Origin of the sequence: Burkholderia sp. SJZ089 (assembly GCF_007828315.1) — a bacterium.
Taxonomy (GTDB): Bacteria; Pseudomonadota; Gammaproteobacteria; order Burkholderiales; family Burkholderiaceae; genus Burkholderia; species Burkholderia gladioli.
Genome location: NZ_VIUM01000028.1, coordinates 1 through 88,839, shown reverse-complemented (window position 1 = coordinate 88,839; position 88,839 = coordinate 1). Strand labels below are relative to the sequence as shown.

Below are 88,839 nucleotides of genomic sequence, written 5' to 3'. Positions count from 1 at the left end.
TACGAGCAGATGCGCGACGAGTATTCGCGCCGCAAGCTGCTGCTCGGCGTGGACCGCCTCGATTACTCGAAGGGCCTGCCGCAGCGCGTGCAGGCCTTCCGCGAGATGCTCGACACCTTCCCCGACACACGCAAGCAGGCCACCCTGATCCAGATCGCCGCGCCAAGCCGGGAAGACGTCGACGCATACGGCCAACTGCGCCAGGAGATGGATGCGCTGTGCGGCTCGCTCAACGGCGACTACGGCGAACTCGACTGGATGCCGGTGCGCTACATCCACCGCAGCCTCGAGCGCAGCTCGCTGCCGGGCCTGTATCGCGCGAGCCGGGTGGCGCTGGTCACGCCGTTGCGCGACGGCATGAACCTGGTGGCCAAGGAGTTCATCGCCGCGCAGGACGGCAGGGATCCCGGCGTGCTGGTGCTGTCGCGCTTCGCCGGCGCCGCCGAGCAGTTGACCGACGCGCTGCTGGTCAATCCCTACGACATCCAGGGCACCGCGCGCGCGATCCAGGCGGCCCTGACCATGCCGCTGGAGGAGCGCGTGCGGCGCCACACGGCCCTGCTCGCCGAGATCCGCAAGCACGACGTGCATTGGTGGACCGCGAGCTTCCTTGATGCGCTGGACGAGACCGGCGCGGCGCGCGAGCGCCGTCAGCCGCGGCTGGTCCAGTCGGCCATCGCCTGAGCCGCGCGCCCCGTGCCGCGCGTGAAACCTGACCGGGATGGCCACCACGCCGCGGTACGGCGTCGAAGCGCGCCTCGTGGCCGCGTGCATCCCGCCGGCCGGCCGCCGCCCGGCTCCACATCACGGCACCGGCTACGCTGGCCGCGCAGATCCCGGTGCGTCTTTCCTGCCTGATCCCGCCGCGCGCATTGCATTTTTTCCAGGCCTCGAGGTTCCTGCCTGGCTCGGCCGCGCCGCCGGCATGCCTCGACATCGCGAGCACGATACGCGCCTGCCGCCGGGACAGGCGAGCGCATGCGCGCGCTCGCTTGCTCGCCAGATCCGCCACCTTCGCGCCCTCACGCGTCGCGTGAGGAAATCGACAAGGGCTTGAAAAAACGCGCCGCGTCCCCGGCATCGCGTTTGCTACGCAATTCCTCATCCCGACCGACGATGCCGGGATCGATCCGGAGGACCCTGCATATGAAGCATTCCAGCACCCAGGCGCCGCGTCGTTTTGCCAAGGACCCACGCCCTCCCGCGCCGCGGCGGGAACCGCTCGCACGCCGCGCGCCGCGCGGCTCGCCAAGCGCGGGCGCGGCATCGGCGCGGCCCTCGCGCTCTCGAGACGGCGGCAAGGACGGCGCCGCGCAGCCCGACCCGCCGCTGCGCCGCGTCGACGACAGCCGGCCCGGCTACACGCGCCGGCGCGGCGCCGACGGCTTCGTCTACTTCAATACGCGCGGCCTGCCGATCCGCGACCTGCGCGAGATCGCCCGCATCAATGCACTCGCGATCCCGCCCGCCTACGTCGACGTGTGGATCTGCGTGGACCCGCTCGGCCACCTGCAGGCCACCGGCCGCGACGATCGCGGCCGCAAGCAGTACCGCTACCATCCGCGCTGGCGGGAGCTGCGCGACGCCGACAAGTACGCGCGCCTGGGCGCCTTCGCGCAAGCCTTGCCGCGCATCCGCGCGCGGGTGAGCCGCGACCTGTCGAAGCCGGGCCTGCCGCGCGAGAAGATCGTCGCCGCCGTGGTGCGCTTGCTGGACAGCACCCTGGTACGCATCGGCAATGCCGAATACGCGCGCGACAACGCCTCGTTCGGGCTGACCACACTGCGCAAGCGCCATCTCTCGATCGAGCCCGGCGCGATGCGGCTGCGTTTCGCGGGAAAAAGCGGCGTCAACCACGACGTGACGATCCACGATGCGCGCGTGCTGCCGATCCTGCACGCCTGCGCGAAGCTGCCGGGGCGGCAGCTGTTCCAGTACCTCGACGCCGAGGGCGCGCGGCACGCGATCGGCCCCGTCGAGATCAACGACTACCTGCGCGAGACGGGCGGCGCAGACTTCAGCGCCAAGGACTACCGGACCTGGGCCGGCAGCGTCAACGCGCTGGCCCTGCTGCGGCGCGCCGTCTGGCTCGATGCGCGGCAGGCGCGCAAGCAGATCGTCGCCACGGTGCGCGAGGTGGCGGCGCTGCTGCACAACACGCCGGCCGTGTGCCGGAGCAGCTACATCCACCCCGTGGTGCTGGAAGCCTTCGAGACCGGCGCGCTCGCCATGCTCGGGCCCTGCACCAAGCGGCGCGGGCTGCGCACCGACGAGATCCTGTTCGCGAGCCTGCTGACGGGCACGACGGCTCGCGCGTAGCGCACCACGCCCGGCGCGCGAACGCCGGCACGAATGCCGCCCGCCTGCCGATGCGCGCATCGCGGGCAACGGCTGACGAAACCTCATGGAGCAAGGAGCACGATGATGAACCAGGCCAATACACCGGCACCGCGAGACCGGAACCGAAACCGGGACCAGGAAGAGGACGAGGACCGGGACGCGAACGACGCGCCGCCCGCCACCCGGCCGGCCAGCCCCTCGCCGTCCCCCGACAAGCGCCTGCCGGACCTGCCCGATCCGGTGGAGGTGGGCGAGGACGGCTGATGGCAGCCGGCTTCGTGGGGGCTTCGATATCCCGAAGCGGGATTGCGTGCATACTCGAACGCGGCCTGGATGACGGCAGCCCGAGCGCACCCAGCCGCGACGCAATCACGAAAGCACAACATGGAGATGCCCCCGTGAATCCCATCCAAGGCTTCAGCGTGGATCCCGCCTCGATCCGCCATGTCGGCCACGACCTGCAGCGCCCCGAATGCATCCTCGCGCAACGCGACGGCTCGCTGCTGGTGGCCGACGCGCGCGGCGGCGTGCAGCGCATCGCCCCTACAGGGGAACAGACGCTGATCCTACCTAAGGGCGCCGCCGCGACCGCCGCCTCGGACGGCCTCACCAGCGGCTCCTTGCCCAACGGCCTGGCGCTCGACGCCGAGGGCAACATCCTGATCGCCAACATCGGCACCGACCGCGTCGAGCGGCTCACGCACTCGGGCGAGCTGCGGGTGCTGTTCGACGGCCTGGACGGCAAGCCGCCCGGCAAGGTCAACTTCGTGCTGCGCGACAGCCGGGACCGGCTGTGGGTGACCATCTCCACGCGTGTCGATCCCTGGCCGAACGCGGTGCGCAACAACCTGGCCGATGGCTACATCGTGCTGATCGACCCGCGCGGCGCACGCATCGTGGCGGATGGCCTGGCCTTCACCAACGAGATCCGGCTCGACCCCGACGAACGCTTCCTGTACGTGGCGGAAACCACCGCGAACCGCGTCAGCCGCTTTCGCGTGCTCGACGACGGCGCGCTGGGCCCGCGCGAGACCTATGGCCCGAGCCGGCTCGGGCCGGGCCTGATCGACGGTTTCGCCTTCGACGCCTACGGCAACCTGTGGTGCGCGATGATCTTCGCCGATCGCATCGTCGCGATCGACCCCGAGGGCGATCTGCACACCCTGCTGGACGACGGCGACGCGGCCGCCACCGCGCGCTTCGACGCGGCCTTCGCGAGCGGCGAGATCGTGCCGATGTCGATCATGGCCGAGACGGGCGGCAGCATCGCGCCCTGGCTGACCAGCGTGACCTTCGGCGGCCCGGACCTGAAGACGGTCTACCTCGGCAGCCTGAAGGGCACCACGCTCGCCAGCTTCCGCTCGCCGGTGGCGGGCCGGCCGATGATCCACTGGTAGGCGGCAACGGCGAAACGCCGACGCCGCCGAGACGGTCGGCGGCGGCGGCGAGCCGGGCCGGGCGCGAGGCCCGGCCGGCGGTTCAGCGGTTCAGCGGTTCAGCGACGATCCGCCCATACCGTCTGCGCGTTGCAGAACTCGCGCAGGCCAAAGTGCGAGAGCTCGCGTCCGAAGCCGCTCTTCTTCACGCCGCCGAAGCCCACCCGCACGTCGCTGGCGCTGTAGCCGTTGATGAACACGCCGCCCACCTCCAGCTCCGCCGCGATCGACTCGGCCAGCGCGGCATCGCGCGTGAACACCGAGGCGCACAGGCCGAAGTCGCTGTCGTTGGCCAGTTGCACCGCGTGCGCGGCGCTGTCGGCGGGGATGATCGCGGCCACCGGCCCGAACAGCTCCTCGCGGAAGGCGGTCATGCCCGGCTTGACGTCGGCCAGCACGGTGGGCTGGTAGTAGTTGCCCTCGCCCTCCACCCTGTGGCCGCCCACCAGCAGCGTGGCGCCTTCGGCCAGGCTGCGCTCGACCTGGCGATGCAGTTCGTCGCGCAGGTCGTAGCGGGCCATCGGGCCGATGTAGTTGTCCGCCACCCGCGGGTCGCCCATGCGCAGCGCCTTGACGGCCGCCACGAAGCGCTCGGTGAACTGCGCCAGCACCGGCGCCTCGACGATGAAGCGCTTGGCCGCCGCGCACACCTGGCCCGAATTCTGGAAGCGCCCGGCCACCGCGGCCGCCACGGCGAGATCCAGGTCCGCGTCGGCCAGCACGATAAAGGCGTCGGAGCCGCCCAGCTCGAGCACGCACTTCTTGAGCGCGGCGCCCGCCTGCGCGCCGATCGCGGCACCGGCGCGCACGCTGCCCGTCACCGTCACCGCGGCGATGCGCGGATCGGCGATCGCCGCCGACACCAGCTCGTTGCCCAGGTCGACCAGCTCGAACACGCCGGCCGGGAAATCGGCCCGCTCGAAGGCCTCGGCCAGCAGCCGGGCCGAGCCCAGCACGTTGGGCGCGTGCTTGAGCACATAGGTATTGCCGGCGGCCAGGGCCGGCACCGCGCCGCGCACCACCTGCCAGATCGGGAAATTCCAGGGCATCACCGCCAGCACCGGCCCGAGCGGGCGATATTCGATGCGTGCCTTCTGGCCCTCCACCTGGGTGGGTTCCGGAGCCAGCAGGGCCGCCGCGTGCTCGGCGTACCAGTCGCAGACGCCGGCCGACTTCTCCACCTCGGCCAGGGCCTGCTTGATCGGCTTGCCCATCTCCAGCGTGATGGTCTCGGCGATGCGCTGCGCGTCGGCCCTGAGCACCTGGCCGAGCCGGCGCAGCGCCGCGCAGCGCTCGGCCATCGGGCGCCGCTTCCAGTCGCGGAAGGCGGCCGAGGTGCGCTGCAGGGCCTGTTCGAGCTCGGCCGGCCCCTGGGCCGGGAATTCGGCGAGCCGGCGGCCGTCGAGCGGGCTGATGGAACGGAATACCTGAGGATCTGCGCTGCTCATGCTGAACTCCATTGGCTTGGGATGGCGCTCATAGTAAGCTCCGCACACGCTCAGAAAAACTGAATAGTTTTGAGCAACTTATTCACGTTTCGAGAATGTCGACATGGATCTCATCCAACTGGAAATGTTTCAGGCGGTGGCGCGCCACGGCAGCATCGCGGCGGCCGCGCAGGCCGTGCACCGGGTGCCGTCCAACCTGACCACGCGCATCAAGCAACTGGAGGAGGAGCTCGGCGTCGACCTGTTCACGCGCGAGCGCAACCGGCTGCAGCTCTCCCAGCCGGGGCGCGTGTTCCTCGACTACGCGAGCCGGATCCTGGGCCTGGTGAGCGAGGCGCGCGCCGTCACGGCCGGCCAGCAGCCGGCCGGCCGCTTCGCGCTGGGCGCCCTGGAAAGCACGGCCGCGGTGCGCATCCCCGGCATCCTGGCCGCCTACAACCAGCGCTTCCCGCAGGTGGCGCTGGAACTCGCCACCGGGCCCTCGGGGCAGATCATCGACGCGCTGCTCGGCGGCGACCTGATCGCGGCCTTCGTCGACGGCCCGCTCGACCACCCCGAGCTGACCGGCTTCCCGGTGTTCGACGAGCAGATGGTGGTGGTGGCGCCGAGCAATCACGCGCCGATCCGCCGGGGCCGCGACGCCGACGGCGATGCGCTCTACGTGTTCCGCAAGAACTGCTCGTATCGCCGCCACCTGGAGCGCTGGCTCGCCCACGACGGCGCGGTGCATGGCGAGATCCGCGAGCTGGAGTCGTATCACGGCATGCTGGCCTGCGTGAGCGCGGGCGGCGGCCTGGCGATCATGCCGCTGAGCATGCTGGAGAGCATGCCGGGCTCGCAGACGGTGCGCGCCTGGCCGATGGGCAAGGAGTTCGGCCTGCTGCGCACCTGGCTGGTATGGCGCAAGGAGACCATCTCCAAGGCGCTGGAGGCCTTCACGCAGTTGGTGAAGGCGAGTGCTTCGGCCTGAGGCGGCCGGCGCGGCTATTCCTCGCGGATCTCGGCGGCGCCCTTGCCGGTCCAGCGCTTGAGCGCGCGCCGGAAATTGGCGACGTCGGTGAAGCCCACCAGCATCGCCACGTCCTCGGTGCTCATGCGGGTGGTGCGCAGGTATTCGATCGCCAGCGAGCAACGCACGTCGTCGACGATCGCCACGAACGAGGTGCCTTCCGATTCGAGCCGGCGCCGCAAGGTCCGGCTGGTCATGCCCAGGGTGGCGGCCACGGCCTCCATGCCCGGGAATTCGCCGGGGCTGCGCATCAGCAGCTGGTACACCTCGCCCGAGGCGCCTGACGAGGTCTTGGCCTGCCCGATCAGCCGGTCGCAGGTGTTCTGCAGCAAGGCTGCCGAGTGCCGATGCGCCAGGTGCGGGCGCAGCTCGAGGATCGCGCTGTCGTAGATCAGTTCGCACTGCTCGGCATCGAAATCGCAGGGGCAACCGAGGTACTCGGCATAGAGCGCGGCATGCGCCGGCGCGGGATAGGAGAAGCGCGCGCGCAGCGGCGGGCAGGCGCGGCCGGCCACGTCCTGCAGATGGGTGACGTGCTGCGTGTACTGCTGCTCGAGCAGGAACTGTTGAAGCTCGTGGGGGAGGTTCGGGCCGAACGCGTCGGGAAAGGTCCATACCGCGCGATCGGGGAATTCCCGCCATTCGATCGTCAGGGTCGGCGTGGCCAGGCGATGGTATTTCACGCCGAGCCGGAAGTAGTCGCGCAGCGACAGGCAGGACATCAGCGCATAACCATACATGCCGTAGGCGGCCAGGTGCAGGCGCGAGCCGGTCCGGAACGGCGTGGCCGGATCGGACGACAGCTCGATCGCGTTGCGGCACACGACAGCGTACTGGCGCACCGAGGTCAGCACCGCGGCATCGTCGAGCTGGTCCACCGACAGGCCGCTGCCGCGCAGGCTGTCGAGCGGCGCGATGCCCTGCTCGGCCAGCACCTCGACCAGGGCCGCGATCTTGTAGGGCGCATAGATGCGCTCGTTGAGCAGGGGGTACCGCGCCGCCATTCGCCTCCCGGGGATGTCCTGCGAGGACATGCAACTGTCCGAAAATGACCTTACCGCCGCGATCGTATCTCACTAATATGGTGGCAACAAGAATCGAGGGCGCGGCGCTCCCGGCGCGCGCCCGGATCAAGGAGACGAACATGCGCAGCATCCTCGCCGCCGCGTCGCACGGCCGACGCGCCACGCCCCCGCCGGGCCCGCCCCGCTGAGCGGAATTCGCCCGCGTCGCGATCGCAACCCGCGCGCGGGCATATCCGGCGCGGCTCGATCCGTACATAGCCGGCAGCTTCCCTTTCATCCACGCTCAGGCTTCCTCATGAATGGCCTGCGCCCCGCGTCGCCGGCGCTTCCGGCAAGGAAATCCTCCATGAGCCAGGCCCATCCCGTCATCATCACCTGCGCCGTGACCGGCTCCGCCCACGTGCCGTCGATGTCGCCTTACCTGCCGATCACGCCCGACCAGATCCGCTCGCAGGCGCTGGAAGCCGCCGAGGCGGGCGCCGCGATCCTGCACCTGCATGCGCGCGACCCCGAGGACGGCCGGCCCACGCCCGCGCCCGAGGTGTTCCGCCAGTTCGTGCCGGCGATCGCCGCCGCCACCGATGCCGTGATCAACATCTCCACCGGAGGCAGCACCCGGATGAGCCTGGACGAGCGGCTGGCCTACGCGCGCCTGGCCAAGCCCGAGATGTGCTCGCTCAACCTCGGCTCGATGAACTTCTCGCTGCATCCGGTGGCCGCCCGCATGCAGGAATGGCGCTTCGACTGGGAGAAGGATTACCTGGAGGGCATGGAGGACATGATCTTCCGGAACACCTTCCGCGATATCCGCAACATCCTCACCGAGTTCCGCGACTACGGCACGCGCTTCGAGTTCGAGTGCTACGACCTCGGCCATCTCCACAACCTGGCCTACTTCGTCGACGCGGGACTGGTGAAGCCGCCCTTCTTCATCCAGTCGGTGCTCGGCATCCTGGGCGGGGCCGGGCCGGATCCCGAGAACCTGGCCGTGATGCGCGCCACCGCCGACCGGCTGTTCGGCCGCGAGAACTACGCCTTCTCGGTACTGGGCGCGGGCCGCCACCAGATGTCGCTGGTCACGATGGGCGCGATCCTGGGCGGCAACGTGCGGGTCGGGCTGGAGGACAGCGTGTACCTGTCGCGCGGCGTGAAGGCCCGCTCGAACGCCGAGCAGGTGCGCAAGATCCGCCGCATCCTCGAGGAGCTGTCGTTCGAGATCGCCACGCCCGCGCAGGCGCGCGAGCTCCTCGGGCTCAAGGGACGCGAGCGAGTCACGCTGTAGGCCCTGCCGCAAGACCATCGGACACGAACCATAAACACATTCCGGAGACACCCGCCATGACTGCCGCCACGCCCGCCGCCGACCTGGGCGACACCCACCGGCTCGCGACCCGCAAGGCCATGACGCGCCTGCTGCCGCTGATGGGCCTGATCTACTTCCTGTCCTTCATCGATCGCACCAATGTCGCGCTGGCCAAGACGGCGCTGGCCGCCGACCTCGGCATCGGCGCGGCCACCTACGGGCTGGGCGCCGGCATCTTCTTCATCGGCTACGCGCTGCTGGAGGTGCCCAGCAACCTGGCCGCGCATCGCTACGGGCCGCGCCGCTGGATCTCGCGCATCGCGGTGAGCTGGGGCCTGCTGTCCACCGCCATGATGCTGGTGCGCGGCGACGCCTCGTTCTACCTGCTGCGCGTGCTGCTCGGCATCGCCGAGGCGGGGCTGTTCCCGGCGCTGATGTACATGGTGACGCTCTGGTTCGCGCCGCGCGACCGGGCGGTGGCGGTCGGCTGGATCTACACCGCGCCCTCGATCGCGCTGATCATCGGCAGCCCGCTCGGCGCGGCGCTGATGCAGCTCGACGGCACCGCCGGGCTGCGCGGCTGGCAGTGGCTGTTCCTGCTCGAAGGCCTGCCCACCGTGCTGGTCGGCATCCTGCTGTACTTCAAGCTGCCGGATCGGCCCGCCGAGGTCGGCTGGCTGACGCCGGACCAGGCGCGCGCGCTCGAACGGCACGCGGTGGCCGAAGTGCACGGCCAGGGCGCGTTCGGCTCGGCGCACTGGATCGCCGCGCTCAAGCGCCCCACCACGGTGCTGATCGCCCTGATCTACTTCATGAACCAGGTGGCCTTCGTCGGCCTGTATTTCTTCATCCCCTCGATCGTGGCGCAAATGCACGTGAGCTCGCCGCTGCTGGTGGGGCTGCTGTCCAGCAGCGTGGGGATCGGCTTCCTGATCGGCGTGCTGTGGCTGCCGCGCCTGCATCGTCGCGTGCGCAACGACTGCGGCTTCCTCGGCGCGCTGACCGCCGGCGTGCTGGCGAGCGCCCTCGCCTTCGTCGCCACCCGCAGCCAGGCGCTGCAGGTGCTCCTGCTCGGCGTCACCGGCTTCTTCGCCGGCGGCATCCTGCCGTCCTACTGGGCGGTGGCCATGAAGCGCCTGCAGGGCATCCAGGCCGCCGCCGGGCTGGCTTTCATCAATACCGTCGGGCTGCTGGGCGGCTTCGTGGGCCCCTATCTGTTCGGGCTGGCGGAGAGCGTCACGGGCCGCAGCGACGCCGGCTTCAAGGTCGTGATCGCGGCCTCGGCGCTCGGCCTGTGCCTGGTGCCGCTGCTGGCCCGCGCGATCGATGCCGAATCGCGGCCGCGGGCGGCGGGCAGCGGCCTCTCGCTCGACGACGAACAGCCGCAATACCCGGGGCGATGAAGCGCGAGCCGGCCATGCCGGCCGCCTGCATCGCGTCGATTCTCGACCTCGCGACTCCCGTCGCGCAGCCGCCGGCCGCTCGCCGGCCGAAACGCGCGACGGACCACCTCCTATCGCCCACACGGGCAAGGCAGTCATGAACACATTCGAGCTTCTCAAACCCCGCCCCGGCCTGCGCGTGGTCGTCTCCGGCGCGGCCTCGGGCATCGGCGCGGCGATCGCCGAGGCCTTCCTCCAGGTGGACGCGCGGGTCTGCATCTGCGACGTCGATCCCGCCGCGATCGAACAGGCCAGGGCGCGCCACCCTGGGCTGCACGCCACGCTGGCCGACGTCGGCGACCGCGCCCAGGTCGACCGGCTGTTCGACGAGGTGTCACGGCACTTCGGCGGCCTCGACCTGCTGGTCAACAACGCGGGCATCGCGGGGCCGACCGGCGGGATCGAGACCATCGCCCCCGAGGACTGGGAGCGCACCATCGCCACCAACCTCAACAGCCAGTACACCTTCCTGCGCCGCGCCGTGCCGCTGCTGAAGGCGAATCCGGACGGCGGCGGCATCATCGCCATGTCCTCGGTGGCGGGCCGCCTCGGCTACGCGTTCCGCACGCCCTACGCGGCCAGCAAATGGGCCATCGTCGGGTTGATGAAGTCGCTGGCGGTGGAACTGGGGCCGAGCGACATCCGCGTCAACGCGATCCTGCCCGGGGTGGTCGAGGGCGAGCGGATGGATCGCGTGATCTCCGCGCGCGCCCAATCCACCGGCACCAGCTTCGAGGCGATGAAGGAGCAATACCTGGGGAAGATCTCGCTGCACCGCATGGTGAGCATGGCGGATATCGCCGCGATGGCGCTGTTCCTCGCCTCGCCGGCCGGGCGCAACGTCTCGGGGCAAGCCATCGGCGTGGACGGCAACCTCGAATATCTCTGAAGCCGCCGCGCGGCACGCCCGTTCAGCGGCTCGCCAGCTCCCGCAGGTAGGCGCAGAACATATCGGACATGGCCCCGGCACAGGCCTCGATCTCGGCCGGCGTGCGCGGGCGTTCGGAAAACTGCTTGCCGACCAGCCGCAAGGTGGCACCGATCATCTCCCCGGCCAGTTGCAGCGTGGCCGGCGACGCGCCGGGCAGCACCTCCAGCATGAAGCGATCCAGGGTGCCGGCGCTCGAGGCCCGGACCTCGCGCGCTTCCGGCGCGTCGCGATACAGCGGCGCGGCGTCGTTGAGCGCCACCCGCATGTCGGCTTCCTCGCATTCCGAGAGGATGAAGGCGTGCACCATCTTGTGCAGGCGCTCGGGCGGCGGATCGCGGCGGTCCTCGAGGATCGCGCGCAGCATCGCGGTGGTGCGGCGCCATTCGTCGGATTGCAGGCGAAACAGGATCGCCGCCTTGTTCGGGAAATACTGGTAGACCGAGCCCACGCTGACCCCGGCCTTCTCGGCCACGCGCGCGGTGGTGAAGCGCGCCGCGCCTTCCCTGGCCAGCACCTGGGTGGCCGCCTCGAGGATGGCCGCGACGAGTTCCGTCGAGCGTGCCTGTTGCGGCTGCTTGCGCACCGCAAGACGGGGCGTGCGACGCGTGCTCATGAGGTGGCGGCGGCCAGGCCGGTTCGCGGGTCGACATGCGGCGCCTGGGCCGGCACACCCTGGTCGAGCGCCTCGATCAGCACCTCGCGGAACCAGTCGACGAACACGCGCACGCGGTTGGGCATGCGCTGGCTCGGGTAGTAGACGATGTGCACCGGCTTCGGCGGCGGCCGATGCGCGGGAAGGATCTCGCGCAGGGTGCCGGCGTCGAGGCAGGGCTGGAACGCCAGGCGATAGCCGAACGCGATACCCAGCCCGGCGACCGCGCAGGCCAGGTAGGCATTCGCATCGGCCGCGCTGGCGCGTTGCCGCAACGCGCCCCGCACCACGCTCTTCTCGCCCTCGTCCCATTCGCCCGGCGCGTGCACGCCATTTCCGACGATTGGATGCGCACGCAACTGAGTCAACTCGCGCGGCTCCGCATGCCGGCGCAGATAAGTCGGCGCGGCACAGAAGATCTCCGCCGCGTGGCCCACCGGGCGCGCCACCAGGCTGGTCTCGCGGATCGCGCCGACGCGCAGCGCGCAATCCACCCCGGCCTCCACCAGGTTGAGCTCGCCGTCGGCCGTCACGATCTCGACGTCGAGCGAGGGATAGGCCTCGAACAGCAGCGGCAAGGCGGGGATCAGCAGATGCTGCGCGAACGGCGCGGGCAGCGCCACCCTCACGCGCCCTTCCGGCACGCCGGCCGCCAGCTCGGTGCTGCGATCGAGCCGGTCGAGCTGGTCCAGCAGGGCCACGCAGCCCTCGTAATAGGCATAACCTTCCGGCGTCGGGCCGACGCTGCGCGTCGAGCGGCTCAGCAGCCGCAGCCGGGTGCGCTCCTCCAGGCGCCGCATCACCCTGGACACGGTCGGCGTGGTCAGTTGCATGGCCTCGGCGGCGCGGGTGAAGCTCAGCAGCTCGACGATCTTCACGAAGATCCGCATCTCCTCGACGCGGTCGTTGACGGTTCTCATGCTCATGTCCTCATGCAAGCGCGGCGGCCATGTCGCGACGGCCGCCCGTTTCAGTCGATGCGCTCGTGCGCGTCGGCCTGCCCCGCCACCCAGTATCCCGAGAACTTGAACCACTTGGCGGGATGGCCGCGATCATCGACGAAATGACGGCGCAGGGCACACGCCACGGTCGCCTCGGCGGCCACCCACAGGAAGGTATCGGCCTCGACCTCGATCTCCCGCGCCGCGGCCAGCAGCGCATCGGGCCGATCTGCCTCGGACAGCGGCCGGTAGGCCCAGCGCGCATCGAGCCGCGCGGCGCTCTCGAAGTGCTGCCGCTCGGCGGCGCCGGCCACGCTGACCAGGCTGGTGATGCGCGTGCCGGCGCTCGCCTCCTCGATGCGGCGGCCGATCGCCGGCAGCGCCGTCTCGTCGCCGATCAGCAGCCAGCGACGCACCTGCGGCGAGATCACCGCCGAACCCTTGGGGCCGCCGATGCTGAGCGTGTCGCCGGGCCGCGCGGCACGTGCCCAGTTCGAGGCGGGGCCGGCGTCGTGCAGGGCGAAGTCGATCACCAGCAGGCGCGCGTCGACGTCGAAGCGGCGCACGGTGTAGTCGCGCCGCGATTCGAGGCCGGCGGCGCGGGTGAAGGACAGCTTGACGCGATCATCGGGGGCGAGGCTGCGGAAATCCGCCAGTTCCTCGCCGGTGAAGGTCACGCGCGCCATGTGCGGCGTCAGGCGCTCGACCTGCGTCACGCGCAGCGTGCGGATCTTCACGTCGTGACGGATCCGCTCGATCCGCGGCGCCTGCGCGCCGCCATGCAACCAGGAAAAATTCATCGCGTTCTCCTTGGGCGGTTCATTGCGCCACGGCCACGCGCGCGCGGCGCAGGTACAGCGCGATCAGCAGCCCGGCCAGGGCCGCCAGGCCGCCGGTGAGGAATACGTGGCCGTAGCCGGCGCGATCGGCGAGCAGGCCTGCCACCGGCCCGGTCAGGCCGTAGGCGAGATCCTGGAACGCGGCGAAGGCGCCCATCGCGGTGCCGCGCAGATGCGGCGCCACCAGGTGCACCACCTCGCGGCCCATCGCCGGAAACACCATCGAGCAGCCGAGCCCGGTGAGGAAGGCGCCCGCCAGCGCCAGGGCCGGGTCGTGCGCGCCCCAGATCAGGAACTGGCCGACCGTCTCCACGGCCAGCGAGCCGATCGCCACCGGCAGGCCGCCGATGCGGTCGGGCAGATGGCCGAAGCTCAGGCGCACCAGCACGAAGCCCGCGCCGAACGCGCTCAGGCCCAGGCCGGCGTAATGCCAGCCCTGCTGCAGGAAGTCGAGCGCGAAGAAGGCGCCGATCGCGGCGAAGCCGATCCCCTGCAGGCAGACCACCAGCCCATGCAGCCAGACCTGGCCGACCACGCTCAGGAAGCTCGGGCGCTCGGCATGCGGATGCGGCGCGACGCCCGCCATGCCGGCGATCGCCGCGAGCCCGAGCAGGGGCAGCACGGCGCTGATCGCCATGGTGCCGGCGAAGCCGACGCGATCGAACAGCAGCAGGCCGAGCGGGCCGCCCACCACGAACGCGCCGTAGAAAGCCGCGCCGACCACGGCCAGCACCTGGCCGGAGCGCGCCGGCCCCATCAGGCCCACGCCCCAGGTGATGATGCCGACGCCGACCAGGCTTTCGCCGACACCCAGCAGCAGGCGCCCGGCGATCAGCGTCGCCAGCGCGGCCGGCGCGGCGCTCGACAGGCCGGCGAGCAGCGACACCGCCGCGCCCGCGGCGTACAGGAGCATGCCGCGCGCCACGGCCGTCTTCGCGCCGTGCCGGTCCGCCAGCTTGCCGGCGTAGCCGCGCGTGAAGATCGTGGTGAAGAACGCGACGCCCACGCCCAGGCCGGCCCAGACGTTGTCCAGGCCGAGCTGGTGCGTCACGAACACGGGGATGACCGGCAGCGGGATCGCCACGCAGAGATAGGAAACGAACAGGACCGCGGCGAGCAGGTAGAGCCGCGCTCGCGATGCATCGGCTTGCGAATGTGTCGACATGATGAGTTCTGCGAAGGAAATGAATGCGGATGACGCGCATGAGAGGCGCGCGCCATGAATCGAATCTCGCCGTGCCGGCGCGAAACACCCGCGAGCAGCTGGCGGGGACGGCCGGCGAAACCCTCGTTTCGCTTCCGGCCTGCCCCGAATGTGACGAATCCGTCGCACTCAAGAATACGATCGATCCCTCGCGTTTCCTACTCGCATCGCGGCGCGGCGTAACGGTGCATCGCGATCGGCCCGACAGCCTTGCCGGCAAAGGGATCGAGGCAATGGGAGCGGGTCCGGGCGGCGCCGGTCGCGGCGAGCTTATTCACATTTTCCCGCGCCGATCGGGATACCGGAGCGTGCTTCCGGTCGTCCTTTCAGGCGGTCTTTTTCACCGACTCCGCCGACTCGCGCGATGTCGCCGACGGATCCGCGCTCGCCATCAAGGCCGCGATCCGCCGCGCCGTATCGGTCGACGGCGCCGGCGCATACACCATGATCCGCATGCCCGGCGCATCGGGTACCTCGAGCGAGAGCGCGTCGAGTTCCAGCCGCCCCGCCCGTGGATGCGCGATGCGCTTGCGCCAGTCGCTGCGTTCGAGCACCTCGTGCTCGGCCCACCAGAGGCGGAAATCCGGGTCGCTGTCGATCAGTTCCTCGACCAGCTCGCGCAGGAACACGTCCTCGGCCGGCCGCAGGATGTAGTCGCCGCGAAACTGCGCGAGCACGCATTTCGCGTAGGCGTCCCAATCGAGAAACAGCGAACGCGCGCCGTCCTGCTGGAAGGTGAACCACAGCAGGTTGCGGCGCGGCGCCGGCATCGCGCCGAAGTCGCCGAACACGCGCCGCGCCGCCTCGTTCCAGCCCACGTAATTCCAGTTGCCGTCCACCACGTAGGCCGGCATCGCCCCGAGCTGGTCGAGCATGCGGCGCACCGTGCCGGTCACGTTCTGCACCACCGGATAGGGGCCGGGCGGCGTATAGTGATTGGCCAGTTCGAACAGGTGCCGGCGCTCGTGCGGCGGCAGCCTCAGCGCGTTCGCCAGGCTCTCGACGGTCTTGAACGAGACGTTGACCTCGCGGCCCTGCTCCAGCCAGGCATACCAGGTCATGCTGATGCCGGCCAGCTCGGCCACCTCCTCGCGCCGCAGGCCGGGTGTCTTGCGGCGGCTGCCGGCGGGCAGCCCCACATCCTCGGGCCGCAGCCGCGCGCGGCGCGTCCGCAGGAAATCACCCAGTTCGTCCAGGCGTTGCTGCTTTTCCATTTCGCTTCTCCGGCAGCCACCCTGTCAGTGCCAATACCAGGAATGGCAGTTGCTGGATGCACCGCTTGATTCATGCCACATTCCGCGCTCGGCCGGGACGGTGCCCCATCACCCGAGTGCAGCGCGCGATTATAGATGGCGCGCCGGAACGCGGCAGCCGGCCGGCTCGATCAACCCTTCTCATCCGAGGCTTCATTCCATGGAAAAACGGGCACTCATCATTGGCGCGAGCGGCATCGTCGGCTCCAACCTGGCCGAGCAGTTGCGCTCGAGCGGCTGGCAGGTCGCCGGCCTGTCGCGCGGGCGCACGGCCGTCTCGCCCGACATCGAGCCGATCGTGGCCGACCTCGGCGACGCGGCTTCGGTGCAGGCGGCGCTGGCGGGCCGCAGCTTCAGCCACGTGTTCTTCACGGCCTGGGCCCGCCAGGCCACCGAGAAGGAGAATATCCGCGTCAACGGCGCCATGGTGCGTCATGTGCTGGATGCCGTGGGGCCTTCGGGCAGCATCGAGCATGCGGCGCTGGTGACCGGCCTCAAGCACTACCTCGGCCCCTTCGAGGCCTATGCGACCGGCGCGGTGCCGCTCACGCCGTTTCGCGAGGAACAGGGCCGGCAGCCGGTGGAAAACTTCTACTACGAGCAGGAAGACCGGCTGTTCGAAGCCGCGCGGCGCCATGGCTTCAGCTGGAGCGTGCATCGCCCGCACACCATCATCGGCCATGCGATCGGCAATGCGATGAACATGGGCGTGACGCTGGCCGTCTACGCCACGCTTTGCAAGCAGACCGGCCAGCCCTTCCTGTTCCCGGGCTCCGAGGCACAGTGGAACGGCCTGACCGACATGACCGACGCGCGGCTGCTGGCCCGCCACCTGGAATGGGCGGCCGGTTCCTACAATGCGCGCGACGAGGCCTTCAACGTCGTCAATGGCGACGTGTTCCGCTGGAAATGGATGTGGTCGCAACTGGCCGGCTATTTCGGCATCGAGGCGGTGCCCTTCGACGGGCAGTTGCGTCCGCTGGAGGCGCGCATGGGGAGCGCCGGGCCGGCGTGGCGCGAGATCGCCGCCCGTTTCCAGTTGCGCGAGCCGGAACTCGACAAGCTGGCCTCGTGGTGGCATACCGATGCCGACCTCGGCCGCCCGATGGAAGTGCTGACCGACATGAGCAAGAGCCGCAAGGCGGGCTTCCTCGATTACCAGAGCACGCCCGATGCGTTCTTCGCGCTGTTCGAGCGGCTCAGGGAAGAGCGCGTCATTCCGCGCTGAACGGCGTAGGGCGTCGCGCCGGCCACCCGCCAGGCATCTCGGCACCACGCGGCCCGCGAAAGCGATCCGATGGATCGGGCCTGGCGCGCGCTCAGCCAAACCGCATCAAGCCGCGCCCATCCACCGCAGCACCTGCTGCCAGCGCGGCGCCGTCATGGCCTCGAACCAGTCGTCGTGATTCGCCCCGGGCAGCAGCATCAGCCGGCTGCCCGGATGCAGGCTCGCCAGCCGCTCGGCATGCGCCACCGGGATCAGCGTGTCGCGCACCGAGCCGATCACCACCAGCGGCCCGCGATAGGCCGACAGCGCCGCGATCGAATCGAAACCATCGTGCAGCATCCAGCGCACCGGGAACATCGGGTACTTCTCCCCCGCCACCGAGGCGAGCGTGTCCCAGGGCGTGATCAGCGCCACGCCGGCCAGCACCTCCTCGTTGCCCTGCACCACGCGCGCCGCCATCCCCGCGCCGAGCGATTCGCCCACCAGCCAGACCGCGCCCGGCCAGCGCGCCAGCGTGGCCGCCAGCGTCTCGCGCGAGGCCCCGAGCGCGGCGCGCATGGTGCGCGCGCCGGCGCGCCGGCCATGGCCCGGGTACTCGGCGATCACCACGCGATAGCCGGCATGCACGAAGATCTCGGCCAGCGGCAGCTTGGTTTCGGCCGATTCCTCGTTGCCGTGATAGACGATCACGCTGCCGCGCGGCGCGACGCGCTCGGGCGTGACGAGGTAGCCGGCGTATTGCCCGTCGACCTGCCAGGGCTCGACACGCTCGCCGGGATGCGAAACGCTGGTGGGATCGACTGCGGGCGGCGTGGCCGGCAGCAGCATGCGGTCCTGCAGCAGGTAGAGCGCCGCCCCCGCGGCCAGGTAGGCCGCGACGGCAATCGCCAGACAAGAAACGAGAATCCGCTTGATCGACATCGCGCGTCAGGAGAGTGGAGACGCGCCAGTATAAGGAGTCGATCGAGTTCGTGACGGCACGGGCCGAACGAACGTCGCCGCGCTTCCGGCGGCGGGACGACGCTTCGTGCCGATCAGTTCGCCGCCGGCACCGAGGTATCGACGCCGAACCACTGCATCGAGATCTTCCTGAGCGTGCCGTCCTGCTTCATGGCGCTGATGGCGTCGTCGAGCGCCTTGGCGAACTTCGGGTTGCCCTTGCGGAACGGAATGCCCATCTCCTGGCCGCCGCCGGGCACCACGGCGCCGGCGCGCAAGGGCAACTGGGTGGTCTTGAGCAGGTACGGCACCATCAGGCGGTCGTCGAGCGTGGCGTCGATGCGGCGGTTGACCAGGTCGCTCAGCTTCTCCGGCGCGCCGGGATAGGTCTGCGCGTTGATGCCGGGCACCGCGCGCGCCATCGCGTCGTAGTTGGTGCCGAGCGTCACGCCAAGCTTCTTGTCGCCCTTGAATTCCGCCAGGCTGCCGAACCGCCGGTCGTCGTTGGCGCGCTGGATCAGCTGGGCCGCCGAATAGACATAGGGCTGGCTGAAGTCGAGCGCCTGCTTGCGCGGCGGGGTGATGGTCACCTCGTTGACGATCACGTCGTACTTGCCGGCCTGCAGGCCGGCGAGGATGCCGCTCCATTCGGTGGCGATGAACTCGGGCTTCACGCCCAGGCGGGCCGCCACCGCCTTGGCGACGTCGACGTCGAAACCGACCAGCTTGCCGCTGGCGTCGCGCGAATCGAACGGGGGATAGGTGCCTTCCATGGCGATCTTGAGCACCCCCGCCTGCTTGACCGTGTCGAGGAGGTCGGCGGCCCGGGCCGCGCCGGCCGCCACGCCGAACCACGCCGCGAGGCATGCGAGCTTGAACATCGGCTTCGAAACCTTCATTGCTTGTCTCCCTGACGAAAAGCGGAATATTTTTGGACAGGACCGGCGCACGTCGGAACAGAACCGGTTGTCATGTTCCGCAGCGCATCGGTCAGCGACACGCTTAATCGAATCGACAGGAAAAAGGCTTCCCGATGAATCGAATCGGCGAATGCATGGATGCGCTCAACTCGCGTCGCCCTGCCCGCCCTGGTACGCCGGCCAGGCCGACTCGATCGCGCGCAGCGCACCCAGCACGATCGAGCGGTTCAGCGCGGCCGCCAGCACGCCGTCGCGTTCGGCATAGGCCTCGCAAAGCCGCTGGTGATCGGCGCACGAGCGCTGCATGCGCCCCGGCAGCGAGGTGCTCAGGTGGCGCAGGCGGTTGGTGCGCATGCGCATCGAATCGAGCACCTGCTTCACCACGCCATTGCCGCTGATGCGCAGCTCCTCGTCGCGAAACGCGACGTTGGCCCAGAAGTAGCCATCCACATCGCCCTTCGCCGCCACCTCGGCCAGCCGCTCGGCGGCGCGCCGCAGCGTGGCGATGTCCGCCTCGTCGGCGCGCTCGGCGATCGCCATCGACACCTGCCCGTACAACAGCGCGCGCAGCTCGTAGATCTCGCGGATCTCCTTCAACTGCATGGTCGCCACGCGCGGGCGGCGCCGCGGCGGCCAGTCCACCAGGCCCTCGCGCACCAGCGCGAACAGCGCCTCGCGCACCGGCGTGCGGCTCACGCCGAAGCGCCGCGCCAGGTCCACCGAATTGAGGTCGTGGCCGGGCGCGAGCCGCCCCTCGATGATGCCGCGCGCCACCCAGTCGACGATCTCCGCCACCGGCGTGGTTTCCTTGTCTTCGTCAGGCAGGCTGGTGCCTTCGTCCAGATCCATCGGGCAGTCCTCGAGGGCGCAAAAAAGGTCCGCGATTGTAGCAAACCCGGTTTGGCGGCTTGCGGCTTGGCTCATGCCAATTCCGTTAAGTGTATACACTAATCAGGAATTACTGCGAATTCTTTCGGTTAACTGGCATCATCTCCAAAAAAATGTCGACACTCAATCGAGACGTCGGTATCACTTCATTCAGGAGACGCCATGTACATGGAACAGGAGATCGCCGGCTCCGCGCGCCAGCGCGAGGCGAGCGTCTCGGCGCGGCTGGACCGCCTGCCGCCGACCCGCTACTTCCGCGGGCTGGTCGCGCGCATCGCGATCGGCGGCTGGTTCGAGTTCTACGAGATGTTCATGGCCGCCTACATCTCGCTCGGGCTGATCAAGGGCGGCATGTACCACGCCACCACCGAGGGCATCTTCGACGTCAACGGCTTCGCCAGCTTCCTCGGTTCCTTCTTCGCCGGCATGTTCGTCGGCACGGTCGCGCTGGGCGGCTTCACCGATCGCTTCGGGCGACGCGCCGTGTTCACCGGCGCGATGCTGCTCTACTCGGTCGCCACCTTCGCGGCCGCGTTCCAGGTCTCGCCCGAGGCGATGGATGCCTGGCGCTTCGTGGCGGGCCTGGGCATCGGCGTGCAGCTGATCACGGTCGACACCTATATCTCCGAGCTCACGCCGAACCACGCGCGCGGCAAGTACATGGCCTTCAGCATCCTGGTGATCCTGAGCTCGGTGCCGACGGTCGCCCTGCTGTCCTACGTGCTGGTGCCGCATACGATCCTCGGGCTGGACGGCTGGCGCTGGGTGATGATCATCGGCTCGGCGGGCGCGCTGCTGATCTGGCTGATCCGTCGCGACCTGCCGGAATCGCCGCGCTGGCTCGAGTCCAGGCAGCGCGTGGCCGAGGCGCGCGCGATCGTCGAGCGGATCGAGAGCCGGGTGGTGGCGGAAACCGGCCAGCCGCTCGCGGCGCCGAAGCGGGACGCCGCCGCGCCCGAGCAAGGCCAGGGATCCTGGTCGGAGATCTGGCGACGGCCCTACCTGGGCCGTACCCTGATGCTGTCGCTGTTCAACTTCTGCCAGACCTTCGGCGTGTACGGCTTCGGCGCCTGGGTGCCGGTGCTGCTGTATTCGAAGGGCATCACCATCACGCATTCGCTGCTCTACACGATGGTGATCGCGATCACCACGCCGCTGGGCGCGATCGGGGCGATGGCCTGTGCGGAGCGCATCGAGCGCAAGTGGCAACTGGCGGCCTGCGCGGCGGTGGTGGCGGTGGCCGGCGTGATGTTCGGGATGGTGCGCGAACCGGCGCTGATACTGCTGTTCGGCAGCGCGGTGACGATCGCCAACAACTGGCTGATCGGCATCTTCCACACCTACCAGGCGGAGCTGTACCCGACCCGCATCCGCGCGCGGGCGGTGGGCTTCGTGTTCAGCTGGAGCCGGCTCAGCTCGATCTTCGTCGGCTTCTGGGTGGCGGCGCTGCTCAAGCACTATGGCGTGCCGGCCGTGTTCGTGCTGATTTCCTCGGCCATGCTGGTGATCGTGGTGGCGGTCGGCGCGTTCGGCCCGCGCAGCAACGGGATTCGGCTGGAGGAGCTGTCGCGCTGAGCGGCGCCGCCAAGGCGGCCCTCGATCCCGTGGATGACGAGCGGGACCGCCGCTTCACGGACCGTGCGACGACGCCGGCGCGCTCACTGCAGGCGCGGCCCCGCCACGCACTGATAGCTGGCCGCCGCGTTTCGATCTCCCGCGCCGCGATACCGCGGGTAAGCCGGATAAACGCACACGGGCCGTTCGAACGCGACGCCCGAGGCCGGGTTGTCGTCGACGTACTTGGTCGCGATGAAACCGTCCGGCGCGACGCCGCCCTCCACCCACGCGCGCAAGCCGGCCACCACGTCGCGGCTCGCATCGCCGCGCAGCGGCGGCACCGCCCCGCCGATCGTGTTGGCGCCGGGGCCGCCGCCGCAATGATCCATGCCCGGCACCATCACCACGCGGAAGAACGGCGTGGTCGCATCGATCCCGCCCCGCCGTGCCGCGACCTGCTCGAAATACTCGATCGGCAAGGTCTGTGCATTGAGCGAATCGACCCAGCCCTGGGTCATGATCAGCTTGCCGCCGCGCGCGGCGAACGCGGACAGGTCGGGGTTCGTCGAATTGATTTTCGGCGTGAGCATCGCGTCCACGCGCGCCGCGTCCTGGCCGAAATCGAAGCGGGTCCAGTCCCAGTTCGGATCGCCGAACACGGTATTGGCCAGCAGCGGCTGCGCGTAAGCGCCGATCAGCGCGCCCTGGATCGAGGCCCAGTGCCGCTCGCTGCCGAACGCGAAGCCCGGGTAGATCTCGCTGCCGTCGACGGTATTGCGCACCGGCGAGTAGAGACGCTGCGCCTGCCGGACCTGCGCGGCGCTCAGGCAGCGCGCCGGATCCTGGCCGGCCGCGCATTGCAGGCGCGTGACGTCGAAGCTGCAGGCGAGCGGATTGGCGAGGAAGCCGTCCCCGGCGGCCTGGCTGCCGCCGCACTGGTTCAGCACGGCATCGTTGAGCAGCGCCATCGCGGCCGGCGTGAGCGTCGCCTCGGGCTGCGTGCTCGGCAGCAGCCCGCCCCACAGGAAACTCTCCATCAGATGGCTGTAGCCCATGCCGGGCGAGCCCGCATGAATGCCGTCGTAGTCGTCGGGATAGAACTCGGCCTCGGCCATCGCCTCGTTGCCGCCGGTCGAGCAGCCTTCGAAATAGGCGTGCTGCGCGCCCTGCCCGTAGAAGGCGTGGACGATCGCCTTGGCCGAGACCGTCATCAGGTGCACCGAGGTCCGTCCCCAGTCGCGCAGTTGCACGGGATCGACCGCCCAGCCGAGCACCTGCCCGATCGCGCCCGAGGCGCCGCCGAGATGGCCCGTGTCGGTATTCGCCGCCGCGTAGCCGTTCGCGATCGCGGACATCAGGCCGCCATAGACGATCGCGCCGCCGAATCCGCCCGAGCCCGTGCCGAGCAGGCGCCCGTTCCAGTTCGAGGCCGGCAGCCAGACCTCGATGCCGACGTGCTCGCCCGGCTCGCTGCCGACCGTGGCCACGACACGGCAGAACGCGGCGGCGGCCTTGCCCGCGCTGCCGGTGATCGGCTGCAGGTCGGCGCCCGCCGCGACGAACTGCGTTTGCTGCACGGTGGTATCGGTGAAGCGCGTGGCGGCCAGGTTCGCGCAGCCTTGCGCGTCGGGGGAAGTGGCGACGTCGTCGCTCGAACAGCCGCCCGCGGCCAGGATCATCGCGGCGAGCACGAATGCGAGCCGGATCGTTCGCGATGCGAAATATTGGAATGTCATCCCTCGTCTCCAGATTGGACTTGTGATCTGTCAGGCGACCATCACGGGAGACGACGCGGCGCCGGCCGCGTGGAAGAGAAATGCATCGGCGCACCGCGCTCGCTGCCCCTGTCTGACGAGAAGCAAGCCTAGAGGCGATGCGCCGATCCAACAATTGAAATGATTTTATTGCAGCGATTACGGATGGTGATGCTTGGCTCGCACGATTGCCGCCGCACAGGCGGCTTCGCCCTCAGCCCGAGGTGGTCGAATCGCGCAGCAACCCGAGCCGCACCAGGCTCTCGGCGGTCGCGACGATCGCCTCCTCGCGCGAGCGCGGCGCCCAGCCCAGCAGGCGCCGGGCCTTGTCGGCGCTGGCGTTCATGTCGACGCCGAGCTGCGGCAACAGGATCCGCATCGAGGGATTGGCGAGCGCGATCAGGCGCATCAGCCAGTTCGGCAGCACGCGGGTCGGCACCCGGCGCGCATCCGCCCCCATGCGATCGCGCAGGACGCGGGCGAGCTCGGCCATCCACATGCTTTCGCCGGCGATCGCCAGGAAGCGCTCGCCCTTGGCGGCGGGATGCGTCATGGCGAGCAGGTGCAGGTCCGCCAGATCGCGCACGTCGACATAACCCGAGTTGATCCTCGGGCATCCCGGCTGGCCGTTCATCAGGCTCGTGACGATGCGGATCGAATGCGAGTAGTCGGGGCCCAGCACCGGGCCGAGCACGGCGGTGGGGTTGACGGCCGCGAGTTCGAGCCCGCCCCCTTGCCTGGCGATGAAATCCCAGGCGGCGCGTTCCGCGAGCGTCTTCGACTTCTGGTACGGCGCGATGGGGCTGGACAGGTCGCTCCAGTCGGCCTCGGTGAAGGGACGGGGATGATCCGGCGCGTGCCCGACGCCGACCGCGCCGAACGCGGAGGTCAGCACCACGCGCGCGACGCCGGCCTCGCGCGCGGCACGCAGCACACGCAGATTGCCGTCCACGGCGGGCCGGATCCACGCCGCTTCGTCGACCTGGTCGCCCGACGGGGTCGGCGAGGCGCCGTGCAGCACGTAGCGGCAGCCGGCGGCGGCCTCGGCCCAGCCGCGGTCGTCGCCCAGGTCAGCGGCCACGAAGGCGAGGCGCTCGCCCGGCTCGGCGCCGCCGGTCCTGAGATTGGCCCGCACCTCGGCTTCCCGCCCGGGCGAGCGAACCGTGGTCCGCACTCGATAGCCGCATCTGAGCAGCGCCAGGATGCAGTGCTGGGCGATGAAGCCGGTGCCGCCCGTAACCAGTACCCATTCGTTGTTCATGTCGATTTCCTGAAGGCCGCCCGGCGGCCGATGGTCGTCGCGGCCCGGGCGGTGCCTCGGGCTGGGACAAGGAAACGCGAGATTACGGATGAGTTGCCGAGCCGGGAATGCTCGAACGTGCGCTTTACTTGCGCGATCGGACGGGAAACCGCGCCGGTGTGGTCAGGCGCGTTCGCGAATGGGCCGGGAGATGACGATGATTAAACGGATCGCGGCGGCGCCACCGGCAGGCATCGCGCCGCCGCGATCCGGGGCGACGCCGATACAGCCGGCGTCGCGCGCTCAATCGCGCGTCGCGCCCCTGGCCGGACGTCCGGCCCAGTAGCCGGCCAGCAGCGAGCCCGACAGGTTGTGCCATACCGAGAACAGCGCGCCGGGCAGCGCGGCGATCGGTGTGAAATACAGTTTGCCCAGCGTCGCGGCCAGGCCCGAGTTCTGCATGCCGACCTCGATCGCCAGCGTGCGGCACACGGCTTCGTCGAAGCCGAGCAGGCGCCCGCCCCAGTAGCCGCCGAGCAGGCCGATCGCGTTGTGCAGCACCACGCCGACCATCACGACCAGGCCCACCGAGGCGATGCTGTTGCGCGTGCCGGCCACCACCGCGGCGATGATCAGCAGGATCGAGACCATCGACACCAGCGGCAGGTAAGGCTCGATCGCGTTCACCGCGCGGCGCAGCAGGTGGTTGACGATCAGCCCGACCACGATCGGCAGCGCGACGATCTGCAGGATGCTCATCAGCATGCCGTGCACGTCCACGGCGATCGAGGCGTCGACGTACAGGCGCGTGAGCAGCGGCGTGGCGAATACGCCGACCAGGGTCGACAGCGCGCTGATCGTGACCGACAGCGCGACGTCGCCGCGCGCGAGGTAGATCATCACGTTCGACGCGGTACCGCTCGCCACGCTGCCGACCAGCACCATGCCGGCGGTCAGGTCGGGCGGCATGCGCAGCAGCCTGGCGAGCGCCCAGGCGGCCAGCGGCATCACCAGGTAGTGCAGCACGATGCCGGCGATCACCGGCGCGGGGCGCGTGAAGACGCGCCGGAAATCGGCGAGCGACAAGGTCACGCCCATCGACAGCATGATCAGCGTGAGCAGCGCGGTGACGTGCGGCGCGACGGGCGAGAAGGAAGCCGGCGAGAAATAGGCGGCGAGCGAGATCAGCACGGCCCACAGGGGGAAGAGTCGGGTAACCCGGGCAAGCATGAGGCGAATCCTTGGTCGGTCTTGTGTTGGAGGCGAATGGCGGTGCCGCCCCGGATGCAGCGGGCGCAATCGGCCCGGGCGAGCCTGGCCGGCATCTCGATCGATGCGCGAGGCGCGGAGCCGATGGCGGGTTCGCCGCCGATCGGCCGGATGCCGGCCCGGGTGGGGAGCGGCACGCGTCCGGGAGAAGCACGAAACCGGCGATTCTACTCCGCGAGCGCTCTCCATCCCTTCCGGTGCCGGCGCCCTGCCACGGCCAAGCTCGGGGCCCGGCGCCGACCGCCCTGCAAGACCGGCCCGGATCTCGCCGCCGCGGCCGCCCTCGCAAGATCAAGACCCAATCGTCCTCAACGCCCCTTGCTCGCCGCCGCCACCCACTGATCGAAAGTCGCCTTGTTCGCGGCGATCCACTGGTCCGCCAGCGTCGTGACGATCGCCGACGATCCATGCGCCTGGCTGATCGCCAGCTCCCAGTTCGACCAGGTCGACGAGGGAAAATGGATCTGCTCGACCAGCGCGCGCACCGGCGCATTCGCGGCGATGAAGCCCTTGTTGGCCACCGCGCTGTAGTTCCACGAGGCCATTGCCATCCGGCACGGATTCGCCCCGCCCGCGCAGCCCGGCACGTCCTTCACCAGCGCCGAGCCCGCGTTCGGCACGTTCGGCGGCAGCGCGTCGGCCGGCGTGGGCAGCCACACCACGTCCTTGCCCGGCACCAGCTCGCTGGTGGTCCAGGACGGGCTCCAGGCATAGAAGAAGGCCGGCTCGCCGCCCTTGATGCGCGATACCACGTCGGCCATCAGCGCCTCGTACTTGCCGGTGACCGGCTTGACGGTCTGCCGGAGCCCGAACTTGTCGAGCTGGTAGTTCACCACCTCGCCGCAACTCCAGCCGGGGTCGCAGCTGATCAGTTGCGCCTTGCCGTCGTTGCCGAACAGCGCGGCGATCTTAGGGTCCTTCATCTGCTCGAGGCTGGTGATGTTGTGCGCGAGCGCCGTCTTGCGGTCGATCAGGTAGCCGTTGATGCCGCCGCCGTCGATCTGCCCGCGGCCCACCTGCACGGCGCGATCCTGCACCGCGCGGAAATCCGGGTCGCTCTGCGGGAAGTTGACGTCGGTTTCCAGGTCGACGTCGCCCTGCGCGACGGCCTGGAAGAACAGCACGGTGCCCATGGTCTTGAGCTTGACCTCGTAGCCCATCGCCTTGAGCGCCTTGATGGTGATCTGCACCGACACGTAGTTGGCGCCGAGGCCGTCGGTCTGCGCATAGTTGATGGTCTTGCCGGCGCCCGGCAGCTCGGCGGCGGATGCCGTCGCGCCGCCGGTAGCGAACATCGCGGCGCACGCCAGGGCGGCCAGCGCCGGTTTCAGTCTGTTCATGATCGATCTCCATGCCTGTCTGGATAGGGTGTGCTGCATGCCGGCACGCCAGGCGCGCCGGTCTGTTCTTGTATTCCACTTGCCGCCAACCGCCTCAGCGGGCCGACAGGTTCGCGTCGGACGCCCAGGACGGCAAACCATCCACCTTGGTCTTGACCACCTTCGTCACCACGTAGGTGAAGTACCGCTCGATGCCGAGTTGCGCGCCGAGCAGGCCGTCGATGAACTGCTGGTAATGCTCGATGTCGCGCGACAGCACCTGCATGACATAGTCCACGCCGCCGCCGGTGGCCAGGCACTCGACGATCTCCGGCGCCGCCGCGACCCGCTCCTCGAAGCGCCGCATGTCCTGCGCGGTGTGCCGCGCGAGCATCACCTCCACCACCACGCGGCTGCCGGTGAACGCGCCGGCCCAATCCACTTCCGCGCGATAGCCGCGGATCAGCCCTTGCGCCTCCAGGCGCTTGACGCGCTCCCAGGCCGGCGAGATCGACAGGTTTACCTCCTGCGCGAGCCGCGATTTGGTGATGCGCCCCTCGGTCGAGAGGATCCGCAGGATCGCGATGTCGTAACGATCGAGCTTGATCCGCCCCGCCCCGGCGCCTGCCTGTTCAGCCTTCATGGTCTCCCCCTATCCTCGACTGGATGACCTACCTTAGGGGATGCCAAAAAGCCGTGCTTCCTCCGAATCGAGGAAGGCGGGCCGCGGTGCTCCGTCGTTCACTAGCAGCGCCGCCCGGCTCTCGTGCGTTCCGCGGGTTTAGCTGGCGCCGGCCGCGACGCGATCCGCAACCTGGTCGACCGCCTGCCTCACCCGCGCGACGATCTCGTCGGCCTCGGCGCGCGTCATCACCAGCGGCGGCGCGAAACCGAGGATGTCGCCGTGCGGCATGGCGCGTGCGATCACGCCGCGTTCGAGCGCGGCCGCCGACACCTGCGCGCCGATCTTCAAGGCCGGATCGAAGGGCAGGCGCGCGTCCTTGTCGGCCATGAATTCGAGCGCGGCCAGCATGCCCACGCTGCGCACCTCGCCCACCAGCGGATGCGCGCCGAACTGCTCGCGCAGGCGCTCGCCGAAATAGGCGCCGACCTCGGCCGCGTTACCGGCCAGGTTCTCGCGCTCCAGGATGTCGAGGTTGGCCAGCGCGGCCGCCGCGCAGACGGGATGCCCCGAATAGGTCCAGCCGTGCCCCATCGGGCCATGCTCGCGCGAGCCGCGCGCGATCACCTCCCACACGCGCTCGCCGACGATCACGCCCGACAGCGGCGCATAGGCGCTGGTCAGCCCCTTGGCGACGGTCACCAGGTCCGGCTCGATGCCGTAATGCTGGGCGCCCATCCTCGAACCGAGCCGGCCGAAGCCGCAGACCACCTCGTCGGAGATCAGCAGGATGTCGTGGCGGCGCAGCACCTGCTGGATGGCGTCCCAGTAGCCGGCCGGCGGCGCGATGATGCCGCCGGTGCCCATCACCGGCTCGGCGATGAGGGCCGCGATCGTATCCGCCCCCTCGCGCGCGATCAGCTTCTCCAGTTCCTCGACGCAATACGCGACGAATTGCGGCTCGCTCATGCCGGCCGGCGCCTTGCGATACCAATGCGGGCAGATCGTATGCCTGACGCGATCGATCGGCAGGTCGAAATGCTGGTGGAAGCTCGGCAGGCCGGTGAGGCTGCCGGTCACGATGCCCGAGCCGTGATAACCGCGCTCGCGCGAGATGATCTTCTTCTTGTTCGGCCGCCCCAGCACGTTGTTGTAGTACCAGACGATCTTGACCTGGGTTTCGTTGGCATCCGAGCCGGACATGCCGTAATAGACCTTCTTCATGCCGGCCGGCGACCAATCGATGATGCGCGACGAGAGCGCGATGATCGCGTCGGAGGAATGGCCGACATAGGTGTGGTAATAGGCCAGTTCCTTCGCCTGGGCATGCATCGCGTCGGCCACCTCGGTACGCCCGTAGCCGATGTTCACGCAATAGAGCCCGGCGAACGCGTCGATATACTCGCGCCCCTGGTGGTCCTCGATGCGAATGCCCTTGCCGCCGCGAATGATCTTGCCCGGCAGGGCGCCGCAAGCATGGTCGTAGGCATGGGTCGACGGGTGCATGAAATGTTCGCGGTCCTGGTCGAACAGCGTGTCGAGCGGCTGAGTCATGGAATCTCCTGTCGGGCTTGCGTCAGGCCATCGGCGTCACGGGCAGGCCGAGATCGCCGAGGCAGAAGTACTTGGTTTCGGTGAACGGCTCGAAGCCCTCGCTGCCGCCCTCGCGGCCGAGCCCCGAAGCCTTCATGCCGCCGAACGGCACCGGCGCGCCGGTGAAGCTAGAACCGTTCACCGAGATCATCGCGAAATCGAGCCGGCGCACCAGCTGGAAGATCAGGTCGGCGCGCGTCGCGCACACGTAGGCGGCCAGGCCGTATTCGGTATCGTTGGCCGCCGCGACCACCTCGTCCAAGGTGTCGAAGACGCTGACGGCCGAGATCGGCGCGAAGTTCTCCTCGTCGACCACGCGCATGCCGGGCCGCGCGTCGGCGATCACGGTGGGCTCGAAGAACCAGCCGCCCAGCGCATGCGCGCCGCCGCCGGCCAGGATGCGCGCGCCCTGCTCGCGCGCATCGGCCACGCGCGCGGCGGTGGCATCGAAGGCGGCCTGGTGCATCAGCGGCCCGATCCGCACGTCCGGCTCGAACGCCGGGCCCACCTTCAGGTCCCGTACGGCGGCGGCATAACGTTCGAGGAAGGCCTCGTAGAGCGGCCGCGCCACGTAGATGCGGTTGGCGGCGCAACAGTCCTGGCCGGAGGTCTGGAACTTCGCCTCGACCGCCACGGCCACGGCCCGTTCGAGGTCGGCGCAGGCGGTGACGACGAAGGGCGCGTTGCCGCCCAGCTCCAGCGCCACCTTCTTGATGCCGGCCCCGGCGACGGCCTGCATCACCAGCTTGCCGACACGCGTCGAGCCGGTGAAGCTGACCGCGCGCACGCGCGTATCGGCCACCAGCGTCTCCATCGCCATCTGCGGCTCGCCGAGCACCACATTGAACACGCCGGGCGGCAAGCCCGCTTCCTCGGCGAAGTGGGCCAGCGCGAGCGCGGAGAACGGCGTCTCGTGCGCGGGCTTGACGACCACGCTGCAGCCGATCGCCATCGCCGCGGCGGCCTTGCGGGTGATCATCGCCATCGGGAAGTTCCAGGGCGTGATGAGCGCGGCCACGCCGACCGGCTCGGCGATCGTGCCCAGTTGGGCGCCGTCGATATGGGAGGCGATGGTGCGCCCTGCCGGGCGCCTGGCCTCGTTGGCGAACCACTCGATGAAGCTCGCGCCGTAGCGCAGCTCGCCCCGGGCCTGCGCCAGGGGCTTGCCCTGTTCGAGCGACAGCAGGGCCGCGAGATCGTCGAGATGGCGCAGCAGCAGCGCGTGCCAGCGCAGCAGCAAGGCGCTGCGCCGCGCCTGGGGCACCCAGCGCCAGCTTTCGTGGGCGCGTTGCGCGGCATCCACCGCCGCCACGATCTGCGCCCGATCGAGCATCGGCACCTGGCCGATCACCGATCGGTCGGCGGGATTGCGCACCTCGAGCGTCGCGCCGCTGTCGCTCGCGAGCCAGCGGCCGTCGACATGGCACAACGAGCGGATCGGGACGGGATGTCCGGTAAGCATGGCATCGACTCCAGAAGGAACGGTATGGCCATTACTATGTCCCGGCGGGCTGCCCGAAACTTTTGGTTCCGGGGCGCCCGGCTTGCGGTTTTTTCTGCTTGTCGGGCGGCGCGCGGAAAGAACCGGAACCCACGCCGCCCTGCCCGGTTCAGCCCAGCGCGCCCTCGCTCAGCAGCACCTCGTGCGCGGCCTTGAAGGCACCGAGGCCGTGAGGAATCCCGGAATACGCCGTCGCGTGCAGCAAGGCCGCCTTGATCTCCTCGACGCTCACGCCGTTGTTCAAGGCACCCTTCACATGCAGCTTGAGCTCGTTGGTATGGCCGGCCACGGTCAGCAGCGCGATCTGCATCAGGCTGCGGGTGCGGCGGTCCAGGGTGTCGTCGCCCCAGGCCCATCCCCAGGCCCAGGCCGTGGTCGCACGCTGGAACGCCATCATGAAATCGTCGGCCTTCGCCATCGAGGCATCCACATACTCGGCACCCAGCACCTCGCGGCGGATCGGCAGGCCCTTGCGGAACAGCGCGTCGTCTTCGTTCATCTCCATTCTCCTTTCGTCGGGCGAAAAAAAAGCGCACGGCTCGCCGTGCGCCCGGTCGAGGCCATGCCTTACTTCGCCTGGCTGGCCACCGTGATCCATTGATCGAGCTGCGCCTTGTTGCCGGCCATCCAGTCGCCGGCGAGCTGCGTGATCAGCGCCTGGCTGCCGCCTTTCCTGCTGATCGCGTATTCCCAGGCGGACCAGGTGGTCGAGGGGAACTTGATCTGCTCGATCAGCGAGCGGATCGCCGGATTGGCCGCGATGAAGCCGCGGTTGCCCACGGCGCCCCAGTTCCAGGACGCCATCGCCATCCGGCAGGGGTCCGCGTCGCCGGCGCAGCCCTTCACGCCGCTCACCAGCGGCGAGCCGCTGTTGGGCATGTTGGGCGGCAGGGCCGCTTCCGGCGTCGGCAGCCACACCACGTCCTTGCCCGGCACCAGGCTGCTGACGGTCCAGGACGGGCTCCAGGCATAGAAGAAGGCCGGCTTGCCCTGCTTGATGCGCGCCACCGTGTCGACCATCAGCGCCTCGTACTTGCCGCGCACCGCGCGCACCGTGTCCTGCAGGCCGAACTTCCTGAGCTGGAAGTCGACCACGTCGCCGCAGCTCCAGCCCGGATCGCAGCTGATCAGCTGCGCCTTGCCGTCCGAGCCGAACAGCGCGGCCAGCTTCGGGTCCTTGAGCTGGGCGAGATTGGTGATCTTGTAGGCGTCGGCGGTCTTCTTGTCGATCAGGTAGCCGTTGATGCCGCCGCCCACGATCATGCCGGTGCCGACGATCTGCGCGTCCTTCTGCACCGCGCGAAACGCCAGCTCGCGCTGCGGGAAGTTCACGTCGGTGGCGAGGTCCTCGTCGCCCTGCGCCACCGCCTGGAAGAACAAGGTGGTGTTCATGGTGGTCAGCTTGACCTCGTAGCCGAGCCGCTTCATGGCCGCCATCACGATCTGGGTGGCGACGTAGTTGCCGCCGAAACTGTCGCCCTGCGAATACTGGATCGTCCTGCCCTTGCCGGGCATGTCCTGCGCGAACGCCGGCACGCCTGCCATCATCACCGCCGCGAGCGCTGCCGCGCCGCATGCTGCCGCCAACCTCTTCATCGAGCTACTCCTGCGTGTGGATACGATCGTCCATGGACGATGCTTGCTGGGAATCGATCCGGCGCCATGCCGGCGACCGGGAACACGGCGCGGCCGCCCCGTGCGGCCGCGCGCTTGCGCTGCATGACTTCAGAGCGCCTGCTTGGGATCGCTGCGCTCGGGCAGGGCCGGCGCCGCGGCCTCGCCGCGCCCGCCGCCGCGTACCAGACGCGCCAGCACCGAGCGCAGCGAACCGCCCGCGCCGGGCTGCGAACGCGCGAGCTTCTGCGTTACGCGGTCGAGCATCATGGCCAGCAGCACGATCGCCACGCCGCCGATCGCGGCCTGCCCCACGTCGAGCCGGCCCAGGCCCTGCAGCACCACCAGGCCGAGCCCCTCGGCGCCGATCATCGAGATCACCACCGACATCACCATCGCGGTCAGCACGGTCTGGTTCAGGCCGCCGAGGATAGTCGGCACGGCCAGCGGCAACTGCACCTCCCAGAGCAACTGGCGGCGGTCCGCGCCGAACGCGAGGCCGGCCTCGACCAGCTCGTGGTCGACCATGCGGATGCCGAGGTGGGTGAAGCGGATCAGCGGCGGCATCGCGGCCGTCACCACCGCCACCTCGCCCGACACGGTGCCCACCCCGAACAGCATCACCACCGGCACCAGGTAGACGAAGGTGGGCGTGGTCTGCATGATGTCGAGGATCGGCTGCACCACGCGCCAGACCCGCTCGCTGCGCGCGCAGGCGATGCCGACCGGAATCCCGATCACCGCGCAGAAGGCGATCGCGGTGACGATCAGCGCGAGCGTGGTCATCGCGTCCGACCAGACGCCGAGCACCGCGATGGCCAGCAGCCCGAGCAGGGTGAAGGCGCCGATCGCGCGGCCCGCGAAGCGCCAGACCAGCAGCGCGCAGACCAGGCAGAACAGCGGGAACGGCACCGCGTGCAGGGCGTCGATATTGGCCTCGAGCAGCTTCTGGATCGGCCACTTGACGGCCAGGAACAGCGGACGCAGGTGCAGCGCGATCCACTGCACGGCGGCCTGGATCCACTGCGCGATCGGGAATACCGCCAGATCGTCGGCTTTAAGCATGATGAGCTCCGTTGACGCTGCCCGCGCCGATGCGTGCGAGGACCTGCCCCGCTTCCAGCCGGCCGACCAGCCGGCCCGATTCGTCGAGTACGCCGAGCGCGCGCGCCGTGCCGAAATGGCCGGCCACGTCGATCAGGCGCGCATGGCCCGGCACGCAGGCGAATGCGCCGTCCAGCGGCGGCAGCGCGGCGCCGTCGCGCAAGGCCTGCAGTTGCGTGTCGCCCACCGCGCCGAGCATGCCCAGCACGCGCGCCTCGCCGTCCACCACGAAGGCCGGCCCCGGCCCCGCGCAGCCGAGCACGGTCCAGCCCTCGCCGCGCACCAGCGGCGCCAGCGGCGTCATCGAGGCTTCGGCGTTGAACAGGCGCGAACGATCGACCTCGCGCGTGAAGGCGGCCACGTAGTCGCTGCCGGGCGCGGTCACGATCGACTGCGGCGTGCCCTCGCGCACCAGCTTGCCCTCCGACATGATGGCGATGCGCGTGCCCAGCTTCAGCGCCTCCTGGAAGTCGTGCGTGATGAACAGGATGGTCTTGTTGAGGCTGCGCTGCAGGCGCAGCAGCTCGTCCTGCATCTCGGTGCGAATCAGCGGATCGAGCGCGCTGAAGGCCTCGTCCATGATCAGGACGTCGGCGTCGGTGGCCAGCGCGCGCGCCAGGCCCACCCGCTGGCGCATCCCGCCGCTCAGCTCGTGCGGCATCTTGCTGGCCCAGCGCGCCAGGCCCACCACCTCCAGCACCTGCTCGGCGCGCTTGCGGCGCGTCGTGCCGTCCACGCCGCGCAGCTTCAGGCCGAACTCGACGTTCTCGATCACGCGCCGGTTCGGCAGCAGGGCGAAATGCTGGAACACCATCGAGATGCGCTTGCGGCGCACCTCGCGCAGCTCGCGCTCGCCCAGCGCGCAGAGGTCGACGTCGTCGAGCAGGATGCGCCCGGCGCTGGGCTCGTTGAGCCGGTTCACGCAGCGCGCCAGGGTCGACTTGCCGGAGCCGGACAGGCCCATGATCATGTACATCGCGCCGGCCGGCACGCTCAGCGACACGTCGTCGAGGCCCACCACCTGGCCGGTGTCGCGCAGCACGTCGGCCTTGCTGGCGCCCTGGCGCAGCATGCCGAGCGCGCGCTCGGGGCGATCGGAGAACACCTTGTACAGATGCTCGATTTTCAGGCGTTCAGTCATCAAGCTCACTCCTTCGGTGGAACGGGCCGGGCACCCGGCTCGGCCTGCCCGGTCGGCAGTTGTTGCAGCGGCGAAAACGCGGTCGGCACCAGGATCCGGTTCTCGGCCTGCTCGATCAGCTCGGACAGGCGCGGGACGAAGGCCTGCCAGCGCGGGTCGGCGGCGAGCCGCTGGCGGCGCAGGCGGCGGTCCTCCAGGTCGGCATAGCCCCACCAGTGCACCACCTGGGACAGGCAGCCGATCTCGGTGGTGAAATACCCGAGCAGGTTGCCCAGCGCCGGCTGCTGCATCGGCAGCGCCTCCTCGGCGACCAGCTTCAGGAAGCGTCCCATCGCGCCGTTGCGGATCCGGTAGATGCGCTCCTCGACGATCATCGGGCCGCCTCCCCGCTGTCAATCAGGAACGCCCGCATCAGCGCGGCCACCTGCTCGGGCGCCTCGTTGAGCAGCGAGTGGCGCAGATTAGGCAGGATCGCCAGCCGCGAATCCGGAATCCGTTCATGCATGTAGCGTGCCATCCGCGGGTTCGAGCCGGCGTCGTGCTCGCCGGTCGCGATCAGGGTCGGCATCGCGATCTGGTCGATCAGGCCGCCGAAATCGGTCTGCGCCAGCACCCGGTAGGCCGCCGCGTAGCAGTCCGGATCGTTCCGCGCGTTGCGCCGGCGCAGTTCGTCCACCAGCGCCGGGTGCCGCGCCTGGAAATCCTCGCTCAGCCAGCGCGACAGCGAGGCGTCGTAATGCGCGCCGCGCTCGCCCGCCTGCAGGGCGGCCAGCCGCTCGGCCACGCGCGCGCGCTCCTCGGCGGTGCGCCCGGCCACGGTGGCCAGCAGCACCAGCCGGCGCAGCCGCGCCGGATGCGTGAGCGCGAGCCGCTGCGCGATCAGCCCGCCCAGCGAGAAGCCGGCCAGGTCGAAGCGGGCGAAGCCGGCGTGATCGGCCAGTGCCAGCACGTCGCCGACGAAATCGTCGATCTCGTAGCGCCCCTTCACGCGCTCGGAGCGGCCGTGGCCGCGCAGGTCGAAGCTGAGCACGCGAAAGCCGCCGCCCAGCGCGTTGATGGCGCCCTGCCAGGCCTCGAGATAGGAGCCCACGCCGTGGATGCAGACCAGCTCGCGCGGCCCCTCGCCCTGCAGGCGATAGGCCAGGCGCACGCCGTCGACGTCCAGGCTGCCCTCGATCGCGTCGGGCGGCGCCTCGGGAAGTGCGTCGCGCATGGCTCAGGCCCCCGCCGCCGCGGCCTGGCGCTCGCGCTCGCGCGCGGCGAAGTGCGGCATGATCTCGTCGATGAACAGGCGCAGCGTCTTCATCTGCAGCTCGAAGGGCAGGTTGAAGGACAGGCCCAGGCAATACTGGTCGACCCCCTCGTCCTCGTAGATCTGCAGCTTGCGGATCACCTCGTCGGGGGTGCCGAACATCAGGTTGTCGCGCACCGCGGCGGGATCGTAGTTGGCGCGGTTGGCGACGGTCTCGAAGGGCACGGCCTCCGGGAAGCCGTTGTGCACGGTGCCGATGTTCTGCATCAGGTTCTCGAAGTAGCGGCCGTAGTCGACGCTGTGGCGCACCGCGGTCTGCCAGTCCTCCTCGCGATCGTAGACGCAGGTGCGCCGCTGCATCATGAAGCGCGGGCGCGGATGCTCGGGATGGTCGGCCACCGCCTTGCGGAACTTCGCGCCGAGCACGGCCACCTCGGAAGGCGGCGCCGACAGCGGCGTGGACAGGATGTTGGCGCCGATGCCGACCGCCCAGTCGAAGCTGCCGGGGTCGCGCGTGGCCACCCAGATCGGCGGATGCGGCTGCTGCAGCGGCTTGGGCACCGAGGTGGCGAGCGGGAAGCGCCAGTAATGGCCGTCGTGCTCGTAGTCGCCTTCCCACAGGCGCTTGACGGCCGGCACCAGCTCCTTCATGTAGGCCACGCCTTCCTGCTGGGGAATGCCGCCGGCCATCCGGTCGAACTCGTACTGGTAGGCGCCGCGCGCGATGCCGAACTCGAGCCGGCCGTTGCTCAGGTGATCGCACATGGCGGCCTCGCCGGCCAGCCGGATCGGCGACCAGTAAGGCGCCACCAGGGTGGCGGTGCCCAGCCGGATGCGCTCGGTGTGCTGGGCCAGCCAGGTCAGTACCGTGAACGGGTTCGGCGAGATGGTGCATTCGATGGTGTGATGCTCGGCGGTCCACAGCGTCTCGAAGCCGCCTTCGTCGGCCACGCGCGCCAGCGCCAGCAGCCGGTCGCGCGCCTCGGTCATCGACGCCTCGGGGGAGAACCGCTCCATGCTCAGTGATACGGCGAATTTCATAGATGCCTCGTGTCGGATGGAAACGCGCGTTTCAACGCAGACGAATGACGAACGGGTCCTGCATCGCGCCCGAGTAGTCGAGCACCACGTTCTTGAGCCGCGAGAACTCGCGCATCACCTCGAAGCCGCCGCGCCGGCCGTAGCCGCTGTGCTTGAGGCCGCCGTTCGAGGACATGTAGGCGGCCGAGCGGTAGGTGTTGATCCAGACCGTGCCGGCGTCGATGTCGCGCGCGAAGCGCATCGCGCGGTCGATGTCGCGGGTCCAGATGCCGGAGGCCAGGCCGTATTCGGTGTCGTTGGCCAGCGCCATCAGCTCGGCCTCGTCGTGGAACGGCACCACGCCCACCACCGGCCCGAAGATCTCCTCCTGCATGAAGCGCATCGAATTGGTGGCCTGGGTCATCACGGTCGGCTCGAAGTACCAGCCCTCGGCCAGCGCGCCCGTGTTCGGGCGGCGCCCGCCGGCGGCGATGCACGCGCCCTCCTCCACACCCGAGGCCACGTAGCGCTGCACCTTGTCGAGCTGGGTGGCCAGCGCGAGCGGCCCGATATCGGTGTCCTCGTGCATCGGATGGCCCACGCGCACGCGCCGGGTGCGCTCCACCAGGGCCTCGACGAAGCGCTCGTAGACGGAGGCCTCGACGAAGCAGCGCGAGCCGGCCACGCAGGTCTGGCCCGCCGCGGCGAAGATGCCCGACACCACGCCGTTGACGGCGCGCTCGATCTCCACGTCGCCGAACACCACGTGGGGGGACTTGCCGCCCAGCTCCATCTGGCATGGCACCAGGTTCTGCGCGGCATTGCCGGCGATCTTGCGGCCCGTCACGGTGCTGCCGGTGAACACGTACTTGGCGACGCCGGGATGGCGCGTGAGCGCCTCGCCGGTGGTGGCGCCGTCGCCGGTCACCACGTTGAACACGCCGGGCGGGATGCCGGCCTCGATGGCCAGCTCGGCCAGCGCCAGCGAGGAGGCGGTGGCGTGCTCGGAAGGCTTGACCACCACCGTGTTGCCGATCGCCAGGCACGGCGCGAGCGTGCCGGTCAGCATCATCAGCGGCGAATTCCACGGGATGATCATGCCGACCACGCCGATCGGCTCGCGCAGGTTGAAGTTCAGCATGTCGAGCTTGTTGACGGGGATCGTATCGCCCTGCAGCTTGTCCGCCATGCCGGCGAAATACAGATAGGAATCCGGAATGGCACGCATCTGCGCGCGCATCTCCTTGAGCAGCTTGCCGTTGTCGCGGCATTCGAGCAGGGCCAGCGCGTCGGCGTTCTCGAGCACCAGCTCGCCCAGGCGGCGCACCAGCTTGCCGCGCTCGGTCTGGGTCATGCGCCGCCAGGCGGGGTTCTTCAACGCGGCCTGGGCGGAACGCACGGCCGCGTCGACGTCGGCCGCGTTCGACTGCGCGAACTCGTACCAGGGCGTGGAGGTGGTGGGGTCGTAGCTAGGGGCGTAGCTGCCGCTGGCCGGCTCGACGAAACGGCCGTCGATGAAATTGCCGATGCGGGCATGCTGCAGGGTTTCGACTGTGGTCTTCATGAAATGTCCTTGGTCATCCAGCCTGGGTTCAGGACTGCACGTGATGGCGCCACGGCTGCGCGGCGCCAACCGTCGCGACGCGGCCGCCGTCGTGCGAGCCCATGTAGATCGAATAGCTGCCGCCGCCGGCCGTCTCGCGCACGAAACGGCGCAGCATCGCGCGCATCTCGACCGAGGCGATTTCGTCATAGGGAAGCGCGTCCGGGGCGAAGAAGCGGAATTCCGGCGGCAGCGCCAGCGCGCCGCGCGGCTCGGCCAGGCGGGCCCGGTAGATCAGGTAGCCGGAATCGTCGCCGTCGGTGTCGTAGACGGAATAGAGGAAGGTGTCGTCGGGCACCAGCGCCAGCGAGCCGCCGCCCGCCACCGGCAGGCGGGCGTCCACCAGCCGGCGCGGCGCGGTGGGCAGCACCCAGCCGCCCTTGCCGTCGGCCACCAGCAGCACCTCGCCCTGCGCCTCGATCAGGTAGCCGACGATCATGTCGGTGGACGACAGCCAGCCCGGCGGCAGCGGGTCCTTGACCTGCGCGTAGCGGCCGCGGCAGAAGCCCAGCGGCGCCGCGGGGCTGGTGCCGAAGGCCTGCACGCGGCCGATCAGGATCAGGTGGTCGCCGGCCTCGACGCGGTCGTGCATCGAGCAGTCGAACCAGGTCAGGCAGTCGGTCAGCACCGGCGCGCCGGTATGCACCACGTCGTGGTTGATCGCGGCGAACTTGTCGGCCGCCTTCGAGGCGAACAGGTTGGAGACGTCCACCTGGCTGTCGCTCAGCAGGTTCACCGCGAACTTGTCGGCGGCGGCGAAGGCCGGGTAGCTCGACGCGCCCGCGCCGACGCAGACCAGCAGCAGCGGCGGATCGAGCGAGACCGAGGCGAAGGAGTTGGCCGTCATGCCGCGCGGGCGGCCCTCGGCGTCGAGGGTGGTGAGCACCGTCACGCCGGTGACGAAGGTGCCGAAGGCACGGCGCAGCGCCTTCGGGTCGATGGGGGTTCGGTTATCGGATACTGCCGCTTGCATGGCCATTCACCTCGTACATCGTTGTCCTGAGGTGAATGTAGGTGGCTGAAATCGGGCTGGCTTCCTGCGGATCGAAGGAGAACCGGGGGAACCTCACCTGCTGTTCGTCGGACCGGGAAAACCACTAGTGGAGACTTCGCGGGCGAACTCGTGACGGAGCCCGCGACGCGCGCGGGCCCCGCCGGCTGGCGCTGGCGAGGGCGTCCCGCCTAGTGCGCGCCGTGCGCCGCCGCGGCCACCGGCGGGCTGCCGCCCTCCAGCAGGTTGTGCAGTTGCAGCGCGAGCTCGATCGCGAAGCGCCGCTCGGGCGTCTCGACGTCGATGCCGAACAGGTCCGAGATGCGCGACAGCCGGTAACGCAGCGTGGTCACGTGCAGGCCCATCGCGTCGGCGCATGCCTGGCTGCGGCAGCCGTGACGGATGTAGATCGCCAGCGTGTCGAGGTAGGAGGCGCGATGGCTGGCGTCGTATTCGACGATCGGCCCGATGGTGCCGGTGATGAAGGCGCGCACGTCGGGCGAATCGGCCGCGCCCATCAGCATCGGCAGCGGCCCGAGGTCGGGCACGCTCAGCGCGCCGGTCTTGCCGAACGAGCGCGCCACGCGGATCATCCGCCAGCAGCGGTCCCATTCGTTGGCCAGCTCGGTCAGGCCCGCCACGCGGTCGCTGGCCACCAGGGTGGGCTCGCCGCCGAACAGCGGGCTCAGTGCCGCGCACAGCTGGCGCGCGAAGGCGTTGATGCTGGCCAGCGGCCGCTGGCCGTCGTCGGGCAGCAGGCAGACCAGGCCGCCGCCGACCGTCACCGGATGCGCGGCCAGCTTGTGCTGCGCCGCGATCAGGCCTGCGGTGCGATGGCATTCGGCCGAGCGGTCCAGCGCCGGGCCCTCGCGGCGCGGATAGTCGACCACCAGCAGGCGCATCGGCGCGCCCAGCGCGATGCCGAGCCGGCGCGAGCGCTCGACGATGTCCTGCTCGTCGCGCCAGCGCCGCTCGACGATCTCGAAGAACAGCTCGGTCAGGGTGCGCGTCTCGGCGCGAAAGCGGATCACGCTGCGCATCAGCTGCACGCTCATCGCGAACTTCGCGCTCTCGATCGCGAGCGCCTGCAGGTCGCCCTCGGCGCGCCCGCCGAAGCTCAGCAGCGCACCCACCGTGTCGCCGTCCACCGCCAGGGGCTCCACGTCGGCCGTGAGCGGCACCCCGCCCGGCAGCGCGAAGCGCACCCGCCGCAAGGCATGGCGCGCGATCGCTTCGCGCGCGGTCTCGCGCATCTGACGGCCGGTCTCGCCGTCGAGCAGGGCGCGCCAGGCGGCGCCGTCGAGCCCCTCGACGGGTGGGCGCGAGGCCAGCAGCTCGCCGCCGTAGAAGTCGATCACCAGCACCGGCGAGTCGAGCAGGTCGGCCAGCATGCCGGTCAGCGTGTCCATCGAGCCGCCCACCAGCACCTCCTGCAACATCGCGCCCTGCACCGAGAGCACGCGTCGCAGTTGCTCGGCGGCGGCCTGCTGGGCGCGCTGGCGATGGGCGCGCTCGATCGCGATCGCGCCGAGGTGCACCACCAGCTCCATGAAGGCCAGGTGCTCGGGCGCCACGTCCACCACCTTGCGCGCCGACACCACCAGCACCATCGGCCGCCCCTCGGCATCGCAGCTCGCCATCGGCAGCACCAGCACGGTGCGGTAGCCGCGCTCGGGCGCCTCGCGCCGGTAGCCGAGGAATTCGGTGGTCTCCAGCGCATCGCGGATGTAGACCGGCTCGTTGCGCTGCAGCGCGACCAGCGCGGGGCTGGTGGCCAGCTCCCAGCGGTCGGCCAGCGCGCGCTTGAGCAGGGTCGGGTCGCGCCGCGCGATCACCAGCGCGTAACCGTGCGCGATATCCACGCTCATGATCGAGCCGAGATCCCAGGAGCCGTGATGGCAGGCCAGCTCGATCAGGCTGTGCAGCAGCGTGTCGACGTCGGCATCCGCATTGATTCGGCTGGCGACGTCGCGCAGGGACGACATGAGCGACAACGTATCCGGCATCGAGAGCTCCTGTTGGGCGTGGCTGACTATACGACTTATCGCAGTGTCAAAAAAGTCGTGCTTCCCCCGGAACGGAGGAAGACGCTCGAATTGACGCTACTTAGCATGCCTCGCATCGATCACGTCATCCGATGGGAGTGCTGATGAATACCGATTTGCAAGTGCGCAAGATCTCGACCTTCGTCGAGGAACTGATGGTCGAGGGCGGCCGCGCGGCGCCGCGCCCGATCACCACCGTGGTGGTGGCCGCCGTGCTGAAAAACCCCTGGGCCGGGCAGGGTTTCTGCGAGGACCTGCAGCCGGAGATCCGGCGCCTCGCGCCGCCGCTGGGTGCCGAGCTGACGCGCCGGCTGGTGGCGCTGATGCCGGCCGCGCGCGTGCAAGCCTATGGCAAGGCCGCCGTGGTGGGCGTGAACGGCGAGATCGAGCACGCCTCGGCGCTGATCCACACGCTGCGCTTCGGCAACCTGTTCCGCGAGGCGGTGGACGGCACCGCCTTCCTGAGCTTCACCAATACGCGGCTCGGGCCGGGCTCGATGGTCTCGCTGCCGATGATCCACAAGTCGGCCACGGGGCAACGCTCGCACTTCCTGACGGCGACGTTTCAGATCGCCGACGCGCCGGGGCCCGACGAGGTGCTGGTGGCCATCGGCGCGGCCGACGGGGGGCGAGCTCACCCGCGCATCGGCGATCGCTTCATCGACATGGCCGAGATGGAGGCCCCCAAGCCGGCCGAGGCGCAGACCTGGGGCGACTGAGGCGCGGGCGCGCCCTCGCGGCGCGCCCGCTCCGAGCCCCGGCGCTTCCGCTGCGCTTTTCCTCCGATTCGCAGCCAACCCCGGCGCGCCGCGCGGCGCGCCCGCTCCACCGTTTCCGCCGCCACGGCACCCGCCATGAACGACATCATCATGCTGGCCACCCGGCTGCCCGCCGGGCAGGAGGCCGAGTATCGCGCCGCGCTCGCCGCGGCGATGCCCGCCGAAACCATCGTGCCGCTGCGCGAGGCCGATGCCGATGCGCGCGCCGGCGCGAGGATCGCGATCGTGGCGCGGCCCGATCCCGCCGAACTCGCCGCCCTGCCCCGGCTCGCCTGGATCCAGAGCCTGTGGGCCGGCGTCGAGCAACTGGTCGAGAGCCTTCCGGCCACGGCGCCGCCCGTGGTCCGGCTGGTGGACCCGGAAATGTCGCGCACCATGGCCGAGGCGGTGCTGGCCTGGACCTACTACCTGCAACGCGAGATGCCCGCCTACCGCGGCCAGCAGCAGGCGCGCGAATGGCGGCAGCGGCCCTATCGCAAGCCCCAGGACATACAGGTCGGTATTGTCGGCCTCGGCACGCTCGGGGCGGCCGCCGCGGCGCGCCTGCTCGAGGCGGGCTTTCGCGTGGCCGGCTGGAGCCGCTCGCCGAAGCGCCTGGCCGGCGTGGACACCCATCACGGCGCCGAGGGCCTGGCGCGCCTGCTCGGCGCGAGCGGGATCGTGGTGTGTCTCGTGCCGCTGACCGACGAGACGCGCGGCCTGTTCGACCGGCGCACGCTGGCGGCCATGCGGCCCGGCGCGGCGCTGATCAACTTCTCGCGCGGCCCGGTGGTGGTCACCCGGGATCTGCTGCAAGCGCTCGATGCCGGCCGGCTCTCGCATGCGGTACTCGACGTGTTCGAGGTCGAACCGCTGCCGGAAGCCTCGCCGCTCTGGGCCCATCCCGCCGTGACGGTGCTGCCCCACATCTCGGCGCCGACCGACCTGCACACGGCGGCGGCCGTGGTCGCGGCCAACGTCGCCGCCTATCGCGCCAGCGGCCGCATCCCGGCCGGCGTCGATCTCGCGCGCGGTTACTGAGCCGGCGCGAACCCTTTCGTTTCATCCGGCCCGAGCCGCGCCATCGGTCGTCTTCGTCCGCTGGTGTGTGCCCGCACGCCGGCGCAGTGCCAGCAAGGCTTCGATTCATGCAACACGACCAACCACCAGGGGCAATCATGAGCAAGGCAGCAGGCTTGGAAACACGCATCGCGGCAGCGGTGGCGACGACGCTGGCGCTACTCGCCGGCAGCAGCACGGCGGCGCAGGCACAGAGCAGCGTCACGCTGTACGGCATCATCGACGAAGGGCTCAACTACACCAGCAACGCGAAGGGACACGGCACCTTCCAGATGAAGAGCGGCGACACCTTCGGCAGCCGCTGGGGCATCGCCGGCTCCGAGGACCTGGGCGGCGGCACGCGCGCGCTGTTCCGCCTAGAGAACGGTTTCGACGTGAACAGCGGCGCCTTCAAGCAGGGCGGCCGCGAGTTCGGCCGGCAGGCCTGGGTCGGCCTGCAATCGGACCGGCTCGGCACGCTCTCGTTCGGTCGCCAGTACGACCCGATCATCGATCTCTGGAGCGGCCTGACCGGCGCGGGCGGCGTGAGCGGCGACGTCGCCTCGCATCCGTTCGACAACGACAACGCCGACTTCGATTTCCGCGTCAACAACTCGGTCAAGTACACCAGCCCGAACTTCAACGGCCTGAAGGCCGAGGCGATGTACGGCTTCAGCAACGACACCGGCTTCGCCAACAACCGGCTCTACAGCGCGGCCCTGCAATACAAGCTGGCGGGCCTGACCGCCGCGCTCGGCTACCTGAAGATCGACGCGGGCGGCTCGGCCAACGGCGCGGTGTCCACCGACACGGTGTTTACCGGCTCGTCCGAGCAGAACATCGTGGCGGGGCTGTCCTACGCGTTCGCGGCCACCAGGCTGGGCCTGTCCTACTCGCATGTCGACGTCTACGACCCGACCGCCAATGCCTATATCGCCTCGACGGCCACCCAGCCGCCGGGCGGGCGCTGGCAGTCCTGGAAGTTCGACAACTTCGAGGTCAATGCGAAGTACTCCTTCACGCCGTCGTTCTGGCTGTTCGGCGCCTATACCTTCACCGAGGCGAACCTGCATGCGAGCACCGGCGATTTCGAGCCGAAGTGGCACCAGCTCTCGCTGATGCTCGACTACGACCTGAGCAAGCGCACCTCGCTCTACATGCAGGCCGCGTACCAGCACGTGGTCAGCGCGCATACCGGCACGGCCTTCGATTTCGCCACCACGCCCGCCTCGGCCGGCGCCTCGTCGGGCGAGAACCAGACGCTGGTGCGGCTCGGCATGATCCATCGCTTCTAGGCGCGCACGCGCGCCGTTTTCCGCGGCCGGTGCTCCCGATGCGCCGGCCGCGTCCCGATCCCCCGGCGGATCCCTTTTCGAGGTAGCAGATGCAAAAAGACCTTCTGGTCGACGCCGATCGTCGACACCTGATTCACCCGGCCGTGGCCTATCGCGCGCACGAGGCGCGCGGCGTGACGATCCTGGACTCGGGCCATGGCGTATGGCTGCGCGACGCCGACGGCCGCGAACTGCTCGATGCCTTCGCCGGGCTCTGGTGCGTCAACACCGGCTACGGCCAGGCCAGCATCGTCGAGGCGGCGATGCGCCAGATGAGCCGGCTGCCCTACGCCACCGGCTATTTCCACTTCGGCTCGACGCCCGCCATCGAACTGGCCGAGCGGCTCACCGCGCTGGCCCCGGCCTCGCTGTCGCGCATCTACTTCACGCTGGGCGGCTCCGACGCGGTCGATTCCGCGGTGCGCTTCATCACCTACTACTACAACGCGATCGGCAAGCCGGCGAAGAAGCACTTCATCGCGCTGGAGCGCGGTTACCACGGCTCGTCATCATTCGGCGCGGGGCTCACGGCGCTGCCGGTGTTCCATCGCGGCTTCGACCTGCCGCAGGCGACCCAGCACCATATCCCCTCGCCCTATCCGTATCGCAGCGCCGCGCCCGACGATCCGCGGGCGATCATCGCCGCCTCGGTCAAGGCACTCGAGGACAAGGTGGCGGAGCTTGGCGCCGAACACGTGGCCGCCTTCTTCTGCGAACCGGTGCAGGGCTCGGGCGGCGTGATCGTGCCGCCGACGGGCTGGCTGAAGGCGATGTGCGAGGCCTGCCGGCGGCTCGGCATCCTGTTCGTGGCCGACGAGGTGATCACCGGCTTCGGGCGTACCGGCCCGCTGTTCGCCTGCGAGGCCGAGCAGGTCGAGCCGGACCTGATGACGGTGGCCAAGGGCCTGACGGCCGGTTACGCGCCGATGGGCGCCGTGCTGATGGCCGAGCACGTCTACCAGGCGATCGCCGACGGCGCGCCGGCCGATGCGCCGATCGGCCATGGCCAGACCTATTCCGCGCATCCCGTCAGCGCGGCGATCGCGCTGGAGGTGCTGCGCCTCTATCACGACGGCGGGCTGCTGGAGAACGGCCGCACGCGCGCCCTGCAGTTCGGCGCCGGGCTCGATGCCCTGCGCGAGCATCCGCTGGTGGGCGACGCGCGCCATCGCGGCCTGCTCGGCGCGCTGGAGCTGGTCAGCGACAAGGCCGCGCGCACGCCCTTCGATCCCGCCGTGAAGCTGCCCACGCGCCTGTTCGACGCGGCCAGCCGCAACGGCATCATCCTGCGCGCCTTCGGCGACGGCACGCTCGGTTTCGCGCCGGCGCTGTGCCTGAGCGAGAGCGAATGCGAGGAACTGTTGGCGCGCGTGAAGCGCGTGCTGGACGAGGTGCTCGACGAAGCGGAGGTACGGGCGGCGCTGAGAGGCCAGCGCGTGGCCTGAGCTTGCGCGCGCGCCGCGCCGCGTGATCAGGGGTCGCGCCGCCGATCAGGCCTTGCTCGTCGAAGCCGCTTCGTGAAGCTCGGCGTCGCGTGCGCGACGGCGTCCATGCCAGCGCGCGTAGGCGGCCGCCGCCAGGGGCGCCAGCAGCGAGGTGACGATGGTCGAGGCCGCGATCTGCGGCGTGGCCATCGCCACCAGCGAACCCAGGCGCGGGTCCACCGCCGCGATCGCGGTGGGCGTCGCCACGGCATTGCCGGCGGTGGTGGCCGCCGCCATGCCGGCCACACCGGTGCCGCCGGCCAGCCGCGAGGCCAGCACGTTGCACACGGCGCCCGCGGCCAGCGTGATGAGCCCGAGCAGGATGCCGGACAGGCCCGCGCCGAGGATCGCGTGCAGGTTGATCTGCGCGCCGAGGCCGAAGGCGAAGAAGGGGATCAGCAGGTCGCCGCCGGACTTGAGGAAGCGCCGCATGTCCTCGTCGAGGTTGCCGAGCACCATGCCGATCACGATCGGCAGCACGGTGGCCACCAGGTCGATCACGGGGATGGTCGCCAGCCCGGACAAACCGAGCGCCACCATCGTCACGAACGGCCCTTCGAGGATCGAGAGCACCGCCAGCGCGCCGCGATCGACCTCGTCGCCGAACTGGCGCGTCACCGCCGCGTACAGGCCCATGTTGGCATTGGTCACGGCGGCGATGATCGCCATGCCCGACAGCCCGAACAGGCCTTGAGGCCCGCACAGCCGGCTCACCGCGAAGCCGATCGCCACGCCGCTGGCCAGCTTGGCGAGGGTGATCGCCGCGCCATTGCGCAGCGCCCGGGGGGCGGTGCGCAACTGGATCTCCGCGCCCATGCAGACGAAGAACACCGCCAGGATCGGCAGGGCGCCGTGGGCGAGCTGGGTGGAGAAGCTGCCGATGGCGAGGACGTGCGGCGCGAACGTGTTGAGCACGCTGCCCCACAGAAGGGGGATCACCATCATGCCGCCGGGAAAGCGCTCGATGGCTCGTTTGATCTTCATGCCGAGTCTCCGTCCGGTGCGCGCAGCCTGGCGTCGCGTCACCGGCATTTGATTGGTATTGCGAATCGAATCGATCGCGGCGGGCCGCGTCCTCGCGCGTGGCGCCCGCCGTACCGCCTTACATCTGCGCGCCGATCATCCAGGGCACGAATTCCTCGTTGCCCACGCCAAGCGCCTCGCTCTTGCTCTTGCCGCCCGAGGCGACCTCGATGATCATGCGGAAGATCTCCTCGCCCTTCTGCTCGACCGAGGCGCCGCCCTCCATGATCTCGCCGCAGTTGATGTCCATGTCGTCCACCATGCGCCGGTACATCGCCGAGTTGGTCGCGACCTTGATCGACGGCGCCGGCTTCGCGCCGAAGCAGGAGCCGCGTCCGGTCGTGAACACCACCAGGTTGGCACCGCTGGCGATCTGGCCGGTCGCGCCCATCGGGTCGTAGCCCGGCGCATCCATGAACACCAGCCCGTTGGTGTCGATCGGCTCGGCGTAGCGGTACACGCCCATCAGCGGCGACGAACCGCTCTTGGCCACCGCGCCGAGCGACTTCTCCAGGATCGTGGTCAGCCCGCCCGCCTTGTTGCCCGGCGTCGGATTGTTGTCGATGCTGCCTTTTTCACGCTCGGCATACGACTCCCACCAGTGGATGCGCTCGACGATCTTCTCGCCCACCTCGCGGCTGACCGCGCGACGCGTCAGCAGATGTTCGGCGCCGTAGATCTCCGGCGTCTCGGTCAGGATCGCGGTGCCGCCGTGGCTCACCAGCAGGTCCACCGCGGCGCCCAGCGCGGGGTTGGCGGTAATGCCGGAGTAACCGTCGGAGCCGCCGCATTGCAGGGCCACGCTCAGGTGGGAGACCGGCAGCGGCTCGCGGCGCGCCTGGTTGGCCAGCGGCAGCATCGCCTCGACGGCGCGGATCGCGGCGTCCACCGTCTTCTGCGTGCCGCCCTCCTCCTGCATCACCAGCGGCACCAGCAGCGGCCCCGGCTCCACGCCCTCGGCGACGAACATCGCGCCCATCTGGTTGGCCTCGCAGCCCAGCCCGATGATCACCACGCCGGCGAAGTTCGGATGCCTGACGTAACCGCCGATGGTGCGCCGCAGTTGCTGGATGCCCTCGCCGTGATGGTCGATGCAGCAGCCGAAGCTGTGCGTGATCGGCACGATGCCGTCCACGTTCGGGTAGGCATCGAGCACGCCGGGCGCCGCGAAGTGCTGGCTCACCAGCTTGGTGACGGTGGCCGAGCAGTTGACGGTGCTGATCACGCCGATGTAGTTGCGGGTCGCCACGCGCCCGTCGGCGCGGCGAAAGCCCTGGAAATCGAGCGGCGCGGCGGCGGGCGAGACCGGGCGGAGGTCCTCGCCGAACGCGTAGTCGCGATTGAATTCGCCGATCGACAGGTTGTGCACGTGGACATGCTCGCCGGCGCGGATCGCCTGCGTGGCGAAGCCGATGATCTGGCCGTAGCGGCGCACCGGCGCGCCCTGCGCGACGTCGCGGCAGGCGATCTTGTGGGCGGGCGGAATCTCGGCGCTTGCGACAAGATCGTCGAATTCGGCGAGAATCGTTCCCGCGGCGATCGCGCCGCGCGCGATCAGCACGTCGTCCTTGTCGTGCAGCTTGATGGCGAGCGTGGGCTGGCTCATGTGATGCCTCCTGATTGTGGGGTCGAGCTGCCGGGCCGCGCCTGTCGTGTGGAACGCCGCATGCGCTGGACCGGATGCAGGCATCATCCGGCGAAAGCCGACGGCGGCGCAAATTGGTCAGGCCACTTTTCCGGGCGGCCGGCCAGGCGGGTCAGGAGTGGAGCTGGGTATGAAAAGCACGGGTGCGCTGAATCGGACTGTCCGGCAGATCGAGACCGGTATTTCGGAGGGACGATGGCTGGCCGGCGAACGCCTGCCGGCCGAACGGGCGCTGGCCGAGTCGCTCGGCGTGTCGCGCGCGACGGTGCGCGAGGCGATCGGCCGGCTGGTCAGCAAGGGCTTGCTGGAGAGCCGGCACGGCAGCGGCGTCTATCTGCTGGGGAACAAGCCGGTGGGCACGGCGGCGCCGTGGATGCAGCTGATCGCGGAAACCCCGCCGCTGCGCTCGGAAACGCTCGAATTCAGGATGGTGTTCGAATGCGCGGCGGCGCGCTTCGCGGCGCAGCGTGCGTCGGCGCATCAGGTGGAGCGCTTCGAGGGGATACTCGAGCGCATGCAGGCGGCCGTGCGGCAGGCCGATGTCGACGAGGAAGCGCGCACCGATTGCGAATTCCACGCCATGCTCACGGCGGCCTCGCACAACCGCATGCTGGACCAGTTCTATGCCGGCGTGATCACCATGCTGCGCGAGCATATCGCCAGCAATACCTACGACGCGACCGTCAACAACCTCAATGCGGCGGTGCAGGCGCGCGATCGGCTGCTCCAGCACGAAACCATCTATCGCGCCATTCGCGACCGCAATCCCGATGCGGCGCAGGACGCGATGTTCGCGCACATCGACTACGTGGGGCGGCAGTTCAACGTCGAGTTGGGCGGGTAAGTGGGTGAATAAGCAGGCGGGTAAGTAGTCGAATGAGCGGCCGGCGCTTTCCGCGAAACGCGGCCTGCGCCCTTGACGGGACGCGAGGCCGGTTTCGCCTGCCTTCCGGCGGAAATCAGCGGAAAGGATCAGCCGGAAAACGCAGCTATATCTGCCCGAGCAGGACCAGCACGATCACGATGACTAGCACCACGCCCAGCAGGCCGCTCGGCCCGTAGCCCCAGCTGCGACTGTGAGGCCAGGTGGGAATCACGCCGACCAGTATCAGCACGATGATGATCAGTAAAATCAGTCCCAGTGACATGTCGTACCTCCTTGGATTTGTATGAATGACGCCTTGTCCGGGCGAATCCCTGGCCGGCCCCTTCGCGGCACCGCGTTCAGGCGGGGGCCGCCTATCGGTTCGGGTTCACCGGTGGCCGATGCGTCAGCCTGGTTCCAGCAAACCTCGTACCCGGCCGCCGGCGGGCGCCGGCCGGCCGATTCGCGGCGTGCCCGGGGCACCCGGGACGCTTTGCCCGGAGCGGCACGCAGCCGGCGGCGAAGCGGTGGCGCGCCATGGAACGGATGTTCGCGCGTCATTCATCATCCTCGGGAGCGAGGACGCTCGATCCGGGTCGTGCCATCCGGCAGGTACATGAGCGACGGTAAGATTTTCACGAAGCCGCCCGGAACGACACGGGCGGACTTCGCCCGGCCGGTACCCGCCCGCGGGCCTCACTTGTCGAGGCCGCCCATCAGCACATACTTCACTTCGACGTACTCCTCGATCCCGTGGTAGCTGCCTTCGCGGCCATAACCGGAATGCTTGACGCCGCCGAAGGGAATCGACGCGGTCCCGACCGAGCCGCTGTTGAGGATCACCATGCCAGACTCGATCGACCTCGACAGGCGAAGCGCCCGCCCCAGGTCGCGCGTGAACACATAGGCGACCAGGCCGTATTCGGTGTCGTTGGCGCGCTTCACCACCTCGTCCTCGCTCGTGAATCGATAGACCGGGAACACCGGACCGAAGATTTCAGTGCGGGCGATCTCCATCGTGTCGTCGAGCCCGGTCAGGATGGTGGGCTCATAGAACAGGCCGCCCTTCGCATGCGGCTTGCCGCCAAGCACGAGCTTCGCGCCGGCCTGCCTCGATTGCTCGACCAGTTGCGCAACCTTGTTGAAACCGGCCTGGTTGATCATCGGGCCGACCACCGATTCCTCCTGCATGCCCTGGTCCACGCGGATTGTCGCGACCTTCTCCGCCAGCGCGGCGACGAATCGGTCGTGGATGCGCTCGTGGACGTAGATCCGATTGGGCGAGATGCAGACCTGGCCGGAGTTGCGCAACTTGGCGGCGACCAGCCCCGCTACCGCCCCGTCGAAATCGGCATCGTCGAACACGATGAACGGCGCATTGCCGCCCAGCTCGAGCGTCATCTTCTTGAGGTCCTTGCCGCAGGCGCTGGCCAACAGCTTGCCCACCGCCGTCGAACCGGTGAACGACAGCTTCCGGATACGCGAGTCGCTGGTGAAGAGCTCGCCGATCTGCTTCGGATCGCCCGTGACCATTTCGAACACGCCTTCCGGGATGCCGGCCTTGCGGGCGTATTCGAGCAGCTTGTACGCAGTCAGCGGTGTCAGCTCCGACGGCTTGATGATCATCGTGCAACCGGCGGCAAGCGCCGTCGCAATCTTGCGCGTGATCATCATGAAGGGGAAATTCCATGGCGTAATGGCGGCTGTCGGACCCGCCGGCTCCTTGACCACCACCACCTGGGCGTTGGCGGCGTGAGTCGGAATGGTGTCGCCATACACCCGCTTGGCCTCTTCCGCGTACCACTCGACAAAGCCCAGGCCGTAATCGATTTCTCCCATGGCATCGGAAAGGCATTTGCCGTTCTCCCTGACCATGATTTCCGCGAACGCGCGCTTGTCGTCGCGCACCAGTTCGAACCAGCGACGCAGCAACTCGCCGCGCTCCCTGGCGAGCTTTTTCGACCATGCCGGGAAGGCGTCGCAAGTGCGCGCGATCGCGGCCCTGACCTGGTCCGATGTCATTTCCGGCGCCTCGCCGACGAAGCTGCCATCCGCGGGATTGGTTACCTTGATCATGATTCAGGATTCCTTTGCAAGTCAGTTTGGGAAGCGAAAAAAACCGGTGATTCAAACGCTCGAGATGGGATCGGGATGCGCAATCAAGCTTAAGGCGACTGGCCGATTTCCACGATGACGCGGTGTCTATTTCTATTGCCTGATCCTATGTTCGCGGCCTCGACGGACATTCCGCCGTCAACGGCCGGCCGGCAATTCGTCGCCGGCGGCCCGCACCGGCGACGCCTCGGCGGCGGCTGCGCACCGTCCCGCCGCTTCCTGCCCGAGGCCCCAGAGAGCGGTCACGACCAGGCAAGGCGCCATCGCCAGCATCGAGTACACGACGCCCGCCAGTTGATTGCCCGTCAGATGGACAAAGAACAGGCTGATCAGGGGAAGAAATCCGCCGAACAGGATGTTGCCCAGTTGCTGGGACAAACCGAAACCGGTGGTCCGGCTCTGCGGCGGAAACGATTCGGCGATAAAGGCCGGCAGCGGCGCCATGATCATGGCGGTCAGGATGGCAAGCACGCTGATCAGCGCAATGACGGCGCCCCACTCGCCGGCCGATACCGCCGCGCGAATCCCGGCGAAGCACGGATATGCCGCGACGATCCAGAGCGCAATGCCGACCAGGATCACCTTCGCCCGGCCGATCGCATCGGACAGGCGTCCGAACACCGGGTACATCGGCGCCGCGATCAGGATCGCCACGCCCAGGCAGAGGCTGGCCCGCGTCTGCTCCACCTTCAGGACATTCTCGAGAAAATAGAGCATGTAGACGATCGACGTGTACAGCGACACGGAGGTCCCGCCCTGGGGGCCGAACATCGCCACGAAGATCGCCTTCCAGGATGTCTTGCTGCCCAGGGTGTCCTGCAGCGGCGACGCCGACAATCGTCCGGCATGCTTCAGCGCCATGAAGGTCGGCGTTTCGGACATGCCGAGCCGAATCCAGGTTGCAATCACGACGATCGGCGCGGAAACGAGAAACGGAACCCGCCATCCCCAGGCGCGGAAGTCCTCGGCATCCAGCGCGAACCGGAGCGTGCAGACGATCAGCAGGGCCAGCAACAGGCCGATCGTCGCCGTGCTTTGCAGCACGCTGGTCGCCATGCCCTTCCTGCCCGCCCCGGCATGCTCCATCACGTAGACGACCGCCGAGCCGTATTCCCCTCCCAGCGCCACGCCCTGGACGATGCGCAGGCTCAGGAGCGCCGCCGGCGCGGCGGCACCGATGGCCGCATAGGTGGGAAGACAGCCGATTCCCACCGTCCCGACCCCCATGATCACGAGCGTGATCACGAAGGTCTTCTTGCGCCCTATCCTGTCGGACATCGGGCTGAAAATCAGCGTGCCCAGCGGCCGCGCGACATAGGCGATGCCGAAGGTCGCGACGCCCGCCAGGCTCATGACGAGGCGATCGGTAGCGGGCAGGAACAGCTCGGTGAGCGTCGAGGTCAGCGCGACATAGATGAAAAAATCGTAGTACTCGAGCATCGTGCCGATGCTCGAGCTGGCAATGATCCGGAACATACCCGGCCGGCGATGCCCGGCCTCGTGATCGGCGAACATGCTTGTCTCCTTTGACTCGAACACGGGCTGTCGTGCCACTTGGCGCGGCCGCAGCTCTTTTTTCGCGTGCTTACCGATTGCGCCTGGCCAGCGCCTGCTGCTCGTTGAATTCCGTGACCCGCTGCTTGTGCTCCTGGCCGCAAAGCAGGATGGCCTGCATGCTGGCGGCCATCTCGAGCGCGGCAGCCAGGGGGATCTGCGCCGATTCGCGAACCAGTTTCCTGGCCATGCGCGCGGCGCCGGGCGGATGCGCCGCGATACGCGAGGCGAGCGCCAATGCTTCGTCGTCCAGGTCATCGTCGGGCACGACCCTGGTGACGATGCCGAGCCGGCAAGCCTCGTCGGCATCGATGAAGTCGCTGGTCAGTGTCAGTTCCAGCGCCTTGGCCGGCCCCACCACGCGGCTCAGGAACCACGCGCCGCCAATGCCCGAGATGAGGCCGAGGCGCAGGAAGCTTTCGGCGAACAGCGCACGCCGGCCGGCGATCCGGATATCACACATCAGGGAGAGGTCGAAGCCGGCCCCGATCGCCGCGCCATTGACGGCACAGACCGAGGGCACCTCCATTTCCTGAAAGCCACGGGTGATGCGGTGCAGGCTGCCGTGCAGGCGATCGCGAACCTCGGTGGCGCCGCCTTCCATCAGATCGCCGCCGCTTTGCATGTCCTTGACGTTGCCGCCGGTGCAAAAATGCTTTCCCGCCGAGCGCAGCAGGACGCAGCGCACGTCGTCTCGGCGCTTGACGGCTTCCAGCTCATCCGACAAGGCTTCCGTCATGGCGATCGTGAGCGCATTGCCGTTCCTGGTTTCGTTGAGCGTGATGGTCAGGATTCCGGATTCGAAGGACGTCGCGACCAGCTGGCCGTCCAGGTTGTCATGGGAGGACATGGTTGAACCTCTCGTTCAAGGTGAAATGCCGCGCGAACGCCGGCAATCAGCGGTTGTCGAATTTCGCGGGACGCCGTTCGATGAATGCCGCCATCCCTTCCTTCTGGTCCGCCAGGGAAAACCCGGCGTGAAATGACCTGCGCTCGAACAGCAGCCCTTCGGAAAGGGAGGTTTCGAAGGCGCGGTTGACGGCCTCCTTGATCGCGACGATCACCGGCAGGGAATGCCTGGCGACCTGCCCGGCGACGAGCATCGCCGCATCGATCAGTTGGTCCGGGGCCACCACCTTGGCGACCAAGCCGCCGGCAAGCGCTTGCTGCGCGGTAATGGGCTCGCCGGTCAGGCACATCAGCATCGCGCTGGCCTTGCCGAGCGCGCGCGGCAGCCGTTGCGTGCCTCCCGCGCCGGGCACGATGCCCAACTTGATTTCCGGTTGGCCGAATATCGCGTCCGAAGCGGCGATCACCACATCGCACATCATCGCCAGCTCGCAACCGCCGCCCAGGGCGTAACCCCGCACGGCGGCAACCAGCGGCTTGCGCAAGGTACGCAAGGCATCCCAGTTGCGCCCGATGTAATCCAGCTCGAACGCCGTGGCGTAGTCGAGTTTCGACATGCCGACGATATCCGCCCCCGCGGCAAAGGCCTTGTCGGAGCCGGTGATGACGCTCGCGTGAATGTCCGGGTCCGTCTCGTTGATCGTCAATGCCTCGACAAGCCCATCGATCAGTTGGTCGGTCAGCGGGTTCAGTGGATTCCTCGAGCTCAGGCTGATCAGCGACACCTTGCCGTGGCGCTCTTGTTTTATGCAGCTGTCCGTCATTCCTGTCCTTCGTTACCGTAATCTGCCTGGGCGGGGCACGGGGAGCACGCGTGAATCACGCCTTGTTCGAGCAGCGCGTCGATTTCCTCGCGGCCGATGCCGTGTCGTTCGAGCACGGCGATGGTGTGCTCGCCTTTCAGTGGAGCGGCCCGGTCGGCCTGGCCCCGTGACGTCCCGGAAGGCCCGAGGGCGAAACCGATCGTCCGCATGCGGCCCGCCACCGGGTGATCGACCATGCGGGACAGCCCGCTTCCCGCGTATTCGTCGGATGCCACTACTTCGTCATACGAAACAATTGGTGCACACATGATGTCTCGCGCGGCGAGACGCTCCATCCACTCGGCCGTGGGGCGCTCAGCCAGTTTTCCGGCCAGCAGTTCGTGGAGCGCCGCTCGGTTTCGTACGCGCAGCGCGTTGCTCGCGAAGCGCGCATCCGCCACGAGCCACGGCATGTCCAGTTCATCGCACAAGGCGGCCCAGCGCGCCGGATGATAGGCCACCACCATGATCCAGCCATCCCGGCTGGGAAACGCCTCGTTCGGCGCCGCGTAGGGCGCGGCGCTTCCCAGCCGGTCCGGGTTGCGCCCCATCGCGAAATACGCGGCGAAACCCGTTTGCTGCAGCATCACGGTGGCGTTGTAGAGGCTGATATCGAGGTGCTGGCCGCCCTTGCCGTCGCGAACGCGGTGCAGCGCGCCGAGGATCCCGATCGAAGCGAGATAACCGCCGATCATGTCCGCGATCGGAACGGGAACCTTCAGGGGATCGTCGTTGGCGGTGCCCAAGGTACTCATCAGCCCGCTGGCGGCCTGGATCACGCCATCGACTCCGGGGCGCCGGCGATGCGAGCCCTGCTGGCCAAAGGCCGAAATGGAGCAATACACGATGCGCGGATGGGCGGCGCGAATCGAGTCGTAGTCGAATCCCATCGACTTCATGACGCCGGGCCGGAAGTTTTCCACCAGCACGTCGGTGCTATCCAGCATCTTCCGAACCAGACGGCGGCCCGCTTCGGTCTTCAGATCGATCGAGACGCCGAGCTTGTTCCTGTTCACGCTCATGAAGGTGGCGCTTTCGCCCTGTATCCAGGGCGGTCCGATCTTCCTTCCAAGTTCGCCATCGGGAGGCTCGATCTTGACGACTTCCGCACCGAGGTCCGCGAGCGTCATCGAACAGACCGGGCCTGCCAGCACGTGCGAGAAATCGAGCACCCGCACGCCAGCCAGACTATCTGTCAGCACGTTGAATGTCCTGTCTGCCGGCTCGTCACCTCGACAAGCCACGAGACGAGCATAAGGACCGCGCACCGACGCGACAAACGACTTTATCTCAGCGACTTTTTGACTTTTTGTTAAAAGGCCCGTTCCTGGGCGACGAGCGCCACCAGCCAATCGCGAAAGATCTCGAGCGCTTTCGAGGCGCGGCGCTTGCTGGGCCAGACGAAATAGTAGGTATGCGCGCCACGGTCGAGCTTGAACGCGAAAGGCGCGACCAGGGCGCCGGAATCGAGTTCGGCGCGCACCAGCGCTTCCTGCGCGATGGCGATGCCATGCCCTTCGATCGCGGCCTGATAGGCGAGCAACGAGGTCTCGTAGCGCATGCCTCGTCGCGCCGGGTGCGGCGGCCGTCCCGAGGCCTTGAGCCAGAGCAGCCAGTCCTCCGGCCGGGCCAGCGAATGCAGGAGCGTCTGCCCCTGAAGCGGCGAATCCTCGTCGACCAGGCGCGACGGCGCCGCCACCGGGACCAGCAGGTTCGGAATCAGGCGCCGCACCTCGACGTCCTTCCAGTCTCCATCGCCGAGCTGGATTCCGGCATCGATATCGTCGCGACCGAAGTTCAGGGGCGCTGACGAGGTGGTGAGCTGGACCTCGATGTCCTCGTGCAATCGGTGGAAATTGGCCAGGCGCGGAATCAGCCAGCGCACCGCGAAGGTCGCGGGCGATCGGATCTTCAGGATGCTCGCGCGGCGGGTGGTGGTGCGAATGCTGGTCGTGGCGTCGCGCAGCGCCGCGAAGATGGGCATCAGTTCGGCGAGGTAAGCGGCTCCCGCGGCCGTCAGTTCCAGGCGCCCTTTCAAGCGTTCGAACAGCTCGACGCCGAGATAGCGCTCGAGCGTCTGCACTTGGCGACTGACGGCCGCCGGCGTGACAGCCAGCTCCAGGGCCGCCTTGGAGATGCTCAACAGACGGCCGGCAGCCTCGAAGGCGCGCGTCGGGTTGAGCGGCGGAAGCGACTCTCGTGGCTCCATGAACCATCCGGGCTGGGTAGTGGTCGCCGCAATTCTGTGCCAGAACGAATAATTGGGCAATATTGCCGGCCAGGACGCATCGGGCTTGCGCTGGCGGCATGCCCTGGTCAGGGCGAGGCCACCGGAAGCGCTCGCCGCCGAGTGCGGAAGAATGCCCAGAGCATCGCGCTCGCGTCCGGGCCGCGCGCCGCGTTGAACGGCAGCCGATCGTCGCCGCCGCTCCAGGCGTGGCCGAGCCCTCGCACCATGCAGACTCGCACGATCGCGCGCCCGCGGCGCCGATAGTCGACGACCAGGCGGTCGCCATGCTCGGTCATCACGCGCGTGCCGCCCGTCGCCTCGCCGCTCGCGTCGACGAGGCCATTGACGCGCAGCCACTGCCGCGCCGCCTGCTCGGCATTGATCTTCGCGACCACGCCATCCAGTTCGCCATGCACGATCAGCACCGGCATGCCCGGGTAGCGATCGAGCTCGATCGCCGCGTCGATCAACGCGATCGGCTCGTCGCGGCTGCCGTGCTGCATGACGCGCAGCGCATGGATCGACGAGCGCGCGGCACCGGCCAGGGCGCCCGAATGAAGGCCGAGCGCGGCGAACAGCGAGGGCTCGTGCAGCCCGAGCTGCGCGGCCAGCCCGGCGCCGGCCGACATGCCGGCCAGGTAGACACGCGCCGGATCGAAGCCGTGCAGCGCGATCATCGCGCGCACCAGCGATGCCACCGCATCGGCATCCGAGCCGGGCGCGGGGGCCGGCGGATCGAACCAGTTCCAGCAGCGATGCGGATGCCTGCCGGTCGACTGTTCCGGCAACAGCACCGAAAAACCATGGCGGTCGGCGAGGCGGTCGATGCGCGTGCCGAGCGCGAACGCCTCGGCGGTCTGCTTGCAGCCGTGCAGCATCACGACGAGCGGGCCGCCGGGCTTGGCGAGCGGCGGACGGTAGAGCAGATAGGTGAGGTGATTCACGAGTTGGCCCGGTGCCGGCCGGGCCGAATGGAACGAACGGGTCCACGTGCCCAGCGGCGACAGCGTCGGCCGGGAGCGCGCGCCGCGGCCGGTTTTCGGTGGTTTTGGCGAGGTCGGCGACGGCGTGTGCAAGGAACTACCCGCTCTCTTTCGTGGAGCGGACTTCGGCTTGAGCGTGGAGGGCTTCGACAGCGGTTTCACCGGCTTGATCCCACTGCCCCGTTTCGGCTTGCGTGTCGCCGGGGTCGCGAAGGCAGCGAGCAGCTTGAGCCAGGCGTTGGAGGATCGACGAGGCATGTTCTGGCAGCGGGCCTCGGCGCCATCGGCGCCGCGACGCGCGTCGAGGAAGGATTAAACAGACGATACAGGAAGACGGATGACGCCATGGGCTCGATGGGACCGGCTGGATCGGCGACGTCGGCCAATACGTGCCGGACAGGCGCGGGACGCCGGCGCCGGCAATTTCCGCGCCTCGTCCTTCCTGCTGATCATCGTCGACGATCGCGAGCCTTTCCGGCCGCCCTCGCCCCGGCCCGCGGTATTCCCCGCCGCCACGATCGCCGTTGACATGGAAACCGATCAGTCCATATAATGCGTCCATCTTCCACGAGGCTCATCCATGGCAAACCCCGCTGGTCTCGGCCGTCCCCGCGAATTCGAACTCGACGACGCCGCGCGCGACGCGATGAACGTGTTCTGGGACCGAGGTTATGAAGGCGCGTCCCTGCCCGATCTGATCGCGGGCACCGGGCTGTCGCGCGGCAGTCTCTACAAGGCGTTCGGCGACAAGAAGGGCCTGCTGCTGGCCGCGCTCGACCTGTACATGGCCGACGGCCTCAAGGCGACCGCCGACATCCTCGCGCAGCCCGGCGCCGTGAAGGACGCCATTCGCGATTCGCTGCTGCGCTACGCCAGCCTCTCGGTCGGCGCCGCCGGGCGACGCGGCTGCCTGGTGGTGGCGATGACCACGGAGATGGCCGCGCACGATGCCGAGGTCGCGGAACGCAGCGGCCGCATGTTCCGCCGCCTGCAGCAGCTTTATGCCGGCGCGATCGTGCGCGGGCAGGCGAGCGGCGAGATTGCCGAACGCGACGAGCAGGTGCTGGCGCGCTTCCTGGTCTGCCAGATCGAGGGAATGCGCGTGCTGGGCAAGACCGGCATGCACGAAGCGGACATGCTCGCGCTGGTCGACAGCACGATGCGCATCCTCGACTGATTTTTTTGCTCAATTTGGAACCGAATGGTTCCGTAACAAGGCTCATTCATGTCCTCAAACACGCCCCTTTCACCCGATCCGCGCCGCTGGGCCATGTTCTCGATCCTGTTGGTCGGCGCCTTCCTGCCACCCCTGGATTTCTTCATCGTCAACGTCGCGCTGCCCTCGATCCAGGGGGAACTGGGCACCTCCTCCTCGGCCGAGCAACTGGTCATTTCCTCCTATGCGGCGTGCTATGCCGTGACGCTCATCACCGGCGGCCGGCTGGGAGATCTGTTCGGCCGCGGACGCATGTTTTTTCTCGGCCTGACCGGCTTCGCGGCGGCATCCTTGCTGTGCGGCATCGCGTGGTCGCCGTGGACGCTCATCATCGGGCGCGCCTTGCAGGGCGTGACGGCGGCCATCATGGCGCCGCAGGCACTCGCCTCGATCCAGGCGATCTTTCCGGAAACGGAAAAATCGCTCGCGCTGAGCCTCTATGGCGCGGTCTTCGGCCTGGCCTCAGTGATCGGGCAGGCGCTGGGCGGCATCCTGATTTCGCTGAACCTGTTCGGCATGGCCTGGCGCACGATCTTCCTCGTCAACCTGCCGGTGGCGATCCTGGTGGTGCTGTTCGGCATCCCCCTGCTGAAGGAGACGCGTGCGGAACACGCCCGCAAGCTGGACCTGGTCGGCACGGCGCTGTCGATGGCGACGCTGGGCGCGCTGATCGTGCCGCTGATCGAGGGGCGTGCAGCGGGTTGGCCGCTGTGGTCATGCCTCTGCCTGGGCGCGGTGCCGGCATTGGCATGGATCTTCTGGCGCTACGAAAGCCGGCTTGCCGGCAGGGGCGGCGCCCCGCTGCTCGATCCGACCGCCCTGCGGGCGCCGGGCCTGGGCCGTGCATTGCTGGTCGCCCTGCTGTTCTATGCGATCGCCGCCTTCTTCCTGCTGTTCTCCGTCTACCTGCAAAACGCCCTGCACGTCGACGCCTTGAGCGCAGGCCTCGTGTTCCTGCCGTTCGGCGCGGGCTTCCTGCTGGGCCCCTTGTCCACGCCGCTGGCCGCGCGCCTGCTCGGCGCCTATGTCAATCCGTTCGGCATGGGCCTGGAAGTGCTCGGCTTTGGCGGCCTGGCCGGCTTGATCGCGGCCTCGCCGGTCGGCATGCCGCCCGCCTCCGCGCCGCTTGCCATCGCGCTTTTCACGATCGGCTTCGGACAAGGGCTCGCGCTGCCGACGCTGATGCGGATGGTGACCGGCCGCGTCGCGCCGACCATGTCGGGCATGATCGCCGGCATCGCCAGCTCGACCCTGCAGATCAGCACCGCGCTCAGCGTCGCGGTCATCGGCGGAATTTTCTACACCGTGCTCGGTTCGCGCCAGGACCCGGCGTCGATCGCGCACGCCTTCGTGGTCGCGATGCTCTGTATCGCCTTCTGCCTTGCCGTCGGCGCCACGCTCAGCCTCACCCTCGCTCGGAAACCCGCGATACGGAGCCCGGCGGGCGCCCGCCTCGCGGCGGCACTCGAGCCGGGCAAGCGCTCCTGATAACCGGTCTCGGCAGGTATCTCACACGATTTATTCGCATTGCAAATCAAACGACGAAGCGTCGCCGGTCGCCACGCGCGACGCTTCGCATCCGAACCGACCGTCCATCAGTCTGAATTGGAGGCTTTCCATGTACTTCATCGTTTCCTATCGTCGTGCCCCAGGTATGCGGTTCGATTCCCGATACTATGTCGAGCAACACATCCCCCTCGTGGAAAAAACCTGGAAGCCGTTTGGGCTCGACTACATCGACGCGTTTTTCCCATCCCGGGCGGACAGCGACGTGATCGTGGTGGCGATGTGCCGTTTCAAGGATCGCGCGGCACTGGACGCCGCCCTCGCGGCCGAGGAAACCGCAATCATCATGGCCGATATCGAGAAGTACACCGATGGCGAGCCCGACCGGCACGTCACGGAGGTGTTTCAGCTTTCCCGGTGAGCGAATATCCGCCGGCTTCAGAACACCAGGACCAAGGTCGTATAGGCGTTGAGCGAGCTGCCTCGCTTCGGCGAGAACGTGGGATTGTCCGTATAGATCAGCGCGGATTGAAGATACACGCCCTGCCTCACGCGGTAAGCGTAGGAGATCGACAGATTGGTCGTCGCGTTCGCGTAGTCCGCGCCCGACAATGCCGCATTGCGCTTCAACCAGTTGCTGTACTGGTTCCTTGAAATGCCGAAGGCAAGAAGATCGTAGGGACGAGATTCGAACGGCGCCAGGCTGTAGATCGAAGCACCGAACGCGATGGGCAGGTATCTCACGCTGCCGGCCTCGACGGACAGCCCCGCCTCGCGGGGGGATCACTCGCAGCCGCAAGGTTTCATCGATCTCTCGCACAACTTCCCCGAACACGCGCCGGGCATGGCCGGCGCGCATGCGCTGCTGGGGACCCAACTGCGCGTGGAAGATGCCGCGCGCCTGCTCGCCACGCAGGTGGATGCCGGCCATGTCGCGCACCGCGCCGCCGCGGCACGCTGGCTCGACAGTCGCGGCGTGACGGCCATGGCGGACCACCTCGTCGTGACCTGCGGGGCCCAGCATGGCCTGTTGCTCGCGCTCGGCGCGCTGACGCGGCCCGGCGACATCGTGCTGACCGAGGAGCTGACCTATTACGGCCTGAAGTCGGCCGCCGCGATGATGGGGCGTTCGCTGGTGGGCGTGCGCATGGATGCCGAAGGCCTGCTGCCGGAAGCGCTCGACATGGCTTGCCAACGCTCGGGCGCGAAGGTGCTGTTCTGCTGCCCCACCCTCCACAACCCCACCACCGCCGCCATGAGCGCCGGCGCGAGATCGTCGAGGTCTGCCGGCGCCGCGATCTCCTGATCGTCGAAGACGACGTCTATGGCTGGATGCCCGAGGAAGCGCTGCCCTGCCTGGCGATTCTGGCGCCGGGGCGCACCACCTACGTGACAGGCCTGTCGAAGCTGGTCGGGCCGGGCTTGCGCATCGGTTTCGTCATCACGCCGCCGCAGCATGTCCACGCGCTGGGCGTCGCGTTGCGCGCCACCACCCTGATGGCGTCGCCGCTCAACGCGGCGATGGCGACCAGCGTATTGGAATCCGGCGAGATGACCCACATCGTCGAGACGATCCGGGAAGAAACCCGGGCGCGACAGGCACTGGTCGCGGCGAGCCTGCCGGCATCGGCGATCGTGACGCGCCCGGGCGCGTTCTATTTCGGACTGCGTACCGGCAACCACCAGACCGGGCAGGGTTTCGCCCGCGCCGCGGAGGCAGCCGGAATCGGCGTCACGCCCTACGATCTTTTCGAGGCCACGCCCCTGACAGGCAGCACCCTGGTACGCGTGTGCCACAACGCGGCCCCCGATCGCGACAGCCTGCGCCGGGCCCTGGCGGGACTGGCGCGGATGCTCGACCAGCCGGTCGCGGCGCCCCCGTTCAGGCAGGGGATCTGAGCACCGCACGAAACAGGCGTCGTGCGAAGCAGCGGCAAGCCATTCGCTCGCTCGCGGTTCGCGCGGACCCGAGCAAGTGCAAGGAGTTCGCCATTACACAACGCCAGTCACTGGCGAGCGCTGGCGCTCCTCGCCTCAACCGATACCGAGCGCCTGCAACACTGGCAGATGAAGCTCGGCGAAGCGCCTGGCCTGTGCCACCCGTTCCGCCAACGAAACCGCCGTATCCCCGGGTGGCGCCGCGACATTCAGCACGCCTTCGGCGAAGTCGGCCCACTGCACCGGGTCCGGTTTGTCCTGCCTCCGCGCCAGCAGGAACAATTGTGCAACGCGCGGCATCAGTACCCCCGAGCCCGCCACCGGGCTCGCCAGGAATCCCACCTCGTCGCTCGTGCGCGCCGCTTCGCAGATCGCCACATTCAGACGCTCCGCACCTGCGCGAGCACGGTCGATCTGTTCGTCATCCTGCGCATTGAGCAGCGCTCCCGTGCCGATCAGCAGTGTGACGGCCTTGACGATCCGCTCGAGCGTGACGCCGCGTGTGCGAAGTGCCTGCTCGATATCGCCAAGCGCGGTGGGTCGATGCTCGGCCAGCAGGTCGAGGATCGGGCCGTACAGGGCTTCGGGCAAGGCCGCCTCGCCCAAGGTGCCGCGTACCTTCAGGATCACCGAGGCCCGTGGCAAGGCCAGGACCACGCGATGTGCGCGCAAGGCGGCATCGCGCGCCGCATCGTCGAGCCGGCGCGGCGCCTTGATCCAGTAGTCGCGCCGCAGCGACCGGTTGAGGCAGACATCGCGCACGGTCTCGCGCAAGCCGATGTCGGCGATCTGCGCCAGCATCGCGCGTTGCGCAGCGTCGAGATGGATCTCCTCCGCCCGGTCGCGGTAGTCGGCGGAGCCCGCGTAGGTCAGCCCGGCATCCGCCAGCGACGCATGGACCTCCTGGAACAACATCGCGCGCCAGTCACGATTGAAATACTCGTGCGCCAGATAGCGCGGGTCCGCCCGCGACAGGGCCTCGACGCGTTCGGCCAGCAGCGGGTTCACCACGGCGTAACCGGGCTGGGTCGCAAACACGCCGCGAACAAAATCGATCGCGGCCTTCACGCGCATGGCGATCGCCTGCTCGGTGGGCACGGCCTCACGGGCCTTGACCGCATCGGCCGCGGCGTTGAAATGGAAATGCCGGTACAGCAACTCGCGCACCGGCAGCATCGGTGTCCAACCCGGCTGCGTGTTGTAGCTGAGATAGAGCACACCGCCCGGTTTCAGCTTGCGAGCGATGAACTCGCCGATCAGAGCGCGATTCTCCTCGGAAACCCAGCTCCAGATGCCGTGCATGCCGATGAAATCGAAATCAGGCAGGTCGTCGCGCAGGCAGAACGTCGAAAAACTCTCGCCGGACAGGCTCGCCTGCGATCCGGCATGCTGCGCGAGCCGTTGCGCGAAACCGGCGTGGGCCGCGTTGAAGTCGGTGCCATGCCAGCGCGTGGTGGAGCCGGCCGCATGAATGTTGACGCTGACGCCGTAGCCGAATCCGAGCTCGCAGGCGGTCTCGACGGCAGGTACCGCGAAGCCCGCCTGCAATAACGGAAGCTTCAGCCGTAGCGGGTTCAGTTCGTCGCAATAGCCGAACGTGTAGGCCACCTCGTCCACGCTGCCCACATTCCAGTTGTTCATCTGTCGTTTTTCCAGGGGTTTGCGGTTACGGACGACGATGCCTCTTTCACGGCACGCGAGCCTTGAGACTAGCTGCCTGGAGCTGTCCATGAATCTTGCAGTATCTCTTTCAGCAAGCGATGCCCGTCCAGCCTCCCCTGCAGAGGATGCACAGACTCTGTGCCGTTAGTCGTAACGTGCCCGCGGAATAAAGCATAAGCTGTCCGCGAACAGCTTCTCTACCATCCGTCAGCCTCTCCGCAGTAAATCATAAGCTGTCCCATGGGTAGGAAATAAAGCATAAGCTGTCCTCTAAAATCACCGATAAAATACTCTATGTTTTCCACTCTGACGCAACAAAATTGCCACTAGCATGGAAGAACCGCTCGAGGAGCGGCCTCGGTGGGAAAGCTCGAACGCACGCTAAGAGCCCACCGGGAACAAGGAGATTGCCATGCCAATCTGGACACTCGCGTCCGTGACCGACGAACCCGAAGTCTCGCTAACGCGATGGAGAATTCTGGAGACCGAGGACGGTGCGCGACACTTTGTCGGTGCAGACGAGCGCGACCACACGGGGCGCGTCAGTTCCAGAATCGTCGCGTTCGACCGTCACACCTTACGCGGCAAGACTTGCTCAGGGCGCATTTACCAACTCATTGGAGCGGCCGGCTGGTCAAGAGACGCAGACTACGTGTGGCAACGGTGGTGTGAGCTGAACAGCGTGGCATCGCACTGCGACGTTACAAAGCAACTGCTTGTCGGAGCGGCGGATGACAACCCCATATGAGCGCTCGAAATCGGTCATCGAGACGCGCGAGTTTTTACAGATGCTTGCATCTGCCGGCGACATAGCCAACCGTAACCACGTGCAATTAGTCGCGGTACGGCTGCTTCGGCACTACCCGCTCGACATCGACCTTGAGATGTCTGCTGCTGCATTACCAGGCATTTGGGCTGTCCCAGAACGCTGACGAAGTGACGTGGCAGGAATCAATGACATCCTTCCGTTACGAGCCTACATCTAGCATGCCGTGGCACTCCGAAAGGGAGGTCAGTACGTGCACTACGAATTCCAGTTCACGCGGACCTATCAGTAATTCTCGCGTTTCAGCCATGTGCATCCTTTCCTGGCGCACGTCCGACAATGCACTATGGTGCCATCTGCCCCACTCCCCCCGTATTCATACGAACTCGAAATGACTTTGTGCACACCAAGCCGACAAAGCATTCTTCCAAATGCGCCACGTAGTTTATAAAACATAGTTTGTAGCGAAGATAGGCATCAAACCATATATTAACGCACATAATCTTCCCTCGGCTCAGAGGCAACTGACGTCAAACTTTGCAACTGTTGGAACATGCAACCCAGTTCGCAAGCAATGGCTACCGACAAGGCACGAGGCAACGCCAACCCAGACAGAAAGGCCCGCAGTCAGCACAGCCACTCCGCCGAGGATGGCAGCGTAGCCAATTGCCATGGCCCCCGCCCGCAGGCGAACTAATGCTGGGATTTCCGCATAGTGAAAGTCCCCAGGCGCGGTCGCCAACGCGAGCACCACGTGCGTCGGCGAATGTGGCAGGAATCGGGAAGCAAAGCTTCCCAATTCGAGGGTTTCAATCACGACACCACAAACGGTGCCATGTGAAAGCAATGAATGCAGGGCTTCAGGTACATGAACTCGCCAAATCCTATGAGGCTCCCCGTTGTTACGAAAATACACCGTCAGCTCGTACAATCCAGAGATTGGACATCCAGCGCCATCGTGAGCTAATTTCAGCTCAGCGGCACAGACTTTTAGGTACGTTCGGTTCATACTCAGGCCATCGGTAATGAATGCAACCGTATAGCTCCAGAGAGGCTTGCAAAAGCAGGCCGACCACAGCTCTGAGCATAAACCTCAGGGCAACCCCATTTATATCGGACGCCCGCAGCCTTCAGGTCTGGAAGAAATTCGCGAAACGCCCACCATGACAAAACGGTGTTTACGCTGACTCACACCATACTCCACAAATGCACCATCGTTCCCCATCGAAATTGCGACCTCCGGACGTGAGCTGGCGGGCGTCTTCGCCGTCCCCTATGCTGAGGCTACGCCCCCGCACAAGGGGGCAAACAAACACAAACATCAAGACTGGGCCGGTTGCAGCTGCTCAAATTCCTCAACGAATGGCTGACCGGAAATGCGGACATCGCGCAATGCATCTGTGCACACGAGAGTCATCGCTTGCTTCCAGGTTTCGCTTTCTCTGACGTGCGAAAACTGTCGGCCCAGTGCCGCCAAACAAACTGCAGCCGCCTGTCGCATTCTCGGACGACATTCGAATTCCACAATATCGTCGCCCGGTTCGCAGTCGGAGAAATGCAACATCAAACTCAGAAGCTCAGCAGCAAGTCGATGTGCCTGTTGTTGAAAATGTACAGCGGCTCCAAGCCGAAGGAGCTCTGCAATATGCTCGAGAGCGAGTGGCGTCTGCGGTCGTCTTCGCCACGCCAAGGCCTCAACTAGAAACGCGACGTAGCTTCGCGAACCGTTTGTTGGCAACGAAAGGCGCAGCAACCAAAACCCCGCAGCGTTGAATCCGAAACTGACTGCCTGCGCATCTTCTCCATGCCGAACGGCATTGGCCGTCAACTGAATGACGACGTCCTCGCGCTCCGGCCACCACGACAGTCCGGTGAACAGGAGGGGGACGAGAGTTTTTCCTAACCGCAACCCAGCGGACCACATCTCGGCAAGCCAACGAGATAAGTCCGATGCGTTTGCTCCGGTCTTAGACAGATTTGGGACGAGAATTCGATGTACAACGTGTGCTATGAGCGTCAATCGATTAACGACTATCTGTGCGCCAAACCGTTCGTTCGGTTTTCCTGCGTATTTGTCGGTCAAGGCTCGCCCCTCCGTTTCCCACCACGCCCTCAGCTTCGCCAGCATGGCCGAAGCGTCATTGGATGACCACGCGAATCGAACGAGTCGATTTCCGGTCAGAAGGATGTTTCCAAGAAGCGCTTCCGACGTACTTCCGATTGACTGCTGCGGTTTGCCGTCCAAGTCCTGAGCGTGTGTGACGAGGTTCGAAAATGGTTCGTCTATCAGCCATTTCCTGAATAGCGATTCAACGTCCACTCCTGGGACCGAAGGCCACACCAACACAGCGCCACGATAGAAGCCCGCGTAGCTCGGGAGAGCATCGTGTGGGATGTTCCTCCACACGAATTCGGCGAACGCTCGTTCCTGGTCCGCCGACATCGCGCCATTGCGCCAAAGCCAGTCTAATCGCTCCAAATGGAAGGCTTTCGCATCTTCATCTTCCGCTTCTGCCTGACGAGATTGGTCTAGGACAACATCGACCGCCTCGGCGCATCCCGGCTCTGCTGACACGCCACTCACTTCATAAGGAAGAGATTCAACGGCAGTCGGCCAATCGCGGAATCGCTTCAGTAGAGCCGAGTCAGGGTTTAGCTTGAGCAAGTCAAGACTACGTTTTCGCAGCACTACTGGCTCCAACAGTTGCACCACGCGCTTGAAAAAGATTGCGAATGCTCTATGCAAGCTCGTGTTCTCGCGAAGCGCTTCGTTAGCATGCCACCCCATCGCATGCTGGATGGCACTGTCGGCATCTGCACTACCTAACCTCAACAGCAACCTTGACGCTAGTTCCAAATAAAATCGAATTGAAGTCTCGGTTCGCCGGTCCCAGTCTCTCGACGAGCGATTCATGCACGCATTTACCCCTCGAATCGAAAGTTGGTACAGCTGCATCGCACGCTCCTCGCTCAAGCGTGCGACTTGTGCGCGCGTTAGCGGCTCCAGCGATGTATATACACTTCCGCCATTGGCGCGAGTGAGAATTCGGAGACACGCCGATATGGGAGATACGAACGATAGGATTCTGAAACTCGAGACGAGATGCCCGCCGGATAGCGATACGGGGCCCACAGCCGGCACATAGCCTACTTCCTCCGTCAGACGAACGTACGCTCTCGCGGCCAACACAGCGTCGCGGCCGAGCGGCACGCTCCATCGATTTTCAGCAACAACCCGCGAGTCGAATTTGACGGTTAGCTCCTCGAGTACTTTCGCCGTTCTTTCAATTTCGCAGGAGAGACGGTCCAGTTGCATATTGGGATGCTCAATATGGTCCCGCGCATTCTCGTCACGATAAATGGTCTCTTCGCTTTCTCGCCTTGTCGAATCGACTTCCTCTCGGAGAATCAAGTCGTGCAGCGTCACATCCGGTGTTAGGGTGTGTTGCTCCTTGCCTCGCTTCGGCGGTGGTCCCATCGCAGCTTTGCCTGCGGATTCTTGTTCTGCGGCATAGACAGCGGCCGACATTGCGTCTAATACACGCTCAGCCCAATGCTCTCGAGACACTAGGGGCAGCGTTTCTCCTTGTGCCTGTATAGCCTCTCGGATTTGATGTAGGCCATTCCGAACGATTTCTCGTCCGCGCCGAATTACACCGAGTTCTCCAAAAATTGCTCCGACTCGAATCCTCCAGTACAAGTCCGCACGTTTAGCGCTGACCTCGAGTTTCTTGAGGGACAGCATCGCCTGCTCGGGGTCCAGTCGCTCGATATAAAACAGGACCTCCTCGTAGAATGCTTGGCATTCCATCTCTGGATTCCTCGCGCGCGCAGGTAAGCTCTCAAGCTCGCATTGCCATTTTTTGAATTTTTCGATGTCACCGCGCTGTCTCGCGCTCCTCATTAAAGCTACCGTAAGATTGCCTCGAATAAATTCGACCTCGTCTCCCCAAGGCTCAAAATCTTTGTCCTCAACTCCGCCGACGCTTCCAGACGCGCTGTCGGCAGTCCGCTTCGCTTCTAGTGCTTGCTCAATGTCAGCAGCGCGCAGTTCGTCGACGTCTTCAAGGGCGACACTGAGTATCCATGTGACCTCGAACAAAAGAACAAGCCGGAATGTCGGCGACAATTCGCTTGCCAATTTACGGTAGCTCATCGTTGTGGTCGGTAAGCCGGACCATAGACTAATGCGTTCTCTGTTGCGTTCGGGGGCGACAAGCCAACCCGGATATTGTTCTCTATTCGACTTGGAGAATCGAGCCCACGCAAGCAACTCCTGGCTGCCGAAATTCATCCTTTTTGGCGTGGGAGGGTAGTCATACGGCCAAAGTGCCCGACGAGGGGCAACCGTTGGAGTCCAAAATTCAAAGAGCTTCTCAAACGCCTGAGCATAGTCTATCTGCCCTTCCTTCTTGCCAAGTTCTTCGATGGGTATCGGGAAGATGTTGCGCCGCTCAAGAATGAGCCGCTGCCCGTCCGGAACCGCACCGACGGTGATGAGGTAGATTGGTGGCGTCTGCGCGCCGAGTCGGTCTCTGACCCACCCGGTCCACTGAAGAAAGTTCGGGTCGTCTCCCGAGAATCCGATGAGACAGAATACGTTTTCCAGCATAGCCTGCTGAACGGTATTCATGAATGGAGCGAACCGACTCGGGTAGCACCGGTAGTCTTCCTCTGTCAGAATTAACGGGGAGCCGCTGCGCAGACTGCCGTGCAATTTGACGACACGCGGCCTCCCATTGCTCTTTGAAAAGGGCACTTCTTGGGCGGCAACCACTACTTGATATCGCTGCTTGATTTCCGGAATGAACTCGCCCCGGTCCTGGTCGAGCGCTCGCTCCAACAGCGTGTCATAGTTCGTCGTGTAGACGTCGGCCCACGGCAATGACAGAAGCTTGGTATGAAGTCGTCCCGGATTGATGACGCCCGCGTCCGGCAGCAGTTGATGGAGTCGTGCGTCCAGTTGCGCTCGCCCTCGCGCGACTGCGTATTCTTCCGCCAATCGAAGCATGCCGCTAATTCCACCAAATCGCTCGGCAGCCATACGTCTCGCGTCAACCGATGGATAGAGGTCTGCAAGGAGAGCATCCATCAGCAGGGACCACGTTGGCAGCCGGTTCCCGTGCTCCGCATTGCGGCTAAAGCCGGCTCCGACCATCACGGCTGCATGGCCGCTTTCCAAGGCTTCTCGAATCCGATAAAGATGAACCCCGTTGGGAATCTGTTCAACAACTTCTTGTATGGTCGAATCGTCTTTCATTCTCTTGCTCTTGGACATTGCATCGTAAGTCACGCCACCCCAGTGACCGGGTTCCCGCCTTCGCCTTTGAAGTACGCCGCTGCGGCGAGCTACATCTGTAGTGCTCCCTCAACGGCCGACGTCGATATTGAAATCGCTTTACTTCCGCCGGCGAAGCACCCGTTTAGAAGAAAGCCTGCGATGTAACCCATGCGACCGCCATGCCGGCAACCGCCGCACCCAAAATGAAACGAACCGCGAGTTGTCTGACCCGCTTGCGGCAGGACTTCGCCATCCCGATTCGTTCTTCCGTAAGCACACGACGGAGGCGCTCGACTTCCTCATCGGCGAGTCGTGCGCGCTCCTCAGCCTTTTTACATGCGAGATTGCGCTCTCGCACATATTCCGCAACGTCCTGTTCCACGATGTTACTGCTCCACTTTTCACGAGGAACGAGGGCACTCGTCATCATGTCCCGCGACTTCCCTGCCGCTCGGGTCGTGGGGTCGTTATAGTCAAATACGATGCCGAATTGCTCGTAAAATATATTGCGCCGCTCCTTGTTGTCACCGACAGCCTGAACCGAAAGGAGCGTGATGGTATTGACCATGGTGTCAGTTGAGAACTGCTTGGCCCAAGAGACGATGACATTCATCAGGTAGGTACCTATACCGTTACCTTCGAGACCCGGTAGCGTCAAGTCGACCGCGCCGTTATAGAGCGTGTGTGACGTCAGTGAAACCGTCTTCATCCCCGAGTCGTAGGAAGCGTGGAATGTCCCTTTGCGCACATGAGGGCTGAGGTGGCATCCACCTACCAAAATATACCTTAGCGTTAGCTTCCGGTCCTGCGAACCACCTCTCCCATCGAATGGGTCCTCTTCGCGACGCTCGACAAGTAGCTCCGCCAGAACTTCGGCGTTCTGGCTATCCCTCGGACGAACAATAAGGACCACTGCTGGGGCGGTCAACAATCTGGGAATGACTACGGTCATGCAACTCCTTGTAAGCCGGCTTTGACAGTTGGTCGCATTGCTCTGAGACGAGCAAAGGTGTCCGTTGATAACGACGGTCTCGGCAAGCAGCGCCCATCACGACTCACAAGCGAATGCGAAATCGTACGTTGGCTCGCTTGAAGCCGTTTCAGCGTGAAGGGCTAGCCGAATCGACGACGTTCGTGTGCCAACTCCACCAGACGCGCCGCTAGCACCTCATTCTCGTGGTCTGGCTTCGCGTCGTAATGCAGCACGCTGCGAGAAAGCCCGACAAGCCGGCAGGCGCGGCGCTCGGAGATGTTGACCTTCTCCCGAATCGCCGATACTGCTTCGCGTTTGGCTTGCGGGCTCAGGGCTTTCCCTTGACGACGACCTTCAACGCTTCCATATCGAGCATTGCTTCGGCCAGCAGCTTCTTCAGCCGGGCATTCTCCACCTCGAGGTCCTTGAGCCGGCGGGCTTCCGAGACTTCCATGCCACCGAACTTCGCACGCCAAGTGTAGAACGGCGCATCACTGAACCCGTGCTTCCTGCACAGTTCCTTGACCGGCATGCCGGCCTCGGCTTCCTTCAGAAACCCGATGATTTGCTGTTCCGTAAAGCGCTTCTTCATGTTCGTCTTCTTCTCCGAAAACGAACTTTACTAGACTCCGGCTGGCCCTGTTTGCAGGGGGCAGGTCAGACGTGCCCGAAGGATTTCCCCGCAAGTCAACGCCTGCAGTCCTTTCTGGCACCCAACCGAAGGTGTGCGCCAGGTTGTCACATGGCATCTATGTTGCGGACAAACGGCCGACGAGCGCCACGAACGCTGGCTCACCTGCGAAGACCTCGCAAGACAGTTGAATTCCGTGGCGAGGAAAGACGCGCAGTTGCATCCACGGCACTCACAGCAAGAGACGCTCGAGCGCGTCCGGGTGTCGGTTGCTCGCAAGGCGTGGGCATCACCCGGCGAACTCGCATGGCTCATGCGACGTTTGCAGGCGCTGCTCGGCTGGTGAGACCGGAATTTCTGGATTGGCTGGAAACGGTCCCCTTGTTGCCGCCCAACCTGAGAAGAATATCGAAACCATGTCTCCTGTATCGCCCAAGACGGATTCCGGTTCGAGCCCGCCGGCACTCGACCTTCGGGCGCTCCGACAATTGGTCCGAATGCAACGAGCTACGTGCGTAGCTTAGCCTGCTCGACGCCACCGACGCCATGAACGTCGATGCACTCATCTTGGGACAGCTCGAAGAAGGGCCGGCTGTCGATACCGGCGCGCTGCTCACTGTGCTGACAGGACTCAGGGCGAGCGTGCCGCGCGGCTAGAACAGCGCCGCGCGAGAGCAGGAAATCGCCCCTCCCGGTCATCACACGTTCTGCCGGTATCGCACGCGTGCAGGCGCTGGCCGATTTCGGGTTGCCTGGCTATTGGGACCTTTTGAGACGATTTACGAACGCGTCTGCCACTTCCTTCGCCGTGAGGTCCTCGATGGACCGTTTTTCCAGCAGGGTGCACAGCGCGTAGATATACGCCTCGCCAAATGCGGTGGTGAGCGCTGCCGCCGTGGTCCCCGAAATGGCGCCTCCGACCACGCTGCCTACGCCGGGTATCAGCTTCAGCAGAGCCCCCACGGCGGCCCGGCCCGCGAGAGTGCCACCAATGGCGCTCATGGAAGAGCCCACTAGGGTGCCGATGAAACCCTCGCTCAGGTTCAGTCCGAAGATGGCAGAAATCGTGGCAATCATCGTGACCTGAACCGGCACGATACCAATCGCATCGGAAAATGGAATGGGGATGGCGCCAATGCCAGCGGCCGATAGTGCGGCCGCTCCCACTGCAAGGTGACTTCGTTCGGTCTTTTTCGACAAATCGACCTTCTGGGCCGCCACAAACGCGTTTGCTTGACCCTCAGGAAAAAGCTGAGAGGTGACCTCCACCAGTTCCTTGAGACCCACGGGTGGCAGCTCATGGCCCTCATCAAGCGTCTCCCGGATTGCCCTGACCCTCACGACCTGCTTGCTCGCAGGCAGCAGCCGCTCCACTTCCTTGTCAAAGCCGTTATTCGACCGCGCCTTGGTAATGACAGCGACCGTGGGGATACGGTACCGGGCCAACAGTTCCAGCAGGTCTGCCTCGGCCTGCTCGACACGTCGCGAGTCCTCGGCAATGCAAATCCAAGCGACATGCACATGCCGCCTGGCGTCGTCCGAGCCGTTGCGTTCGCGAATCGCTTCTTCCAGTTGCTTCTTCGTGTTTTCATAGTCGGCCACCTCGATTCCCTTCGTATCGATGATGGTCAGGGGGATGCCGGCCTTGGTGTATTCGCGGGTATTTTGCGTGACCGGTTGGCCAATGCCCGTCTTCGCCAAGTTCCCCTGGAACACGGCGTTGACCAGCGTGCTTTTTCCGACGCCGGTCTTGCCTGCTATCAGCACGTTGGCATGACCTACCTTCGCTTTCGCGGTTTTCAACGCATCTTCGATAATTTTCTGGAAGTCTTGTGTCATTTACACCTCGGGTTCCCGCCTGTCACACGTTCCTCGTGACATTGCCGTTATCTGTATCGGATTGACATGCCGTCCATACGGGTTATCGGTCGAGGCCGCGAATTCTTTAACGCATGCTCTCGCAGTCGCCGTCTGAGCAGATGACCGCGCTCAAACTCGTCAGTTGCCAAGTCTCTTGCCCTCCGTACTCGCCTTTAACGACTTTTGCTCCACTCCAGCCCAACTCAAAGGGAATTGGCGGCAGAGGATTGACCGGCACAAAATAATCAATGGACTGGTCAGTGTGAACATCGCCCCCGGCATAGCCATCCGCTTCGCGCATCGCTTCTGCTTCACGGTCATTCGGTTCCTTATTTCACCGTTTCCTCTTTTGACTCGATGGTGATGGTGAAAGGCCGCTCAACAGCCTGCAACCATTCGGTGATTGCTTGGACGCATCTGCTCACGCCTTCACCGCCAACTGAAAACTCGCTTATCGTGCCAACGCCGTATTTCTGCCAGGTCTCGCGATAGGTCAAGCTTGCTACACCGGCGTCCGCGGGCAAAAGCAACAAGCAATAATCCGGGCGGCGCCCGCCTAGATATAGGGCGTCGTGGTAAATGTGCGCCGACGCCATCGCATCTAGGACATTTGCTCTTCCACTACGATACTTCGAGTCGAAGATGAAAGTTTGCGGTCCACTCTCATCAATCACGACGACAGTGATATCCGGGCGACGCTCACGCGACAAACTCCATCCGGACTTCTTACTTTCAAGTCCAACGGATGGGAAAGTCGCCTGAAACAAGAGTTCGACTCGCCGTCCATCGGGCAAAGTCGCGTGCATTGCCACGTCAGCATTGGCATACACCGATTGTCCTATAGAAAATCGGGTACCAAGCGCCTGTGTCAGCGAATCGACGATTTCGACATAACACCAAGTCTCGTACACCCCCCAAGACGGACCAACATGTAGAAATTCATGCGATGCGTCCTGCCGCGTCCCGACGCGAAGTGTATCTGTACCCGTACGATACGCTCGAGCGTAGAGTGGATTGGCCGATATCTGCGTCAGTCCAGCAGACGTGGTTTCAGCCTTGCTTACACCCTTGAACGGATAGACGGAAAAAAGCCGTCGCGCCTCGGATTCGAGCGTGCGCAATATGCCTAACCTGCGGTTGCGCCTGGCGATGGCATCCGACTTGGACAATTCTCCATCGTCCGACTCAACCCAGGCCTTAAGCTCAAGCAGCGACTGGCGGAAGCGATTGAGAAGCGCACACAGTGCCCGATTCGCAGGTGTATCTACTGTCACAGTGGGAACTTGGACCTGCACCTGGATTGTTTCGACGGACTCACCTTCGGATACTTGCCCTGCCGCAAGCGCAATGATGCGCCGGTCCCTCATTGCTTGCGTGGGCAACCGCTTGACTCGGGCCAACGGCAGCGCGTTTGTGACTGGTTTCAGGTTCGCATGCGGAGTCCGCACAATCGCAGCGACACATTCCAGAAAGCTAGACCCGTGCTTTCTCATGCGCTCCCAACGCACATGCATGTCGAACCGCCCACCTGTTCCGTTTCGCCCAAAGCTGAGACAAGACGAAGCATTTCCCAAGAGGAATTGCTCGTCGAATGCTCGAATCGCGGCAATCATCGAGCCGAACTGCTCATCGCTTACCTTGTGGGTAGCCGGAGAAACTTCTAGGAAAAACAAAGACTCGATGCCCGACGCACCAGTGGCTACGACTTCGACACGACCGGCGAAGAAGCCCGGAGACCAACTGAATTTCCCCGGAGACTCCTGAACCAGAGGAACGTCGTCAATGTAAAGGCTTCGGATTCCGGCATCCTCAATCGCGAGCTGGTACTGACTATCCTCCCGCAATCCGCGCAACAAGCCGCCGACCTGGACGCGCCCAAGCTCGCGAAGCAATCCATTTGCCTCGAGAACGACGAGATGGGGATTCTGAGCGCTCATCGCCAAAAGCGGGTTGAACCGGTTTCTGTGAGGTCCTGCATCATCGACGCAACCTTCACCTTGCAGCGCTTCAGGTCATGTTTGATACAGACATTCCGCACGCCCTCCATCGCCTTAAGGAACCGCGCCGAACTCTCCCCTCTGAGTTTCGGTAACACTTTCGCGTAGAGGACGTCGTCGAGCGCAACGTCTCCGGAAATCCCGAGACCCGCTGAAAATGCGAGGTAATTCACGACATCGTCAATCGTCCGCCAACCGAAATGCAGACGGATAGGTGCGAGCTCCGCCATCAGCTCCTGCAGGATGGTCTGCGCCTGCTGACGCAGTTCAACCTTGTCCAGAACAGACCATCCCGGGAACTTCGCAACATCGATATCCCAGAATTCCAACGTATATGCACGGTCGAGGACTTTGTCCGACAATCCATGGGTAGTTTCGTCCATGTTGACGGTACCAATAAGTGCCAGATTCGCAGGATACTTTATCTGATTGGGCACGCCGCAAGCCTCCTCGTCCATCGAATGAAGTTCAATGAGACCTAACGTCTCCATAGCCGACAAAATTGGGGCAAGGTATTGTTCTGGATGTGATAAGTTCATTTCGTCCAGAATCGCAACGTGAGGCGTAGTCGGGTTCTCCGCTGCCCGCAGAATGAGGTCAAGAAACGGCGTACCGATATAGGTATTCTGCTGAATCGGGTGGACGTAGCCAAGCAGCGGACTCGTATCGAACCACCCAGGTTGAATTGGGATAACCTTCACGGATTCCTGTCCAATCGGCTGCTCCCCACACAACGCATCCGCATAATTGACAGCGAGCTGCGTTTTCCCCGAACCAGAGAGGCCGGCCATGACAGCGAAATGTCGAACAGGATGAAACCACAGTCCTGCGTGTAACTGCTCAACAAGGCCATTGTCCCAACGCAATTTCCCTGCTGCCGAGTCCGCAAGGCGCAGCTTCAGCGTTGCCCACTCTGGCAGTACAAGTTTGCTATCAAGGTCGGTCTGGATTTCGACAACCGTCTCACCCACCTTGGGCAACTTGGGCGGTTCCCAGGTGATTAGTTCATCCCATCGGCGCCCCGTCTCCGTGAGCGAGTAACCAGTCGATGGCGCATATGAAATAACCTCGAGGCTGACCAGCCAACCCAACAATGCAGTCGGAGCAAATGCAGTGGTCCAGCCTGGATTGACTGTTTGCAGGAACGCGACCAGCTCCGCCTTCGACTTCGGAGCATGAGACAATTCTCGAATTGTGTAGTCGACACCAAGTACCTTAGTCAGGAGCTGGTCGGCGAGTTCTTGCGGGTCCTGAGATTCGAGCAGGTCAATACCTCGAGCGCTCAGTTGGTAGACCTCTCCGTTGCGACGACAAAGGTCGAATTCGCGCATCACAACATTGATAACAGTTCGAACACTGCTTTCAACAAGCGTGGGATTGGATTGTCGGATAACGTCACAAAACTCGTCGTAGGTGAGGCCGTCACCATCCAAAGCTGGAAGGTATCCAAGCAGCGTCTGGAAATATCCTTTGATTGCCGTCAGGCCCTTTCTGCGCAATGCAGGCGGGAGCGGCTCGAGTTTGTCGTCGCTGGCAGCGTGGCTCGGCGGAGGCACATTGGGCGACTCTTTATTTACTTCGTCGAAGAGTAACCATGGCAAGCACATCCGCCGGATGTTGTCCTTCAGGTCGACCGGTCGACTCCCAATCGCCTCGTCAATTCGGCGACGCAACTCAAAATGCATGTGGGCAAACGACTCCCCACGGGCTCCGCCTGTCTCTTTGTACAGGACACGCAGAGGCCCTCCTGCCGCAAGGGTAGTGAGACGATATGGATAAAGCGCACATAGTGCTCGATTCAGCTTGAGCATTGGCCGTCGTCCGCACAGCTTCACCAGTCGTGAAGCTGCCTCCTCATGAAATTCGTCTAGGCGAATTTCGGCCAGGCTGTCATCCTCAGGGAGTGGCTTAGAAGCATTTTCCGCAAACCAGTCAACGAACTCTTCATTGTCGAGCGCCGGAGCCATAATGACATTGCCTGGCCCTGTCGCAGAAACGGTCGTGTCGTCAAAGAGCCGTTTCAAGAAATCCCGATTCTTGAGCCTTTCCTCACCCGCGCCACACGATTCGACGAGCAAGTTCTCAAGTCTCTGGTGCCATTCGAAAACCCATGCCGGCGGCGATGCCAGCAGCGATTGAACGCGCTGACGGAACAGTTCTTTATCTGAGAGCTTTCCTGCCATTACTATCCCCGATTCAAATCTATAAAATTGGCGTCTTTGCCCGCTGGTAAAAACTATGCAGTTTCGTCTAGTCAAAACTGTTTGTCGGAGAGTCTACCGTGCAGTCGCACTCAAAAGCGAGCTAGACCTCGTCGATAGCAGGTTCGACATGGTATCCAGCCAGACTTCGTAGCCGACTGCGGGGGGAGGCAACTCATTGTCGAAGCCATCGTGACGCACGCACCAGATAACAGCAAGCGGGCTCAGCTCGACCTCCTCGCGACTCCCGCACTCGAATTCGACTTGTCCGACGCCCCACGTGACATCTCGGTCGAAGCCATCACATACCGCGTCCATGTCTATTCAGGTACCATCGCGGGCGCAGAATACGTGTGCACCGATGCGCGATTGCACAACAAATATCTAAATGTTCAAGTTACAGTGCCCGGCACACGGGCGCCGATAGTGAAGAGCGACGTGAACATCACCGACAACGGGGTGCCGGATTGACTCAAGAGACCGCAAACATCACGCTCGTACGGGACATCGCTGAGGCCATAGAGCAGGAAATTGCGCTGGCCATCTCCACGAGACGTGGAAACCTAGCGCCTACGACAAAGAGCTCCCCGAGGTCGACTGAATAGTTGATATGAGGCGAGCGATATTCCCTGGCTGGTTGCCCATCGCTCTACCGATTGTTCCTGGCACCAGGCTGCATCAAAGCATAAGCCTTTCGCAAGCCGCCGCGCAATGTGGCATGCCATAGTTAAGCTGAAAGGAGAAAGCAAGCAGGATTGTTAATAACGCACCGTGTTTTGCCACCGATACACTGAGGTACCCTCCAGCTTTCGCCAGCTTCGGGCATTTCGCTCATGGCCACCCAACCGTCCATTCCACTCGGTAATGAAGATGCAGCCGGTGCATCCAGGGGCCAGGAGGTCACCGAGCTGCTAGGCGTCCAAGGCGTTGTTACCTCGGCTATCCTGGGCACCCGCAAGAGGCTCCGTCTTTAGCGACGCGGGATGGCGTTTATCGTCTTGCCGGTCAGTCGAAAGCAGACCTTCGACTGTAGCACCGCGACCATGCTCACCGGCGGCATTCCTTGCTGCACCGTTCGCTGACATTGCATTGGTCGATTCCATCCGTCGAGTCCCGGCACGCGACGACACCATTGATTTGAAGCCCGGGTCGAACTTGACGTCCTCAAGCAGCTGCACTCCGATGAGGCGTTGCCGGTCCGCTTGCGACAAGTCTTTCACCCGTCGCTTCCAGTGGTCGCGAAAAGCTACATATTCGCCGTTCAGTTCCGCGTCCAGATGGCGGAACACGCGCATGTCAGTGCAGAACGAGAAGGCGCCACCCCAGGCCCTCACCGTGTTCGAAACGCGCCATAGCGTATAGAGCAGCGTCGGGTCGTCCTTTGCGGAAAACGGTTCGCCCGAAACGGCTTTCAAGTGACGCTGGCTCGCGACGCCCGTCGCATAGAGCTTGCGCACCTTTTCGATGAGCGACGAGCGTGCTTTTTTCCCCGGTCGAATGGCATCTGTCGTGACATCACATCCAAGAAACGAAAAACCGCGAGACGTTTCTCCTTCTGCTGCCTTTTCGGTGCCAGTGCGCTGCGCCCCCCGCGCTGGCGGCTCATAAGCGTCAAGACCATATTGCGCCAGCTGCTCCTTCAGCATCTTGAGCGCCTTTCTGACCTGGCTTCTGTTCGGGCCGAAGATTATGACGTCATCGATGTAACGAACCGCCTCGAACGGCATCGTGTTGAGCATTTCGTCCATCTGGTGCATAAAGAGGTTGCACAGCAGCGGTGACAAACAAGAACCCTGAGCAACACCACGCTCAGCCAGCGGAAAGATGTCTCCATGCTGCTTCAGCTCGGCGAGATTGCTTAGTTCGACGGCTGTTGCGCTCACAAGGAGTCGATTGAATTCCGGGTCCCCCGTCTGGTCGGTGATTTGTGCCAGCAACTGTTCCCGGGGGACTTGAGTAAAAAAGTCCTTGATGTCAGTACGGACGTAATACGCGTGTTTAATGCCGGCGCGATAGGCTCGTTCAATCGCTTTCGCAACCCCTCCGTCAAGCACGCCGCCAAGGTTGTACGACATTCGGTGGATTGACCGTACAAGCGGTAACGCACTCAACACGTTCAGGATGGTTCTTTGAACGATTCTCGATTCAATCGGGGCGATGACGAGTGGGCGGCGAGTCGTTTTGCCTGGCTTCTTGATGGCGATACCACGCGCCGGCGCGAACGCGAAGCGATAATCGGCAAGTTGCCGGCGGATATCGGTCAGGTTTCGCTCGAGGTCCTGCTTGAACCTCTCAGCCTCGTCTCGAGTGTTTTCCGAGGTGGACGATGTAGCATTTGCCAGTACCGTCAGTGCCGCTCTTCGCAGGTTCCTTTTATTACAAACCTTTCTGTACAAAGCGCCCATGTTCCGCATGTTGTAGATGGGAACGGGGCCGCATTGGTTCGCTTGCCCCAAGCCCGAGAGGTCAGCTTCCTGCGGGCGGGCCCATTAAAGGGCTGACCCGTCCGGCGACAATGTTCTGCGCGCCGGCGCACCCATGCGAATTTGCGGTACCGGAGTCCGGCCCACTCAGCACGAGGCACAGGGATACAACACCAGCCGCGATGCGGCCGACCGCGCGCCAAACGCTGGCACGTTTTTGCTTTCGCCTTGGAACACCACCTTCGCCTCCAATTCTAGGGTTTTTGCCCGAGCCGGCAAGCGCCGCGAAGCGTCAAGGCCGCCCAAACCTGAAAACAAAGTCTACCGACCGTCCAATGCGACCTCAAAACGGCTGAAGCTACGGTCATCTGGTCGACTGCAGGGCTTGGGCTGCTTCCTGCGGGCGGGCCCATTAAAGGGCTGACCCGTCCGGCGACAATGTTCTGCGCGCCGGCGCACCCATGCGAATTTGCGGTACCGGAGTCCGGCCCACTCAGCACGAGGCACAAGGTTGCTGTACCCGATTATGGGGGCTACCGCCGTCTTTGCAAGTGCAACCAGCACAGAATTGCTCCCTGACCGCGAAATCCAACCTACGGTTCCGGCTACACTAGTCCGAGACAATAGACAGGAAGGTCGGCCATGTCCCACCATTGGTCATGTTGGTGATTTTGTACTGTTCCACCATGCTGTTGGCCTGCGCCTCAAGGCTCCCGCTAAAATCGAAATACAACTGGTCCCGATATGCCGCCTTCGGTTGCCAGTAGCCAACCCCCTGGTCCAAGATGAGTTTCGTCTTCCTGCCGGAAGCCCAAGACACGGAGATGACTCGGCTGTGTTGCAGGTCATAAGACTTCTCGACCATCCTGACTTGGGGTTCAACCGACACCATAGTTTGCAGCCACGCCTTGACCAGTTCCATCATGTCTTCCGAGCGCCCCCAGTCATGTTTGATGCTGTTGCTGACTTGGGTGGTGGGCTGAGGGCGCAGGGTTGCGATTTCCAGATGGCGCAGCCCACTATTCTTGAATAATGATAGGAATCCACCCGCTACCAACAGTGACCATGGTGATTTGAGATATCGGTCGCTGTAGCTCACTTCGGTTGCCCGGTCGTGTTCTATCAGGTTCGCAAGGGCAGGTACCTTTTCGCTGATTAGCTCGCGCAGTCGCGAGACCAACGACGACACCGGTCCATTGAGTTCAGTCACGACCTCGAGAACAGTTACACCTGACTCATCGGTATACCAGCCTGACAAATCAAGCGGGGTGAGGTCCAGAGGCTTGACCTGACTGGTGGACACCCAAATGCTGCTATCGCTCGTCCGTAGCCAGTCTTCCCCAGGAAGACCCGCCATCACGTCGTTGGTAAAGAGCGTCCGTGTGGTTTCGCCATTGCAAACCTGCGCGATGGCAGGAATGCCCAATGCATTCCGTGCAGTGTCGTACTCGCAAATATGCACACCGAGCCGGCCCAAGAAACTCAGACTGCGCCTGTTCTCCGATGAAAGAAGCGTTACCGATGGCACGACAATGTAAACTTCAAGCGAATCCTTCACTTTCCACGTCAGTATCCTGTCGCGGAACGATGGATGGTCAAGGTCCCACTCTCTGGGGTCGCCTTTCAACATCAACTGAATTTCCGTTGCACCTCTGTTAATACCTTCGCGGATGAAGCGCTCGGGACTAAACGAACAGTAGGTCGCGCCGGAGATGCTCTGAAACTCTCCCGGCAGCTCAAGGTGACGCAGGAATTCGTTGTCATCGAGCCATTGCTTTGCTGCACGCCGGTCAAGTTCCTCCTGTTCAACACGGCTGTCACGGCTCGCGAGGCACGCGGAACAGACATTCTCACACTCCCGCGGACAGTCCAGCTTGTTGGCCGCGCGCGTGAGCAGGTGTATCACCTGTGGCAATGCAGCCAAAACAAACCCCGCACCACCACTTACCTGATCGAAAAGCTGAACTACCGACCTAACTTTTCCGGTTGCCGTGTCTCTGTCGAGCCGAGTTCCGAAGCCCATTTCCGTGCTCGCGACACCAATTTCGTCCGCAATAGCGTCACGCAACGCCACCGCCAGCGTGGTCGCGATGATAATTTCTTGCTGTGAGTCGCCAAGCCACTCCCCGGTTGTTGGGCTCCGCAAGACAAGTTCGAGGACGTCCGTCGCAGTGTGATACCCGAGGTGGATATTGGCCTTTACTGCTGCGCCTGAGCAGGTCTTATCCCGCTGGCTGCCCGTTGCTCCGCCGACCGGGCGATGGAACTTATCCGGACGGAGGGACGGCGGAATTTCGCCGTCGTGCGTCATCGATTCCGCTCGACCGCACGCCAGACATACGGCATATCCGTTTTCATGCTCGCCGGACGAGTGGTAAAAGACGCTGCCATTGTGGCCAAAATGCAGGTAGCCGCAACGGCTGTCCGGTAGTGCGAGAAGTTCCCCATCGAGCTGGATTCGGGGAGGGGCCACCCTGACGAACTTCTGTGTACTGATGTCGTTGGTCGTCGACTCGTAAAAGTCCGTGACAAAGCCCGACGGTCGCAGGACCAGCTTCCGGTCAGTGACGTGAACGGGATGGTCGCATCGCGTACAGCGAATGCTGTCGCTGTTGGAGTACGCGTTTTCTGTGATACCGGCGGCCCCGCAATGGCCGCACCGCCACGCGATATCGAACTTCTGCGCCTCATGCCTGGCGCCGCCGGAGTGCCAATGTAGCCCGATGCCCGCAGAGCGATAGACCCGACCGTCAATCACGATTTGTGCGCCCGGTGCGTACTCACGAATCGCGATGTTCAATCCACGTGTGGGTTGCTCCTTGGACGTGAAGATGTTGTCTTCACGACTCTTTTCTTCGCGTTGGCGGCTACGCTCCTTGAAATCTTCAACGTTATAGGTATTCAGATTCACGACATCAGTCGGAAAGCCGTAACCGGGCAAAAAGGCTCGCGCGGCCAGGTCACGCAGCAGGTACTCATCCTCATGACGTTTGAGTTCAAAACCGAGCGCCTTCTTGTAAGGCTCGTCGACGGCGGAGGCCAGGAGCTCAACCAGCTTTTGATGCTCGGAACACCAGCGTGACTGGATTGGCAGCAGGGTCGTCACGGCATTGTCGATGATTGACGTCAGCGAGCGCGCTGCCAAGCTGGTTCCACGCGTAATATCCGCGATGCTGCCATCGAGGCCCTCGGGGTTGCTTTGCATCCAGTCGATGAAGCGCGTACAGGCGGACGTCTCGCCACCAAAGAACCAGTTCAACGTGAGTTTCGTTCGGTCCGTTCCGGCGTTGCCCATTGTTCGCAGGAATCGACCAAGCAGCGCAGAATTGACGTGCCGCTGTACGATTCGCTCCGAACTGAGCGTGATGCCGGGTGCCGGAATTGCAGTGATGAACGGCCACTTCGGTTCCCGAAACGCCCGCTGGTTGTGCGGGTCCGCCTTGCATAGCGTGTAGGAAATTGAGCGGGCTTCGTTTCGGCGGCCGGCTCGGCCGGCTCGCTGCAAGTAGTTGGCCGGATGCGGAGGGACATTGTTCATGACGACGGCCGAGATACCCCCTATGTCGACCCCCATTTCCATTGTGGTGGAACAGTTCAGCACGTTGATTTTGCCGCGCTTGAACATGTCCTCATAGGTTTCCAACCGGGTCGAGGATTGCTGCGCCGAATGTTCCGCAGTGCGATAGTAGAACCCGCCCTCGGCAGTCCGGTCACAAAGGTCAGTCCAGAGGTTTTGTGACCTCAATTGCTGGATTTGTGGATTTTCCGCAACGAGTCGGCGAACCTGTGACTGCGCAGCCTCGGCATCGCCGGCTGGGGATAGCAGCGAGAAGGTGGGGAGTTGCACCTTCCGGCAGCGGTAATCGCCTTCGCGAAAGCGGTCCGGCACGTATGGCGTCAGGGCGCGAAACGCCGTATCGAACATGCGGTGAGTGAGCGGACACACCCAGGCGATAGAGGGAAGCGAAAAGGTCAAGGTGTTGAGGTTGAGTGTGTAGCCCCCTTCAAACTGCTCGAGTATCGTTGCGCCTACCAGAGCCGTCCACGCCTGCTCAAGGAAGTGGTTAATGATGTCCTGGTCATCGGGGTGGCTCCGGTCGAGGTTACATCCCAGCTCAAGCAATTTAACGAGGCGATGAGCCCTGCCTTGCCTGAATTGTGGCCATTTCTTGAGCGTGGCGCTTTCCTCGGCCTCCCGCTTCGGCGGTATGAGGACCTTCGACGTGAATCGTGCCCCCATCCATCGCTGCATCGTGGGGTCGAGGCGGATGAACGTATTTTCGCGGACGTGAAAGTCGAGCGCTACCTTGAGAAAATCCTTCCAGTCTTGCAGAGTCAGGTTGGAGGAGGTGGTTTCACCCGGGAGGGGAGCCGCTTTGCGGTCAAACCATAATGCTGGCGCCGAAGCAATGCTATCGAGCCCACGATAGCTCACGCGAATCAGACCCAATGTCTCAGTGCTGTTCTGATTCTTGGGGCGCCGCGCATATTCTCGGGCAAGCAGCAGCCGCGCCATCGGTGCGGCGGCGTCGTGCCCGTCGAAGAGTTCAGGATTTGCGTACTTGTTGTAGTCCCGAATCGACAGCGCGATGTCTTTTGACGTTGCGAGTTCAGTGACCATGTCGGACCAAGACATTTCGCTGGTCCCACTTGTGGACACTCCGGACTTCGTTTCCTCTGCCGCCCGGAGCATCTGTGCGGCCATGTCGTTCATCCCCATACTCTGAAGGCGCTTCGCCTGTTCGATGAGCGCTTCGTAGCGGACGGTAGGAATATCTTTGGGTTTTGAATCGAGCTTTGCCTGGGCGTTACGCAGTATTTCAAAGACGAGTCCGCGTAGCCGAGAGCGCTCCGCTTCCTGCTGCATGCGCACTGCCATGCGGGCGGTCCCTTGACGGCTATCGGTAAACGTAATGAGCTTCCGGCCTCGCCCCGGAAGCTCTTCGGGCGATTTTCCTTCGCAATCTTCTGGCGTCGGGTCGGGGCAGAATTCGAGGACCGTGGGTACTGCGTTTGCAACATAGAACGGGGCGCCGAGATAGGCCTTGCGAAGCGGCCCATGTGAACCGGTGAAACTCGCTTCACACCTGCTGCAGCTCGCCAGCGATTCCGGTGCAACAACAAGTTCTCTAGTATCCGGTGACGCGAGGGCGCCTACATTGAGGGTTGATAGGTCGACCTGTAGCGGAAAATACGGTTCATGTTGGGTATCTGCCGCAGCGATGACGAACTTCTCGGCGGCCTGCCGCCGCGAAGGGCCGGATGACAGGTCGATATCCGGTTCGTCCTCGGCCGGGCTTTCGTAGCTGAGCGAGAACTCATCGCTTGCGTACGGACTGCGTTGCAGCAGTTGCCCCCCCCGGTCTTCAGCGAGCAAATGGGGGGTCTTGCATTCGTCACAGAAAGCAAGCTCGAAGACCGGCGCATGACAGTCACAGCGAGAGCGTTGCGTGACGTAGACATTGCCGAACGGCCATGCTTCAAGCCCAGTCGGTTTGGCGCTGCACCGGGCATCGATGCAGGCCCATAGGCCGTGCAGCATGCGCTGAAAGAGATGAATGCGCAGCTTGATAAACGGTGGCTCGTTGGCTGCGGGCCGTGTCCCGCTCATCAGGTCGAGCCACTCTAGCACCTCCCGTTGTCGTTCAGCCAAAGTCTTGCCTTGCAGCCTATTGTCGCCGATATCAACGAGTTCATTCAGGTCAAGCGGACGCCCTTTGCTGACAATGCCATGGCGAAGTGCGCTGGCCACCGGATGATTGGCGAGTACGGAAAAGCGGGCGGCCGAAACTTCCTGTTCGGCGTCAATTGAGCACGCCGCTTCATAGTTTCGCAGGTCCGGTGTTCCCATGCTACCGACGTCCGGTACCTTTCGTGAGCCTCCCACCACGACTACCTGCTCGGGGTGCACCCCGGCCAGACTTGCAAGATACTGTTGCAGTCGTTCATTTGCGTTGCTGTCGGCAATGGTGGCCGAAGTCGCAACAAATCGGATTTCTTCGGGATGCTTTCCGAAAGCCTGCACCACGCGTCGCAGAAGCAATGCTAGTTCGGCAGCCTGGGAGCCGACATAGGTGTGAGCTTCATCCAGGACTATCCAGCGTAGGGATTGGTGTTGCCGTGACAGCTCGAGAATGGGTGCATCCACCTGGCGAACCAACATGTACTCAAGCATGGTTGCGTTGGTCATGAGCACCGGCGTCGGCTGTCTGCGCAGTTCCTCCCGCGACAATACCTCGTTGGGCCTTTCGTGCTGCAGCTTGCGCACTTCGCTTGCGCTTTCCGCAGTTTTGCCGTTATACAAGCAGAAGCGGATGTCGGAGCCAAACGGCTTCGTCCAGGCGTGGAGCCGTTCGCGCTGTGAATTGATAAGCGCGTTGAGCGGGTAGAGGAAAAGCGCGTGTACGCCGACGAGTGGCTGCCCCATCTTTGCACGCTCACGGACCAGGTCCTCAAGTATGGGCACCATGAAGCATTCCGTCTTTCCGGAGCCCGTGCCACTCGTAACGACGGCGGATTTTGGAGTGGGCGCCAGAAGCGTTTCCCATGCTTTTAACTGATGCACGTAGGGATGCGAATTCGGTGCGAAGCGGTAGGGGCCGTCCGCGCTTTGGAGCGTATCGAGCAGACTTGCCGACAGCAGCTTGCCCCTTAGGTCATTCAGCGTTGTTTCCTCGGCTTCCTGCCATCCAAAGGTGTGCTCGAAAACAGGCGGAGCCAGAAAGCACCCGTCGGAGCCAAGCTCGCTGTTCATCTGCGTGCCAAGATGGCGTCGCAGATTCTCGTCGTTGATGCCGAGAACGCTCAACGTAGCTTCCCGGGTGCGACTCAGACTTTGTTCAATCAGGTTGGTAAAGTACTTCATTCGCTTCCTCAGACCGGTGCTGATGCAAGTAGATAGGAGACCATCATCCCGTGAACCGGGGTATACCAGCTGCTCCTGTCAAAGTCGGACACCATCTTGATGGCAAACTTCACATAGGAACGGCTCTCCCTGAGCTCTTCGATATGTGCAATCCCGGCAGTCACATACGCCATGAATATCGGCAGGAAGGTGACGGCATCAGTAAATTCGACCATCGACAGGTTGGTTATCTGTTTTGGAAGCGACTGCTTCCTTATCCATTCCTTGAGCGGAAAGCCCAGGTCAGTTGGCCAACGGTTGTTGCCCTCGTGCGTTTGGCGCAACTGTTGGTACCAGCCCGGCAGGATGACTTCGATAGGAAGCTTGGGCAGGCTGGTCGGGTCATGCGTCTCCAGATAGTTGCCAACCTCCTTGAACCCTGACACCACGGCCGGAAGCATGGCTTGGCGATTCTTCAGCAAGCTGCCCAGCAAGGCCTCTGGAACACCCTGTCGCATGAGCCATTCGCGAAACCGGGCATAGGCGATTGCCCAACTCGGCAGCGGGATGCATTCCCATATCACTGCAAGTTCGTCCCGAATGCGTTCGCAGAACACCTCGTCGAATTCAAGCCGGAATACAGCAATCGCGAGGGCCGACGGGTTGCGTGACAGCGCGAGCCAGGATTCGAATACGGAAAGGGGAAGATGACGGTAGTGCTGTCGAAGGTCTGCGAGATACTGCCAGCCGCTGTGTTCTAGGTCCGTTGCCATATCAGCAATCTGCCGGCTGATAACATCTGGCTGCCTTACGGGATGAAATACCCGCGCCGCAGTGTGCAGCGAACGGATTTCGGCTGGTACGACTGTGCTGGCCGATTGTTCAGGTACGTAGAGGACAGGTCGGAACTGCGTTGATGATTCGGGTCCCGGATAGATGAGCCACGGACCATCGCGACGCATCGTTGGTGGCATATGGAACCGACCAGTACCTGCTCCTTCGCTGGTCATTTCGGCGATTTCGACGCGAGCCTGTTTCGGGTCGGTGAGGAGCATCGCCTCAACGTTAGCCTCCGACTGCAGCGTGCCACCAGACGGGTTCGTCAGCCCGAACGTTTCCTTGTCATCCCATCGAACCGCACCGTTATAGCGCCGGACGTCGAAGCGCAGGAGCGGCTGATTCGTTTCCACAGTGACGCGCAGATAGGCATCCTGGTCGTCTACCGCGCCGAGCATCTGTAGCATGTCAGCCTGATAGCTAACAGGCCGTTGAAATACCTCGACCGATTCGTCACGATATAGCCACCCTGATCCCGAGACGCGAAGACCGCATGCGAGGCGCCGACAGCTACAACGA

Annotated in this window: 71 protein-coding genes and 1 pseudogene; 23 read left to right on the top strand and 49 right to left on the bottom strand. The window is 65.5% G+C overall.

Annotation, left to right across the window (positions count from 1 at the left end; genetic code table 11):
• The 4 genes from FB600_RS34180 to FB600_RS34165 all read left to right on the top strand — a co-directional run.
• The coding region (locus tag FB600_RS34180) for a trehalose-6-phosphate synthase (RefSeq protein ID WP_186467895.1) at positions 1-684 on the top strand (684 nt) is incomplete at its 5' end.
• A gap of 462 nt (positions 685-1,146) precedes the next feature.
• Positions 1,147-2,319, top strand: coding sequence for a DNA topoisomerase IB (locus FB600_RS34175; RefSeq protein WP_261383530.1), 1,173 nt, complete (start codon positions 1,147-1,149; stop codon positions 2,317-2,319).
• A gap of 105 nt (positions 2,320-2,424) precedes the next feature.
• Positions 2,425-2,604 carry a hypothetical protein gene (locus FB600_RS34170; RefSeq protein WP_145758078.1) on the top strand — a complete coding sequence of 60 codons (180 nt, stop codon included), beginning with the start codon at positions 2,425-2,427 and terminating at the stop codon, positions 2,602-2,604.
• 134 nt (positions 2,605-2,738) lie between these two features.
• A complete protein-coding gene (locus tag FB600_RS34165; RefSeq protein WP_088555538.1) occupies positions 2,739-3,737 on the top strand; it encodes an SMP-30/gluconolactonase/LRE family protein in 999 nt (332 codons plus the stop codon).
• Between the two features lie 98 nt (positions 3,738-3,835).
• Here FB600_RS34165 and FB600_RS34160 read toward each other — a convergent pair whose 3' ends face one another.
• Entirely contained in the window at positions 3,836-5,224 is a 1,389-nt protein-coding gene (locus tag FB600_RS34160) for an aldehyde dehydrogenase family protein (RefSeq protein WP_098183185.1), read from the bottom strand.
• A 103-nt stretch (positions 5,225-5,327) separates the two neighbouring features.
• Here FB600_RS34160 and ptrR point away from each other — a divergent pair, with 103 nt between their 5' ends.
• Positions 5,328-6,194, top strand: coding sequence for a putrescine utilization regulator PtrR (gene ptrR / locus FB600_RS34155; protein ID WP_047837437.1), 867 nt, complete (start codon positions 5,328-5,330; stop codon positions 6,192-6,194).
• Between the two features lie 14 nt (positions 6,195-6,208).
• On the opposite strand, the gene FB600_RS34150 is transcribed toward ptrR, so the two are convergent.
• Positions 6,209-7,237, bottom strand: coding sequence for an AraC family transcriptional regulator (locus tag FB600_RS34150; protein WP_145758079.1), 1,029 nt, complete (start codon positions 7,235-7,237; stop codon positions 6,209-6,211).
• A gap of 367 nt (positions 7,238-7,604) precedes the next feature.
• On the opposite strand from FB600_RS34150, the gene FB600_RS34145 reads away from it, so the two are divergent.
• The 3 genes from FB600_RS34145 (at position 7,605) to FB600_RS34135 (ending at position 10,892) form a co-directional block, all read left to right on the top strand.
• Positions 7,605-8,540: a 3-keto-5-aminohexanoate cleavage protein gene (locus FB600_RS34145; protein ID WP_036055786.1), complete on the top strand. Its 936-nt coding sequence runs from the start codon at positions 7,605-7,607 to the stop codon at positions 8,538-8,540.
• A 56-nt stretch (positions 8,541-8,596) separates the two neighbouring features.
• Positions 8,597-9,964: an MFS transporter gene (locus FB600_RS34140; protein WP_145758077.1), complete on the top strand. Its 1,368-nt coding sequence runs from the start codon at positions 8,597-8,599 to the stop codon at positions 9,962-9,964.
• A gap of 136 nt (positions 9,965-10,100) precedes the next feature.
• Positions 10,101-10,892, top strand: a complete 792-nt coding sequence (locus FB600_RS34135; RefSeq protein ID WP_145758076.1) for an SDR family oxidoreductase — start codon at positions 10,101-10,103, stop codon at positions 10,890-10,892.
• 22 nt (positions 10,893-10,914) lie between these two features.
• On the opposite strand, the gene FB600_RS34130 is transcribed toward FB600_RS34135, so the two are convergent.
• The 5 genes from FB600_RS34130 to FB600_RS34110 all read right to left on the bottom strand — a co-directional run bounded on the left by FB600_RS34130 (position 10,915) and on the right by FB600_RS34110 (position 15,784).
• Positions 10,915-11,547: a TetR family transcriptional regulator gene (locus FB600_RS34130; protein WP_145758075.1), complete on the bottom strand. Its 633-nt coding sequence runs from the start codon at positions 11,545-11,547 to the stop codon at positions 10,915-10,917.
• Positions 11,544-12,506: a LysR family transcriptional regulator gene (locus FB600_RS34125; protein ID WP_186235123.1), complete on the bottom strand. Its 963-nt coding sequence runs from the start codon at positions 12,504-12,506 to the stop codon at positions 11,544-11,546. The genes FB600_RS34130 and FB600_RS34125 overlap by 4 nt, the downstream gene beginning before the upstream one ends.
• Before the next feature lie 50 nt (positions 12,507-12,556).
• The gene (locus FB600_RS34120; RefSeq protein ID WP_145758073.1) at positions 12,557-13,327 is read right to left on the bottom strand and encodes a siderophore-interacting protein; all 771 of its coding nucleotides are present in this window, start codon (positions 13,325-13,327) and stop codon (positions 12,557-12,559) included.
• Between the two features lie 19 nt (positions 13,328-13,346).
• Positions 13,347-14,531, bottom strand: coding sequence for an arabinose transporter (locus FB600_RS34115; protein WP_098183192.1), 1,185 nt, complete (start codon positions 14,529-14,531; stop codon positions 13,347-13,349).
• Positions 14,532-14,896: 365 nt separating this feature from the next.
• A complete protein-coding gene (locus FB600_RS34110) occupies positions 14,897-15,784 on the bottom strand; it encodes a helix-turn-helix transcriptional regulator (protein WP_013690817.1) in 888 nt (295 codons plus the stop codon).
• A gap of 199 nt (positions 15,785-15,983) precedes the next feature.
• Here FB600_RS34110 and FB600_RS34105 point away from each other — a divergent pair, with 199 nt between their 5' ends.
• Positions 15,984-17,051, top strand: coding sequence for an SDR family oxidoreductase (locus FB600_RS34105; RefSeq protein WP_145758072.1), 1,068 nt, complete (start codon positions 15,984-15,986; stop codon positions 17,049-17,051).
• 105 nt (positions 17,052-17,156) lie between these two features.
• Here FB600_RS34105 and FB600_RS34100 read toward each other — a convergent pair whose 3' ends face one another.
• The 3 genes from FB600_RS34100 to FB600_RS34090 all read right to left on the bottom strand — a co-directional run bounded on the left by FB600_RS34100 (position 17,157) and on the right by FB600_RS34090 (position 19,759).
• Positions 17,157-17,972, bottom strand: a complete 816-nt coding sequence (locus FB600_RS34100; RefSeq protein WP_046578251.1) for an alpha/beta hydrolase — start codon at positions 17,970-17,972, stop codon at positions 17,157-17,159.
• Between the two features lie 113 nt (positions 17,973-18,085).
• Positions 18,086-18,889: a transporter substrate-binding domain-containing protein gene (locus tag FB600_RS34095; RefSeq protein ID WP_145758071.1), complete on the bottom strand. Its 804-nt coding sequence runs from the start codon at positions 18,887-18,889 to the stop codon at positions 18,086-18,088.
• Positions 18,890-19,054: 165 nt separating this feature from the next.
• A complete protein-coding gene (locus tag FB600_RS34090; protein ID WP_145758070.1) occupies positions 19,055-19,759 on the bottom strand; it encodes a GntR family transcriptional regulator in 705 nt (234 codons plus the stop codon).
• Positions 19,760-19,960: 201 nt separating this feature from the next.
• Here FB600_RS34090 and FB600_RS34085 point away from each other — a divergent pair, with 201 nt between their 5' ends.
• The gene (locus tag FB600_RS34085; protein WP_096751477.1) at positions 19,961-21,373 is read left to right on the top strand and encodes an MFS transporter; all 1,413 of its coding nucleotides are present in this window, start codon (positions 19,961-19,963) and stop codon (positions 21,371-21,373) included.
• Positions 21,374-21,456: 83 nt separating this feature from the next.
• Here FB600_RS34085 and FB600_RS34080 read toward each other — a convergent pair whose 3' ends face one another.
• The 17 genes from FB600_RS34080 to FB600_RS34000 form a co-directional block, all read right to left on the bottom strand.
• The gene (locus FB600_RS34080) at positions 21,457-23,091 is read right to left on the bottom strand and encodes a tannase/feruloyl esterase family alpha/beta hydrolase (protein ID WP_098183195.1); all 1,635 of its coding nucleotides are present in this window, start codon (positions 23,089-23,091) and stop codon (positions 21,457-21,459) included.
• A gap of 232 nt (positions 23,092-23,323) precedes the next feature.
• The gene (locus tag FB600_RS34075) at positions 23,324-24,370 is read right to left on the bottom strand and encodes an SDR family oxidoreductase (RefSeq protein WP_145758069.1); all 1,047 of its coding nucleotides are present in this window, start codon (positions 24,368-24,370) and stop codon (positions 23,324-23,326) included.
• A 282-nt stretch (positions 24,371-24,652) separates the two neighbouring features.
• Entirely contained in the window at positions 24,653-25,579 is a 927-nt protein-coding gene (locus FB600_RS34070; RefSeq protein ID WP_036055767.1) for a bile acid:sodium symporter family protein, read from the bottom strand.
• 347 nt (positions 25,580-25,926) lie between these two features.
• Positions 25,927-26,958: a glycine betaine/L-proline ABC transporter substrate-binding protein ProX gene (gene proX, locus FB600_RS34065; RefSeq protein WP_145758068.1), complete on the bottom strand. Its 1,032-nt coding sequence runs from the start codon at positions 26,956-26,958 to the stop codon at positions 25,927-25,929.
• 94 nt (positions 26,959-27,052) lie between these two features.
• Positions 27,053-27,580, bottom strand: a complete 528-nt coding sequence (locus FB600_RS34060; protein WP_098183198.1) for an Lrp/AsnC family transcriptional regulator — start codon at positions 27,578-27,580, stop codon at positions 27,053-27,055.
• Between the two features lie 138 nt (positions 27,581-27,718).
• Positions 27,719-29,113, bottom strand: coding sequence for an aspartate aminotransferase family protein (locus tag FB600_RS34055; protein ID WP_145758067.1), 1,395 nt, complete (start codon positions 29,111-29,113; stop codon positions 27,719-27,721).
• A gap of 22 nt (positions 29,114-29,135) precedes the next feature.
• The gene (locus FB600_RS34050; RefSeq protein WP_145758066.1) at positions 29,136-30,614 is read right to left on the bottom strand and encodes an NAD-dependent succinate-semialdehyde dehydrogenase; all 1,479 of its coding nucleotides are present in this window, start codon (positions 30,612-30,614) and stop codon (positions 29,136-29,138) included.
• Positions 30,615-30,762: 148 nt separating this feature from the next.
• Positions 30,763-31,152: a carboxymuconolactone decarboxylase family protein gene (locus tag FB600_RS34045; RefSeq protein ID WP_105827649.1), complete on the bottom strand. Its 390-nt coding sequence runs from the start codon at positions 31,150-31,152 to the stop codon at positions 30,763-30,765.
• A 68-nt stretch (positions 31,153-31,220) separates the two neighbouring features.
• Entirely contained in the window at positions 31,221-32,249 is a 1,029-nt protein-coding gene (gene proX, locus FB600_RS34040; RefSeq protein ID WP_036055763.1) for a glycine betaine/L-proline ABC transporter substrate-binding protein ProX, read from the bottom strand.
• Between the two features lie 129 nt (positions 32,250-32,378).
• On the bottom strand, positions 32,379-33,332 hold the full coding sequence (locus tag FB600_RS34035) for an ABC transporter permease (RefSeq protein WP_145758065.1): 954 nt from the start codon (positions 33,330-33,332) through the stop codon (positions 32,379-32,381).
• Entirely contained in the window at positions 33,325-34,512 is a 1,188-nt protein-coding gene (locus FB600_RS34030; protein WP_145758064.1) for a glycine betaine/L-proline ABC transporter ATP-binding protein, read from the bottom strand. The genes FB600_RS34035 and FB600_RS34030 overlap by 8 nt, the downstream gene beginning before the upstream one ends.
• A gap of 5 nt (positions 34,513-34,517) precedes the next feature.
• Positions 34,518-34,886 carry an NIPSNAP family protein gene (locus tag FB600_RS34025; protein WP_046578215.1) on the bottom strand — a complete coding sequence of 123 codons (369 nt, stop codon included), beginning with the start codon at positions 34,884-34,886 and terminating at the stop codon, positions 34,518-34,520.
• Complete coding sequence (locus FB600_RS34020) at positions 34,883-35,725, bottom strand: alpha/beta fold hydrolase (RefSeq protein WP_096751486.1); 843 nt, start codon at positions 35,723-35,725, stop codon at positions 34,883-34,885. Before FB600_RS34020 ends, FB600_RS34025 begins: the two co-directional genes overlap by 4 nt.
• A gap of 3 nt (positions 35,726-35,728) precedes the next feature.
• Positions 35,729-36,805 carry an LLM class flavin-dependent oxidoreductase gene (locus FB600_RS34015; RefSeq protein WP_025097121.1) on the bottom strand — a complete coding sequence of 359 codons (1,077 nt, stop codon included), beginning with the start codon at positions 36,803-36,805 and terminating at the stop codon, positions 35,729-35,731.
• A gap of 31 nt (positions 36,806-36,836) precedes the next feature.
• Positions 36,837-38,348: an aldehyde dehydrogenase gene (locus FB600_RS34010; RefSeq protein WP_098152849.1), complete on the bottom strand. Its 1,512-nt coding sequence runs from the start codon at positions 38,346-38,348 to the stop codon at positions 36,837-36,839.
• 28 nt (positions 38,349-38,376) lie between these two features.
• Entirely contained in the window at positions 38,377-39,360 is a 984-nt protein-coding gene (locus FB600_RS34005) for a flavin reductase (protein ID WP_098153215.1), read from the bottom strand.
• 209 nt (positions 39,361-39,569) lie between these two features.
• Positions 39,570-41,384, bottom strand: coding sequence for a helix-turn-helix domain-containing protein (locus FB600_RS34000; protein WP_098152851.1), 1,815 nt, complete (start codon positions 41,382-41,384; stop codon positions 39,570-39,572).
• A 143-nt stretch (positions 41,385-41,527) separates the two neighbouring features.
• On the opposite strand from FB600_RS34000, the gene FB600_RS33995 reads away from it, so the two are divergent.
• The 4 genes from FB600_RS33995 (at position 41,528) to FB600_RS33980 (ending at position 46,019) form a co-directional block, all read left to right on the top strand.
• Entirely contained in the window at positions 41,528-42,142 is a 615-nt protein-coding gene (locus FB600_RS33995; RefSeq protein WP_098153216.1) for an amino acid synthesis family protein, read from the top strand.
• Positions 42,143-42,277: 135 nt separating this feature from the next.
• Entirely contained in the window at positions 42,278-43,222 is a 945-nt protein-coding gene (locus FB600_RS33990) for a 2-hydroxyacid dehydrogenase (RefSeq protein ID WP_098152853.1), read from the top strand.
• A gap of 137 nt (positions 43,223-43,359) precedes the next feature.
• A complete protein-coding gene (locus tag FB600_RS33985; RefSeq protein ID WP_098152855.1) occupies positions 43,360-44,535 on the top strand; it encodes a porin in 1,176 nt (391 codons plus the stop codon).
• An 89-nt stretch (positions 44,536-44,624) separates the two neighbouring features.
• On the top strand, positions 44,625-46,019 hold the full coding sequence (locus FB600_RS33980; RefSeq protein ID WP_145758063.1) for an aspartate aminotransferase family protein: 1,395 nt from the start codon (positions 44,625-44,627) through the stop codon (positions 46,017-46,019).
• A 45-nt stretch (positions 46,020-46,064) separates the two neighbouring features.
• Here FB600_RS33980 and FB600_RS33975 read toward each other — a convergent pair whose 3' ends face one another.
• Together FB600_RS33975 and FB600_RS33970 are read right to left on the bottom strand one after the other, a co-directional pair.
• Positions 46,065-47,042 carry a 2-keto-3-deoxygluconate permease gene (locus tag FB600_RS33975; RefSeq protein WP_013690844.1) on the bottom strand — a complete coding sequence of 326 codons (978 nt, stop codon included), beginning with the start codon at positions 47,040-47,042 and terminating at the stop codon, positions 46,065-46,067.
• Between the two features lie 118 nt (positions 47,043-47,160).
• Positions 47,161-48,687 carry a UxaA family hydrolase gene (locus FB600_RS33970; protein ID WP_098152857.1) on the bottom strand — a complete coding sequence of 509 codons (1,527 nt, stop codon included), beginning with the start codon at positions 48,685-48,687 and terminating at the stop codon, positions 47,161-47,163.
• Positions 48,688-48,856: 169 nt separating this feature from the next.
• Here FB600_RS33970 and FB600_RS33965 point away from each other — a divergent pair, with 169 nt between their 5' ends.
• Positions 48,857-49,570, top strand: coding sequence for a FadR/GntR family transcriptional regulator (locus tag FB600_RS33965; protein WP_013690846.1), 714 nt, complete (start codon positions 48,857-48,859; stop codon positions 49,568-49,570).
• 145 nt (positions 49,571-49,715) lie between these two features.
• Here the strand turns inward: FB600_RS33965 and FB600_RS33960 are convergent, their stop codons facing one another.
• From FB600_RS33960 to FB600_RS33925, 8 genes are all read right to left on the bottom strand, one after another.
• Positions 49,716-49,874 carry a DUF3309 family protein gene (locus FB600_RS33960; protein WP_013690847.1) on the bottom strand — a complete coding sequence of 53 codons (159 nt, stop codon included), beginning with the start codon at positions 49,872-49,874 and terminating at the stop codon, positions 49,716-49,718.
• A 413-nt stretch (positions 49,875-50,287) separates the two neighbouring features.
• Positions 50,288-51,667 (bottom strand): NAD-dependent succinate-semialdehyde dehydrogenase, encoded by a 1,380-nt coding sequence (locus FB600_RS33955; protein WP_098152860.1) that lies wholly within the window; start codon positions 51,665-51,667, stop codon positions 50,288-50,290.
• A 177-nt stretch (positions 51,668-51,844) separates the two neighbouring features.
• On the bottom strand, positions 51,845-53,221 hold the full coding sequence (locus tag FB600_RS33950; protein WP_098152862.1) for an MFS transporter: 1,377 nt from the start codon (positions 53,219-53,221) through the stop codon (positions 51,845-51,847).
• Between the two features lie 70 nt (positions 53,222-53,291).
• Positions 53,292-54,110 (bottom strand): enoyl-CoA hydratase-related protein, encoded by an 819-nt coding sequence (locus tag FB600_RS33945; protein WP_098152864.1) that lies wholly within the window; start codon positions 54,108-54,110, stop codon positions 53,292-53,294.
• Positions 54,111-54,156: 46 nt separating this feature from the next.
• The gene (locus FB600_RS33940) at positions 54,157-54,933 is read right to left on the bottom strand and encodes an enoyl-CoA hydratase-related protein (protein ID WP_096751495.1); all 777 of its coding nucleotides are present in this window, start codon (positions 54,931-54,933) and stop codon (positions 54,157-54,159) included.
• Positions 54,930-56,174, bottom strand: coding sequence for a CaiB/BaiF CoA transferase family protein (locus FB600_RS33935; RefSeq protein ID WP_096751496.1), 1,245 nt, complete (start codon positions 56,172-56,174; stop codon positions 54,930-54,932). Before FB600_RS33935 ends, FB600_RS33940 begins: the two co-directional genes overlap by 4 nt.
• A gap of 110 nt (positions 56,175-56,284) precedes the next feature.
• Positions 56,285-57,181: a LysR substrate-binding domain-containing protein gene (locus FB600_RS33930; RefSeq protein WP_047836328.1), complete on the bottom strand. Its 897-nt coding sequence runs from the start codon at positions 57,179-57,181 to the stop codon at positions 56,285-56,287.
• Positions 57,182-57,288: 107 nt separating this feature from the next.
• Positions 57,289-58,146, bottom strand: a complete 858-nt coding sequence (locus FB600_RS33925) for a PHB depolymerase family esterase (RefSeq protein WP_227742801.1) — start codon at positions 58,144-58,146, stop codon at positions 57,289-57,291.
• 46 nt (positions 58,147-58,192) lie between these two features.
• On the opposite strand from FB600_RS33925, the gene FB600_RS37980 reads away from it, so the two are divergent.
• The 4 genes from FB600_RS37980 (at position 58,193) to FB600_RS33910 (ending at position 61,328) form a co-directional block, all read left to right on the top strand.
• Positions 58,193-58,501 carry a hypothetical protein gene (locus FB600_RS37980; RefSeq protein ID WP_227742802.1) on the top strand — a complete coding sequence of 103 codons (309 nt, stop codon included), beginning with the start codon at positions 58,193-58,195 and terminating at the stop codon, positions 58,499-58,501.
• A 264-nt stretch (positions 58,502-58,765) separates the two neighbouring features.
• The gene (locus FB600_RS33920) at positions 58,766-59,362 is read left to right on the top strand and encodes a TetR/AcrR family transcriptional regulator (RefSeq protein ID WP_013690855.1); all 597 of its coding nucleotides are present in this window, start codon (positions 58,766-58,768) and stop codon (positions 59,360-59,362) included.
• A gap of 48 nt (positions 59,363-59,410) precedes the next feature.
• Positions 59,411-60,889, top strand: coding sequence for an MFS transporter (locus FB600_RS33915; protein ID WP_145758062.1), 1,479 nt, complete (start codon positions 59,411-59,413; stop codon positions 60,887-60,889).
• Between the two features lie 130 nt (positions 60,890-61,019).
• Positions 61,020-61,328, top strand: coding sequence for an EthD family reductase (locus FB600_RS33910; RefSeq protein WP_124095689.1), 309 nt, complete (start codon positions 61,020-61,022; stop codon positions 61,326-61,328).
• Positions 61,329-61,345: 17 nt separating this feature from the next.
• Here FB600_RS33910 and FB600_RS33905 read toward each other — a convergent pair whose 3' ends face one another.
• On the bottom strand, positions 61,346-61,651 hold the full coding sequence (locus FB600_RS33905) for a carbohydrate porin (protein WP_164467643.1): 306 nt from the start codon (positions 61,649-61,651) through the stop codon (positions 61,346-61,348).
• On the opposite strand from FB600_RS33905, the gene FB600_RS37975 reads away from it, so the two are divergent.
• Both FB600_RS37975 and FB600_RS37970 read left to right on the top strand, forming a co-directional pair.
• Entirely contained in the window at positions 61,635-62,213 is a 579-nt protein-coding gene (locus tag FB600_RS37975) for an aminotransferase class I/II-fold pyridoxal phosphate-dependent enzyme (RefSeq protein WP_261383528.1), read from the top strand. The two genes, FB600_RS33905 and FB600_RS37975, sit on opposite strands and share 17 nt — an antisense overlap.
• Positions 62,096-62,806 (top strand): aminotransferase class I/II-fold pyridoxal phosphate-dependent enzyme, encoded by a 711-nt coding sequence (locus FB600_RS37970; protein ID WP_261383527.1) that lies wholly within the window; start codon positions 62,096-62,098, stop codon positions 62,804-62,806. The genes FB600_RS37975 and FB600_RS37970 overlap by 118 nt, the downstream gene beginning before the upstream one ends.
• 135 nt (positions 62,807-62,941) lie before the next feature.
• Here the strand turns inward: FB600_RS37970 and FB600_RS33895 are convergent, their stop codons facing one another.
• Positions 62,942-64,486: a class I SAM-dependent methyltransferase gene (locus tag FB600_RS33895; protein ID WP_105820887.1), complete on the bottom strand. Its 1,545-nt coding sequence runs from the start codon at positions 64,484-64,486 to the stop codon at positions 62,942-62,944.
• Between the two features lie 752 nt (positions 64,487-65,238).
• Here FB600_RS33895 and FB600_RS33885 point away from each other — a divergent pair.
• A complete protein-coding gene (locus tag FB600_RS33885; protein WP_080289794.1) occupies positions 65,239-65,439 on the top strand; it encodes a BPSL0761 family protein in 201 nt (66 codons plus the stop codon).
• A 1,155-nt stretch (positions 65,440-66,594) separates the two neighbouring features.
• Here FB600_RS33885 and FB600_RS33880 read toward each other — a convergent pair.
• The 7 genes and pseudogenes from FB600_RS33880 to FB600_RS33845 form a co-directional block, all read right to left on the bottom strand.
• Entirely contained in the window at positions 66,595-70,533 is a 3,939-nt protein-coding gene (locus tag FB600_RS33880; RefSeq protein ID WP_186467894.1) for an SIR2 family NAD-dependent protein deacylase, read from the bottom strand.
• 163 nt (positions 70,534-70,696) lie between these two features.
• The gene (locus tag FB600_RS33875) at positions 70,697-71,506 is read right to left on the bottom strand and encodes a hypothetical protein (RefSeq protein ID WP_145758059.1); all 810 of its coding nucleotides are present in this window, start codon (positions 71,504-71,506) and stop codon (positions 70,697-70,699) included.
• A gap of 164 nt (positions 71,507-71,670) precedes the next feature.
• Positions 71,671-72,119 (bottom strand): annotated as a pseudogene (locus FB600_RS33870) (IS3-like element IS407 family transposase); the annotation flags it as partial.
• A 795-nt stretch (positions 72,120-72,914) separates the two neighbouring features.
• Positions 72,915-73,997, bottom strand: a complete 1,083-nt coding sequence (locus FB600_RS33860) for a YcjF family protein (RefSeq protein ID WP_060091853.1) — start codon at positions 73,995-73,997, stop codon at positions 72,915-72,917.
• A 106-nt stretch (positions 73,998-74,103) separates the two neighbouring features.
• Positions 74,104-74,319, bottom strand: a complete 216-nt coding sequence (locus FB600_RS33855) for a hypothetical protein (protein WP_145758058.1) — start codon at positions 74,317-74,319, stop codon at positions 74,104-74,106.
• 28 nt (positions 74,320-74,347) lie between these two features.
• The gene (locus FB600_RS33850) at positions 74,348-75,955 is read right to left on the bottom strand and encodes a DUF2357 domain-containing protein (protein ID WP_081071049.1); all 1,608 of its coding nucleotides are present in this window, start codon (positions 75,953-75,955) and stop codon (positions 74,348-74,350) included.
• Positions 75,952-78,198 (bottom strand): McrB family protein, encoded by a 2,247-nt coding sequence (locus FB600_RS33845; RefSeq protein ID WP_145758057.1) that lies wholly within the window; start codon positions 78,196-78,198, stop codon positions 75,952-75,954. Before FB600_RS33845 ends, FB600_RS33850 begins: the two co-directional genes overlap by 4 nt.
• A gap of 210 nt (positions 78,199-78,408) precedes the next feature.
• Here FB600_RS33845 and FB600_RS33840 point away from each other — a divergent pair, with 210 nt between their 5' ends.
• On the top strand, positions 78,409-78,687 hold the full coding sequence (locus FB600_RS33840) for a hypothetical protein (protein ID WP_145758056.1): 279 nt from the start codon (positions 78,409-78,411) through the stop codon (positions 78,685-78,687).
• 440 nt (positions 78,688-79,127) lie between these two features.
• Here FB600_RS33840 and FB600_RS33835 read toward each other — a convergent pair whose 3' ends face one another.
• The 3 genes from FB600_RS33835 to FB600_RS33825 form a co-directional block, all read right to left on the bottom strand.
• Positions 79,128-80,621: a reverse transcriptase domain-containing protein gene (locus FB600_RS33835; protein ID WP_186467893.1), complete on the bottom strand. Its 1,494-nt coding sequence runs from the start codon at positions 80,619-80,621 to the stop codon at positions 79,128-79,130.
• Between the two features lie 628 nt (positions 80,622-81,249).
• Positions 81,250-87,504: a DEAD/DEAH box helicase gene (locus FB600_RS33830; RefSeq protein ID WP_145758054.1), complete on the bottom strand. Its 6,255-nt coding sequence runs from the start codon at positions 87,502-87,504 to the stop codon at positions 81,250-81,252.
• Positions 87,505-87,512: 8 nt separating this feature from the next.
• A partial coding sequence (locus tag FB600_RS33825) for an STY4851/ECs_5259 family protein (RefSeq protein WP_222432929.1) occupies positions 87,513-88,839 on the bottom strand: 1,327 nt, incomplete at its 5' end.

Excerpts from the sequence above, each read along its gene's own strand:
- FB600_RS33860 (WP_060091853.1), bottom strand. The coding sequence starts at position 73,997 with ATGACACAAGACTTCCAGAAAATTATCGAAGATGCGTTGAAAACCGCG.
- FB600_RS34170 (WP_145758078.1), top strand. The coding sequence starts at position 2,425 with ATGAACCAGGCCAATACACCGGCACCGCGAGACCGGAACCGAAACCGG.
- FB600_RS34105 (WP_145758072.1), top strand. The coding sequence starts at position 15,984 with ATGGAAAAACGGGCACTCATCATTGGCGCGAGCGGCATCGTCGGCTCC.
- FB600_RS33845 (WP_145758057.1), bottom strand. The coding sequence starts at position 78,198 with ATGGCAGGAAAGCTCTCAGATAAAGAACTGTTCCGTCAGCGCGTTCAA.
- FB600_RS34080 (WP_098183195.1), bottom strand. The coding sequence starts at position 23,091 with ATGACATTCCAATATTTCGCATCGCGAACGATCCGGCTCGCATTCGTG.
- FB600_RS34160 (WP_098183185.1), bottom strand. The coding sequence starts at position 5,224 with ATGAGCAGCGCAGATCCTCAGGTATTCCGTTCCATCAGCCCGCTCGAC.
- FB600_RS34020 (WP_096751486.1), bottom strand. The coding sequence starts at position 35,725 with ATGCGCGACGCACTTCCCGAGGCGCCGCCCGACGCGATCGAGGGCAGC.
- FB600_RS33960 (WP_013690847.1), bottom strand. The coding sequence starts at position 49,874 with ATGTCACTGGGACTGATTTTACTGATCATCATCGTGCTGATACTGGTC.
- FB600_RS34060 (WP_098183198.1), bottom strand. The coding sequence starts at position 27,580 with ATGAAGGCTGAACAGGCAGGCGCCGGGGCGGGGCGGATCAAGCTCGAT.
- FB600_RS33980 (WP_145758063.1), top strand. The coding sequence starts at position 44,625 with ATGCAAAAAGACCTTCTGGTCGACGCCGATCGTCGACACCTGATTCAC.
- FB600_RS33975 (WP_013690844.1), bottom strand. The coding sequence starts at position 47,042 with ATGAAGATCAAACGAGCCATCGAGCGCTTTCCCGGCGGCATGATGGTG.
- FB600_RS33955 (WP_098152860.1), bottom strand. The coding sequence starts at position 51,667 with ATGATCAAGGTAACCAATCCCGCGGATGGCAGCTTCGTCGGCGAGGCG.
- FB600_RS33910 (WP_124095689.1), top strand. The coding sequence starts at position 61,020 with ATGTACTTCATCGTTTCCTATCGTCGTGCCCCAGGTATGCGGTTCGAT.
- FB600_RS34140 (WP_145758077.1), top strand. The coding sequence starts at position 8,597 with ATGACTGCCGCCACGCCCGCCGCCGACCTGGGCGACACCCACCGGCTC.
- FB600_RS33995 (WP_098153216.1), top strand. The coding sequence starts at position 41,528 with ATGAATACCGATTTGCAAGTGCGCAAGATCTCGACCTTCGTCGAGGAA.
- FB600_RS34050 (WP_145758066.1), bottom strand. The coding sequence starts at position 30,614 with ATGCTTACCGGACATCCCGTCCCGATCCGCTCGTTGTGCCATGTCGAC.
- proX (WP_145758068.1), bottom strand. The coding sequence starts at position 26,958 with ATGAACAGACTGAAACCGGCGCTGGCCGCCCTGGCGTGCGCCGCGATG.
- FB600_RS34115 (WP_098183192.1), bottom strand. The coding sequence starts at position 14,531 with ATGTCGACACATTCGCAAGCCGATGCATCGCGAGCGCGGCTCTACCTG.
- FB600_RS34135 (WP_145758076.1), top strand. The coding sequence starts at position 10,101 with ATGAACACATTCGAGCTTCTCAAACCCCGCCCCGGCCTGCGCGTGGTC.
- FB600_RS33940 (WP_096751495.1), bottom strand. The coding sequence starts at position 54,933 with ATGACGGACAGCTGCATAAAACAAGAGCGCCACGGCAAGGTGTCGCTG.
- FB600_RS33990 (WP_098152853.1), top strand. The coding sequence starts at position 42,278 with ATGAACGACATCATCATGCTGGCCACCCGGCTGCCCGCCGGGCAGGAG.
- FB600_RS33850 (WP_081071049.1), bottom strand. The coding sequence starts at position 75,955 with ATGAGCGCTCAGAATCCCCATCTCGTCGTTCTCGAGGCAAATGGATTG.
- FB600_RS33875 (WP_145758059.1), bottom strand. The coding sequence starts at position 71,506 with ATGACCGTAGTCATTCCCAGATTGTTGACCGCCCCAGCAGTGGTCCTT.
- FB600_RS34035 (WP_145758065.1), bottom strand. The coding sequence starts at position 33,332 with ATGCTTAAAGCCGACGATCTGGCGGTATTCCCGATCGCGCAGTGGATC.
- FB600_RS33970 (WP_098152857.1), bottom strand. The coding sequence starts at position 48,687 with ATGAGCCAGCCCACGCTCGCCATCAAGCTGCACGACAAGGACGACGTG.
- FB600_RS34075 (WP_145758069.1), bottom strand. The coding sequence starts at position 24,370 with ATGAACAACGAATGGGTACTGGTTACGGGCGGCACCGGCTTCATCGCC.
- FB600_RS33930 (WP_047836328.1), bottom strand. The coding sequence starts at position 57,181 with ATGGAGCCACGAGAGTCGCTTCCGCCGCTCAACCCGACGCGCGCCTTC.
- FB600_RS34175 (WP_261383530.1), top strand. The coding sequence starts at position 1,147 with ATGAAGCATTCCAGCACCCAGGCGCCGCGTCGTTTTGCCAAGGACCCA.
- proX (WP_036055763.1), bottom strand. The coding sequence starts at position 32,249 with ATGAAGAGGTTGGCGGCAGCATGCGGCGCGGCAGCGCTCGCGGCGGTG.
- FB600_RS33895 (WP_105820887.1), bottom strand. The coding sequence starts at position 64,486 with ATGAACAACTGGAATGTGGGCAGCGTGGACGAGGTGGCCTACACGTTC.
- FB600_RS34085 (WP_096751477.1), top strand. The coding sequence starts at position 19,961 with ATGTACATGGAACAGGAGATCGCCGGCTCCGCGCGCCAGCGCGAGGCG.
- FB600_RS34130 (WP_145758075.1), bottom strand. The coding sequence starts at position 11,547 with ATGAGCACGCGTCGCACGCCCCGTCTTGCGGTGCGCAAGCAGCCGCAA.
- FB600_RS34030 (WP_145758064.1), bottom strand. The coding sequence starts at position 34,512 with ATGACTGAACGCCTGAAAATCGAGCATCTGTACAAGGTGTTCTCCGAT.
- FB600_RS34145 (WP_036055786.1), top strand. The coding sequence starts at position 7,605 with ATGAGCCAGGCCCATCCCGTCATCATCACCTGCGCCGTGACCGGCTCC.
- FB600_RS34000 (WP_098152851.1), bottom strand. The coding sequence starts at position 41,384 with ATGCCGGATACGTTGTCGCTCATGTCGTCCCTGCGCGACGTCGCCAGC.
- FB600_RS33920 (WP_013690855.1), top strand. The coding sequence starts at position 58,766 with ATGGCAAACCCCGCTGGTCTCGGCCGTCCCCGCGAATTCGAACTCGAC.
- FB600_RS33985 (WP_098152855.1), top strand. The coding sequence starts at position 43,360 with ATGAGCAAGGCAGCAGGCTTGGAAACACGCATCGCGGCAGCGGTGGCG.
- FB600_RS34025 (WP_046578215.1), bottom strand. The coding sequence starts at position 34,886 with ATGATCGTCGAGGAGCGCATCTACCGGATCCGCAACGGCGCGATGGGA.
- FB600_RS33915 (WP_145758062.1), top strand. The coding sequence starts at position 59,411 with ATGTCCTCAAACACGCCCCTTTCACCCGATCCGCGCCGCTGGGCCATG.
- FB600_RS34045 (WP_105827649.1), bottom strand. The coding sequence starts at position 31,152 with ATGAACGAAGACGACGCGCTGTTCCGCAAGGGCCTGCCGATCCGCCGC.
- FB600_RS34010 (WP_098152849.1), bottom strand. The coding sequence starts at position 38,348 with ATGAAGACCACAGTCGAAACCCTGCAGCATGCCCGCATCGGCAATTTC.
- FB600_RS37975 (WP_261383528.1), top strand. The coding sequence starts at position 61,635 with ATGGGCAGGTATCTCACGCTGCCGGCCTCGACGGACAGCCCCGCCTCG.
- FB600_RS34125 (WP_186235123.1), bottom strand. The coding sequence starts at position 12,506 with ATGAGAACCGTCAACGACCGCGTCGAGGAGATGCGGATCTTCGTGAAG.
- ptrR (WP_047837437.1), top strand. The coding sequence starts at position 5,328 with ATGGATCTCATCCAACTGGAAATGTTTCAGGCGGTGGCGCGCCACGGC.
- FB600_RS34120 (WP_145758073.1), bottom strand. The coding sequence starts at position 13,327 with ATGAATTTTTCCTGGTTGCATGGCGGCGCGCAGGCGCCGCGGATCGAG.
- FB600_RS34095 (WP_145758071.1), bottom strand. The coding sequence starts at position 18,889 with ATGAAGGTTTCGAAGCCGATGTTCAAGCTCGCATGCCTCGCGGCGTGG.
- FB600_RS34070 (WP_036055767.1), bottom strand. The coding sequence starts at position 25,579 with ATGCTTGCCCGGGTTACCCGACTCTTCCCCCTGTGGGCCGTGCTGATC.
- FB600_RS33830 (WP_145758054.1), bottom strand. The coding sequence starts at position 87,504 with ATGAAGTACTTTACCAACCTGATTGAACAAAGTCTGAGTCGCACCCGG.
- FB600_RS34005 (WP_098153215.1), bottom strand. The coding sequence starts at position 39,360 with ATGCAAGCGGCAGTATCCGATAACCGAACCCCCATCGACCCGAAGGCG.
- FB600_RS33880 (WP_186467894.1), bottom strand. The coding sequence starts at position 70,533 with ATGAAAGACGATTCGACCATACAAGAAGTTGTTGAACAGATTCCCAAC.
- FB600_RS33885 (WP_080289794.1), top strand. The coding sequence starts at position 65,239 with ATGACAACCCCATATGAGCGCTCGAAATCGGTCATCGAGACGCGCGAG.
- FB600_RS34150 (WP_145758079.1), bottom strand. The coding sequence starts at position 7,237 with ATGGCGGCGCGGTACCCCCTGCTCAACGAGCGCATCTATGCGCCCTAC.
- FB600_RS33965 (WP_013690846.1), top strand. The coding sequence starts at position 48,857 with ATGAAAAGCACGGGTGCGCTGAATCGGACTGTCCGGCAGATCGAGACC.
- FB600_RS34100 (WP_046578251.1), bottom strand. The coding sequence starts at position 17,972 with ATGTCGATCAAGCGGATTCTCGTTTCTTGTCTGGCGATTGCCGTCGCG.
- FB600_RS33950 (WP_098152862.1), bottom strand. The coding sequence starts at position 53,221 with ATGTTCGCCGATCACGAGGCCGGGCATCGCCGGCCGGGTATGTTCCGG.
- FB600_RS33945 (WP_098152864.1), bottom strand. The coding sequence starts at position 54,110 with ATGTCCTCCCATGACAACCTGGACGGCCAGCTGGTCGCGACGTCCTTC.
- FB600_RS34055 (WP_145758067.1), bottom strand. The coding sequence starts at position 29,113 with ATGACTCAGCCGCTCGACACGCTGTTCGACCAGGACCGCGAACATTTC.
- FB600_RS33835 (WP_186467893.1), bottom strand. The coding sequence starts at position 80,621 with ATGGGCGCTTTGTACAGAAAGGTTTGTAATAAAAGGAACCTGCGAAGA.
- FB600_RS34110 (WP_013690817.1), bottom strand. The coding sequence starts at position 15,784 with ATGGAAAAGCAGCAACGCCTGGACGAACTGGGTGATTTCCTGCGGACG.
- FB600_RS34015 (WP_025097121.1), bottom strand. The coding sequence starts at position 36,805 with ATGAAATTCGCCGTATCACTGAGCATGGAGCGGTTCTCCCCCGAGGCG.
- FB600_RS33855 (WP_145758058.1), bottom strand. The coding sequence starts at position 74,319 with ATGCGCGAAGCGGATGGCTATGCCGGGGGCGATGTTCACACTGACCAG.
- FB600_RS34090 (WP_145758070.1), bottom strand. The coding sequence starts at position 19,759 with ATGGATCTGGACGAAGGCACCAGCCTGCCTGACGAAGACAAGGAAACC.